The organism is Cytobacillus mangrovibacter (assembly GCF_042865275.1).
Lineage (GTDB): Bacteria > Bacillota > Bacilli > Bacillales > Cytobacillaceae > Cytobacillus > Cytobacillus mangrovibacter.
This window is the reverse complement of the sequence record NZ_JBIACJ010000011.1, coordinates 1-97,146: the sequence shown is the minus strand read 5'-3', so window position 1 is coordinate 97,146 and position 97,146 is coordinate 1. Positions and strand designations below refer to the sequence as shown.

Annotated in this window: 95 protein-coding genes, 20 tRNA genes, 2 rRNA genes, 1 riboswitch and 1 other annotated feature; of the genes, 22 read left to right on the top strand and 95 right to left on the bottom strand. The window is 38.9% G+C overall.

The features are described from left to right. Window positions 1-284: 284 nt before the first annotated feature. The 3 genes from ACFYKT_RS18110 to ACFYKT_RS18100 all read right to left on the bottom strand — a co-directional run bounded on the left by ACFYKT_RS18110 (window position 285) and on the right by ACFYKT_RS18100 (window position 2,900). Window positions 285-791 carry a hypothetical protein gene (locus ACFYKT_RS18110; RefSeq protein WP_389222437.1) on the bottom strand — a complete coding sequence of 169 codons (507 nt, stop codon included), beginning with the start codon at window positions 789-791 and terminating at the stop codon, window positions 285-287. 395 nt (window positions 792-1,186) lie between these two features. After that, entirely contained in the window at window positions 1,187-1,705 is a 519-nt protein-coding gene (locus tag ACFYKT_RS18105; RefSeq protein ID WP_389222435.1) for a DUF84 family protein, read from the bottom strand. A gap of 121 nt (window positions 1,706-1,826) precedes the next feature. Further along, window positions 1,827-2,900, bottom strand: coding sequence for a M42 family metallopeptidase (locus ACFYKT_RS18100; protein WP_389222434.1), 1,074 nt, complete (start codon window positions 2,898-2,900; stop codon window positions 1,827-1,829). 139 nt (window positions 2,901-3,039) lie between these two features. On the opposite strand from ACFYKT_RS18100, the gene ACFYKT_RS18095 reads away from it, so the two are divergent. Then, window positions 3,040-3,351, top strand: a complete 312-nt coding sequence (locus ACFYKT_RS18095) for a PepSY domain-containing protein (protein WP_389222432.1) — start codon at window positions 3,040-3,042, stop codon at window positions 3,349-3,351. A gap of 353 nt (window positions 3,352-3,704) precedes the next feature. Here ACFYKT_RS18095 and ACFYKT_RS18090 read toward each other — a convergent pair whose 3' ends face one another. Next, window positions 3,705-4,544 carry a YtnP family quorum-quenching lactonase gene (locus ACFYKT_RS18090; protein WP_389222430.1) on the bottom strand — a complete coding sequence of 280 codons (840 nt, stop codon included), beginning with the start codon at window positions 4,542-4,544 and terminating at the stop codon, window positions 3,705-3,707. 128 nt (window positions 4,545-4,672) lie between these two features. Next, window positions 4,673-5,311, bottom strand: a complete 639-nt coding sequence (gene trmB / locus ACFYKT_RS18085) for a tRNA (guanosine(46)-N7)-methyltransferase TrmB (RefSeq protein WP_389222428.1) — start codon at window positions 5,309-5,311, stop codon at window positions 4,673-4,675. Between the two features lie 156 nt (window positions 5,312-5,467). On the opposite strand from trmB, the gene ACFYKT_RS18080 reads away from it, so the two are divergent. Beyond that, on the top strand, window positions 5,468-5,746 hold the full coding sequence (locus tag ACFYKT_RS18080; RefSeq protein WP_389222426.1) for a YtzH-like family protein: 279 nt from the start codon (window positions 5,468-5,470) through the stop codon (window positions 5,744-5,746). On the opposite strand, the gene ACFYKT_RS18075 is transcribed toward ACFYKT_RS18080, so the two are convergent. The 9 genes from ACFYKT_RS18075 to ACFYKT_RS18035 form a co-directional block, all read right to left on the bottom strand. Then, entirely contained in the window at window positions 5,734-6,516 is a 783-nt protein-coding gene (locus tag ACFYKT_RS18075; RefSeq protein WP_389222424.1) for a phosphotransferase, read from the bottom strand. The two genes, ACFYKT_RS18080 and ACFYKT_RS18075, sit on opposite strands and share 13 nt — an antisense overlap. Before the next feature lie 257 nt (window positions 6,517-6,773). Further along, complete coding sequence (pulA, locus tag ACFYKT_RS18070; RefSeq protein WP_389222422.1) at window positions 6,774-8,927, bottom strand: type I pullulanase; 2,154 nt, start codon at window positions 8,925-8,927, stop codon at window positions 6,774-6,776. A 33-nt stretch (window positions 8,928-8,960) separates the two neighbouring features. Further along, window positions 8,961-9,905 (bottom strand): diacylglycerol/lipid kinase family protein, encoded by a 945-nt coding sequence (locus tag ACFYKT_RS18065; RefSeq protein WP_389222420.1) that lies wholly within the window; start codon window positions 9,903-9,905, stop codon window positions 8,961-8,963. A gap of 35 nt (window positions 9,906-9,940) precedes the next feature. After that, window positions 9,941-10,930 carry a nuclease-related domain-containing protein gene (locus ACFYKT_RS18060; RefSeq protein WP_389222418.1) on the bottom strand — a complete coding sequence of 330 codons (990 nt, stop codon included), beginning with the start codon at window positions 10,928-10,930 and terminating at the stop codon, window positions 9,941-9,943. 26 nt (window positions 10,931-10,956) lie between these two features. Beyond that, the gene (gene thpR / locus ACFYKT_RS18055; RefSeq protein ID WP_389222416.1) at window positions 10,957-11,538 is read right to left on the bottom strand and encodes an RNA 2',3'-cyclic phosphodiesterase; all 582 of its coding nucleotides are present in this window, start codon (window positions 11,536-11,538) and stop codon (window positions 10,957-10,959) included. A gap of 244 nt (window positions 11,539-11,782) precedes the next feature. Continuing rightward, entirely contained in the window at window positions 11,783-12,640 is an 858-nt protein-coding gene (gene dat, locus ACFYKT_RS18050) for a D-amino-acid transaminase (RefSeq protein WP_389222414.1), read from the bottom strand. A 301-nt stretch (window positions 12,641-12,941) separates the two neighbouring features. After that, window positions 12,942-14,360 carry a dipeptidase PepV gene (pepV, locus tag ACFYKT_RS18045; RefSeq protein WP_389222412.1) on the bottom strand — a complete coding sequence of 473 codons (1,419 nt, stop codon included), beginning with the start codon at window positions 14,358-14,360 and terminating at the stop codon, window positions 12,942-12,944. 101 nt (window positions 14,361-14,461) lie between these two features. After that, entirely contained in the window at window positions 14,462-15,652 is a 1,191-nt protein-coding gene (locus ACFYKT_RS18040; RefSeq protein ID WP_389222410.1) for an ABC transporter permease, read from the bottom strand. Then, a complete protein-coding gene (locus ACFYKT_RS18035; protein WP_389222408.1) occupies window positions 15,645-16,358 on the bottom strand; it encodes an ABC transporter ATP-binding protein in 714 nt (237 codons plus the stop codon). The genes ACFYKT_RS18040 and ACFYKT_RS18035 overlap by 8 nt, the downstream gene beginning before the upstream one ends. Before the next feature lie 483 nt (window positions 16,359-16,841). On the opposite strand from ACFYKT_RS18035, the gene ACFYKT_RS18030 reads away from it, so the two are divergent. Further along, a complete protein-coding gene (locus ACFYKT_RS18030) occupies window positions 16,842-17,063 on the top strand; it encodes a DeoR family transcriptional regulator (protein ID WP_053477612.1) in 222 nt (73 codons plus the stop codon). A gap of 113 nt (window positions 17,064-17,176) precedes the next feature. Here ACFYKT_RS18030 and ACFYKT_RS18025 read toward each other — a convergent pair whose 3' ends face one another. The 6 genes from ACFYKT_RS18025 to ACFYKT_RS18000 form a co-directional block, all read right to left on the bottom strand. Further along, the gene (locus ACFYKT_RS18025) at window positions 17,177-17,896 is read right to left on the bottom strand and encodes a pseudouridine synthase (protein WP_389222405.1); all 720 of its coding nucleotides are present in this window, start codon (window positions 17,894-17,896) and stop codon (window positions 17,177-17,179) included. Window positions 17,897-17,922: 26 nt separating this feature from the next. Beyond that, window positions 17,923-19,536, bottom strand: a complete 1,614-nt coding sequence (locus tag ACFYKT_RS18020; protein ID WP_389222404.1) for a putative polysaccharide biosynthesis protein — start codon at window positions 19,534-19,536, stop codon at window positions 17,923-17,925. A gap of 305 nt (window positions 19,537-19,841) precedes the next feature. Beyond that, the gene (locus ACFYKT_RS18015; RefSeq protein WP_389222403.1) at window positions 19,842-21,017 is read right to left on the bottom strand and encodes a vitamin-B12 independent methionine synthase; all 1,176 of its coding nucleotides are present in this window, start codon (window positions 21,015-21,017) and stop codon (window positions 19,842-19,844) included. A gap of 11 nt (window positions 21,018-21,028) precedes the next feature. Then, on the bottom strand, window positions 21,029-21,742 hold the full coding sequence (locus ACFYKT_RS18010; protein WP_389222402.1) for a sulfurtransferase TusA family protein: 714 nt from the start codon (window positions 21,740-21,742) through the stop codon (window positions 21,029-21,031). Window positions 21,743-21,759: 17 nt separating this feature from the next. Beyond that, window positions 21,760-22,122 (bottom strand): DsrE family protein, encoded by a 363-nt coding sequence (locus ACFYKT_RS18005; protein ID WP_389222400.1) that lies wholly within the window; start codon window positions 22,120-22,122, stop codon window positions 21,760-21,762. Between the two features lie 27 nt (window positions 22,123-22,149). Further along, window positions 22,150-22,413: a sulfurtransferase TusA family protein gene (locus ACFYKT_RS18000; protein WP_389222398.1), complete on the bottom strand. Its 264-nt coding sequence runs from the start codon at window positions 22,411-22,413 to the stop codon at window positions 22,150-22,152. A 502-nt stretch (window positions 22,414-22,915) separates the two neighbouring features. Between ACFYKT_RS18000 and ACFYKT_RS17995 the strand changes: the two genes are divergently transcribed. Next, window positions 22,916-24,187, top strand: a complete 1,272-nt coding sequence (locus ACFYKT_RS17995) for a BaiN/RdsA family NAD(P)/FAD-dependent oxidoreductase (RefSeq protein ID WP_389222439.1) — start codon at window positions 22,916-22,918, stop codon at window positions 24,185-24,187. Between the two features lie 388 nt (window positions 24,188-24,575). Here ACFYKT_RS17995 and ACFYKT_RS17990 read toward each other — a convergent pair whose 3' ends face one another. Further along, window positions 24,576-24,758, bottom strand: coding sequence for a sporulation protein Cse60 (locus tag ACFYKT_RS17990; protein WP_389222396.1), 183 nt, complete (start codon window positions 24,756-24,758; stop codon window positions 24,576-24,578). Window positions 24,759-24,962: 204 nt separating this feature from the next. Between ACFYKT_RS17990 and ACFYKT_RS17985 the strand changes: the two genes are divergently transcribed. Next, window positions 24,963-25,859, top strand: coding sequence for a selenium metabolism-associated LysR family transcriptional regulator (locus ACFYKT_RS17985; RefSeq protein ID WP_389222394.1), 897 nt, complete (start codon window positions 24,963-24,965; stop codon window positions 25,857-25,859). Window positions 25,860-25,908: 49 nt separating this feature from the next. Here the strand turns inward: ACFYKT_RS17985 and ACFYKT_RS17980 are convergent, their stop codons facing one another. The 10 genes from ACFYKT_RS17980 to ACFYKT_RS17935 all read right to left on the bottom strand — a co-directional run bounded on the left by ACFYKT_RS17980 (window position 25,909) and on the right by ACFYKT_RS17935 (window position 38,073). After that, window positions 25,909-26,226, bottom strand: a complete 318-nt coding sequence (locus tag ACFYKT_RS17980) for a rhodanese-like domain-containing protein (RefSeq protein ID WP_389222392.1) — start codon at window positions 26,224-26,226, stop codon at window positions 25,909-25,911. A 350-nt stretch (window positions 26,227-26,576) separates the two neighbouring features. After that, the gene (gene leuS / locus ACFYKT_RS17975; RefSeq protein WP_389222390.1) at window positions 26,577-28,994 is read right to left on the bottom strand and encodes a leucine--tRNA ligase; all 2,418 of its coding nucleotides are present in this window, start codon (window positions 28,992-28,994) and stop codon (window positions 26,577-26,579) included. A gap of 111 nt (window positions 28,995-29,105) precedes the next feature. Continuing rightward, window positions 29,106-29,328, bottom strand: a binding site (T-box leader). Window positions 29,329-29,486: 158 nt separating this feature from the next. Further along, window positions 29,487-29,903: an RDD family protein gene (locus ACFYKT_RS17970; protein ID WP_389222388.1), complete on the bottom strand. Its 417-nt coding sequence runs from the start codon at window positions 29,901-29,903 to the stop codon at window positions 29,487-29,489. Between the two features lie 208 nt (window positions 29,904-30,111). Beyond that, window positions 30,112-30,927, bottom strand: coding sequence for an ABC transporter permease (locus ACFYKT_RS17965; protein WP_389222386.1), 816 nt, complete (start codon window positions 30,925-30,927; stop codon window positions 30,112-30,114). A gap of 106 nt (window positions 30,928-31,033) precedes the next feature. Next, the gene (locus ACFYKT_RS17960; protein WP_389222384.1) at window positions 31,034-31,912 is read right to left on the bottom strand and encodes an ABC transporter permease subunit; all 879 of its coding nucleotides are present in this window, start codon (window positions 31,910-31,912) and stop codon (window positions 31,034-31,036) included. Between the two features lie 1,206 nt (window positions 31,913-33,118). Further along, window positions 33,119-33,343, bottom strand: coding sequence for a hypothetical protein (locus tag ACFYKT_RS17955; protein WP_389222382.1), 225 nt, complete (start codon window positions 33,341-33,343; stop codon window positions 33,119-33,121). A gap of 360 nt (window positions 33,344-33,703) precedes the next feature. Then, on the bottom strand, window positions 33,704-33,919 hold the full coding sequence (locus ACFYKT_RS17950; protein WP_389222380.1) for a hypothetical protein: 216 nt from the start codon (window positions 33,917-33,919) through the stop codon (window positions 33,704-33,706). Between the two features lie 360 nt (window positions 33,920-34,279). Beyond that, on the bottom strand, window positions 34,280-35,056 hold the full coding sequence (locus ACFYKT_RS17945; protein ID WP_389222378.1) for a 3-hydroxybutyrate dehydrogenase: 777 nt from the start codon (window positions 35,054-35,056) through the stop codon (window positions 34,280-34,282). A 48-nt stretch (window positions 35,057-35,104) separates the two neighbouring features. Next, window positions 35,105-36,424: a GntP family permease gene (locus tag ACFYKT_RS17940; protein WP_389222376.1), complete on the bottom strand. Its 1,320-nt coding sequence runs from the start codon at window positions 36,422-36,424 to the stop codon at window positions 35,105-35,107. A gap of 284 nt (window positions 36,425-36,708) precedes the next feature. After that, window positions 36,709-38,073, bottom strand: a complete 1,365-nt coding sequence (locus ACFYKT_RS17935) for a sigma-54 interaction domain-containing protein (protein WP_389222374.1) — start codon at window positions 38,071-38,073, stop codon at window positions 36,709-36,711. Between the two features lie 130 nt (window positions 38,074-38,203). On the opposite strand from ACFYKT_RS17935, the gene ACFYKT_RS17930 reads away from it, so the two are divergent. After that, entirely contained in the window at window positions 38,204-38,548 is a 345-nt protein-coding gene (locus ACFYKT_RS17930; RefSeq protein WP_389222372.1) for a hypothetical protein, read from the top strand. Window positions 38,549-38,638: 90 nt separating this feature from the next. On the opposite strand, the gene ACFYKT_RS17925 is transcribed toward ACFYKT_RS17930, so the two are convergent. The 16 genes from ACFYKT_RS17925 to ACFYKT_RS17840 form a co-directional block, all read right to left on the bottom strand. Then, window positions 38,639-39,820: an MDR family MFS transporter gene (locus ACFYKT_RS17925; protein ID WP_389222370.1), complete on the bottom strand. Its 1,182-nt coding sequence runs from the start codon at window positions 39,818-39,820 to the stop codon at window positions 38,639-38,641. Window positions 39,821-40,228: 408 nt separating this feature from the next. Beyond that, entirely contained in the window at window positions 40,229-41,662 is a 1,434-nt protein-coding gene (locus tag ACFYKT_RS17920) for an ammonia-forming cytochrome c nitrite reductase subunit c552 (RefSeq protein ID WP_389222368.1), read from the bottom strand. Then, window positions 41,655-42,179, bottom strand: coding sequence for a cytochrome c3 family protein (locus ACFYKT_RS17915; protein ID WP_389222366.1), 525 nt, complete (start codon window positions 42,177-42,179; stop codon window positions 41,655-41,657). The genes ACFYKT_RS17920 and ACFYKT_RS17915 overlap by 8 nt, the downstream gene beginning before the upstream one ends. A gap of 65 nt (window positions 42,180-42,244) precedes the next feature. Next, window positions 42,245-42,751: a TlpA family protein disulfide reductase gene (locus ACFYKT_RS17910; RefSeq protein ID WP_389222364.1), complete on the bottom strand. Its 507-nt coding sequence runs from the start codon at window positions 42,749-42,751 to the stop codon at window positions 42,245-42,247. Window positions 42,752-42,768: 17 nt separating this feature from the next. Further along, window positions 42,769-42,900 (bottom strand): CcmD family protein, encoded by a 132-nt coding sequence (locus ACFYKT_RS17905; protein WP_389222362.1) that lies wholly within the window; start codon window positions 42,898-42,900, stop codon window positions 42,769-42,771. Between the two features lie 15 nt (window positions 42,901-42,915). Beyond that, window positions 42,916-43,626 carry a cytochrome c biogenesis protein gene (locus ACFYKT_RS17900; protein WP_389222360.1) on the bottom strand — a complete coding sequence of 237 codons (711 nt, stop codon included), beginning with the start codon at window positions 43,624-43,626 and terminating at the stop codon, window positions 42,916-42,918. After that, complete coding sequence (locus tag ACFYKT_RS17895) at window positions 43,627-44,310, bottom strand: heme exporter protein CcmB (protein ID WP_389222358.1); 684 nt, start codon at window positions 44,308-44,310, stop codon at window positions 43,627-43,629. Next, complete coding sequence (ccmA, locus tag ACFYKT_RS17890) at window positions 44,307-45,011, bottom strand: heme ABC exporter ATP-binding protein CcmA (RefSeq protein WP_389222356.1); 705 nt, start codon at window positions 45,009-45,011, stop codon at window positions 44,307-44,309. The genes ACFYKT_RS17895 and ccmA overlap by 4 nt, the downstream gene beginning before the upstream one ends. Window positions 45,012-45,046: 35 nt before the next feature. Beyond that, window positions 45,047-45,388 carry a hypothetical protein gene (locus ACFYKT_RS17885; RefSeq protein WP_389222354.1) on the bottom strand — a complete coding sequence of 114 codons (342 nt, stop codon included), beginning with the start codon at window positions 45,386-45,388 and terminating at the stop codon, window positions 45,047-45,049. Next, window positions 45,381-45,755: a hypothetical protein gene (locus tag ACFYKT_RS17880; RefSeq protein WP_389222352.1), complete on the bottom strand. Its 375-nt coding sequence runs from the start codon at window positions 45,753-45,755 to the stop codon at window positions 45,381-45,383. The genes ACFYKT_RS17885 and ACFYKT_RS17880 overlap by 8 nt, the downstream gene beginning before the upstream one ends. A 46-nt stretch (window positions 45,756-45,801) precedes the next feature. Beyond that, entirely contained in the window at window positions 45,802-46,320 is a 519-nt protein-coding gene (locus tag ACFYKT_RS17875) for a cytochrome c-type biogenesis protein CcmH (protein WP_389222350.1), read from the bottom strand. Beyond that, window positions 46,317-48,296: a heme lyase CcmF/NrfE family subunit gene (locus tag ACFYKT_RS22295; RefSeq protein WP_449257598.1), complete on the bottom strand. Its 1,980-nt coding sequence runs from the start codon at window positions 48,294-48,296 to the stop codon at window positions 46,317-46,319. The genes ACFYKT_RS17875 and ACFYKT_RS22295 overlap by 4 nt, the downstream gene beginning before the upstream one ends. An 18-nt stretch (window positions 48,297-48,314) precedes the next feature. Beyond that, complete coding sequence (locus ACFYKT_RS17855; RefSeq protein WP_389222346.1) at window positions 48,315-48,767, bottom strand: cytochrome c maturation protein CcmE; 453 nt, start codon at window positions 48,765-48,767, stop codon at window positions 48,315-48,317. Between the two features lie 3 nt (window positions 48,768-48,770). After that, window positions 48,771-49,739, bottom strand: a complete 969-nt coding sequence (locus tag ACFYKT_RS17850; protein ID WP_389222344.1) for a hypothetical protein — start codon at window positions 49,737-49,739, stop codon at window positions 48,771-48,773. Between the two features lie 309 nt (window positions 49,740-50,048). Then, window positions 50,049-50,210 carry a glycogen biosynthesis protein GlgD gene (locus tag ACFYKT_RS17845; RefSeq protein WP_389222342.1) on the bottom strand — a complete coding sequence of 54 codons (162 nt, stop codon included), beginning with the start codon at window positions 50,208-50,210 and terminating at the stop codon, window positions 50,049-50,051. 15 nt (window positions 50,211-50,225) lie between these two features. Then, window positions 50,226-50,492, bottom strand: coding sequence for a YtzC family protein (locus ACFYKT_RS17840; RefSeq protein ID WP_389222340.1), 267 nt, complete (start codon window positions 50,490-50,492; stop codon window positions 50,226-50,228). A gap of 234 nt (window positions 50,493-50,726) precedes the next feature. Here ACFYKT_RS17840 and ACFYKT_RS17835 point away from each other — a divergent pair, with 234 nt between their 5' ends. Beyond that, window positions 50,727-51,695 carry a TIGR01212 family radical SAM protein gene (locus tag ACFYKT_RS17835; protein WP_389222338.1) on the top strand — a complete coding sequence of 323 codons (969 nt, stop codon included), beginning with the start codon at window positions 50,727-50,729 and terminating at the stop codon, window positions 51,693-51,695. Beyond that, window positions 51,692-52,264, top strand: coding sequence for a class I SAM-dependent methyltransferase (locus ACFYKT_RS17830; RefSeq protein ID WP_389222336.1), 573 nt, complete (start codon window positions 51,692-51,694; stop codon window positions 52,262-52,264). The genes ACFYKT_RS17835 and ACFYKT_RS17830 overlap by 4 nt, the downstream gene beginning before the upstream one ends. 25 nt (window positions 52,265-52,289) lie before the next feature. Here ACFYKT_RS17830 and ACFYKT_RS17825 read toward each other — a convergent pair whose 3' ends face one another. Both ACFYKT_RS17825 and ACFYKT_RS17820 read right to left on the bottom strand, forming a co-directional pair. Next, a complete protein-coding gene (locus ACFYKT_RS17825; RefSeq protein ID WP_389222334.1) occupies window positions 52,290-53,384 on the bottom strand; it encodes a tetraprenyl-beta-curcumene synthase family protein in 1,095 nt (364 codons plus the stop codon). Between the two features lie 203 nt (window positions 53,385-53,587). Next, entirely contained in the window at window positions 53,588-54,394 is an 807-nt protein-coding gene (locus ACFYKT_RS17820; protein WP_389222331.1) for an alpha/beta hydrolase, read from the bottom strand. A 177-nt stretch (window positions 54,395-54,571) separates the two neighbouring features. Here ACFYKT_RS17820 and ACFYKT_RS17815 point away from each other — a divergent pair, with 177 nt between their 5' ends. After that, window positions 54,572-55,084, top strand: a complete 513-nt coding sequence (locus ACFYKT_RS17815; RefSeq protein WP_389222329.1) for a gamma carbonic anhydrase — start codon at window positions 54,572-54,574, stop codon at window positions 55,082-55,084. Window positions 55,085-55,190: 106 nt separating this feature from the next. On the opposite strand, the gene metK is transcribed toward ACFYKT_RS17815, so the two are convergent. Beyond that, window positions 55,191-56,390 (bottom strand): methionine adenosyltransferase, encoded by a 1,200-nt coding sequence (gene metK, locus ACFYKT_RS17810; RefSeq protein ID WP_389222327.1) that lies wholly within the window; start codon window positions 56,388-56,390, stop codon window positions 55,191-55,193. A gap of 248 nt (window positions 56,391-56,638) precedes the next feature. Then, a riboswitch (SAM riboswitch) is annotated at window positions 56,639-56,754 on the bottom strand. 370 nt (window positions 56,755-57,124) lie between these two features. Between metK and pckA the strand changes: the two genes are divergently transcribed. Continuing rightward, complete coding sequence (gene pckA, locus ACFYKT_RS17805; protein WP_389222325.1) at window positions 57,125-58,711, top strand: phosphoenolpyruvate carboxykinase (ATP); 1,587 nt, start codon at window positions 57,125-57,127, stop codon at window positions 58,709-58,711. 76 nt (window positions 58,712-58,787) lie between these two features. On the opposite strand, the gene ACFYKT_RS17800 is transcribed toward pckA, so the two are convergent. Beyond that, on the bottom strand, window positions 58,788-59,558 hold the full coding sequence (locus ACFYKT_RS17800; protein WP_389222323.1) for an alpha/beta hydrolase family protein: 771 nt from the start codon (window positions 59,556-59,558) through the stop codon (window positions 58,788-58,790). 168 nt (window positions 59,559-59,726) lie between these two features. Here ACFYKT_RS17800 and ACFYKT_RS17795 point away from each other — a divergent pair, with 168 nt between their 5' ends. The 3 genes from ACFYKT_RS17795 (at window position 59,727) to ACFYKT_RS17785 (ending at window position 62,380) form a co-directional block, all read left to right on the top strand. Further along, on the top strand, window positions 59,727-60,722 hold the full coding sequence (locus ACFYKT_RS17795) for an ABC transporter substrate-binding protein (protein WP_389222321.1): 996 nt from the start codon (window positions 59,727-59,729) through the stop codon (window positions 60,720-60,722). 91 nt (window positions 60,723-60,813) lie between these two features. Continuing rightward, window positions 60,814-61,593 (top strand): ABC transporter ATP-binding protein, encoded by a 780-nt coding sequence (locus ACFYKT_RS17790; protein ID WP_389222319.1) that lies wholly within the window; start codon window positions 60,814-60,816, stop codon window positions 61,591-61,593. Next, window positions 61,571-62,380 (top strand): ABC transporter permease, encoded by an 810-nt coding sequence (locus ACFYKT_RS17785; RefSeq protein ID WP_389222317.1) that lies wholly within the window; start codon window positions 61,571-61,573, stop codon window positions 62,378-62,380. Before ACFYKT_RS17790 ends, ACFYKT_RS17785 begins: the two co-directional genes overlap by 23 nt. A gap of 282 nt (window positions 62,381-62,662) precedes the next feature. Here the strand turns inward: ACFYKT_RS17785 and asnB are convergent, their stop codons facing one another. The 8 genes from asnB to ytkD form a co-directional block, all read right to left on the bottom strand. Beyond that, window positions 62,663-64,513: an asparagine synthase (glutamine-hydrolyzing) gene (gene asnB, locus ACFYKT_RS17780; protein ID WP_389222315.1), complete on the bottom strand. Its 1,851-nt coding sequence runs from the start codon at window positions 64,511-64,513 to the stop codon at window positions 62,663-62,665. A 33-nt stretch (window positions 64,514-64,546) separates the two neighbouring features. Then, window positions 64,547-65,884 (bottom strand): type I glutamate--ammonia ligase, encoded by a 1,338-nt coding sequence (gene glnA / locus ACFYKT_RS17775; protein ID WP_389222313.1) that lies wholly within the window; start codon window positions 65,882-65,884, stop codon window positions 64,547-64,549. Between the two features lie 80 nt (window positions 65,885-65,964). Next, a complete protein-coding gene (gene dapF / locus ACFYKT_RS17770) occupies window positions 65,965-66,840 on the bottom strand; it encodes a diaminopimelate epimerase (RefSeq protein ID WP_389222311.1) in 876 nt (291 codons plus the stop codon). A 13-nt stretch (window positions 66,841-66,853) separates the two neighbouring features. After that, window positions 66,854-68,092 carry an LL-diaminopimelate aminotransferase gene (locus ACFYKT_RS17765; protein ID WP_389222309.1) on the bottom strand — a complete coding sequence of 413 codons (1,239 nt, stop codon included), beginning with the start codon at window positions 68,090-68,092 and terminating at the stop codon, window positions 66,854-66,856. Between the two features lie 170 nt (window positions 68,093-68,262). Beyond that, complete coding sequence (locus tag ACFYKT_RS17760) at window positions 68,263-68,823, bottom strand: sugar O-acetyltransferase (protein ID WP_389222307.1); 561 nt, start codon at window positions 68,821-68,823, stop codon at window positions 68,263-68,265. A 133-nt stretch (window positions 68,824-68,956) separates the two neighbouring features. Then, entirely contained in the window at window positions 68,957-69,355 is a 399-nt protein-coding gene (locus tag ACFYKT_RS17755; protein ID WP_389222305.1) for a GyrI-like domain-containing protein, read from the bottom strand. Window positions 69,356-69,480: 125 nt separating this feature from the next. Next, window positions 69,481-70,269 carry a helix-turn-helix domain-containing protein gene (locus ACFYKT_RS17750; RefSeq protein WP_389222303.1) on the bottom strand — a complete coding sequence of 263 codons (789 nt, stop codon included), beginning with the start codon at window positions 70,267-70,269 and terminating at the stop codon, window positions 69,481-69,483. Window positions 70,270-70,284: 15 nt separating this feature from the next. Further along, window positions 70,285-70,752 carry an RNA deprotection pyrophosphohydrolase gene (gene ytkD, locus ACFYKT_RS17745; RefSeq protein ID WP_389222301.1) on the bottom strand — a complete coding sequence of 156 codons (468 nt, stop codon included), beginning with the start codon at window positions 70,750-70,752 and terminating at the stop codon, window positions 70,285-70,287. Between the two features lie 179 nt (window positions 70,753-70,931). Between ytkD and ACFYKT_RS17740 the strand changes: the two genes are divergently transcribed. Then, window positions 70,932-71,807 (top strand): DUF6612 family protein, encoded by an 876-nt coding sequence (locus ACFYKT_RS17740; RefSeq protein WP_389222299.1) that lies wholly within the window; start codon window positions 70,932-70,934, stop codon window positions 71,805-71,807. A 38-nt stretch (window positions 71,808-71,845) separates the two neighbouring features. On the opposite strand, the gene ACFYKT_RS17735 is transcribed toward ACFYKT_RS17740, so the two are convergent. Next, window positions 71,846-72,172 carry a hydrolase gene (locus ACFYKT_RS17735; protein ID WP_389222297.1) on the bottom strand — a complete coding sequence of 109 codons (327 nt, stop codon included), beginning with the start codon at window positions 72,170-72,172 and terminating at the stop codon, window positions 71,846-71,848. Between the two features lie 391 nt (window positions 72,173-72,563). Between ACFYKT_RS17735 and ACFYKT_RS17730 the strand changes: the two genes are divergently transcribed. After that, complete coding sequence (locus tag ACFYKT_RS17730) at window positions 72,564-72,821, top strand: DUF6154 family protein (RefSeq protein ID WP_389222295.1); 258 nt, start codon at window positions 72,564-72,566, stop codon at window positions 72,819-72,821. Window positions 72,822-72,939: 118 nt separating this feature from the next. On the opposite strand, the gene ACFYKT_RS17725 is transcribed toward ACFYKT_RS17730, so the two are convergent. Beyond that, window positions 72,940-73,377, bottom strand: a complete 438-nt coding sequence (locus ACFYKT_RS17725; RefSeq protein WP_389222293.1) for a Dps family protein — start codon at window positions 73,375-73,377, stop codon at window positions 72,940-72,942. A gap of 129 nt (window positions 73,378-73,506) precedes the next feature. On the opposite strand from ACFYKT_RS17725, the gene ytzI reads away from it, so the two are divergent. After that, a complete protein-coding gene (ytzI, locus tag ACFYKT_RS17720) occupies window positions 73,507-73,677 on the top strand; it encodes a YtzI protein (protein WP_389222291.1) in 171 nt (56 codons plus the stop codon). 36 nt (window positions 73,678-73,713) lie between these two features. On the opposite strand, the gene ACFYKT_RS17715 is transcribed toward ytzI, so the two are convergent. Continuing rightward, window positions 73,714-74,187, bottom strand: a complete 474-nt coding sequence (locus tag ACFYKT_RS17715) for an S-ribosylhomocysteine lyase (RefSeq protein WP_389222289.1) — start codon at window positions 74,185-74,187, stop codon at window positions 73,714-73,716. Window positions 74,188-74,340: 153 nt separating this feature from the next. Here ACFYKT_RS17715 and yidD point away from each other — a divergent pair, with 153 nt between their 5' ends. Continuing rightward, a complete protein-coding gene (gene yidD / locus ACFYKT_RS17710) occupies window positions 74,341-74,580 on the top strand; it encodes a membrane protein insertion efficiency factor YidD (RefSeq protein ID WP_389222287.1) in 240 nt (79 codons plus the stop codon). Here the strand turns inward: yidD and ACFYKT_RS17705 are convergent. Then, the gene (locus ACFYKT_RS17705; protein ID WP_389222285.1) at window positions 74,577-75,140 is read right to left on the bottom strand and encodes a beta-class carbonic anhydrase; all 564 of its coding nucleotides are present in this window, start codon (window positions 75,138-75,140) and stop codon (window positions 74,577-74,579) included. The two genes, yidD and ACFYKT_RS17705, sit on opposite strands and share 4 nt — an antisense overlap. A 218-nt stretch (window positions 75,141-75,358) precedes the next feature. On the opposite strand from ACFYKT_RS17705, the gene ACFYKT_RS17700 reads away from it, so the two are divergent. Together ACFYKT_RS17700 and ACFYKT_RS17695 are read left to right on the top strand one after the other, a co-directional pair. After that, window positions 75,359-76,312 carry a metal ABC transporter solute-binding protein, Zn/Mn family gene (locus ACFYKT_RS17700; protein ID WP_389222283.1) on the top strand — a complete coding sequence of 318 codons (954 nt, stop codon included), beginning with the start codon at window positions 75,359-75,361 and terminating at the stop codon, window positions 76,310-76,312. A 257-nt stretch (window positions 76,313-76,569) separates the two neighbouring features. Further along, on the top strand, window positions 76,570-76,728 hold the full coding sequence (locus ACFYKT_RS17695; protein ID WP_389222281.1) for a DUF1540 domain-containing protein: 159 nt from the start codon (window positions 76,570-76,572) through the stop codon (window positions 76,726-76,728). 218 nt (window positions 76,729-76,946) lie between these two features. Here the strand turns inward: ACFYKT_RS17695 and ACFYKT_RS17690 are convergent, their stop codons facing one another. From ACFYKT_RS17690 to ACFYKT_RS17670, 5 genes are all read right to left on the bottom strand, one after another. Next, window positions 76,947-78,419, bottom strand: a complete 1,473-nt coding sequence (locus ACFYKT_RS17690; protein ID WP_389222279.1) for an o-succinylbenzoate--CoA ligase — start codon at window positions 78,417-78,419, stop codon at window positions 76,947-76,949. 148 nt (window positions 78,420-78,567) lie between these two features. Next, window positions 78,568-79,389 carry a 1,4-dihydroxy-2-naphthoyl-CoA synthase gene (gene menB, locus ACFYKT_RS17685; protein ID WP_389222277.1) on the bottom strand — a complete coding sequence of 274 codons (822 nt, stop codon included), beginning with the start codon at window positions 79,387-79,389 and terminating at the stop codon, window positions 78,568-78,570. A gap of 57 nt (window positions 79,390-79,446) precedes the next feature. Next, window positions 79,447-80,283 carry a 2-succinyl-6-hydroxy-2,4-cyclohexadiene-1-carboxylate synthase gene (menH, locus tag ACFYKT_RS17680; RefSeq protein WP_389222275.1) on the bottom strand — a complete coding sequence of 279 codons (837 nt, stop codon included), beginning with the start codon at window positions 80,281-80,283 and terminating at the stop codon, window positions 79,447-79,449. Continuing rightward, window positions 80,283-82,028, bottom strand: coding sequence for a 2-succinyl-5-enolpyruvyl-6-hydroxy-3-cyclohexene-1-carboxylic-acid synthase (gene menD / locus ACFYKT_RS17675; protein ID WP_389222273.1), 1,746 nt, complete (start codon window positions 82,026-82,028; stop codon window positions 80,283-80,285). The genes menH and menD overlap by 1 nt, the downstream gene beginning before the upstream one ends. Next, window positions 82,025-83,431 carry an isochorismate synthase gene (locus ACFYKT_RS17670; RefSeq protein ID WP_389222271.1) on the bottom strand — a complete coding sequence of 469 codons (1,407 nt, stop codon included), beginning with the start codon at window positions 83,429-83,431 and terminating at the stop codon, window positions 82,025-82,027. The genes menD and ACFYKT_RS17670 overlap by 4 nt, the downstream gene beginning before the upstream one ends. 213 nt (window positions 83,432-83,644) lie before the next feature. On the opposite strand from ACFYKT_RS17670, the gene ACFYKT_RS17665 reads away from it, so the two are divergent. Together ACFYKT_RS17665 and ACFYKT_RS17660 are read left to right on the top strand one after the other, a co-directional pair. Continuing rightward, window positions 83,645-84,574: a 1,4-dihydroxy-2-naphthoate polyprenyltransferase gene (locus tag ACFYKT_RS17665; RefSeq protein WP_389222269.1), complete on the top strand. Its 930-nt coding sequence runs from the start codon at window positions 83,645-83,647 to the stop codon at window positions 84,572-84,574. A 210-nt stretch (window positions 84,575-84,784) separates the two neighbouring features. After that, entirely contained in the window at window positions 84,785-85,537 is a 753-nt protein-coding gene (locus ACFYKT_RS17660; RefSeq protein WP_389222267.1) for a TraR/DksA C4-type zinc finger protein, read from the top strand. A gap of 252 nt (window positions 85,538-85,789) precedes the next feature. Here ACFYKT_RS17660 and ACFYKT_RS17655 read toward each other — a convergent pair whose 3' ends face one another. From ACFYKT_RS17655 to glgB, 5 genes are read right to left on the bottom strand one after another with little or no spacing between them, the layout of a single operon-like run. Further along, window positions 85,790-88,192: a glycogen/starch/alpha-glucan phosphorylase gene (locus tag ACFYKT_RS17655; RefSeq protein ID WP_389222265.1), complete on the bottom strand. Its 2,403-nt coding sequence runs from the start codon at window positions 88,190-88,192 to the stop codon at window positions 85,790-85,792. After that, window positions 88,182-89,633, bottom strand: a complete 1,452-nt coding sequence (gene glgA / locus ACFYKT_RS17650) for a glycogen synthase GlgA (protein WP_389222263.1) — start codon at window positions 89,631-89,633, stop codon at window positions 88,182-88,184. Before glgA ends, ACFYKT_RS17655 begins: the two co-directional genes overlap by 11 nt. Further along, window positions 89,630-90,658 (bottom strand): sugar phosphate nucleotidyltransferase, encoded by a 1,029-nt coding sequence (locus tag ACFYKT_RS17645; protein WP_389222261.1) that lies wholly within the window; start codon window positions 90,656-90,658, stop codon window positions 89,630-89,632. The genes glgA and ACFYKT_RS17645 overlap by 4 nt, the downstream gene beginning before the upstream one ends. A 55-nt stretch (window positions 90,659-90,713) precedes the next feature. Next, window positions 90,714-91,859, bottom strand: a complete 1,146-nt coding sequence (locus ACFYKT_RS17640; RefSeq protein ID WP_389222259.1) for a glucose-1-phosphate adenylyltransferase — start codon at window positions 91,857-91,859, stop codon at window positions 90,714-90,716. Further along, window positions 91,807-93,732, bottom strand: a complete 1,926-nt coding sequence (gene glgB, locus ACFYKT_RS17635) for a 1,4-alpha-glucan branching protein GlgB (RefSeq protein WP_389222257.1) — start codon at window positions 93,730-93,732, stop codon at window positions 91,807-91,809. The genes ACFYKT_RS17640 and glgB overlap by 53 nt, the downstream gene beginning before the upstream one ends. A 233-nt stretch (window positions 93,733-93,965) precedes the next feature. Between glgB and ACFYKT_RS17630 the strand changes: the two genes are divergently transcribed. After that, entirely contained in the window at window positions 93,966-94,163 is a 198-nt protein-coding gene (locus tag ACFYKT_RS17630; protein ID WP_389222255.1) for a hypothetical protein, read from the top strand. A gap of 213 nt (window positions 94,164-94,376) precedes the next feature. On the opposite strand, the gene ACFYKT_RS17625 is transcribed toward ACFYKT_RS17630, so the two are convergent. The 22 genes from ACFYKT_RS17625 to ACFYKT_RS17520 all read right to left on the bottom strand — a co-directional run. Then, window positions 94,377-94,448 (bottom strand) — tRNA-Glu (locus ACFYKT_RS17625). A gap of 6 nt (window positions 94,449-94,454) precedes the next feature. After that, window positions 94,455-94,545, bottom strand: a tRNA-Ser gene (locus tag ACFYKT_RS17620). Window positions 94,546-94,551: 6 nt separating this feature from the next. Then, window positions 94,552-94,626 (bottom strand) — tRNA-Asn (locus tag ACFYKT_RS17615). Between the two features lie 23 nt (window positions 94,627-94,649). Next, window positions 94,650-94,723 (bottom strand) — tRNA-Ile (locus ACFYKT_RS17610). 132 nt (window positions 94,724-94,855) lie between these two features. Then, window positions 94,856-94,929 (bottom strand) — tRNA-Gly (locus ACFYKT_RS17605). 13 nt (window positions 94,930-94,942) lie between these two features. Next, window positions 94,943-95,015, bottom strand: a tRNA-Phe gene (locus ACFYKT_RS17600). A 154-nt stretch (window positions 95,016-95,169) separates the two neighbouring features. Then, window positions 95,170-95,246: transfer RNA gene (locus ACFYKT_RS17595), tRNA-Asp, on the bottom strand. 3 nt (window positions 95,247-95,249) lie between these two features. Then, window positions 95,250-95,323: transfer RNA gene (locus ACFYKT_RS17590), tRNA-Met, on the bottom strand. Between the two features lie 21 nt (window positions 95,324-95,344). Further along, window positions 95,345-95,437, bottom strand: a tRNA-Ser gene (locus ACFYKT_RS17585). 13 nt (window positions 95,438-95,450) lie between these two features. Further along, window positions 95,451-95,527: transfer RNA gene (locus tag ACFYKT_RS17580), tRNA-Ile, on the bottom strand. 26 nt (window positions 95,528-95,553) lie between these two features. After that, window positions 95,554-95,630, bottom strand: a tRNA-Met gene (locus tag ACFYKT_RS17575). A 35-nt stretch (window positions 95,631-95,665) separates the two neighbouring features. Next, window positions 95,666-95,741, bottom strand: a tRNA-Ala gene (locus ACFYKT_RS17570). Between the two features lie 17 nt (window positions 95,742-95,758). Continuing rightward, a tRNA-Pro gene (locus ACFYKT_RS17565) sits at window positions 95,759-95,835 on the bottom strand. A gap of 8 nt (window positions 95,836-95,843) precedes the next feature. Further along, a tRNA-Arg gene (locus ACFYKT_RS17560) sits at window positions 95,844-95,920 on the bottom strand. 16 nt (window positions 95,921-95,936) lie between these two features. Continuing rightward, window positions 95,937-96,025: transfer RNA gene (locus ACFYKT_RS17555), tRNA-Leu, on the bottom strand. A gap of 7 nt (window positions 96,026-96,032) precedes the next feature. Beyond that, window positions 96,033-96,107: transfer RNA gene (locus ACFYKT_RS17550), tRNA-Gly, on the bottom strand. A gap of 11 nt (window positions 96,108-96,118) precedes the next feature. Next, a tRNA-Leu gene (locus ACFYKT_RS17545) sits at window positions 96,119-96,200 on the bottom strand. 10 nt (window positions 96,201-96,210) lie between these two features. Continuing rightward, window positions 96,211-96,286 (bottom strand) — tRNA-Lys (locus ACFYKT_RS17540). 157 nt (window positions 96,287-96,443) lie between these two features. Beyond that, a tRNA-Thr gene (locus ACFYKT_RS17535) sits at window positions 96,444-96,516 on the bottom strand. A gap of 6 nt (window positions 96,517-96,522) precedes the next feature. After that, a tRNA-Val gene (locus tag ACFYKT_RS17530) sits at window positions 96,523-96,598 on the bottom strand. 10 nt (window positions 96,599-96,608) lie between these two features. Further along, a 5S ribosomal RNA gene (rrf, locus tag ACFYKT_RS17525) occupies window positions 96,609-96,725 on the bottom strand. Between the two features lie 248 nt (window positions 96,726-96,973). Then, window positions 96,974-97,146 (bottom strand): 23S ribosomal RNA (locus tag ACFYKT_RS17520); the annotation flags it as partial.

Genomic DNA, 97,146 nt, shown 5'->3' with positions numbered 1-97,146 from the left:
TTGCCGCCCGCTTCCTTCAGATTCCGCGTCACCGCGGACACCCTTGCGCTAAGCTAACCGCTACTTCTGCCTTCACGGCTCGGGACTTTCACCCTAGAGATTACACCCATGCCGGGCGCACAATAAAGAAAAGCGGAAGGGGATCCCCTTCCGCTTTTCTTTGTCTAGCTCCAGCGCCTAGCCCCTCGAGGTCATAAGTCATTCCCTTTCAGAAGGCAAAGTACTCCTTCTTACAGGGCCTGCCTTATGCTTGTCGGGGCTGAACAAGGCGCTTCCGCTTTTCTTTATTTCAACTTAACCGAGTTAACGATTTCACTCATGATTGCTGCATCTGAGAGCAATTGCTTTGTTTTAGATTGAGAGGTGATTTTTACACCGCCTACACCAATGGTCATTTCATTTACTTTTTCATCTGTATTTCCAATTAATAAAAATCCAAAAAGTTTGTCTTTGGTGAAAGTCTCATTAAATTCATATTCCTTTTGATTGAGTGTTGCTTTGTATACGACTTTGCTTTCTGGCCCTTCATTCTGATTATAGAAAAGAATATATGTTTTCGAGCCATTTTTTAAGATGATATTATTAGGAGATTCTTCTTTCACTTCAACACCAAATGGCAAATAATACTTGATATCTTTATTTTCATTGTTTGCCTCTTTTGGTGAGCTATTAAATACTTCATTTACAGCATCATTCACAGCATTTTGCTCTTCTTTTAAAGAAGTGGAACAAGCACTTAGTAGTAAAACTGCAATAAATAAGAGCAAGGCAGCCTTTAACTTATTTCTCATACTTTTTTCCTCCTTGCTAGGAAATCTATCATCCTTTTCTATCATACATTTCTTAATAATAGTCTGACAAGTGTTCATTTTTGAAATAGGCTGTTTTCGAAAACATTGTTGATTTTAACTTAGGTGAGTGGAGGTTGATTTCCGCTCCAGGCGTTCGCTTTCCGCGGGGTGGGCGCTGAGCCTCCTCGGCGCTGGAGCGCCTGTGGGGTCTCAGCTGTCCCACTACTCCCGCAGGAGTCTCGCGCCTTCCGCTCCAATCAACCAACCTTTTCTGTAAATGATTTGCATTCCCTTAATTTATTCCAAAAACAACAATCCATTAGAAAATATGCTCACATATTGGTTTCTAGTAATAATTTCCTAGAAGGAGACAAGAAGAGGAGATTTATTTAAACTTACTTTCTATTTAATTTACGGTATTCATATTGTCCTAATAGAAGCTTTGTTACATGTGTAAACATTTCAGCTCTGCTGATTTGTCCATTTGTAAAGACGCCGATTGCTCCTTCTTTTTTACGAATATCGTCTTTCTTCGTAAAATGCTCCATAACTGGACCCAATTCCTCACCTGCTAACAATCTGACCGCAACAGCTTCTGGCAGAGGTATTCTTGCCCCTCCAGCTATGATTGGCGGTTCTCCTTCTTCTGCCAGTACACCCCAATTACATAGAAATAGGCCGAATTCAGTTTCTTGAACGCCTCCTTCAAGACCAATACCAATATCACCAGCCCCTGCTTCTAATGCCCCATAGGCTCTGTTCATTGCACCTTTAATCGTTTCATCATCTGTAAAGGGTTGATCTTTCACCCCTGATGGAATATCCATTGTCATCAGTTCCGCCTGATAATTTTGAAAAACATCTTGCACAGCTTTAATTTTTGCTGGGTTTTTTGATCCGATAATGATCTTCATGCTAGTAGCTCCCTTTTGTTAAATTGAAAAGAGGCAACATAAGTTGCCTCCTTTCTAGAGGTGAGAGGTTCGAGATACAACAATTTCCTATTTATTTTAACCTCATCACATCAGCTTTTTCTTAGCTGTTTTGTCGGATTGTTTCAACTGTTGTACGGTCACAAGCTTTTACAAGCTTCACAATCAACTCTTTGGCTGCTGCATAGTCGTCTATATGCACGATGGAAGCATGTGTATGAATGTAACGGGAGCAGATACCGATGACTGCGCTTGGTACGCCTTCATTAGAAATATGAACACGGCCTGCATCTGTACCGCCCTGTGAAACAAAATATTGATAAGGAATCTTATTTGTCTCGGCTGTATCGAGAACAAATTCTCTCATTCCGCGATGAGTGACCATCGAACGATCAAGAATCCTTAGAAGTGTACCTTTTCCTAATTGACCAAACTCATTCTTGTCGCCAGACATATCATTAGCAGGACTTGCATCCAATGCGAAGAAAAGATCAGGATTGATCATATTGGCTGCTGTTTGTGCACCGCGAAGCCCTACCTCTTCTTGAACAGTTGCTCCAGAATAGAGAATGTTTGGAAGTCTTTCATCCTTCACTTCTTCTAGCAATTCGATTGCTAGTCCACAGCCATAACGATTATCCCAAGCCTTGGCTAGAATTTTCTTTTCATTCGCCATTGGTGTAAACGGACAGATTGGCACAATTTGCTGTCCAGGCTTGATGCCAATTTTCTTTGCATCCTCCCGGTCATCTGCACCGATATCAATTAGCATATTACTGATTTCCATCGGTTTGCTGCGTTTTGCCTCATCTAATAAATGTGGCGGAATCGAACCAATTACGCCTATTACCGGTCCATTATCTGTCATGATTTGCACTCTTTGCGCTAGTAACACTTGGCTCCACCAGCCGCCTAGTGTTTGAAAACGAATCATGCCATTTTCTGTAATAGATGTGACCATAAAGCCAACCTCATCCATATGGCCGGCAACCATAATTGTTGGACCGTTTTCATCGCCTTTCTTCACTCCAAAAATACCGCCAAGCTTATCCTGAACTACTTCATCTGTATAAAGGCTAAGCTGTTCACGCATAAAATTACGAACTAAATGTTCATTTCCCGGTGCTCCAGGCAGTTCAGTCAATGTTTTAAAAAGCTGTAATGTTTTTTCGTTCATTGTCCTACTCCTCATTTAAAAGATTATGTATTCTTTCATTTTACAGAACTTTCTCAGCACTTGCCACTAATTCAGTTTTTTCCCTATTGTATTTTTGGTAAGATAAAAAGGGATGATGATATTTAGGTGGAGGTGCAGTATGAACTGGAAGTCATTTTTATTAGGAGTCGGCGTTGGAATAGCCGGAGGTTACGCAGCAAGAGAATTGCTCGCACAAAAAGCAACTGTTTCACCGGAAAGAGCATTGGCCAATGCGAAAGCAGCATTTAAAAAGGATGGACCCGTTAGCGGCTCATGGATTCAAATGACAAAAGAGCCTTATAAAAAGGGACAGCTAGCCTATGAAATCTATCGGGGCGGTATTTCGAGGAAAGTGGATGAAGACACAGAGCAATTTGAATTTATTGCCGATGCAGGTACAGGCGTAATTCTAGATGCTTACAAATTATAAAGTGATATTCGTAATATCTATAATTTAGCGTTAATAATCAAGGCTGTTTTCGTAAAGATTGTTGCTTTCTAATACAAATTTCATCTAATTCTCTGAGTTGATTGGAGCGGAGGGCGCTTGACTCCTGCGGGAATGGAGGGAAGCGTGAGACCCCGCAGGCGCTCGCGCCGAGGAGGCTCACGTCACTCCCCGCGGAAAGCAAGTGCCCGCAGCGGAAATCAACGGGCTACATTGTAAGACAAAAACAACAATATATGCGAAAAGAGCCAAAATCAAAAAGGTAATAACAACATGAGATATAACATTCTCAAATTGTTATTACCTTCGTTATAAGAAACTAAATAGCAAGAATCTTAACGCTTTCTTTCAATTTTGTCTGTTACATGATTTTGTTGATCCCACTTTACTGCTCGATAAAATGCATCATGATAGAAGGTAAACCAAGCATTATGTTGGAGTCCGTACTCCATCCATTTTTGTTTTGCAGCTACGGAATTCATCGGATAATCATCATATGCGAGCACCCACAGCACATTTTGATGGGCATGTGTTGGCATAATATCTGCCATATGAATAAGAAGTTCATCCCCATCCTTAATCAATAGAATGGAGTGTCCATCACTATGTCCGCCTGTATGAACCATTTTTATCGGACCAAGCGACCATTCCTCTTCAAAAACAATAACCTGCTCCTGAATCGGCTCCCAATTTTCTTTCCAATATGTATTTCTTGAGCGAATATTCGGTTCTCTCATTTCATCCCATTCGATTTTCGATGCAATGATTTTGGCATTTGGAAAGGCGGAGATCCAGCCATCATTTTGAGGCTTTGTTAAGCCGCAAGCATGATCGAAATGCAAATGTGTCATCAAAATATAATCGATATCTTTAGCGGTTAGGCCAAGCAGCTTTAAATCCTCTTCAACTTGTGATTCTTCAAGTGCCCCAAAATTCCGCTTCTGCTTTTCAGTCAGTTTTCCATAGCCAAGTCCTGTATCAACAAGAATATTCTGGTTTCCTAGTTGAATTAAGATTGGATCTGTACGAAGTTCAATTTGATTTTTGTCATTACAAGGGTATTTCTTTGACCATAATGGCTTTGGCACAACACCAAACATCGCCCCACCATCAAGGAAATTCACACCGCCGCGCAGCCAAGTAAGTTTTATATTTTCTAATTGTAATGTCTCCATATCTTCCCCTCCTTCTTAATTATTCTAACATTTTGAAATATAAAGTAAAACTACGCCATTAATCACGAAAAAAAACCGTTCATTATTAAAACATGAACGGTTGAAAGTATATTATAGGCCATAAAGCCTTACTGATACTGAACCTCACACCGGTAGATGCGATTTCCCTTTTTGGCGAATTTCTCCTCGTACTCAGTCATAATATTTCCCACAAAATCACTTTGATGGAGGTCAAGACTTACATATTTCAAAAGCAGTCCATATTCAGAAAAACTTGTAAGCGAATATTCAAATAAGCCTTGATTATCGGTCTTGAAATGAATTTCTCCTTGATCAACAAGGATATCCTCATATATTTTCAAAAAGGTTTTGTACGTCAATCTTCTTTTTGCATGACGTGTCTTTGGCCAAGGATCTGAGAAATTTAAATAAATCCGATCCACCTCACCTTTTTCAAAAAAAAGATGAAGATCATTCGCATTGACATTCATTAATTTCATATTCGGTAATTCAGCCTCAATGATATGATCCAAAGCGGTAACAATGATACTGTCTTGTAATTCAATACCAATATAATTTATATCTGGATTCGCCTTAGCCATCCCGCTAAGAAAACGTCCTTTTCCTGTGCCAATTTCTATATGAAGCGGCTGCTTATTCTCAAATACTTCATGCCATTTTCCTACCCATTGATCTGGGGTTTGAATAACATATTGAGGATAGCTGGCAAGCTTGTCCTTTGCCCATGGTTTATTTCTTTGTCGCATATCTACACTCCTAAAAAGTTACTATTCACAAATAATATCATGCAAATTGTATCATGCATAAATCAAAAAAGGAACTCACAACCTAAGGTGAATTCCTTATTCATACGCTTTCTTTTATTAACCAATATAGACTTTACTTTTGAAAGGGTGTCTATTATGCCAATCAGTCAGCAGGATCAGTTAAATTTATTAAAGGATATATTAAGCAACCATCAAACAGATTGTTGTGGGTCAGTTTCAGAATGTGAACAGCTGGAACGTTTAGTAAAATCCTTAATGGTCCATCCTAGTTTAGACCAAAATGCAAAAGCCGTACTAGAAGAAATATATGATTACAGTCAGCATGGAAAGAACTCCACCCAGTTGGATAACCATATTGAATTACATCAACAAGAGCTATCCCAATGGGTAAATAATATTAATCAATTTTCATGATCAAGTCCTTTAAGAAATTGCAGCCATTTCTCCATCTCTTGATAACGGCTCTTTATTTTATGCCATTGTATGGAGGTGATGGTTTGGGCAATCACATACCATTTCATCCTTAACAGTAATTCATCTGTGAGCGTCAAGCCGTACCGTTGAACCCAATCATGCCATTCTTTCTTTGGAATATACCAATACAATAACATGCCAAGATCTATTGCCGGATCAGCAATCATCGCTCCATCCCAGTCAATTAAATACAACTGGTTGTTCTCTGCAAGCAGCCAGTTGTTATGATTCACATCACAATGGCAAACCGTCTTTTCATCACAATGAATAAGAAATATATTCTTCCTTAGAAACTCCATCGATTGAACAATAACATCATTTTGTTTCAGTTCCTCATCCAATTCTTCTTCAAGGATTTGCAGGATTTTTTCTGGGAGCAGCGGGGACTTCCCCAATCTTTCGAGCATGCTGAGAAGTGGCTTGGAGCCATGGATTTTTTTTAGCAGCTTGGCTACTCTTTCATTATTCATTTCTGCTTGTTTGAGCTCTCTGCCACTTTCCCATTGCTGGGCAGTGACAACATCACCATTTTCCAGTCTTTTTGTCCAAACAAGCTTAGGGACAATACCCTCAGCAGAAAGTACAGCAAGAAATGGAGATGTATTTCGTTTCAGAAATAGCTCTTGCTCCTTATGCTTAGCAAAAAAGGCTTCACCTGTTGCACCACCTGCGGGAACAATCTCCCACTCAGTACCTAATATATGTTCCAAAATTGTTCACCTGCTTAATAGAAAAGCACAAGCGCCTTGCTCACCCTGATCGACAAAATGCGACGTCCTTATTACTTGAAAGACATCAGACTTCCTGTACGTTGGGGGTAGGCTGCTTGCGCTGGACAATTCTCTAATTCAAAGTTTACTTTTCTATTTTCAAAAAATAAAGATAGCTATCACTGTGTGAAATCCCAATAGCTATCCTTTTAAATTTTATCTCTTTCATGTCTTTATCGTCAAGCCTATTTATTTTTTTACATGCCTATTATCACATATGTGCTTATTGGTGATAGTGTAACAATCGGTTGTTCTAGTTTTTTTCCAGGTGTGATGTTGACATACTGCCCATTTGCAAGGAGATGCCAATCCCCTTCTGGCAGAACAACAGACTTTTGTATGAAGGTTGGATTAAAAAAAACAATGATTTTCCGCCATTCCCCATACTCTCCTACCTCATTCAGCATAAAACCAATCATCGGCTTTTCAACAGAAAGGAATTGCATATGCTTACGAATAAGCTCCGGACTAGAAAAACGAAACGCCCCATGTGACCTGCGTATATCAATCATCCCACGAATATATTCAACATTCTCCATATACCTAGACTTCCTATCCCAATCAAGCTGATTGATGGCGTCCGGTGATTGATAGCTATTGCCTATACCTTGCTTCGTTCGGAAGAACTCCTGCCCACTATGCAAAAAGGGGATGCCTTGAGCAAGCAAAACCATCGCAGTTGCTAGACGATGCTGCATTTGTTTGAACTCTTCAGTTTCTAATGAGGAACAGACAGTTAATTTATCCCAGAGTGTGTGATTATCATGTGATTCTACATAATTAACCGATTGAACGGGTGAAGAGAATAGCCCGCCATCTTTCTGTTCTATTCCAATACTTCCAGCCAGAACTCGCTTAGCCTCTTCATAGTAACGATCATTGCCAAGCGCATATCCTTTATCATATAAATTAAATGTACTTCCTTTTATCGTATCTCTAAACCAATCATTAAATTGACCAATCCTAGGGAGTCTCTTTTCATTACGAATATTTGCCTTCTTTTCTGCAGGAATAGGTGTATTCAAATCCCACCCTTCACCAATGATCATGACAGTTGGGTCGATTTCATCGATTTTTTTTCTAATTTCATTCATTGTATCAATATCAAGAATTCCCATTAAATCAAAGCGAAAGCCATCGACTTCATATTCCTCCAGCCAATATGTCACAGAGTCGATAATGAATTTTCTCCCCATTAAGCGTTCTGAGGCAAAATCATTTCCTACACCTGTTCCATTTGATGGCATACCTGATTCATCATGGCGAAAAAAGTAGCCAGGGACAATTTTTTCAAATGAAGAGTGCTCTCGTATATAGACATGATTGTATACGACGTCCATAATTACTCGTAAGCCTTGCAGATGGGCTGCATGAATCATCGCTTTCAATTCATTAACCCTTGTATACGGGGCAGTTGGATCGGTTGAATAGCTTCCATCTGGCGCGTTAAAGTGCAATGGATTATAACCCCAATTATATGCTGTTTCCGGAGCACTTTCATCCACCCCTTCAAAGTCATGAAAAGGCAGAAATTCAATATGTGTAACACCTAGCTCTTTTACATAGGAAAGGCCAGTAGAAACCCCATCCATTCCTTCCGTATTTATCTCTGCAGCACCAAGGTAAGTCCCTTTTCTTGCAATGCCGCTATTCGGATGAATTGTGAAATCTCTTACATGTGTTTCGTAGATTATTGCATCGGTTGATTGTTTAAAAAGGGGAAGAAGGGGTTTAGTAATTTTTGTTTTTTCGAGATCAATAACAATGCCATATTCTCCATTAAGGCTCACAGAAACAGTATAGGGATCAACAGCCTCTCTCCATTCTAAATTCACACAGACAAGAAAAGAATAACGACAATATTCTAGGTTTCCTTTCACTACTATATACCAAACACCATTTTCTCTTCTTTCCATTGGCAGGGCTTCAGGCTGCTGTGCTCCTTCTGAGAGTAAGTGTAATTTCACTTCTGTTGCCGTAGGTGCCCATAGCTTAAACTCAGTCTTGTCTACTCCATATGAATAGCCTAACGTACCATGATAGAAAAATTCCTTATCAAAAGCTTCTGTTCGGATCACTGCTCCAATTTGTAAATCTGTTTTTCCACCGTGCGCATCAATAATCCAATATTGTTCACCAATCACAAGCTTTTCATCTGTTCGGCAAATATATTTAACCTTATCTTTAAGAGATGTCCTGCTTAGGATTGTCAGTTGAATACGATCACACTCACTATTATTTGTGATTGAAAAATTCTCAGAATGGCCTTCATAATAAATAGTTGGAAGTAAGATCGTAATGATTTGCATTTCATCTAAATAAGCTTGAAACTTTCGGTGAATGGAAACCACTAGAGCCTACCTCCTTTTTTTTAGTATTTTAAGTTACTGCCCACTTACTTTAGAAAAAATAGGGAGAACTCTTCGACAAGTAATCGTCGTTACAGGCGTACTTCCAATCTCTTCTCCATCTGCATGGGCATGTAAAGGATGGAAAGAAGAAATTTTAATTTCTTTACCAGTAAACGTTTCTACACCTTTAAATGAAACATGTCCTCCCCAAAAAACAGTGATAAATACAAATAAGATCTTTAATCTGGAAATATTATGGACAACAGTAATATTCAGTAGTCCATCATAAGGGGAGGCATCTGGAGAAATTTTCATTCCTCCACCATAAAAAGGCTGATTTGAAACTGTGACAAACCATGCAGAATCAAATGTATAGGATTTTCCATCTATCATAATTTCAATTAGTGACCGTTGATAAGTAAACAGGTTTTTTAATAAAAAGTATACGTAGACAAGTTTTCCAAGTGCTATACGGTTCAACAAGCCCTTTATTTTTGATTGATTTACTTCCTTGGCAATTCGCGCATCAAATCCGACACCCATATTATTGACAAAAAAGATCTCTTCCTTATCATGATTTAGTATCTTCCCTATATCAATCAGGGTTGCTTCCCCTTTTATTTGTTTTAAAAGATGATTAAGTGCTGATACGGGATTTTTCGGGATGCCGAATCCTCTGGAAAAGTCATTTCCTGATCCAGCAGGAATATAAGCAATCTTCACATTCGGATATGTTGCAGCACCATTTACAACCTCGTGCATCGTACCGTCACCACCAACCGTTACGATTACTTTCTCCATTTCTTCTTCTTTCATAGCGATCGATTGCGCGATTTCTGTCGCATGTCCGCGATATTCTGTCAAAAAAAATGTATAGGGAATCTTTTGCTCGGCAAGTACCTTCTCTAGCCTTCTCCAAACCTTTTGGCAATGGCCATTCTTAGCCTGAGGATTAATGATAAAATAAATATTTTCCATCTCAACAATCAACCTTTTATTATGTCTTTAACTATCTAATTTTCATCAGGAAGCTCCCACTCAAGCCTTCTAATTGATACCGTTTGACAATATTGCAATAATGCTTGTGCTCCTTTTAATTGAACATGCTTAAGCGGGGAACGAAGATTCCTCATATTCTTAAACCATTCATCATAGTTCCTTTTTTCAATAAGCTGGATATCAAAAGGGGCCGCAGGATGGTCAATATATCCGTTCCTACATAAAACAGCTTTGTGTATAGGGAAATCAATATCATTCATACGGAAGATTTGCTGAACGATCTTCGCTGTCCTGTTTAGTGCCAATAACGGATTTAAGATTTTCTTTTCTTGTCCATTCACACGTTTCACCCAGAAACGCTCTTTTGATCCAATATAAACGGATGAATCCTCTTCTTCTAGCATACTAATGCACCATACACCAGTTGGACTTAAAATAATGGTTTCCACTTCAACAGGTGCCTTCTTCAACAAAAAAAGCGGTGAATAAAGGATTAGAAATGTGTCGGGAAATCGTTGGAGGAAAAATTTAAGTCTTTCATCATAATAAAATTGTTTATCTACAAATGATTTTTCAGTCAAAGTGGAGCTTGCCCATTTCATTTGAAAGCGGAATAATTGATCCAGATAATGATGTTTCAATTCTTCCTCCGTATCGGGACGAAAAGTAAATGACGTTTCGAATTGAAAGCTTCCTTCTTCATGACTTTCTTCCTCATTTACTTGATCCAGCTCTGAATGGAAAGGAACCTCTTCTTCCTCTTCCTTTCTTCCTAACTTCCAAAACCCCTTAAGCTTATCCATTAAAGGTTTTTTTTCTTCTTCAAGCCAGTCAGACGTATCCTGGTGTGATTGATCCGTGAAAAAGGAATCATCATTGCTTTCCCATGCATCTTTCAACTTTACCCAATGCTGCTTTTTAAGTCTTACATAGCGGGAAGGATATAAATAAATATTTTGTTCGTATCTTGAAACGTAGTCTTGCAGTTTAATTAACTGTCCCATTTCTCTGTGCCTGCCTTGTATTTTCTCTAAAATAAGTTTTCATCTAATAATGGAAAGCTGGCCACCTTTTCATATTTAGGTGTTTGATCTAAATGCGTTTGATACAAAACCACTTCATTCGCCTGAAAGGAAAGGTGAGCGTTTTGGAATGGGTTATTATTTTTCAATTGGCTACTCTGGAATAGATTGATTCCAGCCCAGTTTCTCGCCAGAGTTATATGGGGCTTAAATGGCCTTGTTTCTAATTCGAAACCTGCTTGCAAACAAGCGGAGAAAACAATGTCACGAATCATCATAAGCCGTTCCTCTTTTGCCGTATCCGCCCAGAATATTCTTGGTGTATCCTCTTTTCCAAACACACCCAGTTGATTGATGTGAAGGGAAAAGGCCTTTTGTCCATTTAACCGTTCTTTTACAATCCTTTTGGCTTCCTCCAGCTTATCATTTGATGCCGCACCAAGAAAAGCCAAGGTTATATGATAATCCTCGTAATGAACCCAACGGCGAAACGGAAACTCCTGCTGTACGAATGAACATATTTTCTTTACCTCTCTCTTTGCTTCCTCTGGTAAGCTAATAGCAAAGAAAAAATGAGCTTGTCTTTCCATTTCCATCCTCCATTAATGAACCAGCATTTGCACTAATTTTAGCAGAAGTTGTTGACAGGTTCTACTTTAATTAGGAACCCATCACTGTGCATGAATAAACCCATTCGCTCGTACGCCAATGGCTTTTAATCAATAACCATCACTAACATAGCCATTCCAGAACATCAAATTATATAATTTTCTATATAACAAAAAAGCAAGCCAATCAATTGATGATTACTGGCTTGCTGCTTTGACAACTATTTCAGCGGATCTTTCCGCACTCTTTCTCAATTTCTCCTTCAAAAAGAATTTGTAACTTCTTTGTGAGCGGTCCTACAGTTCCGGCTCCAACCTTTTTGCCTTCAATTTCAATGATTGGAGTTACTTCGACTGTCGTACCTGAAAGAAAAATCTCATCCGCATTCTTCAAGTCCTCAAGAGTAAAAGTAGTTTCGGCAAAAGGAATGTCATTATTTCTGCAAATGCCCAATACTTTCTGTCTAGTAATCCCATTGAGGATTAGATTATCAGCTGGATGAGTGATTACCTTTCCATCCTTGATGATTGAAATATTAGACAAACTTCCTTCTGTTACTATTCCATCCCGGTGCTGAATGGCTTCAAAACATCCGGCCTCCACCGCCTTCTGCTTTGCCATTAAATTTCCGAGCAGGTTCAGACTTTTAATATCACAAAGAAGCCAGCGGATATCTTCATTTAGAATGACTTTTACTCCCTGTTGCATATTTTCTATGGGCCTGCCAACTTCTTTTGAATAGACAACAAGATTCGGACGCACATCTGCCGCCGGAAAAGCATGATTTCTTGGTGAAGTCCCTCGTGTCACCTGCATATAAAGAGTTCCTAATACAAGTTGATTTTTAGTAATCAGCTCCACTAACAGCTGCTTCAGCTCTGAGACAGTATAAGGAATTTCCATGCCGATTTTCTTGCCGCTTTCAATTAGGCGTTCCAGATGCTCTGAGGCTGTAAACATTTTTCCATTATAAACGCGAATAACCTCATAGACCCCATCTCCAAATTGATAGCCGCGATCCTCAATATCTACCTTAGCTTCAGAGCGTTTGATATATTCCCCATTTACGATTACATAATCCATTTCCCCATGCTCCCTCCAGTCCATACATCGCTTACCAATTGCTTCCGCTTTTCTTTGTCTAGCTCCAGCGGCTAGGCCCTCGAGGTCATAAGCCAATCTGGCCTGAAGGTTAAAGAACAACCTTCATCCCAGCTTGTCTTATGCTTGTCGGGCCTGGGCAAGCCGCTTCCGCTTTTCTTTGTCTAGCTCCAGCGGCTAGGCCCTCGAGGTCATAAGCCAATCTGGCCTGAAGGTTAAAGAACAACCTTCATCCCAGCTTGTCTTATGCTTGTCGGGCCTGGGCAAGCCGCCTCCGCTTTTATTATTTAGCAAGTTCATAGATGGCTTGTGCGTAGATCGCAGTCGCTCTTAGCATATCCTCGATATACATATACTCATCCTTTTGGTGGGCAATGTCTTCTCTCCCTGGGAATAGTGGACCGAATGCCACCCCAGATTTTAAGGAGCGAGCGTAGGTTCCTCCACCGATTGAAAGCAGTTCTGCTTTTTCACCAGTTTGTTCCTCATACACCTTTTTAAGTGATTGAATAAGGAAATCATCCTCAGCAACATGGTGTGGCTTTGAATCAGAGAAGTTTTCAATAATAAAGGACTCTGCTGTTAATAAACTTTCAAGCTTTTCCCTTGTCTCTTCCATTTTATTCGTAACAGGGTAGCGAACATTTAACCCAAGTCGTCCGCCCTTTTCCTGTGAGAAAGAAAGCTTTCCAACATTAATTGTTAGGTCGCCAGTAATATCATCTGAATAGGCCATTCCTAGCTTCTTCCCTCTAGATTCCTCATAAAAATAATTCGTTGTAAACTGAAAATATTCATTTGCCCTTGCATCTAGTTTTAATTCAGACAAAAATGCAGCCATAAACAAACCTGCATTTTTCCCGTTGTTCGGCTCCATTCCATGAGCAGAAATTCCCTCTGCCTCTAGAATTAATTCGCCATTTTCGAAGTAACTCTTTCCCTTTAATTCATTTTCCTTAAGAAAATCAGCATATGCTTGCACAATATTTGTTGGCTCATTATTCACTTCAAGCGAAGCCTTCGCAAAATCAGGAACCATATTATATCTTCTGCCAGATTGGAATGAGAGCACTTTCACCTTTGCGTCTTCATCCTTTTTGGAGCCATTATCTTTTTGGACAAGGTCAAAATCAGCAATCCCTTTTTCTGCATAGATAATCGGGAAATCAGCATCTGGTGCAAATCCCATTGCTGGCATTTCTTCGTGCTCAAAATAATGATCAACACAACGCCAATCACTTTCTTCATCCGTCCCGATGATCATGCGGACACGTTTATTTAATGGCAGCCCAAGCTCCTTCACAATTTTCATGGCATAATAAGCAGCCATCGTCGGGCCTTTATCATCAATGGCCCCTCTTGCATAAATTTTCCCATCACGGATCTCAGCACCGTATGGATCACTTGACCAGCCGTCACCTTCTGGTACAACATCGACATGGCAAAGAACCCCAACAATCTCTTCCCCTTGTCCAAACTCTAGATGTCCTGCCAGGTTTCCTACATTCTTAGGTGTGAACCCATCCTTCTCACCAAGCTGAAGCATGAAATCTAGCGCTTCCTTTACCCCTTCTCCTAGTGGAGCATCTTTAGTTGCATTTTCTTCATCCAGTACGCTTTTTATTTGCAGCAGCTTCTTTGCGTCTTCAATCAGTGCATCTTTTCTTTGTTCCACTTCTTTTTGCCAGTCAATGACATTCATTCGTAATCCCCCAGTGAATAAGATAGTTAATTCTAATTCAAATTATATCAATTCGTTTTTACTAATGCACCTTCATACATCTTTCACTAATAAATGGATTCCTACCCTCTGAACAAACCAAATGGCATTCCGAAATGAGACAGCATACTTTGCCAGCCAAATACAAAAACACCAAGCAAGATTATCGCTGTAATAAATAAGGACATAACAGCCCTTTTCCTTGCCTTAAAGTAGAAGTTTGTTTCACTGTATTTCTTACTTAACGGATTGGATGAAGCAATCTTATTCCAAATAAGTGAAAGCCACGAATTCATCATGATAAGAAAACCGATAAATATGATACTCTTTATCCAGAGAGGTGGGATGAGTACAATTGCAACTGTTCCGACAGAAATAATTTGAAAATAGTTCATCACATACGAACGGTTTCTTAGCAAAATCTTTAAAAATAACTCGATAAATCCGTTTACTGGTGTCCTCTTTTTGAAAATTCGTTTTGAACGACGGAATAACAGCGGCTTTGTTCTTTTCGTAACAATCGGTTTTTCAATTTCATTTGAAAGCATAAAAATAAGTTCAATATTCTTTGTTTTATCCGCTCTTCCCATATCTATTTCATGATCAATTGTAGATATTTTCTGGATTGCCTTTAAGCTGAAATAGATTGACATTGTCAACAGGGCCATTCCGCATAGACCAACTAGAAGCAATGAACCTCGAGCCCAAAAGAAATAAATCAGCTGGCTCAAGCAGCTTAAGATTGCAAACAATAGAAATTGAAATACTATCTTCTTAAACATTTTTTCTATTTTATTTAAATGAAATTTTACTAGCATGATAAGCGATTTTAATGCGATAAAGTAAAAAGGCAGTGTGCCAATTTCCTGCCCATTAAGATTGAAATGATTGATTAAGAACGGCAGCAGGACAAGGAATGTTATTCCAGTTCCCAAAGCTTGTGTTAGCATTGAGATGGCATAACCCCATTTTTTCATTCCAAAAAAGCTTTGCTGCTTTTTTATGAGAAACACTTTGTCTGCTTCCTCTACATATGTACGAATGTTTCCACTCCAAGACAAAAGATAAAGGAGCATGAATATAAGGATAAATGGAATTGATTCGATCCAGCCTGGTAGCTCCATCCACCAAGAACGGTAACTCATGATAATGAATATGACGGCTGGAATAAGAAGATAGATGATAATCGTCCAATCGGCAATGGACCGGATAACTCCATACTGATATTTACGATTTCTAATGTACCGATCACGAAATAGATGCCAACTACTCATCTGGATTGCCCTCTGCTATAAAATGAAAACAGTCATACAGTGATCCATCTGGAAGATTACACTGTTCACGAATGTCCTCAAGTGTTCCAGCTGCTTGTAGCTGTCCATTATGTATCATAATAAATCGATCGCATACCTTTTCCGCCGTATCTAATACATGGGTGGACATCAATATTCCTGCCCCACGCTGTTGTTCTGTCTCAATTAATCTTAAAAAAAGCTTCATCGCATTTGGGTCAAGTCCAATAAAAGGCTCATCAATAATATATACATCTGGATTTGTAATCATTGACAAGATCAGCATTGCTTTTTGCTGCATCCCCTTCGAATACTTTCCTGGGAATTCATGTGCATGTTCCTCCAGCTTATATAGCTCAAGTAATTCTCTTGCCTTTTCCTTGTATTCCTTCTCCTGGAGAGCCTCTACTGCAGCGATAAAATCAAGATGCTCCCATAATGTCAGCTCATCATAAAAAATGGGCCTCTCCGGTACATAAGAATATTTCGCATTCTCTTTGAAAGAAATGGTCCCCTCTTTGTTTTCCAATAACCCGAGAATTGTTTTAATTGTCGTGCTTTTCCCCGCACCATTTGGGCCAATTAATCCAATTAACTCCCCTTTTTTAACATTGAAATGAATATTATGAATAATTTCTTTTCCCTTTTCATAGCCTGCTGATTTAATATTTACATCTAGTAAAGTCATCCTCTACGCCTCCTACTAACTTGTACGAATGACGCGTGGAAAAGGTTTACCTTTTTTGATCAAAACTTTTGATGAAGGACAATTCTTTCATTATCCAACTCGTTTTGTCCTTCATGCCCCTGATGAAGGACTTTTCTTTCGTTAACCGGCCAATTTTGTCCTTCATACCTTTTGCTAGAAGTAACTTTTAGAATTTTCTAACATAATACAAGCATGCAAGACCATAGGATATACAAAGATGTTCATAACAGAAAGGAGAAAAGTTTATGAATATGGTGGAAATTCTTTAATAAAGTAGAAATTATCAAAAAATAGGAGTACAATGAAGATAAGGTTGACATCTCTTGAAAAAACATCTGATATTTGCAAAGGAGTTGGCTGAGGAAAAGAAAACTACATATGCTTGAAGGACATAGGTTCTTCAATGAACTGTCAGTTGCAGGAATTTGCCATTGGTTTGAAAAAAGGATAGGGAGTGGTTTTTTGAAACCTTCGACTAACCGGATGTTAAACCGTATCAAATCCGTCTACATGTTTATTAATAAGCGTGGAACTGTAACAACGGGAGAGCTTGTAGAGGAATTTGGTATTACTCCTCGCACCATTCAGAGAGATTTAAATGTTCTTGTTTATAACGACTTAGTAAAAAGCCCAAGTCGTGGAAAATGGACGACTACAAAAAAGAAGGTAAAGATGTCATCATAAGTTTCCTTTCGTGCAGTAATCTCCTATGAGGTCTGATGTCTGAAGTGAGGATCCAAGATTAGCTTTTCAAAGAAAAAATATAGCATAAAAAAAATCGCCAAGTTAGGCGATTTTTATTTGACTTCGTATGTGATTAAGCTTTCTAATTCTTCCTCTGTTAATTCCCTATATTCACCAAGCTCCAGTGTTTCATCTAGCTGAAGCGGCCCCATCGAAATCCTTTGCAGGTAAATGACACGTTTCCCAACTGCCTCAAACATTCTTTTCACCTGATGAAATTTTCCTTCAGTTATCGTGAGTTCGATATCTGATGTGAGACCGGATTTAATAATCTTCAATTCTCCAGGCTTTGTTTCATACCCATCGTCCAAAATAACACCCTTTTTAAAAGCAGCAATGTCCTCTTCTGTTACTTCACTGTTTATTACAGCAAAATACGTTTTTGGCACGTGCTTTTTTGGAGATAAGAGGCGGTGGGCAAGCTGACCGTCATTGGTTAGGAGCAGTAGACCTTCCGTATCTTTATCAAGACGCCCCACTGGAAACGGGGAGAATACTAAGTCCCCCGGTTCCAATATATCTAATACCGTTTCATGCTGTGAGTCCTCAGTAGCTGAAATGACTCCTTGTGGCTTGTTCATTAATAAATAGATGAACTCTTTATACACCACTTCTTCTCCATTGATTGTCACAGCATCTTTATCCGGATTGACGTGCTTACTTGCATCCTTCACCTTCTGCTCATTGACTTCTACAGCCCCACTCTTCAAAAGCTGCTTCACATCTTTCCTGCTTCCATAACCTAAGTTAGCAAGCATTTTATCAATTCTCATATCATCACCTCTTTAATAGGAACCTATCATCCGCGCAATCTAACCTTTTTCAATAATCGATCAACCTTTTGTCCAAATAAGAAATAAACAAGCCTTGTTTTAAAGCTTAAATAGAAATAAATCCCCGCTCCAACCGCTGCACAAATAATAACAATGAGAGATGCCTGCAAATTAGCTGAAGGTGATAAGAAAAGAGTAAGAACCTTATACATGGTTCCCGCACCAGCAAACATCAGTGCTGTAAAAATAACAATCAAAATTCCTCTTCTAAGCACAAGCCGGAATGGATACTTGGCATACGTTTTTATCACAAATAGATTAATCAATATAGCAGCTGTATAACCAATAGCCGTTGCAACTACAGCCCCTTGTGTTTCCATTAGCTTGATAAGAGGGATATTTAAACTTAATTTAAGTAATAAACCAACAAGCAAGCTAAGTACCGTGAAACGCTGCTCATTAATCCCTTGTAAAATCGCCGCCGTAACTAAGAAATAAGCAAAGAGAATCGCCACAGGCGCATACGTTCTAAGCACTTCTGTTCCAAGATCATTGTGATCGTAAAATAATGTAAAGATAGGTTCTGCCAATAAAGAAAGACCGACAACTGCCGGTAGTGTTAGAAATAACAGCACCTGAAACGCTTGGTTCAACTGATGATTTAAGCTCGTACGATCATTTTCAACAAATGCCTTCGTAATACTAGGAACAAGTGTTAAAGAGAAAGCCGTTGCCAATGAAACAGGAATAATAACAAGCTTATGCGTCTGGAAGTTTAATACGGCAAAGGATGATACCGCCTGATCCGCCAAGCCAATATCCGCCATTGTCCGGATAAAAGTTAATTGATCAATAAATTGGAAAAGCGAACCAGATAAGCCGACAAAAATAAACGGTGCGGCATATACAATAATTTCTTTGTACATATCCTTAAGCGAAATATCCATTGTGCCTTTATCATTCAATAAAAGGCCATCCAAATAGGACTTTCTTTTGTACCAATACCATAGAAGAGCTGCCAGCCCGCCAATCGCACCAATACATGCTGCAAAGGTAGCTACACTTACTGCCTGAACAAGACTGCCTTTCATGATGTATAAGACTATAAATGCACCTGCAAGGACAAACACAATCCGTACAATTTGTTCAATCACTTGTGATAGGGCAGAAGGACCCATTGATTGATGCCCTTGAAAGAAGCCCCGAATCAAACTCATGAATGGAACAACGATAAGTGCAAAGCTTACAGCTCTAATAACAGTCGCTACATCCTTCACACTTGTATCTACAGTATCAGGAATAATAAAATCAGCCAGCGATGGAGCTAAAAAATAGAGAAATAGAAAAGAGATCGTTCCCGTACACAACATCACAACGAGCCCTGATTTAAATAACTTCCTTCCAACGGCATATTCCTCTAATGCATTGTATTTCGAAATGAATTTCGAAACGGCAGCAGGTATGCCAGCTGTTGCTAAACTAATGAAGATTGTATAAGGAATATAGGCGAAGGAATAAAGCGCATTCCCTTCTTCCCCTACAATATGATAAAAAGGAATTACATAAAATAACCCGAGTACTTTTGAAATAATCGTCGCTAGGGTCATTATAAAAGTACCTCTTAAAAGCTTTGATGACATAGAACCCCATTCCCCTTCAAAAAAGCGCTGAACTTTGCCAGATAAAGTCTTCTTATTTAAGAAGACTTTATCTGTATAAGTTCCACCATTAAGTTATCGTAGCAAAAGATAATTCTATAGGAAAATTTAATTATGTAAATAACAATCACAAATTTTTTTTGCACACTATTTGTATTCTACTCTTCTTCTTAAAGGATTTCTACTTAGAGCTAGTAAAAATCGCTTTGTAGGCAGAAATACTCATAAACACGAAAAAAAGCCAGTGATATAACCGGCTTTCTTCAGTACTCTTATACAGTATTTCCTTATACTTGCTGTTTGATTTGCTCTCTTAATAAATTGGCGGCTTTACTCATTACCTTGAGCTTTTGACTAGCAATCTCTTCACTATTCATCGGTCTTTGGGCAAATGTGCCGAACCCGCAATCTGGATTTAAATAAATCTGATTAGCTGGGATGAGCTTTAATAAATGATTGACCTTCTCCACAATTTCTTCTGCAGTTTCAATCTCTTCTGTTCGAGGGTTCACAACGCCAAATCCAATTTCAGCATGAGTGAACTCCTTTATCGCCTCGATTTCCCCTGCTCTTGGCGTCGCATACTCAAGAACGAGCTGATCAATATCTACCCTTGATAAATAAGGGATAAGCGGGAAATAGGGACCTCTTAGAAGAATGTCATCTTCTCTGCTCCAATTTCCGCGGCAAATATGGACACCTAATTTTGTTCCTCTTCCCCGCATCCCTTCTATCACTTGATTCATTAACCCAAGTGCGAATTCAATTTCTACCTCAGCATCTGCTTTTGCAGTTAAGGCTCCACACATAAATGTTCGATTGGCATTCTTTTGTGTGAATACAAGCTCAGTCAGCACAGGTTCATCAAATTGGACAAAATCGACGCCTTCAGCAATCAAATCTTCCAATTCTTCTCGTAAAACTCCTACAATATCGATTGCTAAGTCTTCCTTCGTTGGATAAGCTTCTTCCGATAGCCCTTCAACCCACATGGATCTTGTTAATAAATAGGGTCCTGGAAGTGTTACTTTTATTTTTCTATCTGTGTGCTTCTTTAGAAATCGAAAGTCATTTAATGCGAGCGGTTTTTTGCGGCTAATTTTCCCTGCTGCTGCAGGATTTGATAGGGAAAAGGCAGGAACATCAAGTGTTCCAAGGATTTCTTCAAAACTTGCTTTATCATCAATGTATTCTAGTAATTCAGAGACCGTTAGCATTTTCACATTATGCAAATGCTCAGCAACAAATGAAATATAATTATCTCTTCTTTGCTCTCCATCAGACACAATATCTACGCCAGCTGCTTCTTGTAGACGAAGGCATTCAATAGCCGCTTGATCCGCAACTGTTTGAAATGCCTCATCTGTCATTCTGCCTGCTCTTTTTTCTCGCATCGCCTTCTGCACCTCAACCGATCTAGGCCAGCTGCCGATGACAGAGGTAGGAAAGAGTGTTGATTCCATCGTATTTCCTCCTAATAGACAATTGAAAATGTCAGTTTGATTTCAACTGCTTTTTTCAAAGTTTGATAGATAGGTGACTTATTTAAAGTAATTTGCCAAATCTCCTTCAACAAATCTTCATCCGCTGCGGACGATACATAGCATGTACCTGAAATCTGCTGTATACTTGGACTTCCCGTTTCTTCTATCTCCATATGGGATAAAATATTTTCGATGGAACCTTTAAGCGAAAGCTCGATTTGGTCAACAACAACATTCCTTCTTGAAGCATGCGCTTTGAATCCAACGGTTAAACAGGAAGCAAGAGAAGCAATGAAATAATCGATTGCACTTGGCGCATCCACACGAGCACTAAAATCTGCAGGCTGTCCGGAGTAGAAATGATGGTTTCTTGCAAACACTTTCGCCTTTAAATCCTTCTCCCCTTGCACCCGAACATTCCATTTGTACCCTTTTGCAGCCGTAAGATCACTCTCTAATGCCGATTTGCTTTGACCTTTTCGCACAAAATACCTAACCGTATTCTCCCCTGGCTCTGATCCGATAAATTCATGCTTGACCATTCGGCACCATGCTGGTAAATCATCAGCCACCGTTCTTTCTCTGCTTCTAATTTCCAAAACTTGTCCGGGATCAAGCGGCTTCATACTTTTATTAATTATCAATAACAAACCTGATCCGCAATCGAGATCTCCACCATCACAAACGGCATGAGGATTTAACATGAATGCTGCCCCCTAAATTAATATGTAATTGAAGCTGCACCTTGTGTTAAAAACTCTACCAGTCTAGCTCCGCCAACAATTGTTGCACCTTCAATTAAATTATCTTCTGATAGCCCTCTCTTTTTGTAACAAGGACTGCATACCCAAATGATGCCACCCGCTTCAACAAATTGATCCATTAATTGCTTTAATGGTGCGAAGCCTTCTTCGTGAATATCTTCTGCATATCCTTTTTCTGCTAGAGACGCACCTTCCACATTTAAAAAGACAACTGTTTCCTGACCTGATGCAACAGCAGCATTGGCAACTACAAACCCAACCGTTGCTTTATCTGTATCATTTTTAGCACTTGTAATACTCACTGCGAATTTTCCTGACATCATAATTCCTCCCAAAGTTTAGTTTACTTAAATAGATAATTGGTCTAAGCTATTTCCCTTTTTGATGAAATAATGGCTGAGATTCCTGTCATCGAGGCGGTTTAACAGTGTGTGATGCTGCATTCGGCACCATGCAGGCAAATCTTCTCGTGCACCCGGGTCATACGAGATTACTTGAATGATTTCCCCCTCTTCCATTTTTTTCATCGTTAGAAAGAGATTCATTATTAGCTCCCCACACCCAGTTGGGCCAGCATCATAAGTGACATCCACTGACATATGATTTTCCATTTGACACCACCTTTTTATATTGCTGATGGTAAAAAGAGAAAAATAGACTTGAATATTCAAATAAATTAAAGCGCTTTCCTCCCAATTATAATGAATTCGGTTTACAAAATAAATTCAATCTATCTATAGTATCGATGAAGATGCATCGTCTTTTCGAATACTGCTTCTATATCTATTCGAAAGCTGTTTTCGCAAACATTGTTGCTTTTTACACGAATTCGTAGAAGTTGATTTTCGCTCCAGGTCGCTCGCTTTCCGCGGGGTGGGCGCTGAGCCTCCTCGTCGCTTACGCTCCTGCGGGGTCTCAGCTGTCCCACACGTCCCGCAGGAGTCTCGCGCCTTCCGCTACAATCAACTAGACATATTTGTCTGCGATTTCCACTCACAATATATTCATCTAATTTAGTAACATTAAAACTCAAAAAAGGGTAAATTATGTGTTTCATCGCGAATCGTTTATAATTGTTAAGTATATAAAGGATGAGATAAGTTGGTGACGAAATTGAAGTATGATGTAATAGTAATTGGTGGCGGGCCATCAGGTTTGATGGCGGCCATTGGGGCAGCAGAGAAGAAAGCAAAGGTTCTGCTCATTGATAAAGGAGACAAGCTCGGAAGAAAGCTTGCTATTTCAGGCGGGGGAAGATGCAATGTCACGAACCGGCTGCCTGTTGATGAAATTATTAAGCATATCCCAGGAAATGGCCGCTTCTTGTACAGTGCCTTTTCTCTTTTCAGCAATGAGGATATTATCAAATTTTTTGAAAAGCTTGGCATTCAACTTAAGGAAGAAGACCATGGGAGAATGTTTCCTGTTACAGATAAGGCACAGTCTGTTGTTGATGCCTTGCTTTTAAGATTAAAAGAATTAAGAGTAGATATTAGAACGAACAGCCCGATTAGCGATGTTCATTATAAGAACGGAAAAGTCCATTCCGTAGAACTGAAGAATGGACAAGTGTACGAGTCGAATTCTATTGTCATTGCTGTCGGAGGAAAGTCTGTGCCACATACTGGCTCTACTGGAGATGGGTATGCATGGGCGAAAAAGGGAGGACATACAATAACCGATCTTTTTCCTACTGAGGTTCCAGTTACATCTGCAGAACCATTTATTAAAGAAAAAACCTTGCAAGGATTATCTTTGAGAAATGTTGCTCTTAGTGTATTAAATCCAAAAGGAAAGCCTTTGATTACACATCGGATGGACATGATTTTCACCCACTTTGGTGTCAGCGGTCCAGCCGTTTTACGATGCAGCCAATTTGTAGTTAAGGCAATGAAGAAGTGGGACTTACGTGAAGTAACAATGAGTCTTGATGCCATCCCTGACCAAAAGGAAGAACCGTTGTTCCAAGAAATATTTAAACTTATTAAGGACGATCCGAAGAAAAGTATCAAAAACCTGTTAAAAGGTTTTTTACCTGAAAGATACTTATTATTTCTGCTCGAACAAAGTGAAATCGATCCTTCCACTCAGGGAGCAACCATTTCAAATGAAAAGCTTCGAAGTTTTGTGACTAGCTGTAAGAAGTTTCAATTCCAAGTAAATGGAACACTGTCATTAGATAAAGCATTTGTTACAGGCGGGGGAGTCTCTGTTAAAGAGATTGAGCCGCAAACAATGGCTTCTAAATTAATGGACAGATTATTTTTCTGTGGGGAAATCCTAGATATTCACGGCTACACAGGCGGATACAATATTACCTCTGCACTAGTTACAGGAAGACTTGCAGGAATAAATGCAGCAGTCACAGAACGGAGCGAAAAATAATCATAGATATGTATTTTGCGGTCACATAAAATTTTATGTGACCTCTTTTTGCAATAATTACCATATTCAGGTGCGTAAATCTTTTTACGTGACCGCCTTTTGTATTAATTTCCATATTCGGGGACGTAACTCTTTTTACGTGACCTCCTTTTGCATTAATTACCATATTCGGGGACGTAACTCTTTTTACGTGACCGCTTTTTGCATTAATTACCATATTAGGGGACGTAACTCTTTTTACGTGACCGCTTTTTGCATTAATTACCATATTCGGGGACGTAAATCTTTTTAGGCGCGCTTACCTTTTACGAAACCCCTTTTTGTTAAAATACCCATTTTAGGAAGCAGCAAAAAAAATAATCGATCACACAAAGTGACCGCAACCTATTCATGCTCGATAAATAATCATTGCTGAAAAGCAGTAAATTTGCTCATCTTCATCCTCTTGAACAGCTGCTACATTGTATTTAATATCGAGCAGCTTCTTTTCTTCAAGTTTTTCTAAAAACCGATTCATTTCCAACTCGAGATCTTTCTCATGCTCTTGATCAAATAATTTGACCTTAATCAAAGACCCCTCACCCTTTCAGTGTTTTAGCTCCATTATTGACAGAATAGTTAATATTCAACCCTTTAAGATTCTGCAGGCTTCTCATTTTGGACAAAACTCTACTCCCTTATCATTATTAAAGAATGATATCCTTATATAAATGCAATTAATCGATATCATATATAGTAATTAATCGATATTTCCTATAAGACTGGAGGGCTGAGAATGGACTTGCACCAACTATTTGTTTTTACAAAGGTCGTTGAACATAAGAACTTTTCAAAAGCAGCTGATGATATTTTTTTAAGCCAATCAACTGTTAGTTCACATATTAAATCATTAGAGAAAAGTTTAAACCTCAAGCTTTTTGACCGCGAAGGAAGGGATACGCTTCTAACACCGCATGGAGAAAGATTGTATCAATGGGCACAGAAGATTTTACTTTTAAAAGATGAAGCCCTGCTCGACATAAAAAGTGAGATGATGGACTTTCGAGGAATGGTAAAAATCGCTACAAGCTCTGTTCCTGGCTCGTTTATCATTCCGAATATAATAAAAAATTTCAATCATGTTCATCCGAATATTTCTTTCCATATCTCAGAATCCTCATCAAAAAAAGGTGTAGAACATGTTCTCAATCGATCTGTTGATATTGGAATTCTAGGAGAAAAATATGAAAATGAGAAGCTCTGCTACCTTCCACTAAAAAAAGAAAAATTAGTATTAATTACTTCTAATGAACTGGAATTTAAAGGACCTGTTTGTTTAGAAGAAATCATTAAATATCCGTTGATTATGAGAAGCTCTGATTCTGGTACACGCTCACTAGTAAATAAGTTTTTAGAGAAGAAAAAGATTTCAAAGGAACATTTACATACAGTCGTTTATACGGATTCTGGCAATAGCTTAATCCAATTTGTAAAACAAAATATAGGAATCTCTATAATTTCAGAAATAGCTGCTCAAGAATTTGCAGCTGCTAATTTAATTCATCTATACGAAATAGAGGATTTTTATGATGAAAGGTTCTTTTATCTTGTTTATCATAAAAACAAAACATTATCATTAGCTGCAAAGCTATTTATTGAGAATGTAAAAAAATTAGAAAAAGATACTTATTAAGTAAAAAGAACAGACAGCTTTATACCTAGCTGCCTGTTCTTTATCAAACTTACTTTTCAGGTTTTACCGTTTCTCCAGACCAATTCAGCATGCCGCCAATCATATTTCTAACCTTGTATCCTTGATCCTGCATATAATGACAGACATTCTGGCTGCGTCCACCGGAACGGCAAATAAAAATGTATTCCTTTTCTTTGTCAAAGTAATCCAGTTTTTCTGGAATGGTCATCATGCGTATATGTTTGGCACCAGGAATCATCCCATGTACGATTTCCTCATCTTCTCTCACATCAACAAGTTCTAGCTTTTCACCTGCGGCTATTTTTTCCTCTAATTCATCTGTTGTAATAATTTCAATTGAATCCATCAATAAATTCCCTTCATTAATTATTTACATTCCCTATTGTAAAAAACATCCTCCGAAAACACAATCGGAGGATGTCAATGATCGGTCTGTGCTGCGTTATTCTATCTGTCCAGCTCCGGCGGCTACCACCTCGAGGTCATAAGCCAAGCTGGCTTGAAGGTTAAAAAACAACCTTCATTCCAGCTCGTCTTATGCTTGTCGGGGGTGACCAAGCCGCCTCCGACTTTCTTTGTCTAGCTCCGGCGGCTACCCCCTCGAGGTCATAAGCCAATCTGGCTTGAAGGTTAAAAACAACCTTCATTCCAGCTCGTCTTATGCTTGTCGGGGGTGACCAAGCCGCCTCCGCCTTTCTAGTTCGCTACAATATTTACTAGTTTCCCTGGTACTGCAATCACTTTACGAATCGTTTTTCCATCAATTTGCTCTTTGACAATATCATCATCCATTGCAATTTTTTCAAGTGCATCCTTTTGGGCATCGGATGGAACACGAAGCTTTGCCTTCACTTTGCCATTAATCTGAATGACAATTTCAACTTCATCATCCACTAGCTTCGCTTCATCAAATGCTGGCCATGCTTCATAAGCAATCGTTCCGCTATGGCCAAGCTTTTCCCAAAGCTCTTCTGCCACATGAGGCGTAATTGGTGATAGCATTTTCACAAATCCCTCGATATAGTGCTTCGGAAGAACTGTTGATTTATATGCTTCATTTATAAAGACCATTAACTGTGAAATGGCTGTATTAAAACGCAAGCCCTCATAATCCTCAGTTACCTTTTTCACCGTTTGGTGGTAGATCTTCTCTAGGTTACTTGCTTCGTCAACGGCTTGGATCTTCGGATTGATATTTCCATTCTCTTCAACGAATAATCGCCAAACTCGATCAATAAATCTTCTTGATCCATCTAATCCATTTGTTGACCATGCAATCGAAGCATCTAAAGGTCCCATGAACATTTCATATAAGCGAAGTGTATCTGCACCATGACTGTCAATAATGTCATCAGGGTTTACAACATTCCCTTTTGACTTACTCATTTTTTCATTGCCTTCTCCAAGAATCATCCCTTGGTTGAATAGCTTTTGGAAAGGCTCCTTCGTATGAACCACTCCGATATCATATAGAACCTTATGCCAGAAGCGTGCATATAGAAGGTGAAGCACGGCATGCTCTGCACCGCCAATATAAATATCAACTGGAAGCCATTCTTTTAATTTTTCTGCATCTGCAAGTGCTTCGGTATTCTTCGGATCGATGTAGCGTAAGTAATACCAGCAGCTTCCTGCCCACTGTGGCATTGTATTCGTTTCTCTGCGGCCTTTTTTACCTGTTTCAGGGTCTACTACATTAACCCAACCCTCGATATTAGCAAGTGGTGACTCACCTGTACCAGAAGGCTTAATTTCCTTTGTCTCTGGAAGAATTAATGGAAGCTGGTCTTCTGGAACAGCTGACATTGTGCCATCCTCCCAATGGATAATTGGAATTGGCTCACCCCAATAACGCTGACGGCTGAATAACCAATCGCGAAGACGGTAAGTCACTTTCTTCGTACCGATTTCTTTTTCTTCAAGCCAAGAAATCATTTTTACAATTGCGTCTTCCTTGTTCATCCCATTTAAGAAATCTGAATTTACATGTTCTCCATCGCCTGTGTAAGCCTCTTTTTGAACATCTCCACCCGCAACTACCTCAATAATTGAAAGGTCAAATTGCTTTGCGAACTCATAATCACGCTCATCATGTCCTGGAACTGCCATGATCGCGCCTGTTCCGTAGCTTGCTAATACATAATCAGCGATCCAAATTGGCATTTTTTCGCCATTTACTGGATTAACGGCATAGGCACCAGTGAATACACCCGTTTTTTCTTTTGCCAAATCTGTTCTTTCAAGATCACTTTTGCTTTGGATTTTTTCAATGTAAGCATTAACTGCTGCCTTTTGGTCGTCAGTTGTAATTTTATCCACTAATGCATGCTCCGGAGCTAGCACCGCATATGTTGCACCAAATAGAGTGTCTGGACGAGTTGTGAATACAGTGAAAGTTCCTTCATGTCCTTCAATTTGGAACGTCACTTCAGCGCCCTCTGAGCGGCCAATCCAATTGCGCTGCATATCCTTAAGGCTTTCAGGCCAATCCAATAAATCTAAATCTTCAAGTAAGCGGTCAGCATAAGCAGTAATTCTTAACATCCACTGTCTCATCGGTTTACGCACAACCGGATGTCCGCCACGCTCACTTTTTCCATCAATTACTTCTTCATTGGCAAGCACAGTTCCAAGTGCTGGGCACCAGTTAACTGCTACTTCATCAATATAAGCAAGCCCTTTTTCATAAAGCTTTAAGAAAATCCATTGTGTCCATTTATAATACTCAGGATCAGTCGTATTCACTTCACGATCCCAATCATAAGAAAATCCAAGTGCTTTAATTTGACGGCGGAATGTATTAATATTTTGTTCCGTAAATTCTGCCGGGTCATTACCTGTATCTAATGCGTACTGCTCAGCAGGCAATCCAAATGCATCCCATCCCATTGGGTGAAGGACATTAAAGCCCTGCATCCGCTTCATACGGGAAAGAATATCTGTTGCTGTATAGCCTTCCGGGTGTCCTACATGAAGACCTGCGCCAGATGGGTACGGAAACATATCAAGTGCGTAAAATTTATTTTTCCCTTTATCTTCACTCGTCTTAAAGGTTTTATTATCTTCCCAGACGGTTTGCCATTTCTTTTCAATCTCCTGATGATTGAAGCTCATTGTCTTTTCCTCCTAATGCCAAAAAGTATCAGGCGCTGGAGCTAGCCTACTTTTTGACTTCTAATTTTTTAAATTATCTATTTTTAAAAATAAAAAAACCTCTCATCCCAAAATAGGGACGAGAGGATTATGTATGAATCTCCCGCGGTACCACCCACATTAATGACAAAGGTCATTCGCTTCATTATCCTTAACGCGGAATACGGCAAGCATTACTAATCTTTCACACTTGCTGCTCAAAGGCGAGTTCATGATGCTTCCTGCTGACTTGCACCTTCCGTCAGCTCTCTAAAAAGGATTCGACACCATTACTGCTCCTTATCGTGGCAGTTAGTTATTAATTTAGTGTTATTGTATAAAATTTCCCGCCAAGATGCAAGGGGGCTCATCCTGACGGGAAGTGTAATAGATAATATATGCATAAGAATGAAGATGTGTTCCTTTGGACTAAAAATAAACAAATATACTTATAAGGACCTAAAATTTCAAATATTATCTATCATAACTAACATAGGTTCCACCGATTAAGTCATGTACGGTTCTTTTATCTTTTCTAAATACCACCATAAAAACACTGACAATAGCAGATATTCCAAATGTTAAATTCATAACCAAAAACTTCCCAACAACTTCTCTTAAAAACATATTTTTAAAGGTTAATTCAGATTCATTGATTCTTTTAACCTTTATTTTTAAAATTCGTTTCCCTATTACATAACCACTCCATAATAATGGAATGAACGTTAAGTATAAGGTATATATAATTTGCCAAGTCCAACCAGTTGCCCATTCATATGAGTATTCTCCTTTTATCAGGTAGAAAACTGCAGATATTGGAAGAACAAGAATGAAGAAATCAAGTATATCTGCTATTAATCGTATACCAAAACCTGCTGCCCTTTTATCCATTAAACTTTCTCCTTTTTTCTTAATTCTAGCATCAGTTTACATAATTACCTTTATTTTTTAGTCCAACTATCATTGAATAAAAAAAGACTATATTTCAATTTATAGCCTAATTTTAATATGTAGATTCGTTTTCACCCAGGAAAAGGACAGATAAAATAACTACATGATTGACTTTAATTCTCCAATTGCTGTAGATATTGTCACCGTACTATAAAATAGGGTTCTTCCTTTGATTCACTTTTTCTTGTTGAACGACCCCCTGCGAAACCAAATAAAAAGAAAAGAGCAATACTATATAACTTAACAACGGGAAGAAAAGTATCCATTGATAATAATAAATGGTTGAGCGGAATTGACCAATTAATCCAGCCCATTCTTTCGTAATCGAAATAAAGACAGGCGGGTCCATACGAATAAAAGTGCCACCAAAAAACAAATTGAATATCCCCAATTGACCAATCAAATGAAGAACTTGAATCACTTCATTCATAAAAATAATTAAAATTTGACTTTTAAGACTAGGGAGAATATGTTTTTTCGCAATATGCAGTCTACTTCCTCCCAATGCTTGGGAAGCAGTTATAAATAAATTTTTTTGCACCTCAATTGTTTTGCTATAAACATTATCATAAACACTCATTATGCCCAAAACAATCATTAAGCTGCCTACAATAGCACTTAATGTAAGTGGGCTCAAAACTGGTTCTATGTTTATCTTGATTAAAATGAAATAAATAATAACAAAAACTGGAAATCCACTAAAAATATTAATTTTCATTTTAGCATTTTTTATTGGAGTATTTAGAGGATTCTTATTTAAGGCTACGAATATACCAAGTGTCCCTCCAATTACCACTCTTAATAAAGCTACAATTACTACTGTAAAAATAGTATACTTCGCACCGTGCAACAGTAGCGTCAGAATATCATATCCCCATTGGTCCGTTCCAAAAAGATGCTCCTTTGAAGGAGGAAATGGAGGAGCGGATAATTTTCTCCCTTCTTCGGTAGAAATATATTTCACTTCTGCTAGTTCTTCTACTTTATAGGGAGATAAATTTGGCCCAAAGACAGCAATAAGAAAGAAAAAACAGATCATAATCAATCCAATTATTAGCTTAACATTCAACCTACCCATTTATGAAAATCCTCTCTACTAAGAAGATAAAAAGTTTAATTGTAGATAAAGTTCCAATATACAATAGAAAGAAGGATAAAAGGGTAATCACAACTAAATTATATTGATAACCAAAGTTATCTGGGTATTCAAATAAAATTTCCGTCAGTCCTCTAGTATTGTATAAATACTCAATAATAAAGAGGTTGCTAAGAGATATACCTACAATTTTATACAAGTCTGCTTTTAAAAACGGAAGGACATTACTAGTTACATGTTTTATATAAATATATCTTTTCGTTAATCCTTTGGCTTTTGCCGTTAAAATATAATCCTCTGTTAAAACCTCATATGTTTTATCATTCAATGTCCGAATCAAATAAAATAAAGGCAAAATACATAGAGTAAATATCGGTAGAAAAATAGCTGGATCATCCATCGACAATGATGCTACTTTTAATACTTTTACTCCTGTTTTTTTATAAATATAGGTAACTAATAATTGCAGTAAGAGTACAAGAATAAAATCAGGAATAATTCCAATAAAGCCCAAAATCGAATTAACCCATTTCTCACTTTTTTTCCAAAACCAAATCCCAAGAATAAAAGCTAAAATAATAACGATAAGCAATGAACTTGTCAAATAAAAGTAAGATGAGAGAAAGAAACTAGAAAGATCACTTAATAAAAAACGCCTTCTGTCTCCTTGCATGTAAAAATAAGATTCACCATTAAATAATCCAACAATGAAATTTGTAATTTCATTTGGAATTTCAAAAGGTTGGAAAATTAACTTGCCATCCATGTTGTATAAGTATAACGGCAGAGCAGCTAGGAAAAAGAGTAATATAATACTAGCTGTTTGAATAACGAAAGATTTAAGATATTTCATTGAAAATTCCTACCTCATTTATGATGTCAACAGGTATTTAGTATATTCACAATATAAAGTTATTTATTTGAATGTTATATAAGGAAATGAAAAGTTTAATGTCACTCTGGGAGATGAGTCTTCTTAATGAACTTAAGCAAAGGCCGTTTTCTCAAGTATTGTTGCTAATGAAAAAGTAGTAGATAGAGGTCGATTTCCACTCTAGGCGTTTACTTGCGGGATGGGCGCTGAGCCTCCTCGGCGCTAAAGCACCTGTGGGGTCTCAGCTGTTCCACTTCTCCCGCAGGAGTCTCACGCCTTCAGCTCCAATCAACCAACCTTTTATTGATAGAAAACTTATTCAAAAACAACAAACTTTTAGAAAAGAACCTAAGCAAAAGTTACTTCAGGGATTATAGAAAATAAATTAGTATTACATAAATGCGCTGCTACAACCTAAATTGTCTTTTGTGTTTTCACGTAACATTTTGGTATTTATTGTTCGTCCATTCTTCTTATTAAAATAATCAACACAAACTCCTATACTAAAGAAGACAGAAGAAATTCCTACTAACACTATCCATAATGGCATTCTCTCACCTTCCTTTTTTATATCTTGCTACACTTACAATATAATACATTAAGACCTGTTATTACCACAAACCTAAGTTATTTTCTTTGAAACTATCATAATATTAGTTTTAACTCCTACACTATTTCATCCGTTTTTCAATTATTACCGACTAAAAGTGTCGAATTTCTAATGGATGTTATAGGTGGTATAATTCGCGATCTTATTACTGTATTCTTAATTTTTCTTGAAAGGGATAGCACTGACAAAACGCATATTTTATACGTTAAGACTCAACACCTTTAACTACAAATTTGTGCCTAAATCAGATGTATTATCACACTATTTTATCTACAGTTAAATTGATTATTTCTTGTAGTAAAAATTATATTTATGTTAGAATTATTTGGAAATAATTTTAACAAGAAACTCTTCCTAACAAAAATAAAGGAGTTATTTTATGAAAAGAATTACATCGTTCGTATTATACATAACATTGTTAATAGGGGTGTTAGGGATTATGTTTAGAGGTATTTGGCTATTTTTAATTTGGCCAATATCTTTAATTATATGGACTTTAATGATGGCGATAAATAAGAGGAGCACAAAAAAAGTTTATCTATGGTTATTTTTCCTAGTAATAACCATAATAATATTCATTTATGGATTAAATAAGGGAATAAATGAGTCGGTTTTTTAAGTTTTATATAAAAGGAGCGTTTAAAAGTAAATGCGCTCCTACAACCTAAATTATCTTTTGTTTTTTCACGTAACATTTTAGTATTTATTGTTCGTCCATTCTTCTTATTGAAATAATCAACACAAACTCCCATACCAAAGAAGACAGACGAAATCCCTACTAACACTATCCATAATGGCATTCTCTCACCTCCAATTGTTAAATTCCGCTACATTTTCAATATAATACATTAAAGCCTCTTAATACCACAAATCTGAGTTATTTCCTTTGAAACTATCATAATATTAGTTTTTAAACCCTCACTATTTCATCCGTTTTTCAATCATTACCGACTATAAGTGTCGAATTAACGCCTAGCAAAAATCCCTCTATAGCAATTTTTACCTTCAAGTACAATACACTTCTTTACGATAAACAAAGTGCCTGCCACTCCTCTGAATTTGTCGAAACTACTGAACTCTTTCAACAAAACCTGAGTGGTGACAGGCACTAAATCTTATAGCTAATATATGCATGAAAACGAGTAAGTTTTCCGTTGGCCTTAAATGGACTTAGTATCACCTCCCGTGATTAGTGCTACTTTTCCCTGCAGTTTTCCACTGCCTTTAAAGCCTGCATAGTCAAATATGGGCCTTGGGACCATCGCCCATTCCAAGCCAGGTTTCTGTTCTTGATGCTGGGGTGGAAAGGCAATTGGCTGTTGAACGACCTTTTGTATATAACCAAGGTAAGGGTAGACTGGATAGTCCTGGTTCATGCTCGTGCATCCTCCCATAATCATTTATTGGTAACAAGATTCCTTACATACGTTCATAATTAGCTCTTCTAAAATATCAATTCATATTTTTTTTGATCTATCGTTAGTCCTGATTTGATGTCTTTTTTCAATTATCTAGTGACGTGGAAATTCGCCTCGTAATTCTTTTTCGAGTTAGATTATGTCATATAGGCTACTATCGTGCATGACAGTCATTGTTTGTTTAAGGAAACAGCCAAGTTTACGAAAGCAGCCTAAAAAAATAAGTTCAGAGCCATCTGACTCTGAACTTATTTTTAAGCTATTTTTTATTTCCTCCACAATAACTGCCTTCCATCAATTCATCTGCCCTCTTTCTCTTTACTGCACTGTATATCCTCCATCAATCACAATTGCCTGACCTGTTACGCCTCTTGCCGATTCACCTGACAGAAAAATGGCATAGTCAGCAACCTCTTCAACTGTTAACAGCCTCTTTTGCGGAACTAACGGGAATATGACTTCTTCAAGCGCCTTGTCGATTGGAACATTCCTTGTAGCAGCAAGATCACTAAGCTGATTGCGGACAAGTGGGGTATCAATATAGCCTGGGCATAAGGCATTAACTGTAATTCCATGCTCTGCTGTTTCCAATGCCGCCACTTTTGTTAACCCAATCACCCCATGCTTCGCACTATTATAGGCTGCCTTCCCTGCAAAGCCTACTAATCCATTAATCGATGCCATATTAATAATCCGTCCGAATTGCTGCTGCTTCATGATTGGCAAAACATGTTTGATTGCGATAAAAGGAGCAGTAAGCATAACTTTAATAAGAAATTCAAACTTTTCTGTTGAAAAATCCTCGATCATTGATACATGCTGCAGCCCTGCATTGTTTATGAGAACATCCAATCTGCCGAAAAGCCGAATGACTTCTTGAATACAGAAGTTAATTTCCTCTTCAGAAGTGACATCACATTTTAGCCCAATGGCTGTAAAGCCTTCATTCTGTAATTTCTCTGCCGCTCGTCTAACAGGCTCTTCTTGAATATCGGTTAACACAATTGCTGCACCATTAGCTGCAAATCTTTTCCCTATTTCATAACCGATGCCTTGTGCCGCGCCGGTAATAAAAACTACCTTTTTCTGAATCATGTGTAAGCTCCTTTCGAAAAACAATGCTAGAAAAAGAAACTCCTAGACTTAGATGCCAAGCCCAAAAGAGAAGAGAATAATAGCAATTGCAACACCTATTAACGGTACGATGACCGTGACAGCACCAACTGCCCCATAGGCATCCTGATGGCTCTCTCCACAAATGGAGCGGACCGTTGTCACAACATACCCATTATGAGGCAGTGAATCGAGTGCACCAGAAGAAATTGCAGCAACCCGATGCAGTGCTTCTGGGTTAACTCCCATATCCATATAGTGTGGTGCTAAAAGTGGTAGTGCAATGACCTGTCCTCCAGAGGCTGATCCAGTCATTCCTGCTATGACACTGACCGCAATTGCCGCTCCGATTAGCGGACTTCCTGGAATATTTGTCATAAAATCTACTGCCATTTCAAACGCAGGCACTGCCTTAGCCACACCGCCAAAACCGACCACCGCTGCTGTATTCCCAATTGCAATTAATGCCCCTAGCGTTCCCTCTGAAACTGCGCCCCAGAAATCTTTAAAATACTTACGGTTTAATAGATAAGTAGCGATTACCCCACCTAATAAAGCAATGATTAATGCCGATTGTTTAAGAGAATCATGGAAAATGAATGAAATAATTAATACAACAATTAATGGCACTGCCCCCATAAGCGGATTCGGCAATTTTTTATCCACTGTTACAGGATCCTTTTCTCGTGCTGTAAATGTTTCTCCTTTTTGAACGGCTTTTGTAATCATTCTCTTCAACCACCAATAGCCAAAAATCATCATAAAGACAGCTACGATTAAACTAACTTCCAAGCCTGCATATGGTGTTGTACCAAGATATTCAATCGGAATCCAGTTTTGAATTTCCGGAGATCCTGCTGAGGTCATCGTGAACGTGACCGATCCGAAGGCAAGAGCAGCTGGAATAAATCTTCTTGGCAGATTAGCCTGTTTAAATAAACTTAAAGCCATTGGATAAACAGAGAAAGCAACAACGAATAAGCTCACACCGCCATAGGTCAAAATGGCACAGGAAACGACAATGGCAAGAACGGCATACTTCATTCCAAGCTTATCGACAATCAGCTTGGAAACACTATCAGCTGCTCCGCTATCCTCCATTACTTTTCCAAAAATGGCTCCCAATAAGAACATCAAATACCATGAAGTAACAAACCCGGAGAAGCCTGACATATAGTTGCCAACTAAATTCGCCTCTCCCTCTCCTGCTAGCTGCGGAAATAGCGGCATCCCGCTAAATACTGCTACAAAAATAGCCGAAAGCGGTCCTACAACAAGAAGGTTCATTCCTCGCATGGTTAAAAAAATTAATAATGCCAATCCACCGATTAACCCGATCATGCTAAGCATTTCAATTCCTCCTTTATTATGAGTTTGATACTTACGTTTTTTCTTCTACTCCTCCCTTGCAAACGATTTCATTTTAAAATGGTGCCACAATCTTTTTTATTGCAAGTACCATGCCAAAGTTCAAATCTTTACGCAGCAGGAAAATTTGAACATTTCGTTAACCTTTTTTCCAGAAAAACGGACTACAAACAATTATATTTTCATTAACACCGCCGAAATATAGATGGATTGAAGAAGACAAAGAAAGTCCAGAATTCTGGAACATCTTCCATAATTCTGGACTACTAATGGTCAATCCCATATTTTTTGAGCTTTTCATATAGCGATGATTTGCTAATTCCAAGAGCCTTAGCTACTTCAAGTTTATTGTTATTGTATTTCGTCAAGCTTTGAAGTAAAATTCGCTTTTCCGTCTCTTCGATGATTTCCTTTAATTTCTTCTTTCCAACAGGAAAAAGCGACGACTCCTTCAAATAATCTGGAAGAGATTCCAATGTAATCACTTCACTGTTTGTCAGATGAATTGATGCTTCAATCACATTTTCCATTTCCCTAATATTGCCGGGCCAGCTGTATTGATTAAATCTTTCAATTACATCCTCTTCAATGGACATAATTCTTTTCCCTGACTTCTTCGTAATTTTCTTTATGAAATATTCCATAAGTACTGGAACATCTTCCATCCTTTCACGCAAAGGGGGAATTGTAAATGGGATCACATTTATTCGATAAAACAAGTCATCCCTGAATCGTTTCTCTTCCATCATCTTTTCAAGCGGGCGATTCGTCGCAGCTATAATTCTCACATCAATATGGACGGGTTCAGTTGATCCTACACTCTCCACTTCCCCCTCTTGTAAAGCTCTTAATAGCTTCACCTGCATATTGAGTGGCATGTCACCGATTTCATCTAAAAATATTGTTCCACCATCAGCTAATTGGAACTTCCCCTTCTTTCCACCCTTTTTCGCTCCAGTAAAAGCTCCTTCTTCATAGCCGAATAATTCTGATTCAAGAAGCTGCTCTGGTATGGCCCCACAATTGATCTTCACAAAAGGCTGATGGCTTCGATTGCTTAATTGATGAATGCTATGAGCAAATAATTCCTTCCCTGTTCCGCTTTCCCCACGAATTAAAACAGAAATATCACTTGCGGCAATCATCTTCACTTTATTCTTTAAGCTTTGAATTTGCTTCGAGTTTCCTAGAAGATCATCCAGACTATACTTCACACTGCGGTCAATGTCCTGTATATAGCTTTGAATTTTTGTCAGCATGCTTTTGACATGACTGTTCATTTTCATCCATTCCTTCGTATCACGAAAAAAAACAGTACCAAAAGCACCAACCACTTGATTGTTAGAAATAATGGGAATCCGATTTGCAATCATATAGTTTCCTCTTATGTATTGAAGATCAGCAATTTCCTCTTTTCCCGTTGCGGCAACAATATGCATTCTTGAGTTTTCAATCACCCTTGATACATGTACACCAATTACCGTATCGCGTTCTACTTCTAGAAAATCACAATAATTTTTATTTATATAAATGATCTTTCCATCTTTATCAACAACGACTAACCAGCCAAATGCATTTTCTACAATGGTCTCAATCATCTCAATTGGTATATCTAATAATGCACTTCTCATCTAAATCCCCTTATTAAAAATAATTTCTTTTATTTTATCATACTTTTCTGAAAACTGATGATTGAGAAGTATTTCTAGCTGCCTTTTTGTACATAACAATACTGTGATCAATTCAAAGGGGTGTTGATAAATGAAGGGAATTTATATAATAAATGAGCGATGGCAAGAAAAAGAGCTTACAAGGGAGCAGAGTGTTGAGGTACAGATGAATGCTTTGCAAACGTATATAAAGGAGAGCCAAATTTCTACTTTAAAGCTTAATCCGTCACAACTAAATGACTACTATACCATTCCACATGCACTTTTGTATGATCTAAGAAAGCAATCTGGCATTCATCTGGATTGTCTTGTCCTTTATTCAGAAGAAGTAATCGCAGACTTTATTTATGCCTATCCAGCAAGGTGGATCCTATTAAAAAGTTATTTCGATAAAGTGATCTTTGTGGAACAGCATTATAAAGATATTGCCATATGACCTTTTAACTGCCGCTAATCCATTATTAGTTTTCGTTTACCTAAAAAAACACAAGAAGCAGTGGGGTTCCCACTGCTTCTCCTAACTTATTTACGATGCATGTGCTAATTGCTTCTTTTCTTTAATTTTCCGATCATAAATAATCGTTGTAAAGATTGAAACCACTAATAGAATAATTAATACACTAAATAACATAGATGTTCCATACACATCGACTAGAACTCCGCCTAATAATGGCCCGATCATTCTTCCCCCGGTTGCTGTGCTGTTTACGATCCCTTGATAGAAGCCTTCTCTTCCCTTTGGTGCCAGATCATTTGCAACAGTTGGTACGGCTGGCCAAATAAACATTTCACCAATCGTCAAAATAATCATCGCTGTAAGAAAAATAGGGAACTCTTTTGCTCCTGCTGTCAGTGCAAAGGAACCAATAAAAATAACAATTCCTATATTAATTTGTGTTTTGAGCGATTTGATTCGCTTCACAAAGATATTGACTAGCGGCTGACCAAGCACGATCAATGCTCCATTTACCGTCCACAGGAAGCTATATTGCTTTAAAGTAATATTTAATTCCTGTGTGAAGGCAGCAATTGTCGTTTGCCATTGAACATACCCGACCCAGCATAATAAATAGCCAATACAAAGTATCAATAAAGCATAGAGCTTAGTATGATTTTTAACTCCAGCATTTTCTTTTAAAATAGAACTTTGCGAAATTGAAATGGTATTAATCTTTCTATATCCTAAAACGGCAATGAGAAGGAAAATGACGTACATTAGCGTGTTCGCTAAGAAAATCAGCTGAAAAGAGTAAGAAGCAACAAAACCTCCGAGTGCAGCACCAACTGCAACACCTAAATTTTGCGCAACATACATCGCATTAAAGGCCTTTCTTCCCCCTTCCTTCCAAACAGAGCCTGCCATCGCAAACATAGAAGGAAAGACAATGCCTGCTCCAAATCCAGCAATCGTTAAAAAGACAACATATGTTGGCCACCCATGCCAAAAGGTTAAGCCAATTAATGAAAATAACGAGATGCCTATTCCGAGCAATACTGATTTATATCCACCTATTTTATCAAAAAGTGCTCCGCCAAATAAATTGCCGATCACCGTTGCCCCAGAGTTCAACATAAGCACAAAACCCGCAACTGACAATGATTTTCCAAGATGGTCATGAATATAGATGGTATTTAAAGGCCATAAAAAAGAAGAGCCTGTTACATTCACCGCCATCCCAATAACTAAAAGCCATAAGGTCCGAGGCATAAAAGCCCTCCTATACACGAAATGCGGAAGCGCCTTGTTCAGGGGCGACAAGCATAAGACAGGCCGGCAGGAAGGTTGCTCTTTAACCTTCTTGACGGAATGGCTTATGACTCGAGCCCCTAGGCGCTGTAGCTAGACATTTCTATTTTGAATTTATACTTGCCTTTACTTCAATTAAACTTAAATCCCTCTTTATTTCGTAATCCAAAGTAAATTCTATTTCTTTTTCATTGTCCTTGCAATAAGTATTTAGCCCACAAATTAAATATAAAGATTCAGAATAATCAATCCGCTATTTTTCTAGAAAATAGAGTGAGTTAATTGACACGGGTTCAACATTTTGCCACAATAAAGAAAACACCGTACAAATTTGATTTGCACAGTGTTTTCATCGTTTACTTTATTTCTCTATTTTGGAGGGGGCTGCTGTGCTGGAAAGTAACTGTTGGTCGCATGTACTTTCTTTTTAGCATTGTCTTTTTCTTCAGAAACAGCCTTCTTCACTTTTTCGATTTCTTCTTTCAGTTCTTCAATATTCACGCCTTTTTTAACTAGTTCCTCTGTAGCTATTTGAATAGCCATATTTGATTCATCACTAGAGACTTTTAATGCCTTCATTCCACCTTGCGGGTTATGGAAACCTGCACCACTTTCAGCAGCGACAATATCCCAGAACCATTGTCCTTTGCGGATATGTTCTTGAGCTTCTTTTATTCTCTCTTCACTTACGCCTGAGGTAATCATTTTATTTACATAGTAATGGGAACTGATCGAGATATCCTCTGCTTTATGCAAGCCCTGCATATGTGTATCTTGAATTTCACCTACACGCTTTTCTAAATCTTCAAGTTCTCGGTCACTATGGCAGGTTGCACAGGATTTTTCCATTGTCTTGAGCGGTGATTGCCACCAGTGGGAGCTGATTTTCTTCTTATCATCCACCCGTTCATATGGCATATGGCAATCGGCACAGGTTACGCCTGCCTGCCCATGAGGCCCTTCCATATGTGTTTCAAAATCCGGGTGCTGTGCTTTTACAATTGGCGTACCAGACACATTATGAATAAAGTCTTGTTTAAAGCCACTTTCCTTTGCAGTTGTTTCATAGTATTGATACATTTCTTCTGGTTTGAATCCATTTTCCCATGGGAAGGTAACTTCACTATTTTCTGCAGCAAAGTGATACTCTACATGACACTGTGCACAAACATAGTTTCTCATATCATTTTTTGTTGCATTAGAAATATCAATCCCTTGTGATTCCATTCCTTTAATAAAACTTGGCCGAGTAATGCGCAGATCCATCGTTTCCGGATCATGACAGTCTGAACACCCTATTGGTGAATGTCCCATCGACTCCGCCTTAGGCCAAATCACATCATTGAAGCTTCCACCCCAATAGTCATCGCCCATTTCTTCAATCATATGCGGAACAGCCGTCGATTTACATGTTAAACAGGAACCGATTGATTTATCTGTGATCCGAGCAGTGGCACGGACATCTTCATTAGCATAAATATGCCCACGATCTTCATTATAATCTGTTGCAAATCCATACCCATTAAAAAGAACAGGCAAATATGGCTCTTTATCTGCATCAAACTTACTGCGCTTGACCGACCCACTATATTTCGTATCCTCTGTATCCTTTGCGTTTTTCTGATAACTGTCATATTGAAGCGGGAATAAATCTTTAAACGCTTCATTACTAATTTCATCTTTGGATAAGCCAGTCTTTGCGCCTTCAGCAGCGGTCGTTGCTTGATCAGCGCTTGAACAGCCTGAAATAATCAGTATGACAGCAGCCAGGGAAAGAAAAAGCCATCGATTGAGCCTAGCCATTGTTCATCGTACCTCCTTTGTTTTCTAAAAGCTCACCTGGTTTAGGCGGTTTAAAATAATCTTCTGTTTTAAAGCCGTTGCCATGCGGAATTGCCTGATGACAGCTTGAACAGCTGTCCTTTGCATCATGTGAAACATTGTCCAATGTACTCTTATGGCAATCAATACAGTTCTGATTAATTGCGTCAGTGGAGCCTTCTGTTGCAATCAATACATTAGGAATTTTCTCTGAACCCAATGTATTATAATACACGTGGCCAAGACCTGATTTCGCTTTAAATACAAGCTTATTTGCCAACGTATCATGCGGCAGATGGCAATCACTGCAAGCAAGATTCGCATGTGTTGAATTATCAAAAGTATCATGAGCACTAGTCATAATGTGACAGCTCTGACAGAATTCAGGCGAATCTGTATAAGCAAAGGTCTTCACTGTAACAACTGATAAGACAATTCCAGCAAATAATCCAATAAATATTAATAACCTTTTATCAATGGCCAATAGCTTTTTAAGCATCTTTTTCACCTCCTCCAAAATCAAACAGTTAAAATATATTAAAACGCCTATTCAGCATTTTAATCCTAGGATTGGTGAATACTCTCAACGATTTCAATTAATTGTTTCTTTGTTGTTGGTCCTGAAAATCTTTCGACGATCACTCCGTTTTCATCGATAATAATTGTTTCAGGCTGCCCAATGACACTATAATTCTTTGATACTTCTTCTTTTGTATCTAGTAAATAAGGTAATTTCGAATTAGACTCTTCTATATATTTTTCAATTCTCTTTTTTGTTTCGCCCTTTGCAATTAGCAGGAGTTCGGCATCTTCATACTCAGCTCCAAACGCTTCCAGCTCTGGGGCCTCATCGATACATGGCTGACACCATGTAGCAAAGAAATTCAACACCACTACTTGCCCTTTATAATCTGAGAGCAGAAAGTCATTTCCTGCCACATCCTTTAATTGAAAATCAATGGCCTCGTCACCAGGATTCGCAGATGCCTTCCCACTCATCCCATTAATCAGGATTCCGAGAACGCCGGCGACAATAATGATCACTATGAGTGGGACAAGTTTTTTTCTCATTCTTCATCACCTGCTTATTATTGTTCTGATTTCCAATCTTCAAGCATCTGAATCTCTTTTTTTAGATCCTTTTGGCGTTTGCCAAGAATAAAAATATAACCTGCTAATAATGCCCAAATAATTGTGTAAGCCATAAATAAAAATCCCATGATTCCTGCCTCCTATTAGCTTGCTAATTTTTCAATCACTTTTGATTTTGCTTTCCTCACGGTTAATCGCATCTTTTCAATTTCTATACCTTTCCACATTAAGAAAACATAGAGAAGGGTAATTGTAGCAATACAGAATAATAAGGTAACAAGCATATCTGGTTCTACCCCACCACCACTCTGGTTCTTCCCTTCACCAAAAACGACTGGATGTAATTTGGTGTTCCACCAGCGAATCGCCATAAATACAATCGGGACATTTATACATCCAATGATTCCAAACACAGCGGAAAGCTTCGCAATTTTTTCCCAGGAGCCCTCCATTTTTCTAACAAATAAATAAGCGATATAGATGAATAATAGAATAAGAACCGTTACTAACCGTGGTTCCCATGTCCACCATGTATTCCAAGCAGATTTCCCCCAAATCATTCCTGTTAAAAGAGTAATCGTTGTAAAAACCACACCAATTTCCGCTGAAATACCAGCCTTGATAAATCGGGATTCTGTCGGTTTTTTCAGCGTCATAATACAATAAAATCCTACGACAAAGAATGCGAGAAATGCGACCCAAGCTGTACTGACATGGAAATAAAATATTTTTTGGGAAGCCCCCATTTGTTTTTCAATAGGCGACCAAATAAAAATTAAATATAAAGAAATGAACATAGCAGGCACAAGCAGTATATACATTATGCGCTCTGCAAACCCAGACGGTTGTTTCATTTACGATCCCTCCATCAGATAGTCAAATAAGAAAAAGCAGGCGGCAAAAAACAGCAGATCATATCCAGCCATTAGCTGAAGCCAAGAGATAGCATCCTTGATCCCATCTTGCTCAAGTACAATTTTTGTTGCCTGAACAGCTGCAATCATCAGTGGACTTAGTAGTGGCAGCAGCAGAACTGGCAGCAGCATCTCACTATTTTTCGCATTGGATGCCAGTGCCGAAAGGAAGGTTCCGACAATAATGAAGCCAAATGTTGCGACAAAGACGATTAATAAAAACCAAATCATACTGCCAGTAAATCGATAATCAAACAGCAAGAATAAAATGGGAATACTAATTAATTGAACAATGATGACAAAAAGAAGATTAGCAAGCACTTTACCAAGAAAAATACTAGATGGATCAATCGGTGCCACTCTTAATCCTGTTAAACAATCGTTCTCTTGCTCCGATATGAATGAGCGGTTTAACCCGAGCAAGCCAGCAAAAATCGTTATCACCCAAATCAAGCCAGGGATAATCGCTTTCACCGTATTATTCGTTGGATCAAATGCAAAGCTGAAAATTAAAATAACGAGACTTGAAAAGATGATCATCATTCCAATAGTTTGCTTTGACTTCCATTCATTTCTTAAATCTTTCACTGCAATCGTTACGGCATCCGCGAGCAGCGTCATCATTTCCTACTCACCGCCGCTTCATACCATTTCTTAAATGGCATCAATCCCGCTTGGTGATCAATGTCTTTCTCATCGACCACCTTTCCTTTATTCAATATGAGTACCTGATCACACACATTGATCACTTGTTCAAAATCATGAGAGATTAATAGGATTGCAACGCCTTTATTCTGCCTCTCTTTAATTAGCTGATTCAGCAGGCTAACCGCCTCTTGATCCAATCCAGTATGCGGTTCATCAAGCAGAAGGAATTCCGGCTCCGCAAGTAGGACTCGAGCAATCGCTAGACGCTGCATCATCCCCCTTGAAAAAGAGCGAATAGGAATATCTTTAAAATAGTGAAGCCCTACTGCTCTTAGCAGCTCTGTTATCTTTTCCTCCATATTTTTTACCTTGTATAGCTTTCCATAAAAAGTTAAATTCTCAATCGGTGTTAAAGCATTATATAAAAAAGATTCATGACCAAGATAACCAACCTTTTTCTTCAAAAGGAGCGATTTTTTCTTGATTTGCTCTCCATTTAGGAGTATTTCCCCACTTGTCTGCTGCATCAGGCCCGCAGCAAGTTTGAAAAATGTACTCTTTCCAGCCCCATTTGGACCGACTACCGCTACACTCTTTCCTTGCTCCAGTGCCAATGAGAAATTTCTTAGGATAATCTTCTCACCAATCACTTTTGTAATATTTTTTAGCTCAAGCATATCATCCAACTCTTTCTGTAAGAGGTTGAGTTGCTCTACGTAAATCGAAGCAGCTCCCTTTTCACTTTTTCCAAATGCTGCTCATATTCTTTCATACTATTTAAATAAAGCTCTTCACTCATCTCTTGATTCCTTTGTGTAGTTAACAAAGCCATACGCTCTTCAATTACCGCTTTTTTCTTTAAAAGCAGTTGAAACTGTTTTTCATCAGTATCTAACTCTTGTTTTCTAATTAGCTTTCTTCTCTGATAGACTATAATTGCAGCAACTGCCACTAGAAAAGTGAACATTGCATGGGGGTCTATCTTATTAAGAAGAGGTGTCCCCAGCCAAAAGTTTACAATCCAATCTGGATGGAGCGGAGGCATCTCACTCACTCTCCTTCATTCCTTTTTGCTTACGCAGTTTGTTCAGCTCTTTTAAGATTTCCCGATCTGTCTCATCGATATTTCGCTTTGCTTTTGGCCGCTTAATTAATGAGCTGTTTTCTGTTTTTAAATAGCCAGCTGCAAGTGTAAGATATCTTTTTTTCATCGATTCAAAATCATCTTTATCCAGCTTCTTCATTAGAAAATCCATTTCAAGCTCATTGACCGCTGTGTATATCATCTCTAAAGGCATTTCAGCTTCATTTTCATCCGTGAAGCTTTGTTTATCGCCTCTGATGTTAATAAAAGGGGACACAATAAAATAGAAACATGAAATGACAATAATGGAACCGACGAATAAAAATACATAATCCATACGAATCGCTCCTTTCCAGAAGTGAGAGGTAAGAGTCCACTTCCTTTTAAAAATGCTTGCGCCGCTCTTCTTCAAAGGTTATTTCCATAATCTCTCTTTCTGTTTCAGTGATCCCATCCATTTCTGCCACTGTTACATCAGAATCTCTATTTTTTTTTGTCAATTTCTTAATACCAAAGCCAACTATAATTGCCCCTAATAGAAATCCAATTACAGGAATAGCCCAAGCGATTAATCCACTTCCGTCTGTTGCTGGAGTTCTTAACGCTGCCTGGCCATACTCATCCACATATGCTTGCAGAATTTCCTTTTCTGACTGTCCTTGATTTAAAGCCTCAACAACTTCCTCATAATAGACTTTTTTAATGGAACAAGTAGAAATATCATGATCGGCATGTCCCTGCATATCTAACTGATTAATAATAGATTTGAATTCCTTAGAATTATAATCATATTTCCCTTTAGCTTTTACGCTTTTCTCATTAACTCCTAAGTCAATCAATATGATTGTGGCTATTACAGCAAGCGAGCATTTTATCATCTGCCTTCTAGATAATTCTTTCATGCCCGGACACCTGCCTTTCGACTTCCTATTCTGTAGGAAGCTGATGTTTTCCCTCCAATAAGGGCAATAGCAGTCCCAATCATCATCAAAATTCCGCCTGCCCAAATCCAGCTAACAAAAGGATTAATCTTAACAACAAATGTCACTTTCTCCTTGCTTTCCCATGAGCTGAGCACGACATATAAATCTTCTTTCCAATTCGTTTTTATCGCCACCTCTGACGAAGGCTCCGGCCATGTTCCATAAAATATTTTTTCTGGAAGGATCGTTCCATTGCTTTTCCCTTTATATAAGACATCCATGTTTGCAGTGACAATCCCATTTCCGTTCTTATCTGTTTCAGTCAGCTCTTGGAAAGTTAGCTCGTAATTCCCGACTTGAAAGCTTTCTCCCTTATTGACTGTTTTCATCATCTCTTCTGAATAGGCATTCGATGAAATGACTCCGATAGCAATAATCGCCATTCCAATATGAACGATATAACCTCCATACCTTCGCTGATTTTTCATCGTTAATTGGATTGCTGCCTTGATGAAGCCTTCCTTCGTTGCCTTCCGTCTTGCTTTTATTCCCCGCCAAAATTCAGCAAGATGAATGATGAACATAAATGCGGTGACAGTTAATCCGACAATGGCATACATCCCTTTAACACCCATAGCCACAAGGATAATGGCAAAGACGACCGCTGCTAACAATGGAGCTATAGCATTTTTTATAAATCGATTAAATACTGCCTTTTGCCAAGAAATGAGCGGACAAATAGCCATTAAGAAAAGCAGGGCAAGCATAATCGGTGCCATGACTTTATTAAAATAAGGTGCTCCTACATTCACTTTCGTTCCCGTTAAGGTTTCTGAAATCAGCGGGTACATTGTTCCAAAGAAAACAGCAAAAGTAGCGGTAACTAGAATGAAGTTATTTAATAAGAAGCTGCTCTCTTTTGAAAAGTAAGACTCAATTGGCCTGCTATCACTTTTAATAAGCTGATAACGTGTAACTACTACATAAATCGCAAAGATCATCATAGCTGCCATAAAGATTAGGAAGTAAGTTCCTAGATTGCTATTACCAAAAGCATGAACACTTGTTAAAATGCCGCTTCTAACAAGGAATGTACCAAATAGAGTTAGAATATAAGACAAAATAATTAAACTTAAATTCCAAGTTTTGAGCATGTTTTTTCGTTCTTGAATCATCATCGAATGCAAGAAGGCTGATACCGTTAACCAAGGCAGGAAGGATGCATTTTCTACCGGATCCCAGGCCCAATAGCCGCCCCAGCCTAGTTCTAGATAAGCCCACCAACCTCCGACGATGTTTCCAATCGTTAAGAATAACCATGCTGTTAATGTCCAGCGTCTCGTTAATTTAATCCAGCTCGCATCCATTCTTTTCATTAGCAGTGCGGCAATGGCATACGCAAATGGAACAGCAAGACCAACATATCCCATATATAAGGTGACAGGGTGGAGAACCATTCCGGGATTTTGGAGCATTGGATTTAGCCCCTTACCATCCAATGGAATTTTATCTGTCATACTAAATGGATTTGCATTAAACACCATGACAGTGAAGAAAAAGAGCATATTTATCAACAAAATAATAGAAACATACGGAATCATTTCGTTTTGTTTCTTCCTATTCAAAACAACAATTCCTGCATATATGCTTAATAAAAACGTCCATAGTAAAAGCGATCCTTCATTTCCTGCCCAGAAAGCTGAAAGTTTATATAAAATGGGAAGCTGACTATTTGTATATGCAGCAACATATTTGAATTGAAATTGACTCGTACCGAGTAAATAGAATAATAGGAAAGCTGCAATACTCGCTACAAATGCAAGTGAAAGGACTCCCCCCCGTGCACTTTCAAGCCATCTCGAATCTTTCTTCTTGATTCCAATCAGGTTAGCAGCTATTGCGTACAACGAAATGACGATTCCTAGTATGAGTGTGATATGGCCGATTAAATACATGTTGTCACCCGCTTTGTCTTATTCATCCTGCTTATCTTCATTTAGATTCTTATGCCTTTGTGCATCATAGTTCGCTGTATCCTCACCCTCATATTTAGAAGGACATTTTGTCTGGACCTTTTCTGCTTCAAACACTCCGTTTCCCTGAAGAAATCCTTCAACAATCACGATGACATCCTCAGAAAAGTTATCTGGTTTTACCCCTTTATAAGTAATCGGGAGTGAGGTATTGCTTTCTTCTTCGACGATTTCAAATGTCAATTCAATCTTATCTGCATCCCATTTGATAGTGTCTTCGTTGAGAAGCCCCTGTGTCATGACATACTCATCCTTGTAGTTGTCCTTTTGCCCAAGCAATTCCTCTATTGTAATCTCCTTGCTTCCTGCACTTGGCATTGTCGCAAAAAACATAATCATAATCGCTGCTGCAACGAGAGATAAACCAAAGATAATCTTTTTATTTTTAGACATTTCTTAGCCCCCTAATTTTTTTAACAGTTCGTTATATTCATGTTCGGAGATGCTTCCTTCAATAAGCATTGTCCGTAATCTTGCCTTTTTATGGTCGTGATCCTTCGTCTTTTCAGGTCCCTTATTGTGGCTAGGTTTAACCTTGTTCTTTCTTTTCAGGAAGAAAATAAGCAAGAAGGCTGCTATAGCGCTCACTCCTCCAACCACGGGGATCACAATCCAGATAGGAAGAGTTTCATTTGTTTTCATTGCTTTCTCTGCATGTGCAGGATTCCCAGTCATTTCTTCCATTATTTCCATTGTGGTTTTTGTTTCCGCCCGCTTGTATTCAAGCTGGAAAGCTTTCACCTCATCTGGTTTCATTCCTTGGATCTGGTATAGAAACATATTCATTCCGTATCCATTTTCTTGGTGGGAGTCAGCAGGAGGGGTTAATTGAAAGCTATCCGCCTTTAATGGCTCTAGAAAAACAATGCTAACCAACCCAATATCTGAAAAACTTTTAAACTGATAATCAAGTGTTTTTGTTTCTTTATTAACGTTTAATTGGTTTGTATAATATTCAACAACAAATTTATATGGCTCATTTGGCTGTATATCTTCACTCGTTTCCCATGAAATTGTGTTGTTTTTTTGATCCATTTTATATTCAATTTCATTTAGCTCCGTTAAATCGCGATTATAGTCAGCAACAAATCCAATTCGAAAATCACCCTCATTCATTGGAAGGGGAATTTCAATTTGTCCTTTTACCGGGCTTTCCGTTTGATTTACAAGTGTTCCATGGTAACCGATCAATAAAGAAGGATCTTTCTTTTCTTTCTCCTTTGGATGATTAGCATATTCTGGCATCACTTGTACCTTTAATTCCTCCATCTTTAAAATAGGCATTTGATCCTCAGCATGGGAATATCCAGGTAGATTTAAGAACAGAACTAGGATTCCTATCCAAGAAAGGATTAACTTTTTCATCGTTTGACACCTCTCCATTAATAGCTATATATTATGAACAATTTGTGAATGTTTTCACATGTATACTTTTACAAATTACTTTTCACAGCCTTTGGATGAGCTATTAAAAAGGTATACATTGAAAGCATGTAATCATCTTTATTTGCCTACCTTATTTAAACCATTTTCTAAGGGGGGAATTCTGTGACTAATTGCACGTTAATTCTGATAGTTCTTACCACTTTGTGAACGTGAAGAATATGTAAAATAACCATACAGATGATAAATAAAACCCTAATGCTCTGAAGCATTAGGGCCAACTAATAAGCATTATTCAGGATGGAATTTGGATTTAACAGGTTGTCCTTTTTTTTCATACAACTTCTTTGCCTGTTTGACTAAATCAAAGTCACTGCCTAATTCTAAGTCATTGCTATTTACACCATTTCTGTTTTTTTGTTCTGGATTATTTTGCTTTGATCGTTTTTTCACCGTTCCATCCCCTCCTTAGTTGTGCGGAAGAATAATCATCTGGTTTTGGAGCTGCTGTAATTGCAGCCTCATTCGGTGGAGTTGTTCTCGCTGCTGCGAATTTGCACTAAGTGCCATTTTTGCTACATCATTATAAGCACCTTCAAGTGATTGAAGCGCATTTGTATAGCCTTCATCATTATAATGCTCTTGCATTCTTCCTTCTTGATATTGATCCTGTGCAAATCGAATCGCATCCTCACATTGTTGAATAAGCGTATCCATCGACTCACGAGTAGCCAAACGTATCCCCTCCTGCATAAAAGAATGGGTTTAATGAGAAGCATCACGCTTCTACCATTAGTTTGTTCACGTTTTGTGTTTCCTACCATATAAATTACTGGCAATTTTAGATAAAAGTTTGTGTGTGATCTATTTTTTCTTGAAACAATTACATTTGGATAACATTCTTACTTCATGATATGATAAATTTTATGCAGTATTTTCGAAAAGACTGACTATCAGGAGGCTTCTGAATTGACTAAAGAGAACCCTTTTCCGTTTGCAGCTGATGACAAGCGGTACCATACATGGAATTACCATTTACGAAATGAATTTGGACATAAAGTGTTTAAGATTGCGCTTGATGGGGGCTTTGATTGCCCGAATCGAGATGGCACTGTTGCCCATGGCGGGTGTACGTTCTGCAGTGCATCAGGGTCAGGAGATTATGCTGGCAATCGTGCAGACGACCTTGAAACACAATTTAATGAGATAAAAGAAAAAATGCATCATAAATGGAAAGACGGCAAATATATGGCCTATTTCCAGGCATTCACAAATACGCATGCACCTGTTGAAGTATTAAGAGATATGTATGAAAGAGTGCTGCAGCAAGAGAATGTTGTCGGTTTATCTATTGCAACAAGACCTGATTGTCTCCCAGATGACGTCGTTGAATATTTGGCTGAGCTAAATGAACGAACGTATTTATGGGTGGAGCTAGGATTGCAGACCGTTCATGAAAGAACCGCTCTTCTGATTAATCGGGCACATGATTACAAATGCTATGTTGAAGGGGTAGAAAAGCTGCGAAAGCATGGCATTCGCGTTTGTACACATATCATTAATGGCCTTCCACTTGAGACACCAGAGATGATGATGGAAACAGCGAAAGAAGTAGCCAAGCTTGATGTACAAGGGATCAAAATCCATCTCCTTCATCTTTTAAAAGGAACACCAATGGTTAAGCAATATGAAAAAGGAATGCTTGAGTTCTTATCGTTTGAAAACTATGTAAGCTTAGTTTGCGACCAATTAGAAATTTTACCACCGGAAATGATTATTCACCGCATTACAGGCGATGGCCCAATTGAGTTAATGGTGGGACCAATGTGGAGCGTGAATAAGTGGGAAGTTCTTAATGCAATTGATGCGGAGTTAAAGAGGAGAAACAGCTGGCAAGGTAAGTTCTATCAATCGAGTCAAGTGGAGATTCAAGCATGAAGCTCGATGGAATTTTGCCTTTTGCCCGGCAATTATTAGAAAAAGCATTGTCACTTGGCGACTTTGCAGTTGATGCAACGCTTGGGAATGGACATGATACATTATTTCTAGCTCGCTTAATTGGTGAATCTGGAATGGTTTATGGTTTTGATATTCAGGAAGAAGCTGTTTTAAACACACAGAAACGGTTGGAGGATCAGCAGCTTGCTGATCGAGTTACCTTATTTCATAAGGGACATGAAAATATAATAAATTGCGTTCCACAGTCTCAGCATGGAAGAATAAAAGCAGCCATCTTTAATTTAGGCTATCTGCCTGGCGGAGATAAAGCAATTGTAACGACACCGTCGACAACGATCTCTGCTATCGAACAGCTACTTGAAATAATGGCTCCAGAAGGCATCATTGTGCTTGTCATTTACCATGGACATCAAGAAGGGGAAATTGAAAGAGATGCTCTCCTTCCATTTGTGAAACAATTAGAACAAAAGGATGTCCATGTGTTGCAATACCAATTTATCAATCAGCAAAATAATCCGCCTTTCATTATTGCAATTGAAAAAAGATAAAACCTGCAAAATTTTTGCAGGTTTTTTATCGTAATAATGCTCTTTTAAAATAATCCGGAATCCATTTTTGTATCGTCCGATAAGCCCTTCCGTTCATATAAAAGAAGTAGCTAATGGTGCCGCCAGTTTTTATCATGTTTTTCGCAAGTCTTTTGACATTCTTCTGTTTTCTTACTTTTGTATCAGATAAATAAATCCCGAGCAAGCCACGATTGATTAATTGATGAAACTGTTTATGCGGGAGCTGCTCTGTATGCTTGTCCGCTTCCACAACAAAGTGTTTTAATCGTTCAAATAGCTTTTCTTCGTTCTCATAATAGAAACAAAAGTTTAAATCGCCACCTGCCCGATCTTCTTCCTGGTCAATGAAATAATCCAAAAGAATATGCAGTCCCTGTATGTATGGAAAATAGCCATTGCGGATATTTTCGGCATAGTCAATTTCAAAATCATCCCTCATTGCATAGGAAATAAGGCAAAAGATCCCTAATGTTGAGCCAGAACAAGCAGAAAACTCATACCATTCCATTTCAGGTATTCTCTCTTTATATTGATGAAACCAATCCTGCAAACGAGGTACTCGTTCATCGACTTTCACATGCTTATGGATTTGCAAATCACAATAATAGTGACATAGCTCTAACAGGTAGCTCTTTATTTTTTCATAGTCCCGAATTTCTAAAAGGACATTCCTGCAGGTAGCCGCAAGGTCTGCCAGGTAGCTGTCATCATTCTGTTCCGTACGAAACCGATAGTAGTTCTTCGGCTTCGCATCAAGTGATAGTGCATCTGACATAGCCTCATGAAGTGCTGCAAAGTCTTCCGGATTGAGAGAGGTGCTGCGGTCACATAAATTATCTAAGTAATCGCTAATTGTTTGGTAAGCAACAATGAACTTAATGGCTAAGGGGTATTGCTCCTTCGCCATTAAAGCCATAATCGAACCACCTTCACAATGGAAAGTTTTATGCTCTATACTTGCCAATGCCTGCTTTCTCAATTCCGGATCTGGAATAGCCTCTGCTCTATCTTTCCAATAGTTTAATTCCTTATGAACAAGCGGCAAAATCCTTCGATATACTTTTGACATCAAACTAATAGGCATAGAAGGAACGTTCATATAGTCACTCCTTAACGAAATGCGCAAGCGCCTTGATCACCCCCGACAAGCACAAGACAAGCTGTCAAGAAGGTTGTTCTTTAACCTTCTTGACAGATTGGCTTGTGACCTCGAGGTCGACAAAAGCGCGACGTCCTGTCGCATTGTCGACACTAGTACATCCTGTACGTCGGGGGTAGGCGCTGGAGCTAGACAATTTCTTCTTATTTCTCAATATAGCCGATTGCCTTTACTTGGCTATTAACAAAATCCTTTGCATATTCAAATATATCTTCTCGATCTGGTTCATTAAATATCTCATGATAGCATTTCGGCCATTCTTTAAAGCGCTTTTCTGAAAAAGGGGCGAGATTGAACCATTCTGTTACTGTTTTTTTATTAACAATCAAATCTTCCCCTCCTTGCATCACAAGCAGCGGAACATCTTGTATTTTATTAAGCTTTTCAAATCCAAGCTTCATTGCATCCATTAGTTCACGATACCATCTGACAGATACTTTCTTTACATATAATGTATCATTTGCATCCGCATTTCGAACATCTTGATTACTAGTTGCCATCTCGACTGTTATCCCTGAATCCATTCGAAGGCTAGGGACAATTACATTTAATCCAAGTGAAAGAATATCGATTATTTTTGAAGGCTTTTTGATCAATCCAAGACATGGTGAAGAAAGAATCACTCCTGCTAATTCCAAGCTTTCTTCCTGAAGCAATCGAATCGAAATCAAGCCACCCATACTATGTCCTAAAAGAAAAACAGGTAAATGAAATTGATAGGCTGCTTGAACCCATTCTTTCACCTCAATAAGATACTCATCAAATGAATCAATATGACCTCTGCGCGATCTTGTTGTCATCCCTTGGCCTGGAAGATCCCCCATAATGACATGAAAACCTGATAATCGCCATTTTTCTATAAGCCACCCATAGCGGCGATGATGCTCCATTGCACCATGCACCATCACAATGACTCCTTTAGCCTCTCCTTCAGCTTCCCATTTCCACATCGTTCTTCCCCCTAAACCTTATGTTGAAGCGCAATCTCCATTTTATATAAATTATAGCTTAGAAACAGAATTTCATCACACTTATTACTCCATTTGTACCGTTAAAATCATCTGTACACCCTTTCCATACTCGTATGTTAGAATGTATTTACACTACTTAAATAAGGAGCATTACAAATGATCTATCCATATAAAGATAAATTTCCAAGGATTGCTGATTCAGCCTTTATTGCTGATTTTACCACGATTACAGGAGATGTAGAAATTGGGGAAGAATCCAGTGTGTGGTTTAATACTGTAATAAGAGGGGATATTGCACCAACTATTATCGGAAAAAAGGTCAATATCCAGGATAATTCTGTTCTTCATCAAAGCCCCAATAATCCATTAATTCTTGAAGACGAAGTCACGATTGGCCACCAGGTCATTCTACATAGCTGCATTATTCGTAAAAAAGCGCTTATTGGCATGGGCTCGATTATTCTTGATGAAGCAGAAATTGGAGAAGGAGCATTTATCGGTGCAGGCAGCCTTATTCCCCGGGGGAAAAAAATCCCTCCGTTTACACTTGCATTTGGCAGACCTGCAAAAGTAGTCCGTGCACTAACCCCAGAAGACATTGAAGAGATGGAACGAATTAGCAGAGAGTATGCAGAAAAAGGACAATATTATAAATCAGTTCAAAAGTAAAAGGAAGATATTGTATTAAATTTCCCAAGATAAACATAATTATTCCCTTTTAACCAAAGAAAGGAGCTGCATGATAAACATGCAACTCCTTTTTTACGCTGTACTATTAGTTCAGTGCCTCTGCACGTAATACTTCTGCTTTATCTGTACGTTCCCAAGGAAGATCCACATCTGTACGTCCAAAATGTCCGTAAGCAGCTGTTTGCTTGTAAATTGGGCGGCGAAGGTTAAGCATATTGATAATTCCAGCTGGACGAAGGTCAAAATGCTTGCGAACAAGTTCAACCAATACGTCTTCACTTACTTTTCCAGTACCGAATGTATCAACAGAAATTGAAACAGGCTGTGCCACACCGATTGCATAAGCAAGCTGTACTTCTACTTTCTCAGCTAACTCGGCTGCAACAATATTCTTAGCCACATAACGTGCAGCATAAGCAGCAGAACGGTCTACTTTTGTAGGATCCTTACCAGAGAATGCACCACCGCCATGGCGAGCATATCCACCGTACGTATCAACAATAATCTTACGGCCAGTTAGACCAGCATCCCCTTGAGGTCCACCAATAACGAAACGACCTGTTGGGTTAATGAAATACTTTGTATTTTCATCAATCAACTCTTTCGGAACAACAGGATTAATAACATGTTCCTTCAGATTGCGCTGAATTTGCTCAAGGCTAATTTCTGGGTGATGTTGAGTAGAAATAACGATCGTGTCGATACGAACCGGCTTATCATTTTCATCATACTCAACTGTTACTTGTGTTTTTCCATCTGGACGCAGGTAAGGAAGGATATCTTCTTTACGTACTTCAGCCAAACGGCGAGATAATTTATGTGCTAATGAAATCGGTAATGGCATAAGCTCTTTTGTTTCGTTACAAGCATAACCAAACATTAAACCTTGGTCTCCCGCACCGATCGCTTCGATTTCTTCATCACTCATTTTTCCCTCACGTGCTTCAAGCGCTTGGTCAACACCCATTGCAATATCAGCAGATTGCTCATCTATAGATGTTAATACTGCACAAGTTTCCGCATCGAAACCGTATTTAGCACGCGTGTAGCCAATCTCTTTCACCGTTTCACGTACAATCTTTGGAATATCTACATATGTAGAAGTAGTAATTTCACCAGCAACTAAAACGAGACCTGTTGTTACTGACGTTTCCGCCGCAACACGAGCATTCGCATCTTTTTCTAAAATAGCATCCAAAATTGCATCAGAAATTTGATCACAAATTTTATCCGGATGTCCTTCAGTAACTGATTCAGAAGTAAACAAACGAGCTTTTTTTGACATCTGAATTCCTCCTTATATATATAATGGGCAAGATTACTTCATCCAAAGCAATCTAATTGATACGGAACTCATTCCCTAAGTAGTATGAAATAAACATGGAGTTTTTATTATCATGCCCTAAACCATTTAAATACAGCACTAGAAAAACTCACATTAAAAATGCATTCCAAAAGCCGTCCACCCAATTTGCACAAAAAAAACCCTTCCATATGTGAAAAGGTTGAAAGCAAATCGATTCGCGCCTTTCACTCTTATCGTTCAAGGCACCTTCGTCCTTGCGTCAGGTTAGCACCTTTGTCAAAAAAAACTTTAACAGGTTGCTGGGCTTCATTGGGCCTGTCCCTCCGCCAGCTCGGGATAAGAGAGTATCCGTTCAAGGTAAAATCATAACGTATAGAATGATTAACGTCAATAAATATATGAATAAAATTATTGATTTCTTTTCTAACTTATACTAAGTTTTCTTGCATTACTTACACATTCCATCGTACAATTCAAGAGTTATCAAATAAATCATCCTTGTTCAACTAATCAGTTTAACAAATCGATTGAGAATATATAATAAGAAGGAAATATTTAATCTGCGAAAGCGGCTTGTCCCAATTGTGACAATTGCAATTTTTAAAGATTAATTCCTTCAATAGTATAGACTAATTATCTCAATGTGTTATACTAATCAAGAGATGTAATCACTTTCAAAAAAATAATACTGGATAAAGGAAGGTATTCATCAGATGAATTCTGTTAGTATCCCAAATAAATTAACCGAGTTACTTAACGGCAATAATATTCAAATTCAGTTATCAGTTCCTCAACTTGTTGAAAAGGTTTTAAATCGAAACGAAGGATCCCTTACATCAACCGGTGCTGTTGCTGCTACTACTGGTAAATATACAGGTCGTTCTCCTAAGGATAAGTACATTGTGAAAGAAGCGTCTACTATTCATACAGTTGACTGGGGTAATGTGAATCAGCCAATTTCTGAGGAAGTCTTCTCTAATTTATATGATAAAGTATTAAACTATCTACAAGAAAAAGATGAAGTATTTGTATTTAAAGGTTTTGCAGGTGCTGATAAAAAACACCGATTGCCTATTCAAGTTATTAATGAGTATGCTTGGCATAACTTGTTTGCTCACCAGCTTTTCATCCGACCTACAGATGAAGACTTATTAGATCATCATGCAGAGTTTACTGTTATTTCTGCACCGAACTTTAAAGCAAATCCTGCTGTGGACGGGACTCTTACTGAAACATTTATTATTATTTCATTTGAGAAGCGTACGGTTTTAATCGGCGGTACTGAATATGCTGGAGAAATTAAGAAATCAATTTTCTCCATTATGAATTATTTACTGCCTGAAAACGGCATTCTACCGATGCATTGTTCAGCAAACGTCGGCTTAGAAGGTGATGTTGCTTTATTCTTCGGTCTTTCTGGAACAGGCAAAACAACCTTATCAGCTGATCCAAATCGTCGTTTAATTGGTGATGATGAGCATGGCTGGTCTCCAAACGGCGTATTTAATATCGAAGGCGGCTGCTATGCGAAATGTATTAACTTAACACGCGAAAAAGAGCCACAAATTTTCGATGCTATTCGTTTTGGTGCTGTACTAGAAAATGTTGTGATCAATAAAGATAGCCGTATTGCTGACTATGATGATAATACATTAACTGAAAACACACGTGCAGCTTACCCTCTACAAGCAATAGATAATATTGTTGATCCGAGTATTGCTGGGCACCCGAATACAATAGTTTTCTTAACAGCTGACGCTTTTGGCGTTCTGCCTCCAATCTCTAAATTAACAAAAGAACAAGCCATGTACCATTTCTTAAGCGGCTATACATCTAAGCTTGCAGGAACTGAGCGCGGTGTGACTTCACCAGAAGCAACATTCTCAACATGCTTCGGTTCACCATTCTTACCTCGTGCTGCAACAGAATATGCAGAAATGCTTGGAAAGAAAATTGATGAGCATAACGCGAAAGTATATCTAGTAAATACTGGATGGACTGGCGGCGAATATGGTGTAGGAAACCGTATGAAGCTTCCATACACTCGTGCAATGGTTCAATCTGCACTTGAAGGTGAATTAAACAATGTAGAGACAATTAAAGATGAAATTTTCGGTCTTGAAATTCCTTTACATGTACCTGGAGTACCTGATGAAGTACTTCAGCCAAACAAAACTTGGGAAAATCAAGAAGCTTATGAAGAAAAAGCAAAGGAATTAGCTGCTAAATTCCGTGCAAACTTCAAGAAATTTGCGAACGTCCCAGCCGAAATAGAAGAAAAAGGCGGCCCCACCGCTTAATATAACTCATAATATCGTTGTTTAAAATTAAGCTTCATCCCCGATTAAAGGAATGGTCCATAATGGCCATTCCTTTTTATTGTCTTTTCATCCATTTCGTTAAATCTTGTACAATCTTCCTGTTAACCACAGGCGGAAAATAATGAGTGTAATCTTGGAAGTACCAGCTTTCTATCTTTCGATTTAGTGTATTTAATCTCTTTTCAAGCCGATAGGCATGCTCAACTGAAACATTTTCATCCTTTTCTCCGTGGATAATTAATACTGGGGCTTGAAGCTTTTCTATTTCATAAAGTGGTGTTCGATATTCATACCGCTCTGGAAATTTCGTTGGTGTTCCCCCAATTACTCGCTTCATCATTCTCCGTAAATCTAATCTTTCAACATAAGTAAGAGACATATCACTGACTCCCCCCCATGTGACAACAGATTTTGTCTCTGGATAATGAATAGCTGTTAATAACGCCATCACCCCTCCTCTGGAAAAGCCAAAAACATGAATGTCCTTGACCCGCGAATGGGTTTGAAGAAGCTTAAAAGCAGAATAAGCATCCTCTCGATCCTCTCCTGCAAAGTCCTCATGTCCTTCTCCCCCTTGGTTCCCTCTATAAAAGGGTGCAAACACGATAAACCCCTCTGATGCAAACTGCACAATCCGGCCTGGCCTAACCTTGCCCACATTTTTGATTCCTCCACGCAAGTAAAGAAAACCGTCATAACTTTCATTATCTTTTGGTTCAGCTAATAGTCCTTTCACTTTTAAATCACCAGAGTAATATGTAACGATTGATAACTCAATGCTGGGATTCGGCGATGGAAATCTTTCCTTATGTATGATTTGCTCCAACTTTCGTTCATCTCCTTTCTCATCCATTTGCCATTTTATTTTAGCTTAACCTAAAACGAAAGATCTGCGAAAAAAATTATATATAGGCATTCACACATTTTTTGCACCTTCATACGATATGGTAGGCTTTGAAGCTAGAATTTATTGTGAATAAGGGAGGTCTTATGGATGAAAAAGTGGCTAAAGGTTTCTTTTTCCCTGCTTCTAATTGTCATTATTATTATTCCCCTAGCAGCTTGTGGAAAAGATGACGTCCAAAACATTCGAATTGGTGAAGTAACAAGATCCATTTTCTATGCACCGCAATATGTAGCTATTGAGAAAGGATTTTTTGAAGAAGAAGGGCTTAATGTGGAGCTTACGACAACTGCTGGTGGAGACAAAACTATGACAGCACTTTTGTCAGATAGTATAGACTTTGCACTAGTTGGGTCCGAAACATCCATTTACGTGTATACGCAGGGATCAAATGACCCTGTTATCAACTTTGCTGCACTTACACAGACAGATGGGACATTCCTCGTTTCCCGAGAGAAGATTGAAAACTTCTCATGGGATCAACTTGAAGGAGTAACCTTCCTTGGGCAGCGTAAAGGTGGTATGCCGCAAATGGTAGGAGAATTCGTTCTGAAAAAACATGGAATTGACCCGCATCAAGATCTAAATTTAATTCAAAATGTTGATTTCGCTAATATTGCACCAGCCTTTGCATCTGGTACAGGAGAATTTGTCCAGCTTTTCGAACCAACTGCTAGTGTTTTTGAGCAAGAAGGCAAAGGGTATATTGTCGCCTCTTTCGGTGAGGAATCAGGAAATCTTCCTTACACAACGTTTATGACAAAAGAAAGTACAATTAACGATGACAAAGAAACCGTTGAAAAGTTTACTAGAGCTATTTATAAGGCACAGCAATGGGTGGAAACACATAGTGCAAAAGAAATTGCCGATTCCATTAAAGGCTATTTTGACAACACAGATATAGAGACAATTGAAATGGTTGTTGATCGCTATAAAAGTCAAGGTTCCTTCGCCACTGATCCTCTTTTAGATGAAGAAGGCTGGAATAACCTGCAAGATGTGATGGAAGAAGCTGGCGAACTGCCTAAGCGAGTGGATTATAAGACGCTCGTCAATACAGAAATTGCTGAAGGTGTAATGAAGTAGATCTTTTCGTTCCCGAGTATCAACTTTTTACTCTATGGCAAGTTCGATTAGAATTTTGCATTTCTAAAACGTTTAGCGAAGGAGGGTTCCGATGGATTTCTTAAACTTGCAAGAAATTCACCACACCTATTTTACAAAAAACTCTGCTACAACGGCCCTCTCCGATATTTCTCTTGAGATCGAGGAGGGAGAATTTGTATCCTTCCTCGGTCCAAGTGGATGCGGAAAAACAACCCTGCTTTCGATTATTGCAGGCTTGCTTGAACCAACAGAAGGAATCGTTTCACTAGAGGGAAATCAAGTAGAGACCTCAGGGCAAAATATTGGTTATATGCTTCAGCAGGATTATCTCTTCCCATGGAAAACCATTGAGGAAAATATTTTATTAGGTTTCAAAATTAGCGGCAACATCAATGATTTTAATCGTGATTATGCACTTAATTTGCTGGAGAAAATGGGGCTAAAGGGAGTAGAGAAGCAGTATCCCAAACAATTATCCGGTGGAATGAGACAGCGGGTGGCTTTAGTTAGAACATTAGCAACTGAGCCGAAGCTGCTCATGCTCGACGAACCTTTTTCAGCACTCGATTACCAAACAAAACTTAAACTAGAGGATCTTGTTTCTACTACACTCAAATCATTTGGAAAAACAGCAATCCTCGTTACCCATGATATAGGGGAAGCCATTGCGATGAGTGACCGTATTTTCCTTTTTTCTTCAAGTCCTGGAAAACTTCATAAAACCTTTGTTATTCCTGAGGAATTAAGAGATGCAACACCATTCAATGCGCGCAACCATGAGGCATTCTCAAGTATCTTTCAAACAGTTTGGAAGGAGCTGGAGTCTCTTGAACCAACAAACAAATATTGATCATTTGCATCGTAGATACTTGCAATCATTGAAGCGCGAAAAAAAATGGGTACGATTTTACCAGCTGATCATTTTTCTTGTCTTTTTCTCCAGCTGGGAGCTTGCAAGCAGTAAGCAGTGGATTGACCCATTAATCTTCAGTTCACCATCTAAAGTGTGGACATTGCTCTTAACAAAAGTTCAAGATGGAACATTATTTATCGATTTAGGCTTTACTCTTTCAGAAACCGTATTTGGGTTTATTTTAGGAACCGTATTAGGTACGTTATTGGCAGCCATTCTTTGGTGGTCACCAATGATCTCAAAAATATCCGATCCCTATTTAGTCGTCCTAAACTCTATGCCCAAAGTGGCACTTGGTCCTATTTTGATAGTCGCTTTAGGTCCCAGCTTCACTTCTATTGTTGCAATGGGCGCGATCATTTCGATTATTATCACGACCATTGTCGTCTATACAGCCTTCAGGGAAGTTGATCCGAACTATGTAAAGGTACTGCAAACCTTTGGTGCGACCCGCTTCCAAATTTTCAAGGAGGCCATCCTGCCCGCTTCATTTCCCGTCATTATATCCACTTTGAAGGTGAATGTTGGTTTATCGTGGGTCGGTGTTATTGTTGGTGAATTTCTTGTTTCGTCCAAAGGACTTGGTTACATGATTATTTATGGGTTCCAGGTATTTAATTTCACACTTGTTATGCTTTCCTTACTCGTTATTGCCGTATTTGCAACTGTCATGTATCAGCTTGTTGAGCTATTGGAAAGGAAGCTAATTAAAAATGGGTCATAGGAAAAGCAAGAGTGCTTCTCCTATGACCCGTTTTTTAATTAATACTCATTTTAAAACGCTTTTACAGATATTGTTGCTAATTAAAATAGATGGTAGAGGTTGATTTCCGCTCCAGGTGCTCGCTTTCCGCGGGGTGGGCGCTGAGCCTCCTCGGCGCTAGCGCCTGTGGGGTCTCAGCTGTCCCACTACTCCCGCTGGAGTCTCGCAACCTTCCGCTCCAATCAACGACTTTTTTGGTATATTGGTTTCGTTCTCACAATTTAACCGACAACAATACAGCTTTTAGTTATCAACGATATTAACGTTATAATGTTCAAGCCACATATTAATTTGCGAGAGATGAGCGATAAGTTGAGGGCCTGTCATGAGCTGACCATACCATGGGACTTTGAAGGATGAACCGTCTGAGTCGATAATGTCTTGGACTTTTTGTTTTGAGACTAATTCTAGGATAGGAGATGTTTTGTTGTTGAGGATCGTTGTTAGTTTATTTTTTACTAGTTTCATATATTGTGGATGATAGGTTTTTGGGTATGGGCTCTTTTTTCTGTACAGTACTTCATTTGGAAGCACACCTTCTAAAGCCTTTCGTAATATGCCTTTTTCCCGGCCATTCAGCATTTTCATATCCCACGGGATGTTCCAGGCATATTCAACAAGGCGATGATCGGCAAATGGTACACGCACCTCTAAGCTTGCTCCCATGCTCATGCGGTCCTTGCGATCAAGCAGTGTTTGCATAAACCAAACCATATTTAAATAAAACATTTCCCGGCGGCGAGCTTCTGTTTCACTTTCCCCGTCTAATTGAGGTGTTTCGGCTACTGTTTCGTTATATCGATCCTTCACATAACTCTGTAAGTTAAGTTTTTCCTGCCACTTTGGCAGAAGCAGCTGTTCTCTTTCAGCTTGTGACCGCATCCAAGGGAAGCCCTCCGTATTAAGTAATTCCTCTTTATAAAACCATGGATATCCACCAAAGATTTCATCTGCACATTCACCAGACAAAGCAACTGTAAAATCTTGTTTTATCTGTTCACAAAACCATAGGAGTGAGGAGTCAACATCCGCCATCCCTGGCAAATCTCTCATGAGCACAGCATCCTTCAAGCGATTTGCCAGCTGCTCATTATCAATGACAGCTGAGTGATGAATCGAACCTAAATACTGCTGCATCTTCTGAATCCATGGACCATCCTGATCAGGCTGAAACGTACTAGCTTTGAAATAGTCACTATTGCGATCATAATCGATCGAATACGTATGGAGCTGCCCTCTTCCTTCTTTTTTAAAATAAGCTGAAGCAAAGGCACTCAGGGCGCTTGAATCAATCCCACCTGATAAAAAGGTACAAACCGGAACATCTGCAACCAACTGACGTTCAACTGCATCCTTAACAAGGAACCTTACCTGATCGACCGTTTCGTCGAGTGAATCTGAATGTTTCTTGCTTTCCACATTCCAATAACGCCAAATTCTCATTCCATTTCGAGAATAGATGAGTGCATGAGCAGGGCGAAGCTCCTTCACACCTCGAAAGATTCCATGCCCTGGTGTTTTAGATGGTCCTAGTCCGAACACTTCCTGAAGCCCTTCACGGTCCACCTCTGCCTTTACATTCGGATGCGCCAAAATTGCCTTTAACTCTGAACCAAATAATAATGCCCCAGAATCCTCTTTATAAAATAACGGCTTCACCCCTAATCGATCTCTCGCCATAAAAAGCTTCTCATTTTGGTGATCCCAAACAGCAAAGGCAAAAATACCGTTTAAATGTGCTGTACAGCCTTCTTCCCATTCGATATACGCAGTCAACAGCACTTCTGTATCAGAATGGCTTTTAAACGAATATCCTCTTTGGATGAGCTCTTTACGTATATCCTCCGTATTATAAAGCTCTCCATTGTAGACCATCGTATAAAATTTTCCGCTATTCTCCTTTGTCATTGGCTGTGCGCCACCTTCAGGGTCAACAACAATTAGACGTTTATGACCAAATGCTGCATGGCGCGCACTCCAGACACTTGAAGCATCTGGACCGCGCTTAGCTAAAGATTCCGCCATTTTTCCCACGATGAATTCGTCCTTTGTCAAATCACGATGCCAATCAATCCATCCTGTTATTCCACACACGGATTATCACACTCTTTCATTATTTTTTGTCTATTAATATTGTAAAATATACTGTTCCCGCTCCCATGGATGAACCTGCGTACGGAACATATCCCACTCAATTTCTTTCGCCTCAATAAAATGTTCAAACAGATGAACGCCTAACGCACTTGTTATCACTTCATCGGTTTTTAAATTTTCAAGTGCTTGCGCAAGAGTGGACGGCAAATCAGCAATCCCATTTTCAACACGCTCTTCTTTAGACATCACATAAATGTTTCGATCGACTGGAGCTGTTGGTGTTAATTGATTTTTAATCCCATCTAAGCCTGCTGCAAGTAGAACAGCCATTGCCAAATATGGATTGGCAGCAGGATCGACACTTCGCACTTCTACACGTGTGCCTAATCCACGAGAAGCTGGAATGCGGATAAGCGGACTTCTGTTGCGCGCAGACCAAGCAACATAGCATGGTGCTTCATAGCCAGGCACAAGTCTTTTATACGAATTAACTGTTGGATTCGTAATTGCCGTAAAGCTCGGCGCATGCTTCAAAATCCCTGCAATAAACTGTCTCGCTGTTTCACTTAACTCAAGTGCACCACTAGGATCATAGAATGCATTCTCACCATTTTTGAACAAAGATAGATTACTATGCATTCCTGATCCGTTCACCCCAAACAATGGCTTAGGCATGAATGTCGCATGAAGGCCATGCTTGCGTGCAATTGTTTTGACGACGAGCTTGAATGTTTGAATATCATCACATGCCTTTAGGGCATTTTGATATTTAAAATCAATTTCATGCTGACCTGGCGCCACTTCATGGTGAGAAGCTTCGATTTCAAAGCCCAATTCTTCAAGCTCCAATACAATATCACGACGGCAATTCTCGCCAAGATCTGTCGGTGCCAAATCAAAATAGCCGCCTTGATCATTTAGCTCCAATGTGGGCTGACCACTTTCGTCAAGCTTGAATAGGAAGAATTCAGGTTCTGGGCCTACATTAAAATCCGTAAATCCTAATGCGTTCATTTCGTTTAGAATTCGTTTTAAATTGCTGCGGGGATCGCCTTCAAACGGGGTGCCATCTGGATGATAAATGTCGCAGATGAAGCGGGCAACCTTGCCTTTTTCAGCTGTCCATGGGAAAATAACAAATGTGTCCAAGTCAGGATATAAATACATATCAGACTCTTCAATGCGAACAAAGCCTTCAATCGATGATCCATCAAACATCATTTTATTATCCAATGCTTTTGGCAGCTGACTGATCGGAATTTCTACATTTTTTATCGTTCCAAATAAATCAGTAAACTGCAAACGAATGTAGCGAACATTTTCCTCTTTGGCAATTTGCAAAATTTCATCCTTACTATAAGACTTTGTCATCTGCTATTCCTCCTTTTAATAATTGGCTGTTGATTTCCGCTCCAGAAGCTCCAATCAACAGCGTGCATAAATCAATATAGTTATTTATTTTCAACTGGAATGATTCCCTCGATAGCTAATTCGCCATGACAAATGTAGGCTGCTTCCCCCCTTTTCCAAACATGATCATTTTCATCCCAGCTTATCATTAATTTTCCACCGGGCAGCTGAACGGTGATTGGAATATGTCTATCAACATAGTGATTTAAAGTAGCTGCGACAACAGCTGCACATGCCCCTGTTCCACATGCCATCGTAATGCCTGAACCTCTTTCCCATACACGATAATGAAGCTCCTGGCGATTTTTCACTTGAACAATCCCTAGGTTGACCCGCTCTGGAAATAGGTCTGCACATTCAATGACAGGACCGACCTCTTCAAGCGGAAACTCATTCACATCATCAACAAACAATATCGCATGGGGGTTGCCCATTGACACACAAGTCATCGGATAAATTTGTCCTCCGATAGAAAGAGATTCATTAATGGCAGAGGATAGAGGATCTCCCTTCATCGGAATCATCCCCTTTAATAGCTGAGGCTTTCCCATATCAATTGTCACATGCCTTACTACTCTTTTTTTATCTGCTTCGACTTCCACGCTGACGATTCCGCCAAGCGTTTCAATCGTAAAGTTTGTTGATGTAGCATACATGTGATCGAAAAGATATTTGGCTACACAGCGCAAACCATTTCCACAATTCTTCCCCTCTGACCCATCTTCATTAAAAATTCTCATCTTAAAATCAGCCACATCAGACGGACACATTAAGATAATGCCATCTGAGCCGATGCCAAAATTGACATCTGAAACCGTTCTTGCAAGCTCTGCAAAATCTTCATTCTCCATCGGCATTTCTAATAGATTAAAAAAAATGTAGTTATTCCCTAGTCCGTGCATTTTCGTAAATTGCATGTAAATCCTCCTTTCAAAAAACGAATGTATCGTTGCTTAATCTTGCTTTAATTTCTTCGATCACTTGAAGTTCTTCATCTGTTCCATTTGCTTGGAATGTTACGGAAAAGCGTACATATTGACCAGCATCATCCCATGGAACAGTAGAGATTAAATGCTCTCTTATTAAGTATTGACTGAAATCTTCGGCTGATTGAAACGCCTGCCCACCTATTACTGCTTTAGGTGCCTTCGTGTATAAGAAAAAGGATCCTTTTGGCTTCTCCGCATGAAAGCCGCATTCTCTTAATGCTTTTGCTAATAAATCATGACGGCGTGAATATTTTTCAGCTGTACGTTCTGTAATTTCAGGATGTGAAAGTGCATAGGCTGCCGCTTTCTGAATGGCAATAAACTGACCTGAATCATTGTTATCCTTCACTGTTGCGAACGCTTTGACAAGCTTTGGATTCCCTGCAATAAACCCAATGCGCCAGCCAGTCATATTAAATGATTTCGATAAGGAATGAAGCTCAATGCCCACATCCTTCGCACCTGGCACAGATAGGAAGCTAAGCGGCTGTTCACCATCAAATATAAGAGCCGAATAGGCAGCATCATGAACAACAATAAGCTGATGCTTCTTAGCAAATTGAACGACTTCTTCAAAAAACTCTGCTGTTGCAACCGCACCGGTCGGGTTATTCGGATAATTTAAATACAAGAGCTTCGCCTTTTCTAGAACACTATCACTCAATAAATCTAGCTCAGGAAGAAATGAATTTTCTTCGGTAATTGGAAGCTGAACCACATCTCCACCACAATATTTTGTATGGGTAGCTAAAATTGGGTAACAAGGAGATGGCATAATGGTAACATCACCAGGATTGATAAAAGCTGACGGCAGCATAGCTAGTGCTGTTTTTGAACCAATTACATGGTTGATTTCTGTTTCTGGATCAAGATCACTTACACCAAATACCTTTTCCATATAAGAGGCAGCCGCTTGCTTAAACTCTGCGATGCCATTATCTGCATAAAAACGATTTTCAGGCTTACCTGCTTCTTCTGCTAATTTTAGAACAACGGCAGCATCTGCCATTGCATCTGGCTCACCAACTCCCAAATCAATCAATTCAATGTTTGGGTTGGATTGAATAGCTTCTTTTTTCGCTCTTTTAATCTTTTCAAATTTGTATATTTCCTCTTCCATCCCAAAATTCGATCCGCCTATACGGTCTGCAAACAGCTGTTGAATATAATCGGTTGTCATAGTAAATCCTCCATTGTATGGCTGCTAATCTAAAAGGTTATGATACATCTTATCACTCTAAAGGCCATTTGGATTTACACCCATTAATTAAATTTTTGCACTTTTTTACATAATTAAAGGAGAAAAAATAAGGGGCTATCCAATAATTTACTTATTGGATAGCCCCTCGATTAGATTTCAATATTTTTAATTACTTTTGCTGGATTACCGCCAACTACAACGTTATCTGGTATATCTTTAATGACTACTGCTCCAGAAGCAATAACTACATTGTTACCAATCGTTACACCTGGGTTGATTACTGCACTTCCGCCAATCCACACATTGTTTCCAAAAGTAATCGGTTTTCCATATTCTTTACCTGAATTACGTTCATCTGGATGAAGCGGATGTGTTGCAGTATATATTTGTACCCCAGGTGCAAGCATACAATTATCCCCAAATCGGACTTCACAAACATCTAAAATCGTACAGTCGAAGTTGGCAAAGAAGTTCTCTCCTACATATGTGTTGTACCCGTAGTCGAAACGTATTTTGGGCTCCATATATACGTCCTCCCCAGTGGAGCCAAGTAATTCCTTTAATAATTTTGTTCGCTTTTCCCCTTCAGTTTCTAACGTTTGATTATATATCCTAACCTTGCGCCTTGCTTCCATACGTTCCTTTAATAATACTGGATCAGCAGGATCATACATTTCTCCGGCCAACATTTTCTCCTTTTCAGTTCTCATCCGTACATCTTCCTTTTGGGATATTATATGTTTCAATACTATCATTTTGAATCGAAAAGTTATTTATCTATAAAAATAAAGAGAACCCCATCTCTATTAGTTTCTCCAATAGACTAATCGATGCCCTTTTGAATTATTTTATTGCTATGTAAATCTCAATATCTCCATTGGGATAATATTTCTCAAAATCGTATGTGTATTCTCTATTCAATGTACCTAAATTCTCACGTTCCCATATCTTTTTCCAAGTGTTTATAATGCCTTGTTCTTCTGATGTGTCCACATTGAAGACTTCATATTTAGCGTTATTCGGTATTTCCAATGACGGTTCGCTTTTGCTATCTTCCATAGCAATGCTTAATGTATAATCACCTTTATAATCACTCTCGTAATCATGATAGACACCGTAAACAATGAAGTCTTGGTTAGTTAGATGATCAGAAGCCTCTTTCCACAATCCTGCAATCTTTTGCATCAAAAGGTTATCATTAAAGTTATTCGTTCGTACACCATTAATAATTGTTAATTTCATAAGGTTTTTTCCCTCCAAACTTTATTTATCTAGATAATTCCATAAAAAAACTATTATTTCCTTCCTTTGTCGGAGGCTACATATAAAAAAGCCAAACTCCTGGAATTTGAAAAGAGTTTGGCTTTTTACCGTATTTCTGACGGATTCTTCCCAGTATATTTTTTAAATTGCCTGCTGAAGAAATGAAGATCATTGTAGCCGAGCGCATCTGCGGCTTCGGTTACGGTCATCCCCATATTATGGAGCAAGTGCTCCGCTCGATTGATTCGAGAACGGATAATATAGTTCCTAACCGTATGCCCAATAATTTCTTTGAATTTCTGGGAGAAATAACGTGGGGAAAGATTGGCTCTTATTGCTAAGCTTTCGATCGAATGTGGGACACCTGGGTGCTGTTGAATAAAATTGGCCGTTTCACGAATCGTCTCTAATAGATCATTGCTTGAATGCTCCAGCCGTTTTTCTTTTTCACGCTCTTCTCTTAACAAGTGAATCATTAATTGCTTTAAAATCAGCTGTGCTTCAATTTCTGCTCCAAAGGTTTTTACCAAAAACAAGCGAATATAACGTGTTAACAATGACTCAAAAGGGATAGGATCTTGAATCACCCGATATGCCTTTGGCACCAGTTCAGGGGTTTCATTCAAATCAAAATGGATATAGCTTAACACGAGCGGATGCTGCGGATCGTGGGTGGCCGTGGTCCAATCACCAGGCTTAAATAGAAAACAGCTTCCTTTTTGTGCATTATACGACTTTCCATTAAGATTCACGGTACCTATTCCACTCCATACATAAAACAAATCATAGTTAGGGAGTGGTTGATTCCGTTTTCTCCATTGCCAGTTTGGTTCACAATGGATGGTTGCAAATGCAGGTTTTAGTATAAACGAATCTGGTTTGACATATAACATGGACACCCCCCTCTTCTAATCCAAATCACCTAGCTTTAGAATACTTCTTTCAATCACCTGATCCTTCATAATAAAGCTATATTCCTCCCCCCACCTTAAATCTAAAATATTTCCTGAGACAAGTACTGGACCTTCCGTTTCAAAATAATGTAGAGTTTCCATCATTTTATCTACTTCCCCATAGAATATCGCCTTAACAAAAGTCTTTTCTTCAAAAGTCACTTCATATTCACCAATATACCTTAGCCTCTTTAAACTGGCCCCTGTTTCCTCCATTACTTCTCGACAGGCCGCCTCTTCCAATGTTTCCCCTTTTTCAAGCTTTCCCCCTGGAAATTCAAGTCCCCTTTCCTTATGGTTCGTAAGCAGCCACTCCTTGCCGCTTCTACAAAGAACAAGAACATGCTCTGGCTGTTTAGCAAATGCATGCCGAGCAAATGATAATTTGACTAATCCCCCATTTGCATCAATAAACGTTTCCATCTTAATTCCTCATTTCATTCATAATCCGTCCTCTAATTATACAGTGAAATTAATAGTGTGACTAATGACATCTTCCAAATTTTTCTCTTATGAAAAAAGTAGTAAATTACAATTTTTTGAATCTTTTACTATTTTTTTATCGTAAACTAAGAGAATAAACAAAAAAGGAGTGTCCCGTATTGAAAAAATCACTTTCCATTCTTACAGGCCTTTTATTGGTTTTTATGTTAACGGCATGTAATGAAACAGCTAAGCCTGTGAATGATTCAGCAACAAATAATGAAAAAGCCCCAAAGGTTGAAGAAGCTGAAGAAAAGCCATCTGAATTGACGTTAGAGGAAGTTATGAATAAATCCACCGAGGCTTCCGAAAGTTTAAAAAGCTTTTCGGTAAAAATGGATATGGTCCAAGATATGAGCTCCGATCAAGAAGAGATGAATATCAAAACAGCTTCTGTTATTGATATGAACATCGTTACAGAGCCAATGGCCTTCTATCAAAAAATGAAGATGTCCATGGGTGAGGAGTCAGAGTCTTTTGAAACTGAGAGTTACTTCTCAAAGGATGGAATGTTTTTCTACGAACCGTCAGCTAATCAGTGGATGAAGTTCCCGCAAGAAATGACAGATACCTTCCTTCAAATGTCAGGCAATCAATCCAATCCGAGTGAAGAACTGAAGAAATTGCAAAAATTTGTAGATGATTTCACTTTTGAGCAAGATTCAAATCATTATATACTTAAATTAAAAGCATCAGGCGATAAGTTTAATGACTTCATTAAAGAAACGGCTGCAGAGCAATTGCCGCCTGAAATGGCTCAAGAAGACATCCTAGGGAATATGAAAATTCATGCAGTTGATTATGAAATTCTTATCGACAAAACTACATTTTATCCAGTTGCCTTAAATATGAATATGGATATGGAAATGACAATCGAAGGTCAAACCATCGCAATGAAGCAACAAATGAAAGGCCAATATTCTAACCATAACAAGATTGAAACGGTCACCGTTCCTCAAGAAGTCATTGATTCTGCTGTAGAAATGGGCCTTTAAAGTTTTAGGAAATCGGCTGGTATGCCGATTTCCTCTTCTTAATCTTCCTCATCCTTTAAAATCCCCATGCTTTCTATATGATTCCGTGCTTCTTCATCTCCAAGCTGATAGATCATTCCGTATACTTTTTTAATCGTTTCATCATACTGATCATTTGCCTTATCATGATGGTATTCTACAAATGGGACATGTGCTCTCCAGAAACCCGCCCATTCCGTCCCATAATTTTGATTAAAATATTCTCGTAACGCAAGAATCTCAGCATCTGTTGCCTCAATTTTGAAATCCCACGGTGAATCTGTCGCACTTTGTGTGATTTCCCCTTGTGCAACTGTAATATAATACGCTTTTTTATGTCCTTCCATCCTGTCATCCCCTTTTCATCATTACTTATCGTTTCCCACAATTTGATTAAAATTATGCGAACTTGCAATCATTCTTGCGAAAATGACATATACTAAATTTACACATCAGCGAGAAAGAAAAGCGTAAGCGCCTTGATCATCGCCGTACAAACTGGAAGGGCTTCGACTGAGATAAAGGAAACACGGTTTGCGGTAGCGAACCGATGTTGACTTATCGTAGGGAGGAGACCTGAAGTTTGATAGGCGCTGGAGCTAGACAATTCTCTGACTCAAAAGTTATACTTTCTTATCTTTCAAAAAAAGAAGCAGGATAAAGATTATTTTTTATCATCATGGGTATTAAAAAAGTATACAATAAAGAAATAAAAACAAATTTGGGGAGGTGAAGTTCATGAAGATCATTGATGAATTATACGAACTTTATCGGAATAAGCTTACTGGAGATGAAGAAGACATCGACATGTTAGCATTTGCCTTTTTAGAGGAAATGGACCGAGAAGATTTATTAAGCATGATCAACGATTTAAATAACCAGGAACTATACGATTTAATGGGACTTTATTTAATTGAGAGCTTAAAAGGAAAATTCGCAAGCGAGGATTTTAGACAGCAAAGGAACTCGACTATTCAACCGCGAAATATACATTAACATTCCTAATATTATACATATGAAGTAAGATAACCAACATTTAATTTATTTCACAAAAAGGGATGATTCATCTTCGCAGGCCATTTGCCACGAACTGAATCATCCCTTTTATTACGTATTAGCCTAAGTATGCCTTTAGCATCCAAATATGTTTTTTCAAGCTTTGCTTAATGGCAATAAGCATATCGCCAGTACCTTCATCGTTTGCTTCCTCTGCTAACTGAATCCCCTCTTGGAGCTCGTCCGCCATTTTTACAAAGTCAGCACAGATGGACTTAACCATGTCTTCCTCTTTCTCAGTTCCTGAAGCCTCTTCTATAGAAGCCATTTCTAGGCACTCTTTCATCGTTGCAACAGGGCTACCTTCAAGTGAAAGGATTCTCTCAGCCAATTCATCAATATGCTGATTCGCTTCATTGTATAACTCCTCAAACTTTTCATGAAGGGTGAAGAAATGCCGTCCTTTAATATACCAATGGTAATTATGAAGCTTCACATACAGAACGGTCCAGTTGGCCACTTGCTTATTCACAGATTGGATTAATTTATCACTCATGCAATCATCCTCCCATTTTTATATTACCCTTACGTAAATCATCCTAAACACTTGAATAGCTTCATGAATAACATTCATCAAATGAAGCGGATTTCATGTTAAACTAGATATAGCAAAGGAGGATTGCTCATGGTTGCCATTATAGTTGTTTCGGTGATTATTATTGCGATTGTTATTTTTCTTTCTGTGATTACAACATCTAAAGCGTATACGTACAAGCACAAAGTAGATTCAATAGATGAAAATCCGTATACTAGTCAAAGTGAATCGGAACATGAAGCCACAAAAAAACCAGACTGATTCATAGCGTCAGCCTGGTTTTTTTATGCTATATTTTTAGGCAAATACTTGCTTCAAGTCTTCCTTTGATTGCTCAAGCCAGAAGCGCATTAAGCGTTTTGCTCCTTCTAAGTCATGAAGCTTTGCCTGGCCGCATTGCTTTTCATTAGCAGCTGGGATGTCTGTGATTTCAACTGCCGCTTTCATTGTTTTATCAAGCAAATCAATGATCTCTTCAACAGTTGGCTCACCGCTTACGACTAAGTAGAAGCCTGTCTGACAGCCCATTGGAGAAATATCAATGATATCGAAATGGTCATATGGTTCTGAAAACGTACGGATATTAAAGGCTAGAAGATGCTCTAATGTATGGATGGCATCAGGTTTCATTGCCTGTTTATTAGGCTGGCAAAAACGAATATCAAATTTATTCACAACTCCATCTGTCCCGACCTTATGAACTCCACAGTGTCTAACATATGGTGCTTTAACTGCATGATGATCTAATTCAAAGCTTTCAACTGAAGGCATGCTACCACTCCTTTAAAAATTCTTCTCTAATTATAACTTAAATTCCGAGTAAATACATCAGTAATATAAGGAATTTATTTTTTTCGACTAATAATCATATATATGCTATCTTTTACATTAGCATCCTTTAGAAAAATGATTGGAATGGTGGACATGCTGAAAAAAATAATGATTGGCTTCATTCGCTTTTATCAAATCGTGATATCGCCACTAAAGCCCCCTACTTGCCGATTCTATCCTACTTGCTCTCATTATGGACTTGAATCCGTCAAACGCTTTGGAGCGATTAAAGGTGGCTGGCTTGCTGTTAAAAGGATTTTGAAATGTCATCCATTTCACCCAGGTGGATTCGATCCAGTTCCTGAGAAATCACCTAAAAAGAAAAACGATTAGTCTTCATATCCATTAACAACCAAATCTAATTTTCCCGTATCAGGGTGGATAACTAGGCCATGGACAGGAACATCATTTGGCATTAACGGATGCTTCTTTACCATTCGAACACTATGTGCAACACTTTCCTCGACATTCTCAAAGCCTCTAAGCCATTCCCTAACGTCAACACCAGAGTATGTAATGGTATCAAGAGCGGCTTCAGATTTCCCGCGTTTCCTCATATTTTCCATGATGCCATCTGGCTTCATCCCACTCATTCCACAATCGTGGTGGCCAATAATTAATACCTCTTCTGCCTGCAGTTCATATACAGCAACAAGCAAACTCCTCATAATACTCCCAAACGGGTGTGTAACAAGGGCACCAGCATTTTTAACAAGCTTTATATCTCCATTTTTCACATTCAATGCTCTTGGCAGGAGTTCCACTAAACGCGTATCCATACAAGTTAGTACAACCATTCGTTTATTAGGCAACTTGGTTGTTGCAAATTCTACGTATTTTTTTTCTTCTACAAATTGGTTGTTATAATCTAATATTTCATCAAGTAGTTTCATATGCTTTACTCCTAACATTTTTTTGATTTCACTAATTTAAGAATACCGAATACTGTTTACACAAACAAATTTAATCCTTGATTTTTAGTCATTTTTTTTGTAAAATTACTTTTGGAATCGGAATGGTTACGGATTACCTTACTTTTTATAACTAAAAAGTTATTTTTTTCTTCAATAAACCGTAATAGATACGATTTGTTTAAAGGGAAGGGGAAATTATGAAAAAGCTATTATTACTTTTAATACTATTGATTGGTCTGTTCCTAACGGGATGTACAGACGTAAATAAAGAGAGCAAGAATGACAACAGCGGTAAACTTTCTATTTATACAACGGTCTATCCTTTGCAGTATTTTACAGATCGAATTGGCGGGGATTACGTTGAAACAAAAACGGTGTATCCACCAGGAGCTGATGAACATACATTCGAGCCGACACAAAAGGATATGATGAAATTAGCTGAAGCGGATCTTTTTGTTTATATTGGACTTGGATTAGAAGGTTTTGTTGATAAAGCACAAAAGACATTAGAAAATGAAAAAGTGACCTTGCTTGGCGCAGGGGAAAATGTCCATATTGAGCCTAATCAAACGGATGAAGATGAAGATCATGAACATGAGCATGAGGATGATGGTCATCATCATGGAGATATTGATCCACATGTATGGCTTGACCCGCTTTATGCAAAGGATTTAGCTGAGGCAATTATGAATGAATTAACTGTTAAAATGCCTGAACATAAAGAGGAATTCGAAGCAAATTATCAAAAATTAGCTAAAGAACTGGAAGAACTAAACAAAAAGTTTGAGCAGACCATTCATGAAGCAAAACATAAAGAGATCATTGTTTCTCACTCTGCCTTTGGCTATTGGGAAAAACGATTTGGCTTGCAGCAAATTAGCGTTGCAGGATTGAACTCCTCTAGTGAGCCAACCCAAAAGGATCTTGAAAAAATTATTTCTGAAGGTAAAAAACATCAAGTAAAATATGTATTCTTCGAGCAAAACGTCAGCTCTAAATTAACGGAAATTATTCAAAAAGAACTTGGAGCTCAACCACTTGTACTTCATAATTTATCTGTATTAACGGACGAAGATATTAGTGACAATAGAACGTATCTTTCCCTTATGGAAGGTAATTTACAAGCACTTGAAACGGCATTAAACGAATAATCTAAAGAAGTTCAAACTAACAATCAAGCGATTATTACAGCACGTTATTCCTCGGTAAAACTTAGCCTCCAGATTTGGAGGCTTTTTCAATTTTGCCAATAGAGAGCCTGCCTTGCCTTCAATTGGAACGAATTGAATCGAACAATCATTCACAATCTAATAAGGGTGACAGCATACCACTTTATAGGAAGCTGGGAAGCAGCACCACTTGAGCTTTGTCGAATCGCATAAAATTTTCTACTAGGGAGTGACGCGAAATGGCAAAAGATGTTCTATGTGAAGTGAATAATTGTACATTCTGGGAAAGAGGCAATAAGTGTGGGGCTGAACAAATTTATGTAGTCAGTCATAAAGGTGACACGGCTGAAAATAGCCGCGAAACTGATTGTCAAACCTTTGAACCAGAGTATTCTTAAGAAAAGCGCAAGCGCCTTGATCATTGCCGTACAAACTGGAAGGGACAACGACAGCGATAAAGGAAACACGGTTTGCGACAGCGAACCGATGTTGACGAAATCGTTGCGGAGGGGACCTGAAGTTTGATAGGCGATAGGCGCTGAGCTAGACAAAAATAACTCGGCAGGCACTGCACAGAAATGCTGCAGGCCTGCTTACCTTTCAAATATGTTCCAGTTCATTCAACTAATTTACGAAGTTCTCTGCGCATTATCTTTTTAGATGCATTCCTAGGAATTTCTGCGATGAAATTCAGTTGTTTTGGCACCTTATATTTCGCTAACTTTTGCCTGCAGAATTCAAATATTGCCTCTTCACTTAACTCACTATTTGCTGCAATAAAAGCAATTGGAATTTCTCCCCACTCATCATCCTTTATACCAATAACACCGGCATCCATAATTGCCGGATGGGAAACCAGTATCCCTTCAATTTCAGCTGGATACACATTCTCTCCACCTGAGATAATTAAATCCGAACGACGATCCAGAACATATAAGAATCCTTCCTCATCCAAATAGCCAATATCTCCTGTGGAAAGCCAACCATTCATCATTTTTTCTGAAGTCTCTTTTTCCCGATTTAAATAACCGATAGTCACATTCGGACCCTTCACAGCAATTTCACCTGCAACTTTTGGTGCCGTTTCATTTCCATTGATATCGATAATTTTTAACTGAGAAGGAAAAAGAGGCTTACCTGCAGAGCTTAGTTTGCTTAAACTATGCTCTGGTGAAAGTGTGACGATTTGGGAAGAGGTTTCTGTCATTCCGTATGTTTGAAATACTGGAATTTGCTTCGACACACATTTCTCAAGCAAGGATTTCGGCGCTGGCCCGCCCCCTAACAGCATACAGCGGAATTCAGCTGGCAGATTATCTTTTAACTCTGCTTCTATTCGATTAAGCATTGTACTGACGACCGACATAATAGTCACTTTTTCACTTCGGATGATTTCAATAACGGCTCTTTCGTTAAAGGTTTCAAGAATAACCATCTTCATCCCATAAATGATGCTTCGCATAAGAATGGAATAGCCGCTAATATGAAAGAGAGGAACAGTACAAAGCCAACAATCCTTCTCTGAAAGCCCAAGATTTAGGGCAGATCCCACTGCACTCCACCAATGATTCCCATATGTTTGGAGCACCCCTTTCGGATGTCCTGTTGTTCCAGATGTATACATGATCGTACAAATATCATCAAGATTTATTTCCTCAACAATAGCGGGTTCTATAAAATCTGTTTCAGCCAGCTCTTCTTTTAATATTGTTTTCACCTTCGGAAGCAATTCGTTTAATACTTCCCATTTGGATAAAAAGACATTCTCTGTTACCAAAAAGGCTGCCTTAGAATCATTTATTTGCCAAGCAAGCTCATCTGCTGTTAATCGATTATTTAGAATGACAGCCCGCAATCCTAGCAGCTGGAATGCTAAGTAGATACATACAGTATCCACATGATTATTTAATAAAACCCCTGCATACTGCCCTTTTTTCAAGCCCATCCCCGACAATTGACCGGCCATTTGATAAGATTTTTCGTAAAGCTCAGAAAATGTATATTTTTTTCCCTCGAAACGGACTGCTTCTCTTTGTGGAGTAAGAGAAACTCGCTTTATTATAAAATTGGGCATTACTTGATTAGTCATATCTGCACCTCCTTAGCAGAAATCCTTTTTTCTTGCATATCTTAGATTTATTTTGCAAATACCTTATTTTTTCTAAGATAAAAACAGCCTGATGGCATGACCATCAAGCTGCAGTAAGTAAAGTTTATCGTTTGTTCACCTTACAGTATTAAGGGAAACGAGGGAATTGACCAAAGTCTGGCTTGCGCTTTTCTTTGAATGCGTCGCGTCCTTCTTTTGCTTCATCTGTTGTATAGTAAAGCAATGTCGCATCCCCAGCAAATTGCTGAATACCAGCAAGTCCATCTGTATCAGCATTGAATGCAGCTTTTAAGAAGCGTAGGGCAGTTGGGCTCTTTTCAAGCATTTCTTCACACCATTTAATTGTCTCCTCTTCCACCTGCTCAAGAGGAACAACAGTGTTAACAAGACCCATATCTAATGCTTCTTGTGCATTGTACTGACGGCATAAATACCAAATTTCACGTGCTTTTTTGTGGCCGACAATTCTCGCCAAATAACCAGAACCATATCCTGCATCAAAGCTGCCAACTTTCGGGCCAGTTTGACCGAATACAGCATTATCCGCAGCGATTGTTAAATCACAAACAATATGTAATACATGACCTCCGCCGATCGCATATCCCTTAACCATTGCAACAACTGGCTTAGGAATTACACGAATTAAACGCTGTAGATCAAGAACATTCAAGCGAGGAATTTGGTCATCCCCCACATATCCACCATGTCCACGGACAGATTGATCTCCACCTGAACAAAAAGCTCGATCTCCTGCACCTGTTAAAATGATGACACCTACATTTGAATCATCACGTGCATAAGCGAAAGCATCAATTAATTCCATAACCGTTCTCGGTGTAAACGCATTATGCTTTTCTGGACGATTAATAGTAATCTTTGCGATTCCGTTGTATGTTTCATACATAATTTCTTGATATTGACGTGCGGCAATCCATTCTACTGCTGACATAACAGAATCCTCCTTTTTATATTTCGTTCTTCTCTCATTTAAAAGGGCTATGAAAACTCACCCTTTGTCATTCAACAAGAATTCATTTACTATTGTACCAAATATTTTTGGTTTCTCCACATGTATTGAATGTCCACATTCCAATATCGTGATAAAAGATGCATTTTTCAAGTGTTGCTGCATCTTCTTTGCTATTTCACAAAACTTCTCATCTAAGCTTCCTGTTAACAAAAGTGTCGGCCCCACATAGCCTTCTAGCTTATCCCACCAAGAAGGCTGAACTCCCGTGCCCATTCCTTTGAGGCTATTGATTAAACCGATGGCTGAATTCCCTAACCGCTCATTTCTAATTTCACTGCGGACATTTTCAGGTAGTTGCTTTTGACTTTGAAAAAGCGGAATGTCTTCCCAATAATCAACAAATGATTGAATACCATCTTGCTGAATTCGTGTGGCTAGTTTTTCATCTTGAATTCTTCTTGCTTCTCGCTCTGCTTCTTTTTCAAGTCCAGGGGAAGAACTTTCTAAGATTAACTTTCTTACTCTTTCAGGATAGTTAATCGCAAATGTTAGGGCTAGCCTGCCTCCCATAGAATAACCAAGAATGTCAGCTTGCTCCATTCCCATCCGGTCCATGAGCTCATTTAAATCCTTTGCCACAGATTCAATATTATATCTTGAAGTTTCCAAAGGTGAATCTGTTCTTCCATGCCCTACAATATCTATCGCAAATACTTTTGAAGCAGAACTCCACTGAGTCTCAAATTTCCTCCAAGAAGAAGCGCTGCCTGTAAAGCCGTGAAGAAGTAACAATGGAAAGGCATTATCTTGATTACTGGTAGGAGAATCCCATAAGTCGACATAATAACGAAGACCATCGATGACAAAATCCATCAGTGCTTCTCTTCCAATAATCGACTAATTTCCCGGGAAACGGCATCCCAGCGTTCGCGATGCTCTGCTATATTTCGATTTCTATTTGTTTTAATTTCCATGACTGTTAAGCCTGAGTTTTCACCTGCAAGCACTTTCGAAAAATGATCCCAATCAGAAATTAATTCATATTGTCCACCATACATTTTCACAGCATGCTCGAATTCCAAATCCAATGGTGTTCCAAATAGGCTTTCAAAGTTCTTCGGATGGCTGGCTTGCGGAAGAAATGAAAAGATTCCACCACCATTATTATTAATGAGAAGGATATGAATATCGATTCCATATTGTTTAGCCGCAATTAAGCCATTTAAATCATGGAAAAAAGTGAGATCCCCTAGTACTAAATAAAGTGGCTGTAAGCATGTTCCTGCACCTAAAGCAGTTGAAATCGTACCGTCAATTCCATTCGCGCCACGGTTTGCCATGATTCTTATAGATTTATCATTGAAATGAAAAAAAGTATCTAAATCTCTAATTGGCATACTGTTGCCAACGAATAAGGTTGCTCCTTCTGGGAGCTGGTCAGCTAACTGATAGAATAACTTCCCTTCACTTAACACAGCTAGTTCATTAATTTCCGCTAAACTCTTGCGTGTTAATTGATTGATCTCATCCCATTTTTCAAAGAAGCTTGAATCATTCACTTGTTCAACAAACACTTCTATGGATTCACATAAATGTGTTTCATGGCAATAAATCATTTCTGAAGAGATCATCCCCGGATCACGCCATCCACCCCCACCATCAACAACAAATTGGCGGACATCATGGTTTTCCTTAAGGAATATGGTTAACGGCTTAGAAACAGGCAATGCACCAAAACGAATAATAAGATTTGGTTTCAAAAACTTCTTTGCCTCTTCATTTTTTAGAAACGTATCGTATGTATCAATGATATGGCTTCCATCATGCTTGCCACTTCTTAGCTGTGATAGAGGGTCTGCAAGAATCGGAAACCCAAGCTTCTTGGCAAGACTTGTTACTGCTTCGGCAAATCCATCTGTTTCAATTGCTCCACAAACAATAATTCCTCGCTTATATGCATGCATACTTTCTGCCATTTCTTTGTATTGCTCCACATTTAAGGCCAATTCTCCAGCCTGAATTTTCACATAACCCTTCGAACGTTCATTCATCTCAAATAAATCAGCACGATCTAATTGTGGAATTAAGGGCTCCCTGAATGGAAAGTTCAGATGAACAGGTCCAGCCGGTGAGCTCAGGGCAGTACTTGCAGCTCTCGCGCAAACAGTACGTGCGTAGCGAATCATTTCTTCTGATTTTTCAGGCGGCGCCATTTCAACAAACCATTTCACATGATTTCCATAGAGATGAATTTGGTCAATGGCTTGCGGTGCACCTACATCCCTTAATTCATGCGGGCGATCAGCAGTCAAAACCAATAAAGGAACCCGTGCTATTTTTGCTTCTACAATAGCTGGAAAGTAGTTTGCAGCTGCAGTGCCTGATGTACATAGAATCGCTACTGGCCTTTTCGTGGCCTTCGCAATTCCTAACGCAAAAAAGGCAGCCGAACGTTCGTCTACATGAATATGTACACGAAGTTCTGGATGCTCATGAATGATCATTGCCATTGGGGTAGATCTTGAACCAGGACTCACTACAACATCCTCTACCCCATTTTTATATAATTCAGAAACAAAAGCAGCGATATAAGAGGTTAAAGACTCTTGATGACTCATTGTTTTACCCCTCCAAGTGCCGTTAGCATCGGTCGAAATTTAATTTTCGTTTCTATATATTCACTATCTGGATTTGAATCTTCGACAACTCCACATCCTGCAAAGATAGAAACCTCATCTCCCTGAATGAGACCTGAACGAATCGATACAGCAAATTCACCATTTCTCTGATAATCCACCCAGCCTAATGGAGCACCATAAAAACCGCGATCCAAATCCTCAACTTCTCTAATTTTCTCGACTGCCTGCTCTTTCGGCAGCCCCCCTAATGCAGGGGTTGGATGCAAACGATCAACCAATAATAGCAAGGATGTATCTTTCTTTGCCTTTCCTATAACCGGCGTATATAAATGCTGAATATCTCTCATTTTCAGCAATTGTGTCTTTTTAGGCAATGTCACTTCTTCACATACCGTACCCATTGCTTCTTTAATCATCTGGACAACGTATTGATGTTCGATTAAATTCTTTGGATCTGCTAACAATGTCTTTCCTAACAGCTGATCTTCTTCTTCTGTTTTCCCTCTTGCAATTGAACCGGCAAGACATGTCGTAAGAAAGCTTGTTCCACTTTTCTTAACAAGTCGTTCTGGAGAAGCCCCGATAAAACAGTCCCCATTTGATTCAAATGCAAACACAAAACTCTCTCGCTGAAGCTTTAATAAATTTTCCAAGACTTGTTCCGTTTGAATAAATTTATTGAACAATAATCTTGTTTCTCTTGCTAGAACAACCTTTTTCAACGGTCCTTTTTTCAATTCATTTGTAATCGCTGAAACGGTTTCCTTCCATTCATTAGGCTTAATTTCCTTTTCACTTACTAATTCGTAATTTTCTTGATATCTATCAGCTGTTAACAGTGAAAAGAGTGATTCTCGTTCTCCTCGAACAATCTCAACAAGAGAGAGATCATCATTTTGAGTACAAACAACATTTGTTGTTAAAAAAGCTTGCCCATTTATTACACTGTACATAAATCTTGGAATATGAAAAAGTGAATCCGAATATTTAGCCCATAGCTTTGTTTTCTCTTTAATTGGGTCAAAAGAAAAGCCGCCAAACATTAATGGCCCGACACCATTCAATTGAAAACGATTATAAATGATAGCATCTTGGATAAAGCTATTCCACTCTTCTTCAACATGAAAAAAGCGGTCAGCAGCCTGATCCGATTGAATTTGTTTACATATTCCTAATCCGACTATGAAAGTTTCATCGGATGGGTCCTTCCAGAAAAAACGTTCGCCCAAAAAAAGCTCATGTCCTGCCGCGAAAAAAGAAAGAGGTTCGATATGGTTAATTTCCTGTACTTCACTTACTAAAACGGGTTTAGATGAAGCTTTTGCCCTCTGAATCGCGTCAAGGATCCCTTCTTTTAGTTCCGTTTCTTGTATCGTAACCAAAAAAATCCCTCCAACAACAGCCTATCGCTGTTATCCTTCGTCTAACTAATTTTAACATACACTTCTTATTATTCCTATGTCAATGATCGTCCTCACCCTAGGCAGTTTTTCCCTCATAGTTTTGACAAAGGCAGGGGTTGTTCGTTATAATAAATAGGTTTGATAAAGATAAAAATGAATCTCTTAAAATATAGATGATAAGGGGAGAGTTAGATGCAACCACAAGCGCATACAAATTTTCAGCCCTCCAATTCAAAAAACTGGAAGGTTTGGTGGCAGCAAACAAGACCACACACACTCACCGCTTCATTTGTACCTGTATTGCTTGGAACGGCATTAGCTTTGTACGAAACGGATCTTCATTTTGGATTATTTTTGGCAATGTTACTTGCAAGCTTACTTATTCAAGCGGCGACAAATATGTTTAATGAATATTATGATTATGTAAGAGGACTAGATACTGAAGATTCACACGGAATTGGTGGAGCGATTGTCCGTGAAGGTATTAAGCCAAAAACCATTCTGAATGTAGCTCTTTCTCTTTACGGTATTGCTCTATTACTAGGAATTTATATTTGCTCAAGCAGCAGCTGGTGGCTTGCGCTTGTTGGCCTCTTCTGTATGCTAATTGGCTATTTATATACAGGCGGTCCATTGCCAATCGCCCATACACCTTTTGGTGAAATCGTATCCGGATTCTTTATGGGAATGATCATTATCCTTATTTCATTCTTTATTCAAACTGGAACTGTAACTTCTACAAGCGTTTTAGTGTCAATCCCGATTTTTATTCTTGTTGGGGCCATCATGCTTTCAAACAATATCCGCGATTTAGATGGTGATAAGGAATTTGGCCGGAAAACATTAGCTATTTTAATTGGCCGAAAAGGTGCTATCCAATTACTTGCTGGAATGTTTATTGTTTCCTATTTATGGGTATTCATTCTGATTGCCATGAATATTATCTCACCATGGTTAGCCATTGTCATTCTAAGTGCACCAAAAGCAATTAAAGCAACAAAAGGATTCAAAGGAAAAACAATTCCGCTCCAAATGATGCCTGCTATGAAAGCAACAGCTCAAACAAATACCATTTTTGGATTTTTACTATCCATTGGTCTCTTTATCGGATATTTCATATAAAGATCTCAAGCCTTTGCGACTAAGCAAAGGCTTTTTCTATGTAAAAAATGTTTAATAACTAGAGCTGTGCATTTAAACAGACCGACATTAACATACTTGGTTGTGCGCAAATGCTCATGGATGTTTATTTTGTCATGAATTTATAAATAACGTTCATACTAAACCCATACATCACTTTTTTGGTGAAATGGAAACGAACCTGATAAGGGAGTGAAGCGTTTGTTAACAACTCAGCAGCTCAATCAATTAACTAAACAGCTGAAGGAAGAAAAAGAAGAATTAAAAGCTCTGCTTCATGGAGAAGAAGGAAACCTAGAGAATGCAAGAGAAAATATTGGCGAGCTATCCATCTATGATAATCACCCCGCAGATATGGGCACCGAATTATTTGAACGAGAAAAAGATCTTGCGTTGGAAGATCACCATGAATCTGAAATGGAGAAAGTAAATTTGGCTTTACAAGCCATTCAAGATGGCACCTATGGAAGATGTAAAGTATGTGGAAACGATATCGTTTTTGAACGTCTGGAGGTAATACCCTCAACCCTTTATTGCAAGGACCATAGCCCTGAGCAGCGAGTTCCAACAGATCGACCTGTAGAGGAAGATGTACTTGAACCTGCACACGGCAATACGTTTCAGCATCATCAATTCAGAGAAGTCGTTGATAATGAGGACAGCTTCCAAGAGGTTGCCCGTTTTGGCACATCTGAAAGCCCTTCTGATCTAAGAGGGGACTACGAGGATTATAATTCTCTCTATAATGAAGGACATGATGACGAGGGATTTACAGAGGATTATGAAACATTTATTGCTAACAACTTAGAAGGGACAGAGAGAATTGTTTTCCCATCGAAGAAGCACGAGGAATACGAAGCAATGCTTGACGAAGAAGACATCGAAGCTCCATACGGTGATGTTCATTACCATCAAACAGATGGTTATGTTGATGATAAAGAATAATAAATAAAACAAATGCGCAAGCGCCTTGATCACCCCCGACAAGCACAAGACGAGCCTCACGAAAAGGTGTCCTTTACCTTTTTGGGAGGATTGGCTTGTGACCTCGAGGGGGTAGGCGCTGGAGCTGGATGCAGTCAAACTTGTCGCAAAGTTATCCACAATATCCAAATTTATAATTTCCTAGATAAGGACAAAAGCGATGATTCAGTTCGAATCATCGCTTTAAAAAAAGATCGTGCTTTAACGAAAATTTCACTTAATACCTAATGTTTTTATTCGCCAAATATCTGACGCATATTCATTAATCGTGCGATCACTAGAGAAATAACCAGATCCTGAAATATTCATCAAGCTCATTTTGCGCCATCTGCCTTGATCTTCATAAGCTTTTCCAGCTTGACTTTGAACATTCACATAGGAAGAGAAATCTCTCAGTACAAAGTATTGATCATTTTCCGTAAGCAGTGAATCATAAATGGGATCAAATTCATCATCAGTATCTGGGAAAAATCCATTCGTTAACTGATCAACTACTTGACGGATTCTCTCATCATGATGGTAGTATTCCATTGAATGATAGCCGCCATTTTGATAATAGTTTAACACTTGATCGGCTGAGAGTCCGAAAATAAAGATATTTTCATCCCCTGCTTTTTCCTTGATTTCAATGTTTGCGCCATCAAGGGTTCCAACGGTTAAAGCACCATTCATCATAAATTTCATGTTTCCTGTTCCCGAGGCTTCCTTACTGGCAGTTGAAATTTGCTCACTAATATCTGCTGCTGGAAATACTTCCTCCGCAAGGGAAACCCGGTAGTTTTCAAGAAAAACAACCTTTAATTTCTCATTTGCCAGTGGGTCCCTGTTCACCTTTTCTGCAACAGTATTAATTAATTTAATAATTTTCTTTGCATAATAATAGCCTGGAGATGCCTTTGCTCCAAAGATAAAGGTGCGCGGATTCATTTGAAAGTTTCCGTCTTCTTTTATTCGATTGTATAAATACATCACATGCATGATATTTAATAGCTGTCGTTTATAAGCATGCAGCCGCTTCACTTGAATATCAAATATCGATGCAGGGTCAACCATCATCCCAGTCTGTTCCTCAATTCTTTTAGCAAGCCTTAGTTTATTTTGCTGTTTAATTTGTGATAACTGCTCGAGAAAGGATGAATCTTCTTTAAATTGAGCTAAACTGCTTAGCTGCTCTGGCTCTCGAATCCACCCATTCCCTATTCCTTCTGTAATAAATTTTGCCAGCAGCGGATTAGCCTTTAAAAGCCATCTTCTATGGGTAATTCCATTTGTTTTATTATTAAATTTCTCTGGATAGATTCGATAAAAACTGCTCATTTCCCGCTTTTTCAGTATTTCTGTATGAAGAGCTGCCACTCCATTGACACTATATGAGCCCACAAGAGCGAGATGAGCCATTTTTACCTCTCCATGGGCAATAATCGCCAGCTGCTCAATATGCTGCCAGTCACCAGGATATTGCTCCCACAGCTGCTGGCAGAATCGTTCATTGATCTCCTCAACAATCATATAAACACGCGGCAACAACGGTTGAAATATCCGAACTGGCCACTTTTCCAACGCTTCCGATAATGTCGTATGATTCGTATAAGAAATCGTCTTTGTCGTTATCTGCCATGCCTCTTCCCATCCCATGCCTTCCTCATCTATTAAGATACGCATGAGTTCCGGAATAGCAAGGACTGGGTGTGTATCATTAATATGAATACCCACATGCTCATGGAACGAATGCAAGCCGCCATATCTTTTTCGATGGGAGCGAATGATCGAGCGAATGCTTGCTGAAACAAGAAAATACTGCTGCTTCAACCGAAGTATTTTTCCCTCGTCATGTGTATCATCCGGGTAGAGAAACTCAGAAACTGACTCCGTTTCCCGCTTATATTTTAAGATATCTTGATGGATAGGATAAGGAGATGGCTCTGCATTCCAAAGCCTGAGCGTATTGACTGTATCTGTCTTATAACCAACAACAGGCATATCATATGGAACAGCTGTAATGGTTTCTGCATTCACATGACGGAAAGCAAGCCTTCCATTTTCCTCTCTTACTTCAACATTTCCCCAAAATGGGATCTCAATTGCTAATTCAGCTCTTCTTACTTCCCAAACATGTCCATGCCGAAGCCATTGCTCAGGAAGCTCAACTTGATAGCCCTCCACAATCTTCTGTTCAAACAAACCATGCTTATAACGGATTCCACAGCCATGCCCTGGCAAATCTAATGAAGCAAGGGAATCCATAAAGCAGGCTGCCAATCGACCAAGTCCACCATTTCCTAGTCCTGCATCAGGTTCGGCTTCCTCCAATCGATTCAGATCGATTCCTAAGTCCTCTAGCCCCTCCCGAACAACATCCTCTAAGCCTAAGTTCAACAAATTATGGTGAAGCAGTCGACCGAGCAAAAACTCGATCGAAAGATAGTAAATTTGTTTTCCCTTCGCCATACGATAGCGCTCATTCGTATTGATCCAACTCGTACTGACATATTCCCTCACCATATTCCCAAGGGTAAAGTAATGATCACGTTGAGTGCTCTCACCAAAGCTTTTCCCGCACATCATCTCAAGCTTTTTTAAAAAGGCACCTTTAAATTCTTCTTTATTAGCAAACATGACTCTCACTCCTTGAGACGAGCTCCAAGTAAAGCCGGTTGTACTTAAATGCCGACTGTGCCCAGCTATAATCCATTTCCATTGCATTTTTTACAATGGTTTCCCAACATTCTTCATCCCGGTAAAAACTAAGTGCCCGTTCAATCGTAAACAGCATATCATGAGCATTAAAATGACTGAATGAGAACCCATTCCCTTCATCTGTTAGCACATTAAAGGAATGAACTGTATCGTTTAACCCTCCTGTTTCCCTTACAATTGGTACAGTTCCATACTTCATCGCAATTAACTGCCCAAGCCCGCATGGCTCGAACTTTGATGGCATAAGAAATAAGTCAGCTCCCGCATAAATCTGGTGGGCAAGCCCTTCATCAAATCCGATATACGCCTTGCATTTATTCGGATATGCTGCTTCCATATCCCTAAAAAATTGTTCAAACTCCTTATCACCTGTGCCGAGAATAAGCAATTGGATATCCTCTGAAATCAATTCCTGAAACACACATCGAACAAGCTCAATTCCCTTTTGTTTTGTCAGTCTAGTTACCATCGTGATAAGTGGTGTATCTGCTTTTTGAGGCAAGCCAAATAGTTGTTGTAAATGGGCTTTATTTGCCTGTTTTTCCGCTAGTTTCTTCGCAGTATAGCTTTTGTACAGAAAAGGATCTTTTTCAGGATGATAGAATTCATCATCAATTCCATTTAAAATCCCTTCCAAATCTGATTCCCTTTTTTGAAGCAATTCATGAAGCCTCTCCCCATATGTGCTCGTTTGAATCTCCTGTTTATATGTGGGACTGACCGTTGTTAATTTATCTGAGGCAACAATGGCCCCCTTCATAAAATTGATATTCCCGTAAAACTCTAAATAATCAATATGAAAAAAGCGGTCATTTAAACCGAATAAATCTGCTAAAGTTTCTCTTGGCATAATCCCCTGAAATTGCAGATTATGTATTGTAAAAACTGTCCGAATGGATTGATATCCCTCTTTCGCTTTATATTCCACTTTTAATAAAAAAGGAATCATCCCTGTATGCCAATCATGACAATGAATAATATCTGGCTGAAAATCAAGAAATGGAATGGCATCTAATACGGCTCGATTAAAGTAGGCAAAGCGCTCACCATCATCAAAATAGCCATACAAATTTTCACGCTTAAAATAATACTCATTATCTACAAAATAATACGTAATCCCTTGATAGGATAATTCTTCAATTCCACAGTATTGATTTCTCCACCCTACTTCAACAACTAATTCAGCCCTTTTTTTCATTTGTATTTTAAAATTCTCTGAAATCGATCCATATTTCGGGAGAATCACCCGAATATCTGTCCCTTGCTTCCTGAGCTCCTTTGGCAATGAACCTGCAACATCTGCTAATCCGCCAGATTTTACAAATGGTATACATTCAGATACAACAAATAATACTTTCACGTATTCATCAGCGCTCCTTGGCCCATGCCTTTTCGGATGACATATGGTGCTTGACTGGCCCCTGTCATAATTGTTCCTGATTCAACTTTTACATCCTTATCTAGAATGACTGAATCCAATAGACAATTCTCACCAATTTGGCTCTTCTGCATAATGATACAGTTTTTCACTATTGAACCCTTTCCAATCTTCACCCCACGTGAAATGATACTATTTTCGATGGTCCCTTCAATTTGACATCCATTTGCGATCATTGAATGATGAACAGATGCCCCTTTTAAATAGCGTGTTGGTGGCTCATCCTTCACTTTTGTATAAATCGGGTGATTCTTCAAAAATAGTTTCTTCCATACATCGGGATCAAGCAGCTCCATACTAGCTGAGAAATAGGACTGAATCGTGTCAATCATTACTGAATAACCGGTATATTCATAAATACACAAACGATACTTATGGTGAATATCCATGACTACATCGCTCATACAAGTATACCCTGTTGCTTCTCGTGTCTGAATTAATTCAATAAGCAAAGACGTTTTAACTAAATACATTTGCATGGACTTTCCATTATGAAACACTTCCGTAATGTCACAGCCAGTATGAATATGTCTTTCTAATACAGGCCTGAAATCCATATTAAAAACAGTATAGCAATTAGCTATAATGACATATTCCTGCTTACTGCGTTTAAAGTAATCCAAGTTAGCTGCAAAATGGCTAAACGATCCGATTCCCCTTCTAATTCCTTCGATAATAGAAGATGGAAAGAAGAATAGACCATCTCTTTTTCTATTTAAATCCCAATCTTTCCCCGATCCTAGGTGATCCATTAATGATCGATATTGAAATTTCGGGAAAACAGCTACACTTTCGATATTTGAATTCACCATATTAGAAAGGACAAAATCAATTAGCCGATACCTGCCAGCAAAAGGAACAGCAGCAAGTGATCGATGTGTCATCAATTCCTCCAATCCTTCATGATGGGTAGTCGCATCAATCACACCTAGTACACGTTTATTCAAACATATTCCCTCCTATAAAAATACGTTTATGCAAATAACTCAAACTAGCCTTCTCTTAAGATACAACCCCATCGATCATTTCTTCAGAAATGAGTATGACTTCATTCGATCCTTCTGAAGCTCGAATGACTGTCCCATCCGGTATGATCATATTTGCAGGTACAATCGCTTTTTCAATCAATACATTTTGACCAATTTGCGCATTGGGCATGACAACTGTCTCCCGAATAATCGAACCCAGCCCAACCGATACACCTTGGAAAAGAACGGACCGTACAATATCACCCTCTATTGTGCATCCTTCATTGATTAGAGACTCTACTACATCAGCATTAGGTGAAATATATTGTGGCGGTTGATTAGGATTAACAGAATATATGCGCCAATCATAATCAAATAGATTTAATTCACATGTTTCATCCAATAAATCCATATTAGCTTCCCAAAGGCTCTTTACGGTTCCAACATCCTTCCAATATCCATTGAATGGATAAGCGAATATCTTTTTCCCCTCTTTAAGCAGCATTGGAATAATATCCTTTCCAAAATCATGGCTGGAATTCGGATTCTGATTGTCCCTGCCTAAATAGTCTTTTAGAAGTGACCAATTAAATATATAAATACCCATAGAGGCAAGATTATTCTTCGGGGTATCTGGCTTCTCTTCAAAGTCAACAATCCCCATGTCCAAATCTGTGTTCATAATGCCAAATCTGCTGGCTTCCTCCCACGGAACTTCAATAACAGAAATCGTTGCATCGGCCCCTTTTTCGATATGGTATTCAAGCATAAGCTCATAATTCATTTTATAAATATGATCACCTGACAAGATCAACACATATTCAGGCTCATACTGGGTTAAGTAATTAAGATTTTGATAGATTGCACTAGCAGTACCGGTGTACCACTTCACCTCAGAAGATTCACTATATGGCGGCAAAACAGTTACTCCGCCATTTCTTCGATCTAAGTCCCAGGCACTGCCAATCCCAATATAAGAATTCAACACGAGTGGCTGGTATTGAGTTAGAACCCCTACTGTATCAATGCCTGAATTCGTACAGTTGCTTAAAGTAAAATCAATAATTCGGTATTTTCCTCCAAATGGAACAGCAGGCTTAGCTAGACTCTTGGTTAATGAATTAAGCCTACTTCCTTTCCCTCCTGCTAATAACATGGCTACGCACTTTTTCTTTCCCATTCCCTTTCCTCTCCTTTCGATGCTTAACAGGGCGTAAAACGGATAAACCAAATGGCGGAATTTCCATCCTTAATGAGTGCGACCTTCCATGGAACTCAATAGCTTCCGTTTTTAGCACCTTTTTATTAATGCTATTCGTTCCCCCAAACTCATCTCGATCACTATTAAATATTTCTCGATAAGAGCCCTCTTTTGGAGCACCCACTCGATAATCATGGTACTTTTGCCCAGTGAAGTTGCAGATAATAACAAGATAATCCTCTTCCTTTTTACCTTTGCGGACAAAAGAAAAGATAGACTGCTGATGATTATGTACATCAATCCATTCAAAGCCCTCACTTAGATGATCCAACTCATAAAATGGTTTAGAGCGACGGTATAGCTTTAGCAGATCTTTCACATACTTATTTATTTTTTGATGCATCTCATAATCAAGCAAATTCCAATCCAGCTCTTCTTTATCCTTCCATTCATCGAATTGCCCTAGTTCAAATCCCATAAACAGCAATTTTTTTCCTGGATGTGCAAACATATACCCAAGAAGCAATCGGAGCTGTGCAAATTTCTCCCGGTAGTCACCAGGCATTTTATTTAAAAGTGATTTTTTCCCATGAACAACTTCATCATGTGACAAGGGAAGAACAAAGCTTTCCATAAAGGCATACATCAAAGAAAAGGTCATTTTCCCATGTGCCATCACTCTAGATTCTGGACTTGTTTCCATATATGAAAGGATGTCATTCATCCATCCCATATTCCATTTATAACAAAAGCCAAGACCACCATATTCCACCGGTGAAGTAACTTGTGGCCATTCTGTTGAATCCTCTGCCATCATCAAGAAAGAAGGATCGTACGCCAAAACTGTTTGATTTAAACTTTTTAGAAATTGACTGCCTAATGGATTCTCAGTTTCATGGCGATTGGGCCAAAAGAGAATATTGGCCACCGCATCTACCCTGAGGCCATCAATATGATAATATTTCATCCAAAAGAGCGCATTTGAAATAAGAAAGCTTTGAACCTCATTTTTTCCGAGGTCAAAATTAGCCGTCCCCCATATCGCATTTTCCCTGTCTCCTAATGTTTCATATTCATATAAATAAGACCCATCAAACCGGAATAACCCATGCTCATCCTTACAAAAATGCCCCGGAGCCCAGTCAAGAATGACTCCTATTCCATGTTGATGACATTGATCAATTAAGCACATAAAATCTTTTGGTTCACCATACCTGCTTGTTACCGAATAATATCCCGTCCCTTGATAGCCCCATGACTCGTCGAGCGGATGCTCAATTAAGGGTAATAATTCAATATGTGTAAATCCCAGCTCTTTAACATATGGAATTAATTCTGCAGCTAATTCTTTATAAGATAAATAGGACCCATCTTCATGCCTTCGCCACGATCCTAAATGGACTTCATAAATAGCTACAGGCTCTGCAAGAATAGTCTTCTCTGCCTTTGTCTTCATCCATTTATGATCATTCCATTGATAGTCATCCAGTGAGTACACAATGGAAGCCGTTCCTGGTCTAACCTCCGAAAAGAAAGCATAGGGATCTGCTTTTAATCGTTTACTGCCATCTTGGGCGATCACTTCATATTTATATAAGTGTCCCTGCAAATCACCCTTAATACAAATGATCCAAATTCCCTCATGATTTACCCTATGTAACTGAAAGCGTTCTCCATTCCAATCATTAAAATTTCCAACTAATCTGACACTTTCAGCATTTGGTGCCCATACACAAAAACGTGTATATATCTTATTTTTTTCCTTGATCAGATGTGCCCCAAAGAGCGAGTAGCTTTCATAAAGTGTCCCCTCATGAAATAAATGCATTTCGTAATCAGTTACTGTCTTCATTGCAACTTCTCCCTATATACTATTCATTAACAATAAATCACCTTCATGAGTATATTCGAGCGTTCAAAGAAATAACCTTGTAAATATTATTTATACTTTTTGACATTAAGTTATCAAATTTGATAAATAAAGATAGGATTCTAATTCATTCATATAATTTCGACATAAAATCTCTCACTAATAGACAGAATAAGACAAAGAATATATTTTAGATTGAAGGGTGGAATAATGAATTGAGTAACAAAGAAGAGGAATATTTACTAAATGAAGCCTTAAAAAACGAAACGAAGACACCTTTATTTGAAGCACCGGATGGAAAAATTCTTGCTGTAGGAGATTTATTTAGAGGACCTTCTACTGGGATTACTTCAGATATTGATTTGAACAATCCTGGAAGGAAGCTTGTGGAAGAGGAAGTAAAGTTTGACTAGAGCTTTGCCACACTGAATAAGCAAATTGTAGATTTTCAACAGCTTATCATTTTATATCGAGCAGATTCTTCACTTTATCTAGCAATTTTTAGAATGTATCAAGCAACTTTTCGAAATTTATCTAGCATTTCGCTTTTCTTGCTAATTAAAAAGAATCTGCTATAGTTTATTAAACAAAAAAAGCTATCAACTTAAGTTGATAGCTTTTTTCTATGACCCCTACGGGATTCGAACCCGTGTTACCGCCGTGAAAGGGCGGTGTCTTAACCGCTTGACCAAGGGGCCAACATATGGCGGAGAAGGAGGGATTTGAACCCTCGCGCCGGTTACCCGACCTACACCCTTAGCAGGGGCGCCTCTTCAGCCTCTTGAGTACTTCCCCATATGATGGCTCCGCAGGTAGGACTCGAACCTACGACCGATCGGTTAACAGCCGATAGCTCTACCACTGAGCTACTGCGGAATAATAAAAATATATAAAACTAGTGGGCCTAAATGGACTCGAACCATCGACCTCACGCTTATCAGGCGTGCGCTCTAACCAGCTGAGCTATAGGCCCCTTTTATTTGTCTAGTTTCGGCTCCTAGCTTTTCGGCCGCTTCGATCTGTTCCCACAAATCCAAAACCAGGATTTGTATGACCAGCTCTCCACCGTCTCTCAAAGCTGAGCAGTCGCCTACACATTTCATTTTGGAGCGGGTGAAGGGAATCGAACCCTCGACAACAGCTTGGAAGGCTGTGGTTTTACCACTAAACTACACCCGCAGATAATATAAGATGGCTCAGGACGGAATCGAACCGCCGACACAAGGATTTTCAGTCCTTTGCTCTACCGACTGAGCTACTGAGCCATATAAAGTTTTGTTTCCTAAATCTTAATTACAGAAAGACCTTTGTTCCAAAGCCCTGTGGTCTTTGTCACAGATTGCTATTCGATGAAGTAATGCTTCGTACTGCAATCTGCTCTACCGACTGAGCTACTGAGCCATATAAGTTTTTAAAAACTGGCGGTCCGGACGGGACTCGAACCCGCGACCTCCTGCGTGACAGGCAGGCATTCTAACCAACTGAACTACCGGACCAGATTGCGGGGACAGGATTTGAACCTGCGACCTTCGGGTTATGAGCCCGACGAGCTACCGTGCTGCTCCACCCCGCGATAATAAAAATTATGAAATTATGGAGGAGGTAGAGGGATTCGAACCCCCGCGAGCCGTTAAGCCCCTGTCGGTTTTCAAGACCGATCCCTTCAGCCGAACTTGGGTATACCTCCGTATAAAAACCTTTGGTGGACCTTGTAGGACTCGAACCTACGACCGGACGGTTATGAGCCGTCTGCTCTAACCAGCTGAGCTAAAGGTCCTAAATACAATCCTAAAAATAATAAATTGGTAGCGGCAGAGGGGATCGAACCCCCGACCTCACGGGTATGAACCGTACGCTCTAGCCAGCTGAGCTACGCCGCCAAATCAATATATAATACTTGTTTTTCAAAAACATATGGTGGAGCCTAGCGGGATCGAACCGCTGACCTCCTGCGTGCAAGGCAGGCGCTCTCCCAGCTGAGCTAAGGCCCCAATAACTATTAAAGAAATGGTCGGGAAGACAGGATTCGAACCTGCGACCCCTTGGTCCCAAACCAAGTGCTCTACCAAGCTGAGCTACTTCCCGTAAATATATGGCGCGCCCGAAAGGAGTCGAACCCATAACCTTCTGATCCGTAGTCAGACGCTCTATCCAATTGAGCTACGGGCGCATATATAAGAAACAAATGGTGCCGAGGACCGGAATCGAACCGGTACGGTAGTCACCTACCGCAGGATTTTAAGTCCTGTGCGTCTGCCAGTTCCGCCACCCCGGCAAGTAATTGGAGCGGAAGACGGGATTCGAACCCGCGACCCCCACCTTGGCAAGGTGGTGTTCTACCACTGAACTACTTCCGCTTATTAAATGATGCGGGTGAAGGGAGTCGAACCCCCACGCCTTGCGGCGCTAGATCCTAAGTCTAGTGCGTCTGCCAATTCCGCCACACCCGCAATATTTAAATGGTGAGCCATGAAGGACTCGAACCTTCGACCCTCTGATTAAAAGTCAGATGCTCTACCGACTGAGCTAATGGCTCGAAATAAAATTTTGTTTCCTAAATCTTGATAGCAGTGATACAGATGTTCCAAAGCTCTTCGTTCTTTGTCACAGATTGCTATTCAGGGAAGCAATGCTCCGTACTGCAATCTGCTCTACCGACTGAGCTAATGGCTCATACAAAATGAGTTAAAACATGCCGGCCAGAGGACTTGAACCCCCAACCTACTGATTACAAGTCAGTTGCTCTACCAATTGAGCTAGGCCGGCGTAAAATGGTGGAGGATGACGGGATCGAACCGCCGACCCTCTGCTTGTAAGGCAGATGCTCTCCCAGCTGAGCTAATCCTCCATTTATAAAAGCTTGGCGGCGTCCTACTCTCACAAGGGGACAGCCCCTAACTACCATTGGCGCTGAGAAGCTTAACTGCCGTGTTCGGGATGGGAACGGGTGTGACCTTCTCGCTATCGCCACCAAACTTTTTTTAAAAGACAAGTTTTATTATATCGTCTTTTTGAAATTTTGCAAGAGAAAAATTAAAATTTATTCTCTCAAAACTAGATAATGCAGAAGAAGAAGATAGAGTAATCATTTATTCATTTTGTCCAGCTACGGCTCCTAGCTTTTCGGCCGTTTCAATCCATCCCTACAAATCCAAAAGCGGGATTTGCAGTGCTGGCTTTCCAACGTCTCTCAAAGCTGAACAGTCGCCTTCGCCTTTCGTTTTTGGTTAAGTCCTCGACCGATTAGTATTTGTCAGCTCCACGTGTCACCACGCTTCCACCTCAAACCTATCAACCTGATCATCTTTCAGGGGTCTTACTAGCTTGACGCTATGGGAAATCTCATCTCGAGGGGGGCTTCATGCTTAGATGCTTTCAGCACTTATCCCTTCCGCA

Excerpts from the sequence above, each read along its gene's own strand:
- ACFYKT_RS18110 (WP_389222437.1), bottom strand. The coding sequence starts at position 791 with ATGAGAAATAAGTTAAAGGCTGCCTTGCTCTTATTTATTGCAGTTTTA.
- ACFYKT_RS18105 (WP_389222435.1), bottom strand. The coding sequence starts at position 1,705 with ATGAAGATCATTATCGGATCAAAAAACCCAGCAAAAATTAAAGCTGTG.
- ACFYKT_RS18100 (WP_389222434.1), bottom strand. The coding sequence starts at position 2,900 with ATGAACGAAAAAACATTACAGCTTTTTAAAACATTGACTGAACTGCCT.
- ACFYKT_RS18095 (WP_389222432.1), top strand. The coding sequence starts at position 3,040 with ATGAACTGGAAGTCATTTTTATTAGGAGTCGGCGTTGGAATAGCCGGA.
- ACFYKT_RS18090 (WP_389222430.1), bottom strand. The coding sequence starts at position 4,544 with ATGGAGACATTACAATTAGAAAATATAAAACTTACTTGGCTGCGCGGC.
- trmB (WP_389222428.1), bottom strand. The coding sequence starts at position 5,311 with ATGCGACAAAGAAATAAACCATGGGCAAAGGACAAGCTTGCCAGCTAT.
- ACFYKT_RS18080 (WP_389222426.1), top strand. The coding sequence starts at position 5,468 with ATGCCAATCAGTCAGCAGGATCAGTTAAATTTATTAAAGGATATATTA.
- ACFYKT_RS18065 (WP_389222420.1), bottom strand. The coding sequence starts at position 9,905 with ATGGAAAATATTTATTTTATCATTAATCCTCAGGCTAAGAATGGCCAT.
- ACFYKT_RS18060 (WP_389222418.1), bottom strand. The coding sequence starts at position 10,930 with ATGGGACAGTTAATTAAACTGCAAGACTACGTTTCAAGATACGAACAA.
- thpR (WP_389222416.1), bottom strand. The coding sequence starts at position 11,538 with ATGGAAAGACAAGCTCATTTTTTCTTTGCTATTAGCTTACCAGAGGAA.
- dat (WP_389222414.1), bottom strand. The coding sequence starts at position 12,640 with ATGGATTATGTAATCGTAAATGGGGAATATATCAAACGCTCTGAAGCT.
- pepV (WP_389222412.1), bottom strand. The coding sequence starts at position 14,360 with ATGAATGTCATTGACTGGCAAAAAGAAGTGGAACAAAGAAAAGATGCA.
- ACFYKT_RS18040 (WP_389222410.1), bottom strand. The coding sequence starts at position 15,652 with ATGAGTAGTTGGCATCTATTTCGTGATCGGTACATTAGAAATCGTAAA.
- ACFYKT_RS18035 (WP_389222408.1), bottom strand. The coding sequence starts at position 16,358 with ATGACTTTACTAGATGTAAATATTAAATCAGCAGGCTATGAAAAGGGA.
- ACFYKT_RS18025 (WP_389222405.1), bottom strand. The coding sequence starts at position 17,896 with ATGAGAATTGATAAAATGCTTGCTAACTTAGGTTATGGAAGCAGGAAA.
- ACFYKT_RS18020 (WP_389222404.1), bottom strand. The coding sequence starts at position 19,536 with ATGTCATCAAAGCTTTTAAGAGGTACTTTTATAATGACCCTAGCGACG.
- ACFYKT_RS18015 (WP_389222403.1), bottom strand. The coding sequence starts at position 21,017 with ATGGAATCAACACTCTTTCCTACCTCTGTCATCGGCAGCTGGCCTAGA.
- ACFYKT_RS18010 (WP_389222402.1), bottom strand. The coding sequence starts at position 21,742 with ATGTTAAATCCTCATGCCGTTTGTGATGGTGGAGATCTCGATTGCGGA.
- ACFYKT_RS18005 (WP_389222400.1), bottom strand. The coding sequence starts at position 22,122 with ATGTCAGGAAAATTCGCAGTGAGTATTACAAGTGCTAAAAATGATACA.
- ACFYKT_RS18000 (WP_389222398.1), bottom strand. The coding sequence starts at position 22,413 with ATGGAAAATCATATGTCAGTGGATGTCACTTATGATGCTGGCCCAACT.
- ACFYKT_RS17985 (WP_389222394.1), top strand. The coding sequence starts at position 24,963 with ATGGACTTGCACCAACTATTTGTTTTTACAAAGGTCGTTGAACATAAG.
- ACFYKT_RS17980 (WP_389222392.1), bottom strand. The coding sequence starts at position 26,226 with ATGGATTCAATTGAAATTATTACAACAGATGAATTAGAGGAAAAAATA.
- leuS (WP_389222390.1), bottom strand. The coding sequence starts at position 28,994 with ATGAGCTTCAATCATCAGGAGATTGAAAAGAAATGGCAAACCGTCTGG.
- ACFYKT_RS17970 (WP_389222388.1), bottom strand. The coding sequence starts at position 29,903 with ATGGATAAAAGGGCAGCAGGTTTTGGTATACGATTAATAGCAGATATA.
- ACFYKT_RS17960 (WP_389222384.1), bottom strand. The coding sequence starts at position 31,912 with ATGAAATATCTTAAATCTTTCGTTATTCAAACAGCTAGTATTATATTA.
- ACFYKT_RS17955 (WP_389222382.1), bottom strand. The coding sequence starts at position 33,343 with ATGCCATTATGGATAGTGTTAGTAGGGATTTCGTCTGTCTTCTTTGGT.
- ACFYKT_RS17950 (WP_389222380.1), bottom strand. The coding sequence starts at position 33,919 with ATGAACCAGGACTATCCAGTCTACCCTTACCTTGGTTATATACAAAAG.
- ACFYKT_RS17945 (WP_389222378.1), bottom strand. The coding sequence starts at position 35,056 with ATGATTCAGAAAAAGGTAGTTTTTATTACCGGCGCGGCACAAGGCATC.
- ACFYKT_RS17940 (WP_389222376.1), bottom strand. The coding sequence starts at position 36,424 with ATGCTTAGCATGATCGGGTTAATCGGTGGATTGGCATTATTAATTTTT.
- ACFYKT_RS17935 (WP_389222374.1), bottom strand. The coding sequence starts at position 38,073 with ATGAGAAGTGCATTATTAGATATACCAATTGAGATGATTGAGACCATT.
- ACFYKT_RS17930 (WP_389222372.1), top strand. The coding sequence starts at position 38,204 with ATGAAGGGAATTTATATAATAAATGAGCGATGGCAAGAAAAAGAGCTT.
- ACFYKT_RS17925 (WP_389222370.1), bottom strand. The coding sequence starts at position 39,820 with ATGCCTCGGACCTTATGGCTTTTAGTTATTGGGATGGCGGTGAATGTA.
- ACFYKT_RS17920 (WP_389222368.1), bottom strand. The coding sequence starts at position 41,662 with ATGGCTAGGCTCAATCGATGGCTTTTTCTTTCCCTGGCTGCTGTCATA.
- ACFYKT_RS17915 (WP_389222366.1), bottom strand. The coding sequence starts at position 42,179 with ATGCTTAAAAAGCTATTGGCCATTGATAAAAGGTTATTAATATTTATT.
- ACFYKT_RS17910 (WP_389222364.1), bottom strand. The coding sequence starts at position 42,751 with ATGAGAAAAAAACTTGTCCCACTCATAGTGATCATTATTGTCGCCGGC.
- ACFYKT_RS17905 (WP_389222362.1), bottom strand. The coding sequence starts at position 42,900 with ATGGGATTTTTATTTATGGCTTACACAATTATTTGGGCATTATTAGCA.
- ACFYKT_RS17900 (WP_389222360.1), bottom strand. The coding sequence starts at position 43,626 with ATGAAACAACCGTCTGGGTTTGCAGAGCGCATAATGTATATACTGCTT.
- ACFYKT_RS17895 (WP_389222358.1), bottom strand. The coding sequence starts at position 44,310 with ATGATGACGCTGCTCGCGGATGCCGTAACGATTGCAGTGAAAGATTTA.
- ccmA (WP_389222356.1), bottom strand. The coding sequence starts at position 45,011 with ATGCTTGAGCTAAAAAATATTACAAAAGTGATTGGTGAGAAGATTATC.
- ACFYKT_RS17880 (WP_389222352.1), bottom strand. The coding sequence starts at position 45,755 with ATGGATTATGTATTTTTATTCGTCGGTTCCATTATTGTCATTTCATGT.
- ACFYKT_RS17875 (WP_389222350.1), bottom strand. The coding sequence starts at position 46,320 with ATGAAAGAATTATCTAGAAGGCAGATGATAAAATGCTCGCTTGCTGTA.
- ACFYKT_RS22295 (WP_449257598.1), bottom strand. The coding sequence starts at position 48,296 with ATGTATTTAATCGGCCATATCACACTCATACTAGGAATCGTCATTTCG.
- ACFYKT_RS17855 (WP_389222346.1), bottom strand. The coding sequence starts at position 48,767 with ATGTCTAAAAATAAAAAGATTATCTTTGGTTTATCTCTCGTTGCAGCA.
- ACFYKT_RS17850 (WP_389222344.1), bottom strand. The coding sequence starts at position 49,739 with ATGAAAAAGTTAATCCTTTCTTGGATAGGAATCCTAGTTCTGTTCTTA.
- ACFYKT_RS17830 (WP_389222336.1), top strand. The coding sequence starts at position 51,692 with ATGAAGCTCGATGGAATTTTGCCTTTTGCCCGGCAATTATTAGAAAAA.
- ACFYKT_RS17825 (WP_389222334.1), bottom strand. The coding sequence starts at position 53,384 with ATGAACGTTCCTTCTATGCCTATTAGTTTGATGTCAAAAGTATATCGA.
- ACFYKT_RS17820 (WP_389222331.1), bottom strand. The coding sequence starts at position 54,394 with ATGTGGAAATGGGAAGCTGAAGGAGAGGCTAAAGGAGTCATTGTGATG.
- ACFYKT_RS17815 (WP_389222329.1), top strand. The coding sequence starts at position 54,572 with ATGATCTATCCATATAAAGATAAATTTCCAAGGATTGCTGATTCAGCC.
- metK (WP_389222327.1), bottom strand. The coding sequence starts at position 56,390 with ATGTCAAAAAAAGCTCGTTTGTTTACTTCTGAATCAGTTACTGAAGGA.
- pckA (WP_389222325.1), top strand. The coding sequence starts at position 57,125 with ATGAATTCTGTTAGTATCCCAAATAAATTAACCGAGTTACTTAACGGC.
- ACFYKT_RS17795 (WP_389222321.1), top strand. The coding sequence starts at position 59,727 with ATGAAAAAGTGGCTAAAGGTTTCTTTTTCCCTGCTTCTAATTGTCATT.
- ACFYKT_RS17790 (WP_389222319.1), top strand. The coding sequence starts at position 60,814 with ATGGATTTCTTAAACTTGCAAGAAATTCACCACACCTATTTTACAAAA.
- glnA (WP_389222313.1), bottom strand. The coding sequence starts at position 65,884 with ATGACAAAGTCTTATAGTAAGGATGAAATTTTGCAAATTGCCAAAGAG.
- dapF (WP_389222311.1), bottom strand. The coding sequence starts at position 66,840 with ATGCAATTTACGAAAATGCACGGACTAGGGAATAACTACATTTTTTTT.
- ACFYKT_RS17765 (WP_389222309.1), bottom strand. The coding sequence starts at position 68,092 with ATGACAACCGATTATATTCAACAGCTGTTTGCAGACCGTATAGGCGGA.
- ACFYKT_RS17760 (WP_389222307.1), bottom strand. The coding sequence starts at position 68,823 with ATGAGAACTGAAAAGGAGAAAATGTTGGCCGGAGAAATGTATGATCCT.
- ACFYKT_RS17755 (WP_389222305.1), bottom strand. The coding sequence starts at position 69,355 with ATGAAATTAACAATTATTAATGGTGTACGAACGAATAACTTTAATGAT.
- ACFYKT_RS17750 (WP_389222303.1), bottom strand. The coding sequence starts at position 70,269 with ATGTTATATGTCAAACCAGATTCGTTTATACTAAAACCTGCATTTGCA.
- ytkD (WP_389222301.1), bottom strand. The coding sequence starts at position 70,752 with ATGGAAACGTTTATTGATGCAAATGGGGGATTAGTCAAATTATCATTT.
- ACFYKT_RS17735 (WP_389222297.1), bottom strand. The coding sequence starts at position 72,172 with ATGGAAGGACATAAAAAAGCGTATTATATTACAGTTGCACAAGGGGAA.
- ACFYKT_RS17730 (WP_389222295.1), top strand. The coding sequence starts at position 72,564 with ATGAAGATCATTGATGAATTATACGAACTTTATCGGAATAAGCTTACT.
- ACFYKT_RS17725 (WP_389222293.1), bottom strand. The coding sequence starts at position 73,377 with ATGAGTGATAAATTAATCCAATCTGTGAATAAGCAAGTGGCCAACTGG.
- ytzI (WP_389222291.1), top strand. The coding sequence starts at position 73,507 with ATGGTTGCCATTATAGTTGTTTCGGTGATTATTATTGCGATTGTTATT.
- ACFYKT_RS17715 (WP_389222289.1), bottom strand. The coding sequence starts at position 74,187 with ATGCCTTCAGTTGAAAGCTTTGAATTAGATCATCATGCAGTTAAAGCA.
- yidD (WP_389222287.1), top strand. The coding sequence starts at position 74,341 with ATGCTGAAAAAAATAATGATTGGCTTCATTCGCTTTTATCAAATCGTG.
- ACFYKT_RS17705 (WP_389222285.1), bottom strand. The coding sequence starts at position 75,140 with ATGAAACTACTTGATGAAATATTAGATTATAACAACCAATTTGTAGAA.
- ACFYKT_RS17700 (WP_389222283.1), top strand. The coding sequence starts at position 75,359 with ATGAAAAAGCTATTATTACTTTTAATACTATTGATTGGTCTGTTCCTA.
- ACFYKT_RS17695 (WP_389222281.1), top strand. The coding sequence starts at position 76,570 with ATGGCAAAAGATGTTCTATGTGAAGTGAATAATTGTACATTCTGGGAA.
- ACFYKT_RS17690 (WP_389222279.1), bottom strand. The coding sequence starts at position 78,419 with ATGACTAATCAAGTAATGCCCAATTTTATAATAAAGCGAGTTTCTCTT.
- menB (WP_389222277.1), bottom strand. The coding sequence starts at position 79,389 with ATGTCAGCAGTAGAATGGATTGCCGCACGTCAATATCAAGAAATTATG.
- menH (WP_389222275.1), bottom strand. The coding sequence starts at position 80,283 with ATGGATTTTGTCATCGATGGTCTTCGTTATTATGTCGACTTATGGGAT.
- menD (WP_389222273.1), bottom strand. The coding sequence starts at position 82,028 with ATGAGTCATCAAGAGTCTTTAACCTCTTATATCGCTGCTTTTGTTTCT.
- ACFYKT_RS17665 (WP_389222269.1), top strand. The coding sequence starts at position 83,645 with ATGCAACCACAAGCGCATACAAATTTTCAGCCCTCCAATTCAAAAAAC.
- ACFYKT_RS17655 (WP_389222265.1), bottom strand. The coding sequence starts at position 88,192 with ATGTTTGCTAATAAAGAAGAATTTAAAGGTGCCTTTTTAAAAAAGCTT.
- ACFYKT_RS17640 (WP_389222259.1), bottom strand. The coding sequence starts at position 91,859 with ATGGGAAAGAAAAAGTGCGTAGCCATGTTATTAGCAGGAGGGAAAGGA.
- glgB (WP_389222257.1), bottom strand. The coding sequence starts at position 93,732 with ATGAAGACAGTAACTGATTACGAAATGCATTTATTTCATGAGGGGACA.